The sequence below is a fragment of the Yoonia litorea genome, from assembly GCF_900114675.1.
Classification (GTDB): domain Bacteria; phylum Pseudomonadota; class Alphaproteobacteria; order Rhodobacterales; family Rhodobacteraceae; genus Yoonia; species Yoonia litorea.
The window spans coordinates 169,985-285,327 of sequence record NZ_FOZM01000002.1 but is presented as its reverse complement, the minus strand read 5'-3'; the positions used below and the strand labels follow the sequence as shown (position 1 = coordinate 285,327).

At 55.3% G+C, this 115,343-nt stretch carries 105 protein-coding genes, 1 tRNA gene and 1 pseudogene (2 of these 107 running past the window's edge); 67 read left to right on the top strand and 40 right to left on the bottom strand.

Annotated features, from left to right (window positions below; translation table 11 throughout):
* Both hrcA and BM316_RS11565 read left to right on the top strand, forming a co-directional pair.
* Positions 1-170: the final stretch of a heat-inducible transcriptional repressor HrcA gene (hrcA, locus tag BM316_RS11570; RefSeq protein WP_090208573.1), read on the top strand. Its footprint begins 895 nt before the window's first position; 170 of the gene's 1,065 nt are visible here — the last part of the coding sequence; its start codon lies off the left edge, out of view; its stop codon occupies positions 168-170.
* 13 nt (positions 171-183) lie between these two features.
* Positions 184-738 (top strand): nucleotide exchange factor GrpE, encoded by a 555-nt coding sequence (locus BM316_RS11565; RefSeq protein WP_090208570.1) that lies wholly within the window; start codon positions 184-186, stop codon positions 736-738.
* Between the two features lie 67 nt (positions 739-805).
* On the opposite strand, the gene mutS is transcribed toward BM316_RS11565, so the two are convergent.
* Positions 806-3,445, bottom strand: a complete 2,640-nt coding sequence (gene mutS / locus BM316_RS11560) for a DNA mismatch repair protein MutS (RefSeq protein WP_090208568.1) — start codon at positions 3,443-3,445, stop codon at positions 806-808.
* Between the two features lie 125 nt (positions 3,446-3,570).
* Here mutS and BM316_RS11555 point away from each other — a divergent pair, with 125 nt between their 5' ends.
* From BM316_RS11555 to BM316_RS11545, 3 genes are all read left to right on the top strand, one after another.
* Positions 3,571-5,826 carry an NADP-dependent malic enzyme gene (locus tag BM316_RS11555; RefSeq protein ID WP_090208565.1) on the top strand — a complete coding sequence of 752 codons (2,256 nt, stop codon included), beginning with the start codon at positions 3,571-3,573 and terminating at the stop codon, positions 5,824-5,826.
* Positions 5,826-6,692, top strand: a complete 867-nt coding sequence (locus tag BM316_RS11550; RefSeq protein WP_090208563.1) for a ribokinase — start codon at positions 5,826-5,828, stop codon at positions 6,690-6,692. The genes BM316_RS11555 and BM316_RS11550 overlap by 1 nt, the downstream gene beginning before the upstream one ends.
* 214 nt (positions 6,693-6,906) lie before the next feature.
* A complete protein-coding gene (locus BM316_RS11545) occupies positions 6,907-7,131 on the top strand; it encodes a DUF305 domain-containing protein (protein ID WP_242649886.1) in 225 nt (74 codons plus the stop codon).
* 2 nt (positions 7,132-7,133) lie between these two features.
* Here the strand turns inward: BM316_RS11545 and msrA are convergent, their stop codons facing one another.
* A complete protein-coding gene (gene msrA / locus BM316_RS11540; protein WP_090208560.1) occupies positions 7,134-7,754 on the bottom strand; it encodes a peptide-methionine (S)-S-oxide reductase MsrA in 621 nt (206 codons plus the stop codon).
* A 355-nt stretch (positions 7,755-8,109) separates the two neighbouring features.
* A complete protein-coding gene (locus BM316_RS11535; RefSeq protein ID WP_090208557.1) occupies positions 8,110-10,023 on the bottom strand; it encodes a hypothetical protein in 1,914 nt (637 codons plus the stop codon).
* A gap of 449 nt (positions 10,024-10,472) precedes the next feature.
* Here BM316_RS11535 and BM316_RS11530 point away from each other — a divergent pair, with 449 nt between their 5' ends.
* The 13 genes from BM316_RS11530 to BM316_RS11470 all read left to right on the top strand — a co-directional run bounded on the left by BM316_RS11530 (position 10,473) and on the right by BM316_RS11470 (position 25,966).
* Entirely contained in the window at positions 10,473-11,888 is a 1,416-nt protein-coding gene (locus BM316_RS11530) for a hypothetical protein (RefSeq protein ID WP_131802579.1), read from the top strand.
* Positions 11,885-12,970, top strand: a complete 1,086-nt coding sequence (locus BM316_RS11525) for an NAD-dependent epimerase/dehydratase family protein (protein WP_090208551.1) — start codon at positions 11,885-11,887, stop codon at positions 12,968-12,970. The genes BM316_RS11530 and BM316_RS11525 overlap by 4 nt, the downstream gene beginning before the upstream one ends.
* A complete protein-coding gene (locus tag BM316_RS11520) occupies positions 12,967-14,703 on the top strand; it encodes a thiamine pyrophosphate-binding protein (protein WP_090208549.1) in 1,737 nt (578 codons plus the stop codon). Before BM316_RS11525 ends, BM316_RS11520 begins: the two co-directional genes overlap by 4 nt.
* 249 nt (positions 14,704-14,952) lie before the next feature.
* Complete coding sequence (locus BM316_RS11515; RefSeq protein ID WP_090208547.1) at positions 14,953-16,137, top strand: hypothetical protein; 1,185 nt, start codon at positions 14,953-14,955, stop codon at positions 16,135-16,137.
* On the top strand, positions 16,134-17,282 hold the full coding sequence (locus tag BM316_RS11510) for a glycosyltransferase family 4 protein (protein ID WP_090208544.1): 1,149 nt from the start codon (positions 16,134-16,136) through the stop codon (positions 17,280-17,282). The genes BM316_RS11515 and BM316_RS11510 overlap by 4 nt, the downstream gene beginning before the upstream one ends.
* A 97-nt stretch (positions 17,283-17,379) precedes the next feature.
* Positions 17,380-18,513, top strand: a complete 1,134-nt coding sequence (locus BM316_RS11505) for a polysaccharide pyruvyl transferase family protein (protein ID WP_090208541.1) — start codon at positions 17,380-17,382, stop codon at positions 18,511-18,513.
* A gap of 19 nt (positions 18,514-18,532) precedes the next feature.
* Entirely contained in the window at positions 18,533-19,333 is an 801-nt protein-coding gene (locus tag BM316_RS11500) for a glycosyltransferase family 2 protein (protein WP_090208539.1), read from the top strand.
* Between the two features lie 79 nt (positions 19,334-19,412).
* Entirely contained in the window at positions 19,413-20,186 is a 774-nt protein-coding gene (locus tag BM316_RS11495) for a glycosyltransferase family 2 protein (protein ID WP_090208536.1), read from the top strand.
* Complete coding sequence (gene gmd / locus BM316_RS11490) at positions 20,183-21,307, top strand: GDP-mannose 4,6-dehydratase (protein WP_090208533.1); 1,125 nt, start codon at positions 20,183-20,185, stop codon at positions 21,305-21,307. The genes BM316_RS11495 and gmd overlap by 4 nt, the downstream gene beginning before the upstream one ends.
* A 5-nt stretch (positions 21,308-21,312) precedes the next feature.
* Complete coding sequence (gene fcl, locus BM316_RS11485; RefSeq protein ID WP_090208531.1) at positions 21,313-22,269, top strand: GDP-L-fucose synthase; 957 nt, start codon at positions 21,313-21,315, stop codon at positions 22,267-22,269.
* A 12-nt stretch (positions 22,270-22,281) separates the two neighbouring features.
* A complete protein-coding gene (locus BM316_RS11480; RefSeq protein WP_207493687.1) occupies positions 22,282-23,721 on the top strand; it encodes a mannose-1-phosphate guanylyltransferase/mannose-6-phosphate isomerase in 1,440 nt (479 codons plus the stop codon).
* Positions 23,722-24,294: 573 nt separating this feature from the next.
* The gene (locus tag BM316_RS11475) at positions 24,295-25,194 is read left to right on the top strand and encodes a D-amino acid aminotransferase (RefSeq protein ID WP_090208525.1); all 900 of its coding nucleotides are present in this window, start codon (positions 24,295-24,297) and stop codon (positions 25,192-25,194) included.
* A 73-nt stretch (positions 25,195-25,267) separates the two neighbouring features.
* Positions 25,268-25,966: a sulfotransferase-like domain-containing protein gene (locus BM316_RS11470; RefSeq protein WP_090208523.1), complete on the top strand. Its 699-nt coding sequence runs from the start codon at positions 25,268-25,270 to the stop codon at positions 25,964-25,966.
* Between the two features lie 66 nt (positions 25,967-26,032).
* Here BM316_RS11470 and BM316_RS11465 read toward each other — a convergent pair whose 3' ends face one another.
* Positions 26,033-27,247: an argininosuccinate synthase gene (locus tag BM316_RS11465; protein WP_090208519.1), complete on the bottom strand. Its 1,215-nt coding sequence runs from the start codon at positions 27,245-27,247 to the stop codon at positions 26,033-26,035.
* A 134-nt stretch (positions 27,248-27,381) separates the two neighbouring features.
* Between BM316_RS11465 and BM316_RS11460 the strand changes: the two genes are divergently transcribed.
* Positions 27,382-28,161: a hypothetical protein gene (locus BM316_RS11460; RefSeq protein ID WP_090208516.1), complete on the top strand. Its 780-nt coding sequence runs from the start codon at positions 27,382-27,384 to the stop codon at positions 28,159-28,161.
* 66 nt (positions 28,162-28,227) lie between these two features.
* Here the strand turns inward: BM316_RS11460 and BM316_RS11455 are convergent, their stop codons facing one another.
* Positions 28,228-28,668, bottom strand: coding sequence for an NUDIX hydrolase (locus BM316_RS11455; RefSeq protein WP_090208513.1), 441 nt, complete (start codon positions 28,666-28,668; stop codon positions 28,228-28,230).
* Positions 28,669-28,745: 77 nt separating this feature from the next.
* Between BM316_RS11455 and hslO the strand changes: the two genes are divergently transcribed.
* The 8 genes from hslO to BM316_RS11415 all read left to right on the top strand — a co-directional run bounded on the left by hslO (position 28,746) and on the right by BM316_RS11415 (position 37,520).
* The gene (hslO, locus tag BM316_RS11450; RefSeq protein ID WP_090208510.1) at positions 28,746-29,738 is read left to right on the top strand and encodes an Hsp33 family molecular chaperone HslO; all 993 of its coding nucleotides are present in this window, start codon (positions 28,746-28,748) and stop codon (positions 29,736-29,738) included.
* Positions 29,731-30,315: a CoA pyrophosphatase gene (locus BM316_RS11445; RefSeq protein WP_090209436.1), complete on the top strand. Its 585-nt coding sequence runs from the start codon at positions 29,731-29,733 to the stop codon at positions 30,313-30,315. The genes hslO and BM316_RS11445 overlap by 8 nt, the downstream gene beginning before the upstream one ends.
* Complete coding sequence (locus tag BM316_RS11440; protein WP_090208508.1) at positions 30,312-31,445, top strand: CCA tRNA nucleotidyltransferase; 1,134 nt, start codon at positions 30,312-30,314, stop codon at positions 31,443-31,445. The genes BM316_RS11445 and BM316_RS11440 overlap by 4 nt, the downstream gene beginning before the upstream one ends.
* Positions 31,438-32,019 (top strand): LysE family translocator, encoded by a 582-nt coding sequence (locus tag BM316_RS11435; protein ID WP_090208505.1) that lies wholly within the window; start codon positions 31,438-31,440, stop codon positions 32,017-32,019. The genes BM316_RS11440 and BM316_RS11435 overlap by 8 nt, the downstream gene beginning before the upstream one ends.
* Before the next feature lie 43 nt (positions 32,020-32,062).
* A complete protein-coding gene (locus tag BM316_RS11430) occupies positions 32,063-33,892 on the top strand; it encodes an ABC transporter ATP-binding protein (RefSeq protein WP_090208503.1) in 1,830 nt (609 codons plus the stop codon).
* 12 nt (positions 33,893-33,904) lie between these two features.
* Positions 33,905-35,737 carry an ABC transporter ATP-binding protein gene (locus tag BM316_RS11425; protein ID WP_090208501.1) on the top strand — a complete coding sequence of 611 codons (1,833 nt, stop codon included), beginning with the start codon at positions 33,905-33,907 and terminating at the stop codon, positions 35,735-35,737.
* Complete coding sequence (locus tag BM316_RS11420; RefSeq protein WP_090208498.1) at positions 35,738-36,937, top strand: class I SAM-dependent RNA methyltransferase; 1,200 nt, start codon at positions 35,738-35,740, stop codon at positions 36,935-36,937.
* Between the two features lie 112 nt (positions 36,938-37,049).
* A complete protein-coding gene (locus BM316_RS11415; protein WP_207493685.1) occupies positions 37,050-37,520 on the top strand; it encodes a L,D-transpeptidase family protein in 471 nt (156 codons plus the stop codon).
* Here the strand turns inward: BM316_RS11415 and dalA are convergent.
* On the bottom strand, positions 37,517-38,065 hold the full coding sequence (dalA, locus tag BM316_RS11410) for a divisome-associated lipoprotein DalA (protein ID WP_090209429.1): 549 nt from the start codon (positions 38,063-38,065) through the stop codon (positions 37,517-37,519). The two genes, BM316_RS11415 and dalA, sit on opposite strands and share 4 nt — an antisense overlap.
* Before the next feature lie 165 nt (positions 38,066-38,230).
* Between dalA and BM316_RS11405 the strand changes: the two genes are divergently transcribed.
* Positions 38,231-38,812, top strand: a complete 582-nt coding sequence (locus BM316_RS11405) for a L,D-transpeptidase (protein WP_090208492.1) — start codon at positions 38,231-38,233, stop codon at positions 38,810-38,812.
* A gap of 53 nt (positions 38,813-38,865) precedes the next feature.
* Here the strand turns inward: BM316_RS11405 and BM316_RS11400 are convergent, their stop codons facing one another.
* The 4 genes from BM316_RS11400 to BM316_RS16725 all read right to left on the bottom strand — a co-directional run bounded on the left by BM316_RS11400 (position 38,866) and on the right by BM316_RS16725 (position 42,596).
* Positions 38,866-40,116 (bottom strand): serine/threonine protein kinase, encoded by a 1,251-nt coding sequence (locus tag BM316_RS11400; protein WP_090208490.1) that lies wholly within the window; start codon positions 40,114-40,116, stop codon positions 38,866-38,868.
* 232 nt (positions 40,117-40,348) lie between these two features.
* Positions 40,349-40,603: a DUF6522 family protein gene (locus BM316_RS11395; protein WP_090208487.1), complete on the bottom strand. Its 255-nt coding sequence runs from the start codon at positions 40,601-40,603 to the stop codon at positions 40,349-40,351.
* 6 nt (positions 40,604-40,609) lie between these two features.
* Complete coding sequence (gene hemH, locus BM316_RS11390) at positions 40,610-41,695, bottom strand: ferrochelatase (RefSeq protein ID WP_090208484.1); 1,086 nt, start codon at positions 41,693-41,695, stop codon at positions 40,610-40,612.
* Between the two features lie 52 nt (positions 41,696-41,747).
* Positions 41,748-42,596, bottom strand: coding sequence for a methyltransferase domain-containing protein (locus BM316_RS16725; protein ID WP_242649885.1), 849 nt, complete (start codon positions 42,594-42,596; stop codon positions 41,748-41,750).
* Between BM316_RS16725 and BM316_RS16875 the strand changes: the two are divergent.
* The 5 genes and pseudogenes from BM316_RS16875 to BM316_RS11365 all read left to right on the top strand — a co-directional run.
* Positions 42,595-42,780: pseudogene (locus BM316_RS16875) on the top strand (double zinc ribbon domain-containing protein); the annotation flags it as partial. The gene BM316_RS16725 and the pseudogene BM316_RS16875 sit on opposite strands and share 2 nt — an antisense overlap.
* 210 nt (positions 42,781-42,990) lie before the next feature.
* A complete protein-coding gene (locus BM316_RS16870; RefSeq protein WP_311135668.1) occupies positions 42,991-43,317 on the top strand; it encodes a ComF family protein in 327 nt (108 codons plus the stop codon).
* Between the two features lie 32 nt (positions 43,318-43,349).
* Positions 43,350-43,607, top strand: coding sequence for a glutaredoxin 3 (gene grxC, locus BM316_RS11375; RefSeq protein ID WP_090208478.1), 258 nt, complete (start codon positions 43,350-43,352; stop codon positions 43,605-43,607).
* Positions 43,604-44,434 carry a carbon-nitrogen hydrolase family protein gene (locus tag BM316_RS11370; RefSeq protein ID WP_090208475.1) on the top strand — a complete coding sequence of 277 codons (831 nt, stop codon included), beginning with the start codon at positions 43,604-43,606 and terminating at the stop codon, positions 44,432-44,434. Before grxC ends, BM316_RS11370 begins: the two co-directional genes overlap by 4 nt.
* Positions 44,435-44,878 (top strand): MarR family winged helix-turn-helix transcriptional regulator, encoded by a 444-nt coding sequence (locus BM316_RS11365; RefSeq protein WP_090208473.1) that lies wholly within the window; start codon positions 44,435-44,437, stop codon positions 44,876-44,878. It abuts the gene before it with no gap.
* A 12-nt stretch (positions 44,879-44,890) separates the two neighbouring features.
* On the opposite strand, the gene ubiG is transcribed toward BM316_RS11365, so the two are convergent.
* On the bottom strand, positions 44,891-45,631 hold the full coding sequence (gene ubiG / locus BM316_RS11360; protein WP_090208470.1) for a bifunctional 2-polyprenyl-6-hydroxyphenol methylase/3-demethylubiquinol 3-O-methyltransferase UbiG: 741 nt from the start codon (positions 45,629-45,631) through the stop codon (positions 44,891-44,893).
* A gap of 50 nt (positions 45,632-45,681) precedes the next feature.
* Between ubiG and pip the strand changes: the two genes are divergently transcribed.
* The 11 genes from pip (at position 45,682) to BM316_RS11305 (ending at position 59,109) form a co-directional block, all read left to right on the top strand.
* Positions 45,682-46,677, top strand: coding sequence for a prolyl aminopeptidase (gene pip / locus BM316_RS11355; protein WP_090208468.1), 996 nt, complete (start codon positions 45,682-45,684; stop codon positions 46,675-46,677).
* Between the two features lie 60 nt (positions 46,678-46,737).
* Positions 46,738-47,730 carry an ABC transporter permease gene (locus tag BM316_RS11350; protein WP_090208465.1) on the top strand — a complete coding sequence of 331 codons (993 nt, stop codon included), beginning with the start codon at positions 46,738-46,740 and terminating at the stop codon, positions 47,728-47,730.
* Complete coding sequence (locus BM316_RS11345; protein WP_207493683.1) at positions 47,727-48,926, top strand: ABC transporter permease; 1,200 nt, start codon at positions 47,727-47,729, stop codon at positions 48,924-48,926. Before BM316_RS11350 ends, BM316_RS11345 begins: the two co-directional genes overlap by 4 nt.
* A 1-nt stretch (position 48,927) precedes the next feature.
* A complete protein-coding gene (locus BM316_RS11340) occupies positions 48,928-50,586 on the top strand; it encodes an ABC transporter ATP-binding protein (RefSeq protein WP_090208462.1) in 1,659 nt (552 codons plus the stop codon).
* A gap of 74 nt (positions 50,587-50,660) precedes the next feature.
* Positions 50,661-52,211: an ABC transporter substrate-binding protein gene (locus BM316_RS11335; RefSeq protein ID WP_090208460.1), complete on the top strand. Its 1,551-nt coding sequence runs from the start codon at positions 50,661-50,663 to the stop codon at positions 52,209-52,211.
* Between the two features lie 249 nt (positions 52,212-52,460).
* Entirely contained in the window at positions 52,461-53,114 is a 654-nt protein-coding gene (locus tag BM316_RS11330) for a hypothetical protein (protein ID WP_090208457.1), read from the top strand.
* A gap of 163 nt (positions 53,115-53,277) precedes the next feature.
* A complete protein-coding gene (gene rimP, locus BM316_RS11325; RefSeq protein WP_090208454.1) occupies positions 53,278-53,853 on the top strand; it encodes a ribosome maturation factor RimP in 576 nt (191 codons plus the stop codon).
* Positions 53,853-55,469, top strand: a complete 1,617-nt coding sequence (gene nusA / locus BM316_RS11320) for a transcription termination factor NusA (RefSeq protein WP_090208453.1) — start codon at positions 53,853-53,855, stop codon at positions 55,467-55,469. Before rimP ends, nusA begins: the two co-directional genes overlap by 1 nt.
* 26 nt (positions 55,470-55,495) lie before the next feature.
* Positions 55,496-56,128: an RNA-binding protein gene (locus BM316_RS11315; RefSeq protein ID WP_090208451.1), complete on the top strand. Its 633-nt coding sequence runs from the start codon at positions 55,496-55,498 to the stop codon at positions 56,126-56,128.
* Complete coding sequence (gene infB / locus BM316_RS11310) at positions 56,125-58,617, top strand: translation initiation factor IF-2 (RefSeq protein WP_090208448.1); 2,493 nt, start codon at positions 56,125-56,127, stop codon at positions 58,615-58,617. The genes BM316_RS11315 and infB overlap by 4 nt, the downstream gene beginning before the upstream one ends.
* A 126-nt stretch (positions 58,618-58,743) precedes the next feature.
* The gene (locus BM316_RS11305; RefSeq protein WP_090208445.1) at positions 58,744-59,109 is read left to right on the top strand and encodes a SpoIIAA family protein; all 366 of its coding nucleotides are present in this window, start codon (positions 58,744-58,746) and stop codon (positions 59,107-59,109) included.
* Between the two features lie 60 nt (positions 59,110-59,169).
* On the opposite strand, the gene BM316_RS11300 is transcribed toward BM316_RS11305, so the two are convergent.
* From BM316_RS11300 to BM316_RS11285, 4 genes are all read right to left on the bottom strand, one after another.
* Entirely contained in the window at positions 59,170-59,523 is a 354-nt protein-coding gene (locus BM316_RS11300; protein ID WP_090208444.1) for a DUF7282 domain-containing protein, read from the bottom strand.
* Positions 59,524-59,671: 148 nt separating this feature from the next.
* Positions 59,672-60,070, bottom strand: a complete 399-nt coding sequence (mutT, locus tag BM316_RS11295; RefSeq protein WP_090208441.1) for an 8-oxo-dGTP diphosphatase MutT — start codon at positions 60,068-60,070, stop codon at positions 59,672-59,674.
* Positions 60,067-61,281, bottom strand: a complete 1,215-nt coding sequence (gene argJ / locus BM316_RS11290; RefSeq protein ID WP_090208440.1) for a bifunctional glutamate N-acetyltransferase/amino-acid acetyltransferase ArgJ — start codon at positions 61,279-61,281, stop codon at positions 60,067-60,069. The genes mutT and argJ overlap by 4 nt, the downstream gene beginning before the upstream one ends.
* Position 61,282: 1 nt before the next feature.
* Positions 61,283-62,128, bottom strand: a complete 846-nt coding sequence (locus tag BM316_RS11285) for a peptidylprolyl isomerase (RefSeq protein ID WP_090208437.1) — start codon at positions 62,126-62,128, stop codon at positions 61,283-61,285.
* A 197-nt stretch (positions 62,129-62,325) separates the two neighbouring features.
* Here BM316_RS11285 and secA point away from each other — a divergent pair, with 197 nt between their 5' ends.
* Positions 62,326-65,031, top strand: coding sequence for a preprotein translocase subunit SecA (gene secA / locus BM316_RS11280; protein WP_090208435.1), 2,706 nt, complete (start codon positions 62,326-62,328; stop codon positions 65,029-65,031).
* Positions 65,032-65,113: 82 nt separating this feature from the next.
* Positions 65,114-66,109, top strand: a complete 996-nt coding sequence (locus BM316_RS11275) for a hypothetical protein (RefSeq protein ID WP_131802577.1) — start codon at positions 65,114-65,116, stop codon at positions 66,107-66,109.
* On the opposite strand, the gene radC is transcribed toward BM316_RS11275, so the two are convergent.
* From radC to BM316_RS11255, 4 genes are all read right to left on the bottom strand, one after another.
* Positions 66,106-66,861, bottom strand: a complete 756-nt coding sequence (gene radC / locus BM316_RS11270; protein WP_090208431.1) for a RadC family protein — start codon at positions 66,859-66,861, stop codon at positions 66,106-66,108. The genes BM316_RS11275 and radC overlap by 4 nt on opposite strands.
* Positions 66,862-66,902: 41 nt before the next feature.
* Positions 66,903-68,045 carry a molecular chaperone DnaJ gene (dnaJ, locus tag BM316_RS11265; protein ID WP_090209421.1) on the bottom strand — a complete coding sequence of 381 codons (1,143 nt, stop codon included), beginning with the start codon at positions 68,043-68,045 and terminating at the stop codon, positions 66,903-66,905.
* 71 nt (positions 68,046-68,116) lie between these two features.
* On the bottom strand, positions 68,117-70,021 hold the full coding sequence (gene dnaK / locus BM316_RS11260) for a molecular chaperone DnaK (RefSeq protein WP_090208428.1): 1,905 nt from the start codon (positions 70,019-70,021) through the stop codon (positions 68,117-68,119).
* Between the two features lie 234 nt (positions 70,022-70,255).
* Positions 70,256-71,080: an ABC transporter permease gene (locus BM316_RS11255; protein ID WP_090208426.1), complete on the bottom strand. Its 825-nt coding sequence runs from the start codon at positions 71,078-71,080 to the stop codon at positions 70,256-70,258.
* Positions 71,081-71,190: 110 nt separating this feature from the next.
* Between BM316_RS11255 and cysQ the strand changes: the two genes are divergently transcribed.
* From cysQ to BM316_RS11220, 7 genes are all read left to right on the top strand, one after another.
* Positions 71,191-71,988, top strand: a complete 798-nt coding sequence (gene cysQ, locus BM316_RS11250) for a 3'(2'),5'-bisphosphate nucleotidase CysQ (protein WP_207493681.1) — start codon at positions 71,191-71,193, stop codon at positions 71,986-71,988.
* Positions 71,988-72,788, top strand: a complete 801-nt coding sequence (kdsB, locus tag BM316_RS11245) for a 3-deoxy-manno-octulosonate cytidylyltransferase (protein ID WP_090208421.1) — start codon at positions 71,988-71,990, stop codon at positions 72,786-72,788. Before cysQ ends, kdsB begins: the two co-directional genes overlap by 1 nt.
* Positions 72,789-72,924: 136 nt before the next feature.
* Positions 72,925-73,818: a UTP--glucose-1-phosphate uridylyltransferase GalU gene (galU, locus tag BM316_RS11240; protein WP_090209418.1), complete on the top strand. Its 894-nt coding sequence runs from the start codon at positions 72,925-72,927 to the stop codon at positions 73,816-73,818.
* 128 nt (positions 73,819-73,946) lie between these two features.
* A complete protein-coding gene (locus BM316_RS11235) occupies positions 73,947-74,867 on the top strand; it encodes a glycosyltransferase family 2 protein (protein ID WP_311135666.1) in 921 nt (306 codons plus the stop codon).
* Between the two features lie 40 nt (positions 74,868-74,907).
* A complete protein-coding gene (locus BM316_RS11230; RefSeq protein WP_165606584.1) occupies positions 74,908-75,918 on the top strand; it encodes a glycosyltransferase family 2 protein in 1,011 nt (336 codons plus the stop codon).
* Positions 75,915-77,618 (top strand): DUF5927 domain-containing protein, encoded by a 1,704-nt coding sequence (locus BM316_RS11225; protein ID WP_090208415.1) that lies wholly within the window; start codon positions 75,915-75,917, stop codon positions 77,616-77,618. Before BM316_RS11230 ends, BM316_RS11225 begins: the two co-directional genes overlap by 4 nt.
* 482 nt (positions 77,619-78,100) lie before the next feature.
* On the top strand, positions 78,101-79,039 hold the full coding sequence (locus BM316_RS11220; RefSeq protein WP_375342241.1) for a sulfotransferase family 2 domain-containing protein: 939 nt from the start codon (positions 78,101-78,103) through the stop codon (positions 79,037-79,039).
* Here BM316_RS11220 and BM316_RS11215 read toward each other — a convergent pair.
* The 9 genes from BM316_RS11215 to BM316_RS11175 all read right to left on the bottom strand — a co-directional run bounded on the left by BM316_RS11215 (position 79,036) and on the right by BM316_RS11175 (position 86,524).
* Positions 79,036-79,500, bottom strand: a complete 465-nt coding sequence (locus BM316_RS11215; protein WP_090208409.1) for a PTS sugar transporter subunit IIA — start codon at positions 79,498-79,500, stop codon at positions 79,036-79,038. The genes BM316_RS11220 and BM316_RS11215 overlap by 4 nt on opposite strands.
* Before the next feature lie 26 nt (positions 79,501-79,526).
* Complete coding sequence (gene hpf, locus BM316_RS11210; protein WP_090209415.1) at positions 79,527-80,108, bottom strand: ribosome hibernation-promoting factor, HPF/YfiA family; 582 nt, start codon at positions 80,106-80,108, stop codon at positions 79,527-79,529.
* Between the two features lie 228 nt (positions 80,109-80,336).
* A complete protein-coding gene (gene lptB, locus BM316_RS11205; RefSeq protein WP_090208407.1) occupies positions 80,337-81,098 on the bottom strand; it encodes an LPS export ABC transporter ATP-binding protein in 762 nt (253 codons plus the stop codon).
* Positions 81,095-81,583 (bottom strand): LptA/OstA family protein, encoded by a 489-nt coding sequence (locus BM316_RS11200; protein ID WP_090208404.1) that lies wholly within the window; start codon positions 81,581-81,583, stop codon positions 81,095-81,097. The genes lptB and BM316_RS11200 overlap by 4 nt, the downstream gene beginning before the upstream one ends.
* Positions 81,584-81,599: 16 nt before the next feature.
* The gene (locus BM316_RS11195) at positions 81,600-82,202 is read right to left on the bottom strand and encodes a hypothetical protein (protein WP_090209410.1); all 603 of its coding nucleotides are present in this window, start codon (positions 82,200-82,202) and stop codon (positions 81,600-81,602) included.
* A gap of 2 nt (positions 82,203-82,204) precedes the next feature.
* Positions 82,205-83,173 (bottom strand): KpsF/GutQ family sugar-phosphate isomerase, encoded by a 969-nt coding sequence (locus BM316_RS11190; protein ID WP_090208401.1) that lies wholly within the window; start codon positions 83,171-83,173, stop codon positions 82,205-82,207.
* On the bottom strand, positions 83,173-83,784 hold the full coding sequence (locus BM316_RS11185) for a ribonuclease D (RefSeq protein ID WP_090208399.1): 612 nt from the start codon (positions 83,782-83,784) through the stop codon (positions 83,173-83,175). Before BM316_RS11185 ends, BM316_RS11190 begins: the two co-directional genes overlap by 1 nt.
* Before the next feature lie 56 nt (positions 83,785-83,840).
* On the bottom strand, positions 83,841-85,892 hold the full coding sequence (locus BM316_RS11180) for a putative bifunctional diguanylate cyclase/phosphodiesterase (protein ID WP_090208396.1): 2,052 nt from the start codon (positions 85,890-85,892) through the stop codon (positions 83,841-83,843).
* A gap of 68 nt (positions 85,893-85,960) precedes the next feature.
* On the bottom strand, positions 85,961-86,524 hold the full coding sequence (locus BM316_RS11175) for an HD domain-containing protein (protein WP_090208393.1): 564 nt from the start codon (positions 86,522-86,524) through the stop codon (positions 85,961-85,963).
* A 225-nt stretch (positions 86,525-86,749) separates the two neighbouring features.
* Between BM316_RS11175 and ahcY the strand changes: the two genes are divergently transcribed.
* From ahcY to BM316_RS11160, 3 genes are all read left to right on the top strand, one after another.
* On the top strand, positions 86,750-88,135 hold the full coding sequence (gene ahcY / locus BM316_RS11170) for an adenosylhomocysteinase (RefSeq protein ID WP_090208390.1): 1,386 nt from the start codon (positions 86,750-86,752) through the stop codon (positions 88,133-88,135).
* 6 nt (positions 88,136-88,141) lie between these two features.
* Positions 88,142-88,927, top strand: a complete 786-nt coding sequence (locus tag BM316_RS11165) for an extensin-like domain-containing protein (protein WP_090208387.1) — start codon at positions 88,142-88,144, stop codon at positions 88,925-88,927.
* Positions 88,928-89,050: 123 nt separating this feature from the next.
* Complete coding sequence (locus tag BM316_RS11160; RefSeq protein ID WP_090208384.1) at positions 89,051-89,392, top strand: DUF2853 family protein; 342 nt, start codon at positions 89,051-89,053, stop codon at positions 89,390-89,392.
* A gap of 105 nt (positions 89,393-89,497) precedes the next feature.
* Here the strand turns inward: BM316_RS11160 and BM316_RS11155 are convergent, their stop codons facing one another.
* From BM316_RS11155 to tsaD, 5 genes are read right to left on the bottom strand one after another with little or no spacing between them, the layout of a single operon-like run.
* Positions 89,498-89,893 carry a DUF1761 domain-containing protein gene (locus tag BM316_RS11155; RefSeq protein ID WP_090208381.1) on the bottom strand — a complete coding sequence of 132 codons (396 nt, stop codon included), beginning with the start codon at positions 89,891-89,893 and terminating at the stop codon, positions 89,498-89,500.
* A gap of 53 nt (positions 89,894-89,946) precedes the next feature.
* Complete coding sequence (locus BM316_RS11150; RefSeq protein ID WP_090208378.1) at positions 89,947-90,366, bottom strand: EVE domain-containing protein; 420 nt, start codon at positions 90,364-90,366, stop codon at positions 89,947-89,949.
* Positions 90,366-90,638: a YciI family protein gene (locus tag BM316_RS11145; RefSeq protein ID WP_090208377.1), complete on the bottom strand. Its 273-nt coding sequence runs from the start codon at positions 90,636-90,638 to the stop codon at positions 90,366-90,368. Before BM316_RS11145 ends, BM316_RS11150 begins: the two co-directional genes overlap by 1 nt.
* Positions 90,639-91,601: an NAD(P)H-dependent glycerol-3-phosphate dehydrogenase gene (locus BM316_RS11140; RefSeq protein WP_090208373.1), complete on the bottom strand. Its 963-nt coding sequence runs from the start codon at positions 91,599-91,601 to the stop codon at positions 90,639-90,641. It abuts the gene before it with no gap.
* Positions 91,598-92,680, bottom strand: a complete 1,083-nt coding sequence (tsaD, locus tag BM316_RS11135) for a tRNA (adenosine(37)-N6)-threonylcarbamoyltransferase complex transferase subunit TsaD (RefSeq protein ID WP_090208370.1) — start codon at positions 92,678-92,680, stop codon at positions 91,598-91,600. The genes BM316_RS11140 and tsaD overlap by 4 nt, the downstream gene beginning before the upstream one ends.
* A 68-nt stretch (positions 92,681-92,748) precedes the next feature.
* Between tsaD and BM316_RS11130 the strand changes: the two genes are divergently transcribed.
* The 9 genes from BM316_RS11130 to BM316_RS11085 all read left to right on the top strand — a co-directional run bounded on the left by BM316_RS11130 (position 92,749) and on the right by BM316_RS11085 (position 105,256).
* Positions 92,749-93,453, top strand: coding sequence for a uroporphyrinogen-III synthase (locus tag BM316_RS11130; protein ID WP_242649884.1), 705 nt, complete (start codon positions 92,749-92,751; stop codon positions 93,451-93,453).
* 188 nt (positions 93,454-93,641) lie between these two features.
* A complete protein-coding gene (locus BM316_RS11125; protein WP_131802576.1) occupies positions 93,642-94,751 on the top strand; it encodes a COG4223 family protein in 1,110 nt (369 codons plus the stop codon).
* Between the two features lie 11 nt (positions 94,752-94,762).
* Complete coding sequence (locus BM316_RS11120; protein WP_090208364.1) at positions 94,763-96,229, top strand: heme biosynthesis protein HemY; 1,467 nt, start codon at positions 94,763-94,765, stop codon at positions 96,227-96,229.
* Positions 96,230-96,272: 43 nt separating this feature from the next.
* Positions 96,273-96,348, top strand: a tRNA-Thr gene (locus BM316_RS11115).
* A 105-nt stretch (positions 96,349-96,453) separates the two neighbouring features.
* Positions 96,454-98,184 carry a sensor histidine kinase gene (locus tag BM316_RS11110; protein WP_090208362.1) on the top strand — a complete coding sequence of 577 codons (1,731 nt, stop codon included), beginning with the start codon at positions 96,454-96,456 and terminating at the stop codon, positions 98,182-98,184.
* 2 nt (positions 98,185-98,186) lie between these two features.
* Positions 98,187-99,524, top strand: a complete 1,338-nt coding sequence (locus BM316_RS11105) for a sigma-54-dependent transcriptional regulator (RefSeq protein ID WP_242649882.1) — start codon at positions 98,187-98,189, stop codon at positions 99,522-99,524.
* A 125-nt stretch (positions 99,525-99,649) separates the two neighbouring features.
* Complete coding sequence (locus tag BM316_RS11100) at positions 99,650-100,657, top strand: TAXI family TRAP transporter solute-binding subunit (RefSeq protein WP_090208359.1); 1,008 nt, start codon at positions 99,650-99,652, stop codon at positions 100,655-100,657.
* A 68-nt stretch (positions 100,658-100,725) separates the two neighbouring features.
* Positions 100,726-102,837 carry a TRAP transporter permease gene (locus BM316_RS11095; protein ID WP_090208357.1) on the top strand — a complete coding sequence of 704 codons (2,112 nt, stop codon included), beginning with the start codon at positions 100,726-100,728 and terminating at the stop codon, positions 102,835-102,837.
* Between the two features lie 193 nt (positions 102,838-103,030).
* Positions 103,031-105,256, top strand: coding sequence for an NADP-dependent isocitrate dehydrogenase (locus BM316_RS11085; RefSeq protein WP_090208352.1), 2,226 nt, complete (start codon positions 103,031-103,033; stop codon positions 105,254-105,256).
* Positions 105,257-105,319: 63 nt separating this feature from the next.
* On the opposite strand, the gene rfbA is transcribed toward BM316_RS11085, so the two are convergent.
* The 7 genes from rfbA to BM316_RS11050 are packed head-to-tail and all read right to left on the bottom strand — an operon-like array spanning position 105,320 to position 112,404.
* Entirely contained in the window at positions 105,320-106,222 is a 903-nt protein-coding gene (gene rfbA / locus BM316_RS11080; RefSeq protein ID WP_090208349.1) for a glucose-1-phosphate thymidylyltransferase RfbA, read from the bottom strand.
* A gap of 4 nt (positions 106,223-106,226) precedes the next feature.
* Complete coding sequence (gene rfbD / locus BM316_RS11075) at positions 106,227-107,072, bottom strand: dTDP-4-dehydrorhamnose reductase (protein WP_090208345.1); 846 nt, start codon at positions 107,070-107,072, stop codon at positions 106,227-106,229.
* Complete coding sequence (rfbB, locus tag BM316_RS11070; protein ID WP_090208341.1) at positions 107,069-108,109, bottom strand: dTDP-glucose 4,6-dehydratase; 1,041 nt, start codon at positions 108,107-108,109, stop codon at positions 107,069-107,071. The genes rfbD and rfbB overlap by 4 nt, the downstream gene beginning before the upstream one ends.
* Positions 108,106-108,678, bottom strand: a complete 573-nt coding sequence (gene rfbC / locus BM316_RS11065; protein WP_090208336.1) for a dTDP-4-dehydrorhamnose 3,5-epimerase — start codon at positions 108,676-108,678, stop codon at positions 108,106-108,108. Before rfbC ends, rfbB begins: the two co-directional genes overlap by 4 nt.
* A gap of 29 nt (positions 108,679-108,707) precedes the next feature.
* Complete coding sequence (locus tag BM316_RS11060; protein ID WP_090208333.1) at positions 108,708-109,568, bottom strand: glycosyltransferase family protein; 861 nt, start codon at positions 109,566-109,568, stop codon at positions 108,708-108,710.
* A gap of 53 nt (positions 109,569-109,621) precedes the next feature.
* The gene (locus BM316_RS11055) at positions 109,622-110,512 is read right to left on the bottom strand and encodes an alpha/beta hydrolase family protein (RefSeq protein ID WP_131802575.1); all 891 of its coding nucleotides are present in this window, start codon (positions 110,510-110,512) and stop codon (positions 109,622-109,624) included.
* A gap of 38 nt (positions 110,513-110,550) precedes the next feature.
* Positions 110,551-112,404 (bottom strand): glycosyltransferase family 61 protein, encoded by a 1,854-nt coding sequence (locus tag BM316_RS11050; RefSeq protein WP_090208326.1) that lies wholly within the window; start codon positions 112,402-112,404, stop codon positions 110,551-110,553.
* Positions 112,405-112,620: 216 nt separating this feature from the next.
* Here BM316_RS11050 and BM316_RS11045 point away from each other — a divergent pair, with 216 nt between their 5' ends.
* Positions 112,621-114,309 carry a GT-B fold glycosyltransferase domain-containing protein gene (locus BM316_RS11045; RefSeq protein ID WP_090208323.1) on the top strand — a complete coding sequence of 563 codons (1,689 nt, stop codon included), beginning with the start codon at positions 112,621-112,623 and terminating at the stop codon, positions 114,307-114,309.
* Positions 114,306-115,343, top strand: the 5' portion of a protein-coding gene (locus tag BM316_RS11040) for a glycosyltransferase family 32 protein (RefSeq protein ID WP_090208320.1). It continues 471 nt past the right edge of the window; the window shows 1,038 of its 1,509 coding nt (coding positions 1-1,038); the start codon lies at positions 114,306-114,308; its stop codon lies off the right edge, out of view. The genes BM316_RS11045 and BM316_RS11040 overlap by 4 nt, the downstream gene beginning before the upstream one ends.

The following is a 115,343-nucleotide window of genomic DNA, read 5'->3' as shown; positions in this document are numbered from 1 at the left end:
TCTCACTTTCGGGTTCATCTTTGGTCGTTTCCCCTTATATGAACGCCGACCGAAAGATTATTGGTGCTGTCGGTGTGATCGGGCCGACCCGCCTGAACTACGGTCGTATTGTTCCGATTGTGAATTATACCGCAAAGCTTGTCGGCAAGATGATCGCTGACCGCTCGTGAAGGGAAAGAATTGATGTCTGAGAAAGACGAAGAGCTGCAAACACTCGATGAACTCGCCGCTGAAGGCGATGAGCCCGACTTCGACGCGGCCGCCGACAGCCTTGATGAGATCGAAGCCTTGCGCACAGAGCGCGACGATTTTCGCGACAAATTCATGCGTGCCCTCGCAGATGCCGAGAATACGCGCAAACGTGCCGAGCGTGACCGTCGCGAGGCGGAAAACTACGGCGGGTCACGCCTCGCGCGGGATTTGCTACCGGTTTACGACAACCTCAACCGCGCATTGGCCGCGGCGAAGGAAAGCGACGAGAAAGCCCCTGAATCCCTCATGGAAGGGATCGAGCTGACGATGCGCGAGCTGATCAACGTCTTCAAAAAGCATGGCATCGAACCGATCCAGCCCGAGGTTGGTGACAAGTTCAATCCGCAGATGCACGAAGCAATGTTCGAAGCACCGCTGCCAGGCACCAAGGCCGGCGAGATTATTCAGGTTTCTGCAACGGGCTTCATGCTGCACGATCGCCTGCTGCGCCCCGCGCAGGTGGGCGTGTCGTCGATGCAAGGGTAATCGCGCCCCATCCCATCACCTTTGTCGGTGGCGCACCGAAACTTTTGAACACCAGAAAGGGCGCGGATTATTCCGCGCCTTTTGCCATTTCCGTCAGCTCATAAATCAGGTCGAGCGCTTCACGCGGGCTGAGCGTGTCGGGGTGGATGTTTTGGAGTTTTTCCTCAACCTGCGATGACTTGGGCTTGGCAGGCGCGGGCGCAGGTGTGGCAGAAAAAAGCGGCAGGTCGTCAATCACGGTCTTGCGCGTTGATCCGCCTTCGCGCTCGCCCTTTTCCAATGCCTCAAGCACCACTTTGGCCCGTTCCACCACGACGGGCGGCAGCCCTGCCAGCCTTGCTACCTGCACACCATAACTGCGGTCGGCGGTTCCGCGTTTGACCTCATGCAGGAAGATCACATCGCCGTCCCATTCCTTGACTGCGACCGTGGCGTTCTCCACCCCCTCCAGCTTGTTCGAAAGCGTGGCCATCTCGTGATAATGCGTGGCGAAAAGCGCGCGGCACCGGTTCACGTCGTGCAGGTGTTCAAGCGTCGCCCAGGCGATAGACAGGCCGTCATAGGTCGCAGTGCCGCGTCCGATTTCGTCAAGGATCACAAGGGCGCGGTCATCGGCCTGATTCAGGATCGCCGCGGTTTCAACCATTTCCACCATGAAGGTAGATCGCCCGCGGGCGAGGTCATCGCTCGCGCCCACGCGACTGAAGATCTGGCTGACCACGCCGATATGTGCCTCTGACGCGGGCACAAAGCTCCCCATTTGCGCAAGGATCGCGAGCAGGGCGTTCTGGCGCAGAAATGTTGATTTACCCGCCATATTGGGGCCGGTCAGCAGCCAGATATGGGCGTCCGTCAGGTCGCAGTCATTGGCAACAAAGGGTGTGCCGTCCTTTTGCAATGCGTTCTCGACCACCGGATGCCGCCCGTTGGTGATTTCAAAGGCGCGGCTGTCGTCCACTCTTGGCCGCACCCAGTTTTCTGTGGTTGCCAGATGGGCAAGCGCCGCTGCCTGATCAAACGTGGCAAGCGCGCGTGCCAATGCCCCCAGCGGCCCCGCCTGATCAATGATTGCGGCACGCAGATCTGCGTAAAGCCGCTTTTCGATCTCAAGCGCACGGCCGCCTGCATTCAGGATCTTCGTTTCGATTTCCGACAGATCGACGGTGGTAAACCGCACCTGATTGGCCGTCGTCTGGCGGTGGATAAAGGTCTCTGACAACGGCGGTGCCATCATCTTTTCGGCATGGGTCGCTGTCGTCTCGATGAAGTAGCCCAGCACATTGTTGTGCTTGATCTTGAGCGATTGCACGGCTGAGAGCGCAATATACTCTGCCTGCATCCCTGCAATGACGGATCGGCCTTCGTCACGCAGCTTGCGCACCTCATCCAGTTCTTCGTTGTAGTCGGGTGCAATAAATGCGCCATCGCGGGAAAGCAGTGGCGGTTCAGCAACCAGCGCCTGATCCAGCAGGTCAAGCAAAGCGTCATGGCCGGTCAGGTCGCGCGCGGCATCTGCCAACACAGATGGCAGGTTCTCCGGCAATCCTTGCGACAGGTCAGCAGCTTGGCCCAGCGTGTTGCGGATCGCCGCCATATCGCGTGGTCCACCTCGGTCGAGCGCAAGACGCGACAACGCGCGATCAATATCGTGAACACCTTTCAGCGCATCGCGGATATCCTCAGTTAGCCGCTGATTTTCACATAGAAATGAAACGGCGTCCTGACGCGCCGCAATCACCTCAATACTGCAAGAAGGGGACGACAGCCGCCGCTCCAACAAGCGCGCGCCGCCTGCGGTCACCGTCCGGTCGATACAGTGCAAAAGCGAACCTTGCCGCCCGCCATTCATCGCATGGGTCAACTCCAGCGAGCGCCGTGTCGCCGCGTCGATCTGCATCGCCGCCGATTGCCCCTCGCGCACCGGGGGGCGCAACAACGGCAGGTTTCCGCGCTGCGTGATATCAAGGTATTCAGCGACGGCTGACATGGCCCCGATCTCGGCGCGGGAAAACGTGCCAAAGGCGTCCAGCGACCCGACTTTGTAAAGCGCACACAGCCGCTTGTCGCCCGCGGAACTGTCAAAGGCCGCCGCCCCCAAGGTCGTCAGTGTGGCACCAGAGTCTGCGATGACCTCGGACCACTGGCCCTCTGATCCATCAATGACGATCACTTCTCGTGGGGTAATCCGTGCCAGTTCCGGCCCCAGCGCGGCACCGGCACAGGGCATGACGTGAAACCCCCCGGTTGAAATGTCGACCCAGGCCAGCGCACCCTCATCGCGCACGACATGGTAGGCGGCCAGAAAGTTGTGGCGGCGTGCATCCAAGAGGGAATCTTCGGTCAACGTGCCCGGTGTCACCAGACGCACGACCTCGCGCTTCACAACTGCCTTATAGCCACGCTTTTTCGCCTCTGCGGGGCTTTCCATCTGTTCGCAGACGGCAACACGGAAGCCCTTGCGGATCAGCGTCAGGAAATACCCCTCTGCTGCATGATGCGGCACACCACACATGGGGATGTCATCGCCGTCATGCTTGCCGCGTTTGGTCAGCGCGATGTCCAGCGCCTCGGCTGCCGCGACAGCGTCGTCAAAGAACATCTCGTAGAAATCGCCCATGCGATAGAACAACAGCGCGTCAGGGTGCTGGGCCTTGATCTCAAGGTATTGCGCCATCATGGGCGTGACGGTGTTCTTTGCGCTGCTCATGCATCCCCCCGGATCATGCGCCGCACATTATCAGCCCATGTTAGCGACGAAACCCCGAAATCACCCCGTTGCGACTGCCTGATGAAGCCCGCTATGTTTCGGGGACTGCCAAGGGGGGAACATCAATGGCCAAGAACAAACTGACCCGCGAGGATGCGCTGCAATTCCACATGCAGCCAAGCCCGGGCAAATGGGAAATCCAAGCCACAGTCCCCATGACGACCCAACGGGATCTGTCACTGGCCTACTCACCCGGTGTCGCGATCCCATGCGAGGAAATCGCCGAAGACCCCGCTACAGCCTATGACTATACCAACAAGGGGAACCTCGTCGCTGTCATCTCGAATGGCACGGCGGTGCTTGGTCTGGGCAATCTTGGCGCGCTGGGCTCAAAGCCGGTGATGGAGGGCAAGTCGGTTCTGTTCAAACGCTTTGCCGATGTGAACTCGATCGACCTTGAGCTTGATACCGAAGACCCCGATGAATTCATCAAAGCGGTGCGGCTGCTTGGCCCGACCTTTGGCGGCATCAATCTTGAGGATATCAAGGCACCTGAGTGTTTCATCATTGAACAAACACTCAAGGAGCAGATGGATATTCCGGTGTTCCACGATGATCAGCACGGCACGGCAGTGATCTGTGCGGCTGGCCTTCTGAACGCGCTGCATATCTCCGGCAAAAAGATCGAGGATGTGAAGATCGTTCTCAATGGTGCGGGTGCTGCTGGCATTGCCTGTCTGGAACTGCTCAAGGCAATGGGTGCCAAGCATGACAACTGCATCATGTGCGACACCAAAGGGGTCATCTACCAAGGCCGGACCGAGGGCATGAACCAGTGGAAGTCCGCCCATGCTGCCAATACCACGGCCCGCTCACTCGATGATGCGATGAAGGGATGCGATGTGTTCCTCGGTGTCAGCGCCAAGGGTGCTGTGACGCAAGAGATGGTCGCCAATATGGCCGACAATCTCGTCATCTTTGCCATGGCCAACCCCGATCCGGAAATCACACCGGAAGATGCGCATGCCGTGCGCGAAGATGCCATCGTCGCCACCGGCCGCAGTGACTACCCCAATCAGGTCAACAACGTGCTTGGGTTCCCGTATCTCTTCCGCGGGGCGCTCGATATCCACGCGCGCGCAATCAACGATGAGATGAAGATCGCTTGTGCTGAGGCTTTGGCCGCGCTCGCCCGCGAGGACGTGCCTGACGAAGTCGCAATGGCCTACGGCAAGAAGCTGACCTTCGGCCGTGACTATATCATCCCCACACCATTTGACCCGCGCCTGATCCATCGGATTCCGCCTGCTGTGGCCAAAGCCGGTATGGCGACCGGCGTCGCGCGTCGCCCGATTGTCGATATGGATGCCTATGAGCTTTCGTTGAAGACCCGCATGGACCCGACCCAGTCGATCCTGCGCAGCCTGAACGCCCGCGCCCGTGCCAACCAATCCACCGTGGTCTTTGCCGAAGGTGATGACCCACGTGTCTTGCGCGCTGCCGTGCAATACCAGCGCGCCGGTATGGGCAAGGCCCTCATTGTCGGGCGTGAAGATGACGTGCGTGATAAGCTGGCTGGCGAAGGAATGCCGGAAGCCTACGACGAACTGGAGATCGTCAACGCCGCCAACACCTCTCATCTGGAGACATACAAGGCGTTCCTTTACGAACGGCTTCAGCGCAAGGGCGTGGACATGCAAGATGTCCACCGGCTTGCCGCGCGTGACCGTCACGTTTTTGCAGCCCTCATGCTCGCCCACGGTCACGCCGACGGGATGGTGACGGGCGCAACCCGCAAGTCGGCCCACATCCTTGAGCTAATCAACCACGTCTTTGATGCCCAGCCTCACGATGGTGCCGTAGGTGTGACAGCCTTGTTGCACAAAGGCCGGATCGTGCTGATTACCGATACGCTGGTACATGAATGGCCAAACGAAGAAGACCTTGCCGATATCGCAGAACGCGGTGCCGCAGTGGCCCGCGAACTGGGTCTGGAACCCCGTGTCGCCTTCCTGTCGTTCTCGACCTTTGGTTATCCGGTCTCCGAACGGGCCGAGAAAATGCACAAGGCCCCCAAGGTGCTCGACGCCCGCAAGGCGGATTTTGAATATGAAGGCGAAATGACCGTTGACGTCGCTCTTAACGTCAAGGCGCAGGAAAGCTACCCGTTCCAGCGCCTTACCGGCCCTGCAAATGTTCTGGTCGTTCCGGCCAGACATTCCGCATCGATCTCCGTGAAACTGATGCAGGAAATGGCCGGCGCGACTGTGATCGGCCCGATCCTGTCAGGAATTGGCAAACCGATCCAGATCTGCTCAACCGGCTCGACCGTCAATGACATCGTCAATATGGCCGTGATCGCGGCCTGCCGGGTCGACTGATGGCAATCTGGAACCTCGGCTCCATCAACGCAGATTTCGTCTACAGCGTCCCGCATATTCCGACGCCCGGTGAAACGCTCGCCTCAACACGGCGGCAACGCTTCCTTGGTGGGAAGGGTGCCAATATGTCCGTCGCCGCAGCCCGCGCCGCCGCACGGGTCAACCATATCGGCGCACTCGGCTCTGACGGGCGCTGGGCGGCTGAGCGCTTGCTGGAATACGGCGTTGACACCCGCAACATCACCGAGATCGAGACCGAAACCGCACAGGCCATCATCATGGTTGACCCCGCAGGTGAAAACAGCATCATCCTGCACCCCGGTGCGAACGCCGAAATCCCACAAGCGACATTACAAGCCGCCTTGTCAGAGGCAGAGACGGGCGACTGGTTGGTCATCCAGAACGAAACCAACCTGCAACGCACCGCAGCCAGCCTTGGCAAGAAACTCGGCCTGCAGGTGGCCTATGCCGCAGCCCCCTTTGATGCAGAGCGGGTGCAGGCCGTTCTGCCCCATCTCGACTTTCTGATCCTGAACGCGGTCGAGGCGGAGCAACTCCAACAGGCCACCGGTCAGTCACCTGCCGATCTGCCGGTCAGGGACGTCATTGTGACACGTGGTGCCGAGGGCGCTGACTGGTACGGGCCGGATGGGCAGCAGCACTTCGACGCAATCAAGGTTGATCCCGTCGACACCACCGGCGCGGGTGACACCTTCACCGGCTACGTGCTTGCGGGTCTTGATCGCGGGATGCCGATGGCTCAGGCCATCAAGCAGGCCACCATCGCCGGTGCGCTGATGGTCACACGCCACGGCACGGCAGATGTGATCCCCGATTTGTCAGAGGTGCAGGACTTCCAGAGCTGACCGCCCCGACGGAACAGTCATGCCGCCACCGCGTTTCCCATCCTACGTCAGAAGGAAAGCGGGGGCATAAATGACAGACCACGGATCAGAACATCACGGCAGCTATTTGCGGTTTTTCACAATGATCATCACGTTGACCGTCGTCATGTACGGGTTGATGTACCTGAATACCTAAGCGCTGGATCATGTCTTTTTCTCGCAGACGCGTGTGTGGATGGCGCTCTATATGGGCGGTATGATGGCGATTATCATGCTGGCTTTCATGTTGGGCATGTACAGCAACAAACGCGCAAATCTCGAAGACCCGCGCGTTCAGGCGCTGGCACAAGCAATCATCGAGGCTCAGGTCTCGGAAATTGACGAGATGCAGTTCTACATCAACGACATTACCCAGAACGGCATCGCGCCCGAAGGTACACCGCGCGCCACAGGACAATAAGCCTATTTGGCAAAGGGCGCAGCATCACCCCAAAGCGCAAGCACACGGTCATCTCGGCCGCAGGCCTCGCGGTAGAACGCATAGGCCTCGGCCTGTGTCTTGATCCCACGGCGCGTCAGCACTCGGCTTTCGCCTTTGTAGTAGTCCTGATGATAGGCCTCGGCCTCGTAAAATGTTCCAGCATCGAGGACCGGCGTCACGATCTGTTGGCCAAGTGCCCGCCCGGCCGCGGCTTTTGCAGCTTCTGCCGCAGCGCGCTCTTCAGGTGAAGTGACAAAGATCGCCGTGCGGTAAACATCCCCGCGGTCACAAAACTGCCCCCCGGCATCTGTGGGATCGACTGACCGGAAGAACGCATAAAGCAACTGTTCGTAGCTCACCTCATCGGCATCATAGGTGATTTCCACCGCCTCATAATGGCCCGACCCCTTGAGGGTTTCATAGGTCGGATCAACCGTGGTCCCGCCTGTGTAGCCAGACACCACCTCAGCGACACCACGTACCTTCTCGAAGTCACTTTCAACACACCAGAAACAACCGCCGGCAAAATAGGCCGTCCTCGTTTCATCCGCCAAGACAGGCAGCGGCAATAACGACAGCAAAACGGCAAGCGGTTTGAACATCTACACTACCCTTCTGAAGGAAAGTTAGAAAGTTCTGTCGACTTACCAAGTCGCTGAGATCATTTTCACGAATTGTTGTTGTCGGACTGCGTGCAGAAATCACGGTCTTTCATATCCTGCTTCGCTCCAACAGATGTTTGACTGACCGCTTCATATCTGAAGGGATGTCAAACCACCATTAGATAGCAGAATCATCACTTAGTTTCTGGCAACCGTTATGCGAACGCTGGCGGAACAAAAGCATCTAAAAATTTTTGAAGTCTATAAAGTCTCTGAAAGCTGATAAATCACCCGCAAAAGGAAAGCGCCCGCAATGCGGGCGCTTTATAGATTTCATGAGGCTTTGGAGTACTTACTAGGCGATGACCCCGATAGTTCCGTCGCCGTTCAGATCAACATCAAACAAGCTCTCTGCATCGAGCTCACTGATTGCGGTAGCTGACAATTGATCAACTGCGCCTGAAAGCAAGTCGACCGAAACAGTCTCGTATCCAGCTTCAACTTCAAAGAGTAGTTGCAGTACCTGGAAATCATCTATTTCTGCTTCAATCGGGCCGCTTTCAGAGAAGATGAGTGCGTCTCCTGTATCCGTAAGGGCGATTTCGTTGCTCTCAGTTTCAACGACGTATTGATCAGTCTGAGTATCGATTTTCAAACCAACGGCGCCATTGTTTTCCAGGAACTGGAAGTTGTCGCTATCCACATCGCTGTCAAATAGCACCTCTGCATCGCGGATGGCAGCTGGATCATTGGTGATCTCTTGCTGAGATACATAGGCACCTGTTTCATCCACAGTCCAGACGATCATGCGACCGGTGAATGAGTCCTGGAAGAGAACCTTGTATCCGGTTGCGTCAGGCGTGTCGTCAGCCGCCACCTGTGTGGCCTGGAAGTTGTACGAGACATTGTCGGTATATGTGGTCTCTGTGATCGTGCCGACACCTTCCCGAGTGAGATCGAGGTCAATGGAGTTGGCAGCATCAACGATACCATATGCGCCATCTGTTGTGATCAGATCAACACCGGTGGCGTTGTCATCAACGACGACGACTGTTGGCCCAACTTCGGCACCGATGCCAGGTACATCGTCAAGTCCATCGACATTGAAGAGTACCTCTGCATCGCGGATGGCAGCTGGATCATTGGTGATCTCTTGCTGAGATACATAGGCCCCTGTGTCATCGACGGTCCAGACGATCATGCGACCGGTGAATGAGTCCTGGAAGAGAACCTTGTATCCGGTTGCGTCAGGCGTGTCGTCAGCCGCCACCTGTGTGGCCTGGAAGTTGTACGAGACATTGTCGGTATATGTGGCGTCTGTGATCGTGCCGACACCTTCCCGAGTGAGATCGAGGTCAATGGAGTTGGCAGCATCAACGATACCATATGCGCCATCTGTTGTGATCAGATCAACACCGGTGGCGTTGTCATCAACGACGACGACTGTTGGATCTGGCGGAGTTACTTCAGCACCGATGCCGGGTACATCGTCAAGGCCATCGACATTGAAGAGTACCTCTGCATCGCGGATGGCAGCTGGATCATTGGTGATCTCTTGCTGTGATACATAGGCCCCTGTGTCATCGACGGTCCAGACGATCATGCGACCGCTGAATGAGTCCTGGAAGAGAACCTTGTATCCGGTTGCGTCAGGCGTGTCATCAGCCGCCACCTGCGTGGCCTGGAAGTTGTACGAGACATTGTCGGTATATGTGGTCTCTGTGATCGTGCCGACACCTTCCCTCGTGAGATCGAGGTCAATGGAGTTGGCAGCATCAACGATACCATATGCGCCATCTGTTGTGATCAGATCAACACCGGTGGCGTTGTCATCAACGACGACGACTGTTGGCCCAACTTCAGCGCCAATTCCGTCGACATCGTCAAGGCCATCGACATCGAAGAGAACCTCTGCATCGCGGATGGCGGCCGGATCATTGGTGATCTCCTGCTGCGATACATAGGCACCTGTGTCATCCACGGTCCAGACGATCATGCGACCGCTGAATGAGTCTTGGAAGAGAACCTTGTATCCGGTTGCGTCAGGCGTGTCGTCAGCCGCCACCTGTGTGGCCTGGAAGTTGTACGAGACATTGTCTGTATATGTGGTCTCTGTGATCGCGCCGACACCGGCCCGAGTGATACTCAGATCGACCCCGTCTGTGACGAGTTCTCCTGACCCGTTGTATTCCACGATGGCGTATTCGCCCGTGGTAGTGTCAACCTGAAGCCCAAAAAGACCGATGCTTTCAATCGTGTCGCGTGCCATGTTCTCTCCTAAAATATTAAGAATCTTTCAACTAGTTTCCATAGAAAATTCTTGTTCTAACTATGTCATCACTAAGGTATGTCTCTGGCAAAGACGTTCGTTGCCCTTGTCATACTATGGAGACGCTCATTTGCTGCAATGCCAATCGTCGTGTCTTCAATTATTTATTTTCAGATACGAATAGCAACAAAAACAAGTCGGTCAACGCGACCCTTCTTGGTGCCGCCGGTCTGTCTAAAACAATCCAATAATATCCGAGACACAAGATTTGGGGATATCAATTAGGGTCCCACCACGTTAGAGGTGTAGTCAAAATCTCGGTTGATGGCTTGAATAGAGTAGCGAAGAACACGACCATCCTCTTCGTCCGACAAGTTGTTCTGGCAATCATCGGACTCTATACTATTCGCGTTCTTGTAAGAGAACTCGGCATTGTCGACTTCGGTTTGATGAATGTCGTACTCAGCGTCGCGCTTCTTTTGTCGTTTGTCACGAACTCCATCGGAATGCTGACGCAGCGCTATCTGGCATTTGCTATTGGCGAGAATTCCTTCGCAAATCTTCGTCGGTTCCATGATACGTGCTTTTTTCTGACACTGGCGAGCGCCGCGTTCATTTTTGTTATTTTGCAGACGGGCGGAAACTGGTTTGTTTCAGATGGTCTCGTTGTCGAGTTCAGTCGACAGGATGAGGTTGAAGCTCTATTCCAGTTCTTCGTTTTAAGCACTGTTTGTGGTGCGATCGCAATGTTTCACGCGTCAGTTATGCTAGCGCATGAGGACATGTTTGCATTTGCGTTTTTTGCATTTCTGACGACCCTTTTCCGACTTGGAGCAGCTTTGTCTATCTCAGCCTTCAACCAGGACGGGCTTGTGATTTACGGGTTCTTTTTTTTCCTGGCGACGCTTTCTGTCATGCTCGCGCAGTGGATATATTGCGTTTTCAAGTATGACGAATGCAAACTACGCGGGCTAAGCAGTGACACCCAAGCCATGCGGGAAATGCTCGGGTTCTTGACGTGGACGTTGTTTGGTCAATTCACAACCGTTTGTCGAACACAAGCTATTACGCTGCTTATCAACCAAGCTTTCAATCCGACGACTGTCGCTGCGCGTGCGCTAGCGTTTACGATACAGGCCCAAGTACAGACATTTTCCCAAAATTTTATCGCGGCACTCAATCCACCGATCACGAAGTCTTTCGCTTCAGGAGCCTATGAACAAACGCGTGCCCTTGTTTATATGGGCAGCAAAGCGGCGTTTTTCTTGGCGTGGATAGTCACATTGCCGTTGATTGCGCTTTTGCGCCCTGTGCTCTCGATTTGGATTGGCGACTATCCACCGGAAGCATTGCTCTTCACCAGGCTTGCACTTATCGAAAGCTTGATTGTTTCCGCGAGCTTTCCGCTGATGACGGCTGTAAGGGCAGCCGGTAAAGTTAGGACCTACGAATTGGTCCTGGGTAGCCTACAGGTCCTTATATTCTTGCTGTCATGGTTGCTTGTTAGCACAGGATTCCCTGCATACTCTGTCTATGTCGTCGCAATTTTGATGAACATCTTGATGCTTTTTGTAAGGCTCACTATCGCGTCACGCATGGTAGGACTAAGCGTTTGGGCCTTTTTCGACCGCGCGCTGATGCCTATTTTCAAGGTAGTTACTTCCTCAAGCATCATTGTCATATCGGCGTCTGCCCTCGTTTTCGAAGCGGGGTTCACGACGATATCGCTCGGATCAGTTGTAGGCCTCTTGGCGATCTTGGGCGCTGCGCCAACGCTCATCTATTGTTTTGGCCTTACGAGCGGGGAGAGGGCGCAGTTGAAGATTTTGCTTAGGTCAATCCTGGCCAAAAGAGCCGCCAAATGAAAGTGCTCGTCCTCGGCGGTACCGGTGTCATTGGCACGTCGCTGATCCTTTCGCTTGAGAGGGCCGGAAGCGAAATTTGGGTGACAAGCCGGAAAACGTTGAATGATCGCCAAAATGTAAAATTCTTGAAGGGAGACGCGCAGGACGACCAGTTCTTAAGCAGCCTCTTGTCCACACGCTGGGACGCAATCATTGATTTTATGGCGTACACGACACCAAAATTCCTGCAGAGATTTGAACAGCTCTACAGGGCGACAGATCAGTATGTATTTCTTAGCTCATGTCGGGTATTTGCCGCCAGCCAGACTGATCTAGATGAATGCTCTCCTCGATTACTCGACGTTTGTACAGATCCACACTATCTGACCACCGATGAGTACGGCTTGGCAAAGGCGCGACAGGAGGACTACATTCGCCAATCGTCGAGTACAAATTGGACGATCGTCAGGCCCTACATCACTTTTGGAAAGGGGCGATTTCAGTTGGGCCCGCTGGAAAAAGAAGACTGGCTATACCGCGCCGTCAGAGGGCGAAAAGTTGTATTTTGTAAAGATCTTATGAATCGGACGACGACTTTGACCAACAGCGATACCGTGGCAGGAATGATAGCGTCGTTGGTCGGACGAAGCGAAGCGATTTGCAATGATTTCAACCTGACAAGCGGCATCGGAATACAATGGGCGGACATACTTCAAACGTACTCAGCGGTTCTTCGCGAGACGCTGCGTTGGACAGGTGATGTTGTCTTACAAAACCTTGATGAGTTTTGCCTTCACACAAAGCCTGAACAGGTAAAGTTTGACCGCGCTTACGATAGGCGTTTCTCGACGAACAAGATCGCTCCATTCTTCGATCTGAACACAATTGCAGACCCGCTTGTTGACCTCAGAGCTTCCTTCGAAAAGCAACTGGCAGGCGAAACTAGATTTCGTAGAATAAACTGGAGAGCAGAAGCATTGAGGGATAAGGCAAGTGGAGAATACGTGGACCTAACCGATCTTGAGACGCTTTCATCACTATCTCGATATCTCTTTTTTCGCCACGTTCCTGTTCAAATTATGAGGCAAATGAAAATAGTATGAGCTCATATACGGCGGAAAAGCAGGCGCAGATTGTGATATCTCTGCTGAAGGCACACGGTGTTCGGTACGTGATCGCCTCCCCGGGCGCGACAAACCTGACTTTCGTTGGCAGCATACAGACCGATCCTTTCTTCAAGATCTTCTCAGCCGTTGATGAGCGCTCCGCAGCATACATGGCATGTGGAATGGCCGAACAGCTCGGAGAACCGGTCGCACTAAGCTGCACAGGAGCAACGGCGTCTCGTAACTATATGCCTGGCCTGACGGAGGCATTTTACCGGAAATTGCCAGTTCTCGCGATTACATCGACGCAAATCCATGCGCGAGTTGGCCAAAATGTGGCACAAGTAGTCGATAGATCTTCAATCCCGAATGACGTGGCGAAGGTCAGCGTGCATCTGCCTGTCGTTAAGGACTCTGATGATATTTGGGAATGTGAGATCAAAGTTAACAAAGCAATCCTTGAACTGCGCCGCCATGGCGGTGGTCCGGCACATATCAATTTGCCGACCGTTTATAGCCAAGACTATGAAACAAAAACGCTTCCCGTGTTCAGAAAAATGGATCGATGGACTCCTGGCGACACACTTCCAACGATTGCCGGACGCATTGCAATATTTGTTGGGTCGCACAAGAAATGGACAGCCGACGAAACAGCAGCAGTCGAAAGGTTCTGCGAAACAAACAATGCCGCAGTTTTTTGCGATCACACCAGCTCATACACCGGAAAGTATCGTTTGCCTATGGCCTTGGTCGGCGCTCAGGAAAGGCTGCGAAAAACGAGCATAAAACCTGACATTAGTATCCACATCGGTGAGGTCTCGGGCGATTATTATACCCCTGCCTTAACGGGCTCAGAGGTCTGGCGCGTCAGTCCTGATGGAGAGCTCCGAGATACCTATCGCAAGCTTCGGCATATTTTCGAGATGCCGGAGAAGGCTTTCTTTGAAGGTTACTCGCACAAGGAAAGCAGTCCGATGGAGTACTTTGCCAGCTGCGAAGAAGTGTTGAATAGAGTGCGCTCTAAAGTCCCAGATCTGCCTTTCTCCAATTTATGGCTCGCGTCGAAGTTTGCCTCACAAATCCCCCAGGGTTCTGTGGTTCACTTTAGCATCCTCAACAGTTTGCGGGCGTGGAATTTCTTCGATGTCCCGACCGGAGTATCAGCGGCTTCTAACGTCGGCGGCTTCGGGATTGACGGTTGTCTGTCGTCTCTCATTGGAGCATCAATGGCTGATCGCGAGAGGCTATTCTATCTTGTCACGGGGGACTTGGCCTTCTTCTATGACATGAATGCCTTGGGTAGCCGCCACATTGGACCCAACATCCGAATTCTTCTCGTAAACAATGGTCAGGGAACCGAGTTCACACAATATGGCCACGCAGGTTCAAAGTATAAGCACGATGCTGAAAAATATGTCGCCGCGAGTGGGCACTTCGGAAATCAATCACGAAACTTGGTAAGGGCGTATGCAGAAGCCCTCGGTTTCAGATACTCATCTGCGTCTTCAAAGGAAGAGGCAGCAGAAGCGCTCAAGGCTTTCTTTTCATCAAAGGCATCGGAAAGCCCGCAGATTGTAGAAGCTTTCGTTGATGCAGAAGACGAAAGCAAGGCGCTTCAGACGGTAAAGAATTTGGCAGTGGACGTTCATGGCCAATTCAAAACGGCCGCCAAAGCCGCCTTGGGTGCCAAGAGCATTAAACTTGCCCGAAAAATCATCAGGCACGAGTAACGGCGGTTGCTTTGATGCTGGCGGCTTTCTGCAAGTATTTCACCATTGACGCAGGAACATTCTTCGGAAGCTACAAATTGTGCTTCAGTTTGGTGTAATTGAATTGCAGAGAAATAGAACGAGGTCGGGAGGCCTAATGTCTTATATGGATGTCGACCTGCCAGACCTGGATCTTTGGCTACTGCAAGATTGTCCTGTCAAATGACGACAAGTCTATTTGTAGCAGTCTCCAGTTACCTTCTGCTTGGGATGTTTGCATTGCTTGCGTGGAGTGGTCGCCGTTTGCTGGAATTGGCAGTATTGTGCGTTCCACTTATTTACTGCGGCTACTTTGTGTTGAGTATTCTTGTCTTCTCTTTTGGGGAAGATATGCCATTCGACTATTTTTCGAGAAATATGCTCGATGTCTACGGCTTTGTCCTGACGATGATATGCTTTCACTTCTTTGCGGTTCTGGCGGCTATGCGTTTTGTCGATCTGCTTGATAATCGCAGCTATGTTGCGGTCGACGTCAATTATTTCCGGAAGCTCGATATCGGAATTACCGGATTCCTTTTTTGTATTTCTCCGGCGTTCTTTGTTTTTCTGGCGGTGCCGAATAGCGATCTTTGGGAGCGGCCAGCATTCATTTACATTAGTGCCTCGAACCACTGGATGCGGTTTGCGGATCTCTTGCTATTTCTATCTGCCGTTTTGACGCCTTTTATCAGGCGGAACGGATTTAAGTTTTTGTGCTTGTTCGTAGTTACAACATCATTTCTCGCGGTTGGCAGCCGGTCAGCAATTGTCATGCTTATTGTTTTTGCTGCGGTCGAGATGCTGGTCTTGCGTCGGCACCGCTCTTGGGTACCAATCGCAATAGGCTTGCTGGCATTTTGGCTGCTCGGAGCAATCCTCTATCTTCGTATCGTCAATAGCGGCGGCATTCTCCCGGTCTTCCAAGCCGCCTTTTTTTCAGACTTTTCCGCCGTTTCCCATATGGTGTTGTATGGGACTAACTATATCTTCAATCTCTCATTTGTCCTCAATGGCGAGCTCTTGGAAACGGTCGCAGCGGAAGCAAAATGGTTCTACTACTCGATCATTCCGGTACCATCTGTTTTGTATGATCTCACTGCTGAATTTAACTCCACTCACCGATTTCGGGCGAACATCCCTTACCCAGGTTTTGGATATGCGATCTCCTACATGGGTCCATTTCTTTACATCGGGGCAGTTTTTCTTTCGTCGTTCGGCTTTCTTCTTGCACGAAAATATTTATCGACGAGGCGCGATATATTTGAAGCTATTTTGTGTTTTTCATTCTTTGCATTCCCGTTTCTTATTCAATTGCAGTACAATTTGAGGACCGGAACGCGTCTCATTTACGTTTTCGCTGCAGTGTATTTCATCGTAGCTATCTTGAGACGTATCAGGTTGAGACAACTGGCATGAGAGTGCTGCTAGTTGCAAAGTCGTTGGAAAAAGGTGGCGCCGCCACAGGTGCTCGGAATCTAATGCGCGCACTTAGTTCAGCTGGCATAGAAGTAGTTGCCTTAGATGCGTACCGAACGCAGGCCTACCGCCCAATTAGATTGCTACGCCTCATAGAACGTATTTGTGAGCGATCTTTTTTTGGGACAGATGTTCATTGTCTCCGCATCGGCCCACCGGTCTTCAGTCTTCTTCAGCTTGAGAAGCAATACCAGCCAGACCTCATTCAGCTTTGCGATGTTTCTGGCAATACAATAGGCTTTGAAGATCTAAATGCTGTGAGCTGCCCAGTCGTCCATCGTATGAGTGATTTTTGGCCGTATCATGGAGCAAAGCACTATGGTCTCAACATGGAGGCCAGCAGCAATTTTGCGAACTATCTAATGCGCAAAACACTTTACGATGGCAAAGCAAAGCCTGACTTACTGGTAGCGCCATCGCAGTGGTTATGTGAACGAAGTCGTGTCGACCGCATAAAGGTAATTAGAAATGCTGTCGATATCGCAGCAGAAGAAGAAACCCGACGCTTTGAGAAAGACAAAGTCCGCTTCGGTTTCATCGCTAATCCTGTAAATGATCCACGAAAGAATCTTGCATCACTTCCTTCAGCCTTGGCAGCTATCGGAGCGCGCTTTTCCGAGGTTGAACTTCACATTTATGGTAAAGGAAGCAATGACATACCAAGGTTCCCGTCTGGGATCATCGTCCACACTCACCCACCCTTCGCTCAGAAAGATCTGCGTCAAGTCTATCGCTCCTTTGATATTCTGTTGTGCCCCTCCAAGCTGGACAATTCACCGAATACTCTGACCGAAGCATTGGCGAATGGGGTGCCGGTCATTGCACAGTCAGAGACGGGGATGGATAGCTACGTTGAAGATGAATTCGGAGCGCTCATTGATTTTGATGGTAAAGCAGAAACAGAAATTGCAGATGCGACTGTGCGCATCATGTCGAACTACTGCGAAGCTTCACGGGCGGCAGTTTCATTTTGTGTAAGGGAGCTTTCTCCGCAGGTGATCGGGATGAAGTACCTTGAGCTCTACAAGGAGATCGTTGGCGCTAGCAGGTCACATGAAGAAAACCTTGAGATGTTGCAGAGCTAAAGGGGAAAAGCACGAAGCATATAGTAGGCTTGTCGACTTTGAATTGACTCCAGCTGCTGACATAGGAAACCGGTGTTCTACAAAGTGACAGGGCAAGATGATGAAAATAGCAATACTCACTCAGCCGCTAGGCCATAACTACGGTGGAATAATGCAAGCTTGGGCATTGCAAACTGTGCTGAGAGAGAAGGGACACATCGTCGAAACAATAGACCGTCGCGCCGCGCGTCGCGGTGCTCTGATGTCACTATTGCGTCTTGGACTTCGCCTTGGGAGAAAATTCCTACGTGGGTCAAAGCAACCAGTTTTTCTGGAAAAGCATATCGAGATCGTCTCAACCAACACCCGAGAATTTATCGACACGAAGCTTAATATCTCTCCAGCCATTTATGACGACAAAAGCCTCATGAGCTATTTCTTTGCCGGTGGCTTTGAAGCAGTGGTTGTCGGAAGCGACCAGGTTTGGCGACCTGCTTATTCTCCGAACATATATAACTTCTTTCTAGACTTTTTGGAGAAGAGTGACGCGAAAACCACCAAAAGGATTGCATATGCTGCGTCCTTTGGAGTCGACAAATGGGAATTTACGCCTGAGCAAACAAAGCGATGCCAAGGTCTGGCAAAACGGATTGACGCAATTAGTGTGCGGGAAGCGTCAGGGATTGAATTATGCAGTGAACATCTTGATGTCGCGGCAAGCAAGGTCCTTGATCCGACACTGCTGCTTACCAGAGAATACTACGAGGATTTGTGCGCAAAGACAGAAAGTTTGCAATCTTCTGAATACATATACGCCTATTTACTCAACAAGAATTCTCACAAGTTGGGCATGGTGCAGCAGGTTGCAGATTATTTTCAATTGAAGGCCATTAACTTCAGGGGAAAGGCCGAAAGCACGGCTTCCCAAACTGGTGGCAGTGAAAGCGATCCCCTCCCTCCGGTCGAACAATGGCTCAATGGCTTTCGACAAGCACGCTTTGTTGTGACAGACTCATATCACGGCGCAATCTTTGCCACTATTTTTCAGAAACCATTTTTGGTTCTAGACAACCCTGGTCGCGGATCTTCGCGCTTTGAAAGCCTCCTTGCCGAACTCAATATGTCCGAGCGGTTTGTGAAAGTTTCAGATGCCAATTTTGACATCGAGGGTCTTGATCGACGACCGATCTCCGCTGCAGACCTAGAAGAATTGCGAAGCAAATCGCTAGCGTTTCTTAATGAAAACCTCTGAATCGTTTGGGATCTTCTGAATGACTGAACTTACCTCAGCCAAAAAATCGCCGGTTTCAGTCATCATTCCAACTTGCGATAGGCCTCACTCGATGCTTCTCGAAGCGGTTCACTCTGTGCTAGGTCAGTCTTGCCCACCGACTGAAGTGATTATTGTCGACAATGGAACGGTCGCTGCAGACGTCGAAGGTTTACCTAAAGAGGTTTTGTATTTCCGCATTGCTCCTCGTGTAGGTGCATCCATCGCCCGAAATTTTGGTGCCGCCTTTTCAAAAGGGCGGTTTATCGCCTTCTTGGACGATGACGACGTTTGGTCCAGTAATTTCATTTCGGATTGTCTGGAGCGACTTGCTCAAGAGAATGCCAAATGTGTCTATTCGAGTATCTTTCAGATGGGACCAGAAACACCGATATGTCTTGCCCAGCCATCATCAGAAAACTTTACGGTTAAGGGGCTGTTACGCAGGAATGTCGGTGCGAGCGGCCAAAACTTTGTCATTTGTAAAGATCTATTCTGGACTGTTGGGGGTTTTGACAAAGACCTAGTCGTCTCAGAAGACAGAGATTTGGGCATTAGGGTCATTCTTTCCGGTGCAAAGATTCGCTTTTCTACAAAAGCTAAGGTCTTCATGCGTCCATCTGACGGGCGCGAACGCTTGACCAGCCATCACCCCAGACGGTTTGCGCTACTTTGGAAATACAAATCGTATCTTGGTTTGAAGGACGTTCTTATTCTGTCTGTAGTTTTTTCGGCATCACAAATCAAAAGGCAGTTGGCGAAAGTGGTTCTCCGCTACCCCTTCGGAGCCACGAAGTTTTAAAGCTCGTGTCCATGGGCAAATGCGCTGCACTTCAATATGGAGTGTTCTACCAGAGCACCGCTGAAAGAAAAATTCTTCGATGAATAATCCACTCACAATCTCAGTTGTTACTGCGGTTTTCAATCGTGCCTTAACTATCGAAGACACACTGAATTCAGTCGGGTCGCAGGACTATAGTCACGTTGAACACCTGGTGCAGGATGGCGGATCTTCGGATGGTACGCTTGATATCATTTCAGAGGTATCTGGTTTACGGACCCACCTAGTGAGCGAGCCCGACAATGGAATTTACGATGCCATCAATAGAGGGCTGAAGCGCGCAACAGGTGATATCGTCGGGCTGTTACATTCGGATGATACTTTCGCTCGAAGGGATGTGCTTTCTCACGTTGCAGCAGCATTTTCTGACCCAATGGTTGATTGTGTGTATGGCGATCTCCAGTACGTTTCAGAGAATGATCCGACGCGCGTCGTTCGACACTGGAAGGCGGGCTTCTATGATCGAAACAACATCCGCTCTGGCTGGATGCCGCCTCACCCAACCTTCTATATTCGTCGATCTCTGCTGGAGAAATTTGGCAGCTATGACACATCGTTTCAGATCGCAGCAGATTATGATGCGATGCTGAGGTGGTTATGGATTCACAACCTGAAGCCAGCCTACATTCCGATTGTGATGGTTAGGATGCGGACTGGCGGTGAGAGCAATAGGTCTCTTGGTCGTATCATTAAAAAGAGCAGGGAAGATTACTTCGCCTTGAGGCGAAACGGTGTCGGGGGTATCCCCGCGTTGGCACTCAAGAACCTGAGAAAAATTGAACAGTTCAAATTGCGAAAGCCCCCAACCGAATGACAAAAACAGCTCTCATCACCGGCATCACTGGCCAGGACGGCTCTTACCTCGCCGAGTTTTTGTTGAACAAGGGATACGTGGTGCACGGTGTCAAACGCCGCGCATCATCTTTTAACACCCAACGGATTGATCATATTTATCAAGATCCACACGCCGCCAATCCGCAACTGCATCTCCATTACGGCGATCTGACCGACACCTCCAACCTCACCCGGATCATTCAAGAAACCCAGCCCGACGAAGTCTACAACCTCGGTGCGCAGAGCCATGTCGCGGTCAGCTTTGAGAGTCCCGAGTATACCGCCGACGTTGATGCCATGGGCACCCTGCGCCTGCTCGAGGCGATCCGCTTTCTGGGGCTGGAGAAGACAACCCGATTTTATCAGGCCTCGACCTCGGAACTTTACGGATTGGTGCAGGAGACCCCGCAGCGCGAGACCACGCCCTTCTATCCGCGCTCGCCCTATGCGGTGGCCAAGCTCTATTCCTACTGGATCACGGTCAACTATCGCGAGGCCTACGGGATGTATGCCTGCAACGGCATCCTCTTTAATCACGAGAGCCCGCGCCGTGGCGAGACCTTTGTGACCCGCAAGATCACCCGTGGTCTGGCCAATATCGCGCAAGGGCTCGAAGATTGCCTTTACATGGGCAACATCGATGCGCTGCGCGACTGGGGCCATGCCAAGGATTATGTACGCATGCAGTGGATGATGCTGCAACAGGATGCTGCTGAGGATTTCGTGATCGCCACGGGACAGCAGTTCTCGGTGCGAGATTTCATCACATGGTCTGCCGCTGAACTGGGGATCACACTGGAGTTCACGGGGAGCGGCGCGGACGAGATCGCCACCGTCGCTGCAATCACCGGCGACAAGGCGCCTGCGCTCAAGGTTGGCGACGTCATAGTCCGCATCGACCCCCGCTATTTTCGCCCTGCCGAGGTGGAGACCCTGCTGGGTGATCCGAGCAAGGCCAAGGAGCGTCTTGGATGGGAACCGGAGATTACTGCCCGCGAGATGTGCGCCGAGATGGTCGCCGAAGACCTGCGCGTGGCCGAACGCCATGCACTGCTGAAGGCACATGGGCACGATATTCCGGTCTCGGTCGAGAACGGGTGAGCGCGATGAAGGTCTATGTGGCAGGTCATCGGGGTATGGTCGGCGGCGCAATCCTGCGCCAGTTGCAGGCACGTGACGGCATCGAGATCATCGCGCGCAGCCATGCAGACCTGGACCTCACTGATCAGGCTGCCGTCCGCACCTTCATGCAAGCAGAACGCCCTGATGTGGTGATCCTCGCCGCGGCCCGCGTGGGCGGGATCCTTGCTAACAACAACTATCCGGCTGATTTCATCTACGACAACCTGATGATCGAGGCGAATGTCATCCATCAGGCCTTTGCAGCCGGCGTCACACGCCTCCTGCAACTTGGATCATCTTGCATCTATCCGCGAGCTGTCCCGCAGCCCATGCGCGAGGATGCGCTGTTGACCGGTGTGCTGGAACCCACCAACGAACCCTACGCCATCGCCAAAATCACTGGCATCAAGCTTTGCGAAAGCTACAACCGGCAGCACGGGGTCGACTATCGCAGCGTGATGCCGACGAACCTCTACGGACCCGGCGACAATTTCCACCCTGAAAACAGCCACGTCCTGCCTGCCCTGATCCGCCGCTTCCATGAAGCCGCACGAGACGAGCTTGGCGAAGTCGTGATCTGGGGCACCGGCACGCCACGCCGAGAGTTCCTGCATGTGGACGATATGGCCGCCGCCTCGCTCTTTGTGATGGACCTGCCCAAGGAAGTCTACGACGCCAACACCGACCCCATGCTAAGCCACATTAACGTGGGCACCGGCACGGATATCTCTATCCTTGAACTTGCTCAACAGGTTGCAGAAATCACGGGATTTGAAGGGCGCATCACGACTGACCCCGACAAACCCGACGGCACACCGCGCAAGCTGATGGATGTCTCACGCCTGAAGGCGATGGGATGGGAGGCAACGATCAGTCTCGATGAGGGCCTACGCTCCACCTATACGTGGTTTCTGGATAACCAAACTGACCTGCGCTGCTGAAGGATTGGACCTATGACGCAAGACATTCATCCGGTTCTTCTCTGTGGTGGCTCTGGAACCCGCCTCTGGCCACTCTCGCGCAAGTCCTACCCCAAGCAATTCGTCAAACTGACAGGCGACGAGAGCCTCTATCAGGCCTCTGCCCGCCGTTTGTCAGGGGCTGGTTTCGCGGCCCCCATGATAGTGACAGCCTCGGATTTCCGTTTCATCGTAATCGAGCAGCTTGCGGCACTCGACATGGCGCCCGCCGATATCCTGATTGAACCAGCGGCCAAGAACACTGCTGCAGCGATCTGTGCAGCTGCAATCGCACTTGAGGCGCGCGCGCCCGGTTCTCTCATGCTGGTCGCCCCATCTGATCATGTGATCCCTGACGGCGCTCGCTTCCGCGCGGCGGTGCACGCCGCAACCTCTGCTGCGCGAGATGGACAACTCGTGACCTTTGGCATTCGCCCTGACCGCGCCGAGACGGGCTATGGTTGGCTCGAGCTATCGCAGGCGACAGACGACTTCGCTTCAATTGCGCAGCCGCTCAAGAGCTTTGTCGAAAAACCGGACCCTGCCAAGGCCGAGGCTTTGCTTGCAGGAGGCATGCACCTGTGGAATGCAGGGATCTTCCTCTTCACCACAACCACCATTCTCGACGCATTCGCCCAACATGCGCCCGAGGTGCTTGAGGCCACGCAAGCCGCCTTCGCCGCTGCCGAGCGCGACCTCGCCTTTATACGGCTGGGGCCCGAGGCGTGGGAAACACTGCCCGATATCTCGATCGACTACGCGGTGATGGAACGGGCCAGCAACCTCAGCGTCGTCCCCTACGCTGGCGCATGGTCCGATCTTGGCGACTGGCAGGCCGTCTGGCGCGAGGCAGAAGCGGATCACAGCGGCACGGTCACGTCCGGCCCTTCGACCGCGCTCGACTGCGCCGGAACACTGTTGCAAGCAACAGACGATGCGCAAGAGCTTGTCGGGATAGGCCTGCAAGATATCATCGCGGTCGCAATGCCCGACGCAGTGCTGGTCGCCCGTAAAGACCGCGCGCAAGAGGTCAAAGAGGCTGTCGCCACCCTCAAACGCAAATCCGTGGCACAGGCCGAAACCCTTCCCCGTGATTACCGCCCTTGGGGTTGGTTCGAAAGTCTCGTTGTTGGCCCACGGTTTCAGGTAAAGCGCATCACAGTCAATCCCGGCGCAGCCCTGTCGCTACAAAGTCATCACCACCGCTCTGAGCACTGGATCGTCGTGGAAGGCACCGCCAAGGTTACCGTTGACGAAAACGTGCAGCTCATTGGTGAAAACGCATCCGTCTACATTCCCCTTGGAGCGATCCATCGCCTGGAGAACCCCGGCAAAGTACCACTGACTTTGATCGAAGTGCAGACCGGAACTTATCTCGGTGAAGACGACATTATTCGCTATGAGGACATTTATGCGCGCGGTCGTGACAGCTAGGTGAAGTCTACACAGACCAGCGAGTGCAGCGGACTTGGCAAACAAGGTGCGGCGAATAGTCTGTCAGGGTCTCCCCAGCCGGATTCTCGAATTCCGACCATTCATGGAACGCAATGTTCTTTTGTGTCCCTGTGGGCCATCCTACGAACACTGTTCTGCCCGGTGGTAGATAAACTCTCTGCGATACATCGACGGGCTCTGCAAAGAAGTGACACTGGGGCGTCGGACCTGCCGCAAGTTCACCAAATGATAAAGTCAGCAATCGAAATCTGTTGATCAGATCATTTAGGTAGCGAGGTTTCTAATCCACTTACAATGACCATGCTTCTCGTTTTCGTCCCGACACCACTGATAGTCGGACTTTGATGTGGAAAAAGAGCTCTGTAGAGCTTATCAGCGTGATTGCATTTTGCTTGCTGTTTGCGTCGTTATAAAAACTGGCAGGTTCTTATGGAAAAGTATCGGAGAAGAGCGAAGCCGACGGACGCACTATGGCTAGTGCCCTTTCAAGTCCTGATCTGACAGGTTGTAATCCGTTCTCCATCACTCGCGCGGCAAGCAAAGGACCAAGCCATGCCCGAAGTCACCACCCATCAGGCCGAAGAAGACGCCCGCAACGAAGAGATCCTGATCTACGTAGACGGCAGGATCGTGCCAAAGGCGGAGGCCACCGTCAGCGTTTATGACAGCGGCTTTATGCTGGGCGATGGCGTCTGGGAAGGTCTGCGGCTCTACGATGGCAAATGGGCCTTTGTGGATGAACATATCGACCGGCTCTTTGAAGCAGCCAAAGCAATTGATCTCGATATCGGCATGGACCGCGCCGGTGTCATGCAGGCGCTTGAGGACACACGCAGCGCCAACAACATGACCACAGACGCCCACGCACGGCTGATGGTGACGCGCGGGACCAAGGTGCGGCCCTTCCAGCACCCCGGCCTGTCGCAATCGGGCCCGACTTTCGTGATCATCATGGAGCATTCCAAACCCAAGATCCCGCGCCCGATCACTCTGGCCACTGTTCCGCATCAGCGCGGCCTGCCAATGACGCAAGACCCCAAACTGAACAGCCATTCGAAACTCAACTGCATTCTTGCCTGCATCGCCGCCGGGAAGGCGGGCGCGGACGAGGCGCTGATGCTTGATGTGCATGGCTTTGTGAACACAACGAACGCCTGCAACTTCTTCATTGTGAAAAAAGGTGCCGTCTGGACCAGCACTGGCGACTACTGCATGAACGGAATCACCCGCCAGAAGGTCATCGACCTTTGCCGCGCCAATGATATCCCCGTGCACGAGCGCAACTACTCACTGGTGGATACCTATGCGGCAGACGAGGCCTTCCTGACCGGCACGTTCGGTGCACAAACACCGGTCAGTCACATCGACGGCCGGCAGATCGGGACGGGCAAGCTGGGTCCTGTGACCGCACGACTGCGCGACCTTTACAAAGATCTGGTGGCAAATTCATGAGACGGGCCTGTCTGCACAGCTGGTGTACAGCCTGTGTACAGGCTGTGTACATGTGGTGCACAGGGTGTGCGACATGAAAATCGCCATGTGGTCAGGGCCGCGGAACCTTTCGACCGCGATGATGTATGCCTTTGGAAACCGCGCCGATTTTGCGGTTTGGGACGAACCCTTCTATGCGCCTTTTCTGGCTGCAACCGGCCTTCATCACCCGATGCGAGAGGCGATCCTCAGCGCACATGAAACCGACCCGCATGCTGTTGCGGCAAGATGCAGCGGACCTGTGCCTGATGGCAAAAAACACTTTTATATGAAGCACATGCCGCATCACATGATCGCGAGCTTCCCGCTCGATTGGGCAAAGGACTGCATCAATATTCACCTGATCCGTCACCCCGCACGGGTGATCGCCAGCTACGGGGCGAAACGCGAAGAGATGACGCTGGCGGATATCGGCTACCCCCAGCAAACCGCACTTTATGACAGGATCGGCGGCCTCGTGATCGACAGCGCAGATATCCGCGCCGATCCCGAAAAGATGCTCAAAAAGCTTTGCAAAAACATAGGCTTAGATTTTGATCCCGCCATGCTGCACTGGCCCGCAGGCCCGCGCAAAGACGACGGTATCTGGGCTGCGCATTGGTACGGCGCAGTGCATGAAAGCACCGGTTTCGCAGGGGCCGAAGGCCCTTTGCCTGAACTTGCCGAAACCCAGGAAAAAATGCTGCACCTCGCGATGCCGCACTATGAGAAACTTGCAGCCGAGAAACTCTAAGCCACTGTTATTATTGGCCTATAAATATCCCGGGGGATCGCCGCAGGCGATGGGGGCAGCGCCCCCTCACCCCTTGCGGTTACGTGCCGCCAGCAGTTTCAACCGCAGTGCATTCAACTGGATGAAACCTTGTGCATCCGACTGGTCGTAGGCACCCATATCTTCTTCAAAGGTCACATGGGCCTCGGAATAAAGCGAATGATCCGACCAACGGGCGACGGTATTTACTGAGCCTTTATAAAGCTTTACGCGGACCGTGCCCGAGACATGCTCCTGGGATTTATCAATCAGCGCCTGCAACATCTCGCGCTCAGGCGAGAACCAGAAGCCATTGTAGATCAGCTCGGCATAGCGCGGCATGATGCTGTCTTTCAGGTGACCCGCACCGGAATCCAGCGTGATCTGCTCGATCCCGCGATGGGCTTCCAGCAGGATCGTCCCGCCTGGCGTCTCGTAGATGCCGCGGGACTTCATGCCAACAAAACGGTTCTCGACCAAATCGAGACGGCCAACACCGTGTTTGCCGCCCAACTCGTTCAGTTTTGTCAGGATCGTCGCAGGGGACATCCGCTCACCGTTGATGGCAACGGCATCGCCACGCTCGAATTCAATTTCGACCATTTCGGCCTGATCGGGCGCATCCTCGGGTGCGACCGTGCGCTGATAGACATAGTCCGGTGCTTCCTGCGCGGGATCTTCCAGGACTTTGCCCTCAGAAGACGTGTGCAACAGGTTGGCATCGACACTGAACGGCGCTTCGCCACGCTTGTCCTTGGCAATGGGGATCTGATGTTTCTCAGCAAAATCAATGAGTTTGGTCCGGCTCGAAAGATCCCATTCGCGCCACGGGGCGACCACTTTGATCTCGGGGTTCAACGCATAGGCGGCCAGTTCGAACCTTACCTGATCGTTGCCCTTGCCAGTGGCGCCATGTGACACCGCATCCGCGCCTTCTGCGGCGGCGATCTCGACCAGACGCTTCGAGATCAGCGGACGGGCGATCGACGTGCCCAACAGATAGAGCCCTTCATAAAGCGCATTGGCGCGGAACATCGGGAAGACGAAATCACGCACGAATTCTTCGCGCAAATCCTCGATGTAGACTGCGCTGGCACCCATCATTTCGGCCTTTTTGCGGGCAGGCTCCAATTCCTCGCCCTGACCCAGATCGGCAGTAAAGGTGACAACCTCACAGCCGTATTCCGTTTGCAGCCACTTGAGAATGATCGAGGTATCAAGGCCACCTGAATAGGCCAGAACAACTTTCTTCGGAGCAGTCATGCGCGTTGTGCCTTTGCGTCAATAGGGTTGCGATGGCGCGATAGCGGGTTTTGGCAAAAGGGGCAAGGAGTGGCCTGTTGACCGGATCGCTGTGACATGCATCTTGATCACGAATTGCAAATCAGGGAACTGCCATGGCCTTTCAGATCATCCGCCACGCCTTCCGCATGGTCTTTGGCAACCTGCGCGAGGCCCTCAAGGTTTCGGTGGGCCCATATCTGATCCTGTCGGTCATCGTCGTGCTGGCTGTGGGCATGATCAGCGAAACCGGTGGCATGTTCGATAACGGAACGCCGATGGGTGGAGCAGAACCCATGCAGCCGACCGCGGCCCTGATCATTCTTGCGCTGATCCCGGTCGTGCTTTTCACCGTTGCCTGGGTTGCCGTCGCCTGGCATCGCTTCATTCTGCTTGAGGAATACCCCGGGCTTCTGCCGCAATTGGCTGGTCGTCCGATCTGGGCCTATGTGGGTCGTTCCATACTCTATGGTTTTATTATCGCGCTTGCCTCGCTGCCACTCATCTTCCTGACGATGGGTCTGGCAATGCCGCTCATGATGGCGGGGAGCGGGGTCGCCGCAGTCTTCGTCTCCGTTCTGATCACGGGGTTCATGACCTATGTCTGGTTGCGGATTGCGATTGCCTTGCCTTCCATTGCCATAGGACAACCGATTTCGATGGGCGATTCATGGCACGCGACCAAAGGGATGTCTGGCACCATTTTTGGCGTGGCCTTCCTCTTGATGGGCATCAACGGCGTTGCGACAGTGCTGATCGCAGAGATTTCGGCGGTCCTGCCACTGGTTGGCTTTGTTCTGGACATCGCTGTGCGATGGACGGTGCTGATGCTCGGCGTCAGCATCCTGACGACCTTGTATGGCCACCTGATTGAAGGCCGCGACCTGCCGATCTAGGCCCCCATCATTGTTGGCCAATAAATATCCCGAGGGAATCGCCGCAGGCGATGGGGGCAGAGCCCCCTATAGCCCCGCAACCCATGCTACAAAGTCTGCATCGCCGTCATTATAAAGTTCAGACACCGCAACCTCTGGCGCCATCCAGAGGGGGATATGCCCCGGTTCTGTCGCGGGGCCGTGCGGACGGACGGGACGTGCCAGGTAGATATGGCAAAGCTTCTCGGCCCACATGTCGTATTCGGGCATGTATGCAAAGCGGCGGAATGTGCCCAGTTTGCGCGGCGCCGCGATGCGCCAACCTGTTTCCTCAAAGACTTCGCGGTGCAGTGCATTCAGGGGGTGTTCACCCGGATCGATGCCGCCTCCTGGCAATTGTATTTCGTGGTGCGGGTCGCCTTGATAGGTCAGCAGCAGCTTTCCACCCAGCGGCAGGATCGCATAGACACCGGGACGTGCCTTGTATCGTTGCCCCGGTTTTGGCGTATCGCCATACCGTCTGATCATAGCTTGCCCCCTTGGACGCGCGGTTGCTCCGCCTATATAGGCGCGGTATGCCACCCCGAAACGTGTTAGGAAAGACTATGACCACAGGCAACCAAATCGCCTGGGACGATACCGTCCTGCCATTCCAGCTTGACGCCTCCGATATTCGCGGACGTGTGGCGCGTCTTGATGGCGTGCTGGAGCAGGTTCTCAAACAGCACGACTATCCGCCGCTGATAGAAGGACTGGTGGCAGAGATGGCATTGCTGACGGCCTTGATCGGACAATCCATCAAGCTGCGCTGGAAGCTGTCGTTGCAGGTGCGGGGGTCAGGCCCTGCCCGTCTGATCGCCACCGACTACTACGGCCCCACCGAAGATGGTGAGCCTGCGCGCATCCGTGCCTACGCGTCTTATGATGCAGAGCGTCTGGACGAGAACGCTGATCCATTCAGCCAGATCGGTCAGGGGTATTTCGCGATCCTAATCGACCAGGGTCAGGGCATGACGCCGTATCAGGGGATCACACCGATTGCTGGCGGATCGCTTTCGGCCTGTGCCCAGACCTATTTCGCTCAGTCAGAGCAGTTGCCGACGCGATTTGAGCTGACCTACGGGCTTTCGCAGCTTGCAGGAGAAGGGACGCATTGGCGCGCTGGCGGCATCATGCTCCAACATATGCCCAAAGCCTCACCTGAAATGAAAGGTGAAGGCGGATCCGGCGAGGATGGCCTGTTGGAGGCGACCGACATTCTTGATGAGGATGAGGGTGAAAACTGGAACCGTGCAAACGTCTTGCTCGATACCGTGGATGCGCTTGAACTGATCGGCCCGTCCGTTGCTCCGACTGAGTTGCTCGTGCGTCTGTTCCACGAAGAAAAGCCGCGCGTTTTTGATCCGCAACCGGTGAAGTTCGGGTGTAGCTGTTCGGCCGACAAGGTCCGCCAGTCTCTGTCGATCTATTCGGCCAAGGATATCAGCACGATGATCACCGATGCAGGCACCGTGACGGCAGACTGCCAGTTCTGCGGGGCTCATTATGTCTTCGACCCCGATACGCTGGGGTTTGAAGCGAATGATGAAAGTGCCTGATCTGCGTCAAAGGTTGGAGGATGCATTGTCCCTCAAGGGCGATGTGTCCTCTGACTTTGACCTCAATCCCGATGTGACTGCGCCCCAGCGGCGTCTGACGCCTGCGGGTGTTCTGATCGGGATTTCTGCCAAAACCGAGACGGTTTTGCTGACGAAACGCTCGGCGCGCCTCAAGCATCACCCCGGCCAGATCGCCTTTCCTGGTGGGCGTCAGGATCCGACGGATGCCACGCCTGTTGATGCAGCTTTGCGTGAAGCGCAGGAAGAAATCGGTCTTCCCCCAGCTATTGTCGATGTGCTTGGCACATTGCCTCACCATCAGACAGTGACCAACTATCACGTCACGCCTGTTGTGGGTCTGATCAATGCAGATTTCGATCATATTGCCGAAGCGGGCGAAGTGAGCGAAATTTTCGAGGTACCCCTGTCCCATCTCCTCGATCTGAACAACTACCGCGTCGAGGGTCGCCACTGGCAGGGACGCAAGCGCTATTACTACACGGTTCCCTTTGGCCCCTATTACATCTGGGGTGCGACAGGTCGGATGCTGCGCGGTCTGGCGGAGCGTGTGGCATGACACGGATCACAGGTGACTGGCTGACATCCGCCCCCGCCCAGCGCGTCTGTCAGCTGCTGACTGACGCAGGGCATCAGGCGTGGTTTGTCGGTGGTTGCGTCCGCAATGATCTGATCGGCGCGCCTGTAAGTGATCTGGACCTGACCACCGACGCCCACCCCGAGACCGTGATGTCACTGGCAGAGGCCGCAGGGATCAAAGCCGTCCCCACCGGTATTGATCACGGAACAGTAACGCTCGTCGCTGACGATGTGCCCTTCGAGGTCACGACCTTCCGCCGCGATGTAGCGACTGACGGTCGTCATGCAACGGTCGTCTTCGCGGACAACATGACGGACGACGCTCGCCGTCGTGATTTTACGATGAACGCTCTCTATGCGGCAGCTGATGGCACTGTGTCCGATCCGTTAGGCGGCTTGCCCGATCTTGCGGCCCGCCGCGTCCGCTTCATCGAAGACCCCGAGCGGCGCATTCAGGAAGACTATCTTCGGATACTACGTTTCTTCCGGTTTCATGCCTGGTACGGTGACGCTGATGCTGGGATTGATCAGGACGGTCTCGCGGCCTGTGCTGCAAATATTGAAGGTCTGTCCGCACTCTCGGCGGAACGGGTGACGGCGGAATTGCTGAAGTTATTGGCCGCACCAGAACCAGCCCCCGCGGTGGCCAGCATGGCCTCGACAGGGGCATTGGCGCAGATCTTGCCAGGTGCCGAGGCCGGAACCTTGGCCGTTTTAGCACACCTCGAAAAACTGGCAGAGGTTCCCCCCGCCCCGCTGCGCCGGCTTGCGGTGATTGGCGGTCAGCGTGATGGGTTGCGCCTGTCAAAATCAGACGAGCGACATCTGGCGCATGTCACCGATGACGCAGGGTTGGCCGAACTCGCCTATCGCCACGGGTTTGATGCGGCCCGCGATGCCGCGTTGATCCGGGCGGCTTCCCTTGGGCAGCCATTGCCGCCAGGACAACTTTCAGAGCTTGAAAGCGCAGCAAAACAGGTCTTCCCTCTGCGCGCTGCCGATCTGATGCCTGCCTTGGAGGGTGCTGCACTGGGTGCGGCACTGAAAGAGGCCGAGGCGCGCTGGATCGCATCGGGTTTCACACTGACAAAGGCAGAGCTTCTTGGCTGATTACCTTCCACTGATCGGTTTCGTCTTCTTCGGCCTTTTCTCGCCCGGGCCGAATGTCATTCTGATTACCGCATCGGGTGCGCGGTTCGGCTTCAAGCTCACGGTTCCTCATATTTTTGGTGTGGCGCTGGGTGTTGGCGTTATTGCTTTCGTCACAGGGATCGGCATCGGGGCGCTGCTGACGGCTCTGCCTGCCTTGACCCTCGTTCTCAAGATCATTGCGAGCCTCTGGATTCTCTGGATGGCGTATAACCTTTGGAATGCCGACCCCACAAAAAAGACAAGTCGTGACCGCCCGTTTACGTTTATCGAGGCGGTGCTTTTCCAGTGGGTCAACCCCAAGGTCTGGGCTGTGGCGCTCAGTGCGACAGCCTATGTCGCCATGCTCACACCACTTGATCAGGCCACGGCACTGGCGTTGACCTTTTCAGGGATCAACCTCGGCGTCTGCACGTTTTGGGCGACGGCCGGCAGCCTGCTTTCGTATCTGCTGACCAACCCGACCGCCTGGCGTGTGTTCATGCGCACAATGGCTGTGGCGCTGGCCGGATTCTCTTTGCTTCTTTTTCTGTAACCGGCTTGGTATAGCGGGTCTCTGATTATTTGAGACCTACCCCATGTTTGGCTATTTCGAACGCCTTGTAGACCCTTACGGCCCCTATGCCGAGAACGACACGCCGCCCAAGCGACTGTTTCCGTTCCTGCTGAATTATGCCCAGCCGTTCAAAAAGGTGTTCTGGGTCACCGGCACGTTGTCTGTGATCATTGCGATCGTAGAGATCTGGCTGCTCGCCTATCTGGGAAGGCTCGTCGATATTCTCGGGAGCGGCACCCCAGCGGAAGTCTGGGCGCGTAGCGGGGTCGAATTGATCCTTGTTGCCGTGCTGATCCTGACGATCCGGCCTTTGGTCCATGTTGTGCAGATCATGCTGCTCAACAACACGATCCTGCCGAACTTTGGCACATTGGTCCGCTGGCGGGCGCATCGGCATGTGTTGCGGCAGTCAGTCGGCTGGTTTGAGGATGATTTTGCAGGTCGGATTGCAAACCGGATCATGCAAACCCCGCCAGCGGCAGGTGCTGTGGTGTTCCAGCTTTTCGACGCGATCACTTTTGCCATCGCCTATGTCGTCGCCTCTATTTTTCTTCTGGCGCAGACCGATCCGGCCCTTGTGATCCCTTTGTTGTTCTGGCTGGTCCCGTATCTTTTTCTGGTGCGCTGGGTGCTTTACCGCGTGACGCCAGCCTCCGAGGCTGCGTCCAACGCCCGCAGCGCTGTGACCGGGCGCGTTGTGGACAGCTACACAAACATCCACGCCGTCAAGATGTTCGCCCATCACGACCGTGAAGTGGACTATGCCAAGGAAGCCATTGAAGAGGCACGCCGCACCTTCCAATACGAAATGCGCCTCTACACCACGATGGATGCGGGACTCATGATCCTCAATGGTGTGTTGGTCGTTGGTGTCGTTGGTTGGGCGATCTGGATCTGGATGCAAGGGGCTGCCTCAATCGGTATGGTTGCCGTTGCCACGTCTTTGGCGCTGCGCCTCAATGCCATGTCCGGCTGGATCATGTGGGCCTTGTCGGACTTCTTCCGCGAATTGGGTGTTGTCAAAGAAGGCATGTTGACCATCGCGCAACCGGTGGAGCTGGTGGACGCGCCTGATGCGACGCCGCTGCAAGTGACCGCAGGCGGGGTCGTGTTGCGGAATCTGTCGCACCACTATGGCAAGCAGACAGGTGGTCTTGATCAGATCGACCTGACGATTGCGCCCGGAGAAAAGGTAGGTCTGGTCGGGCAGTCCGGCGCTGGCAAATCCACTTTGGTCAAACTGCTCTTGCGGTTCTATGACGCTGAAAAGGGACAAATCCTGATTGATGGTCAGGATATCGCCAAGGCGACCCAAGACAGCTTGCGCAGTGCCATTGGGATGGTCCAGCAGGATAGCGCCCTTTTGCACCGCTCGGTCCGCGAAAACATTCTGTACGGCAATCCTGCGGCGACTGAAGCGGAAATGATCGAGGCCGCCCAGAAGGCCGAAGCGCATGATTTTATCTTGGGGCTTGAGGACAACGAAGGTCGGAAGGGGTATGACGCCAAGGTCGGCGAACGTGGGGTGAAGCTTTCAGGTGGCCAACGTCAGCGGATCAGTCTTGCGCGGGTGATCCTGAAAGATGCGCCCCTGCTCGTCTTGGACGAAGCCACAAGCGCCCTAGATAGTGAGGTCGAAGCCGCCATCCAGGAAACGCTCTACCGGATGATGGACGGTAAAACCGTCATCGCCATTGCGCACCGTCTGTCGACCATCGCGCGGATGGACCGGATCATCGTCATGGATCAGGGCCGCATCGTTGAGGACGGCACCCATGACGCGCTGCTCGCGGCAGACGGACAATACGCACGGTTCTGGGCGCGCCAATCCGGTGGGTTCCTTGGGCAGTAATGAAAGACGGATATGACACCTGAACGCTGGATTGATCCATTTCAGGCCGCTGATGGGCCACCACCGCAACGGCTTTTGCCGTTTCTGCGCTGGTGCCTGAAGGGCAGCACGAAGGTGACCGTCATAGCGGGGGTCATCTCGGCGCTGGGCGGCGTGCTTGAGGTTGCATCCGCGCTGATGCTGGGTTGGGTCATTGACGCTGCCCTTGCGTCTTCGGCTGACAGCTATTTCAGCGATAACGTGCTGCTGTTGATCGGGGTCCTTTGCTTCTTCATCCTGCTGCGCCCCGCTTTGATGGGCCTGTCAGGAATGATGCAATCCGTGGTGGTCGGGCCTGCACTCGGCAACCTCATTTTGTCACGCCTGCACCGTCACTCTCTAGGGCAGTCGGTCACGTTCTTTGACGACGATTTTGCCGGACGTATCGCACAAAAGCAGATGCAAGCCGCCAGAGCAGCGGGCGATCTGATCGTCGATATGATCCACACCGTGGCTTTTGCGCTTGCCTCACTCGTCGGGTCAGTCGTTGTTCTTTTTGCTGTCGATTGGCGGGCGGCAGTTTTGCTTGCGGGCTGGGCAGTCGCTTACGTCTATATGATCCGCTTTTTCATTCCGCGGGTGCGGGCACGGTCCAAGGCGCGGGCCGAGACGCGCGCGATGGTCAGCGGGCAGGTTGTGGACACGATCACCAACATCAAAACCGTGAAGTTGTTCGCCCATGACGACCATGAGGATCGCGCGGCAACGGATGCGATGGCGCGGTATTGGGACAAGGCTGTCCACTTCGGGTGGCTTTCGGCAGCGTTCCGTTTTTGGCTGATGGCGCTCGGTGGGCTCCTGCCAGTCATTCTGGTTGGAACGACACTTTATCTGTGGACGATCGGCGCGGCATCTGCTGGCGAAATCGCGGCCGCAGGTGCGATTTCCCTGCGACTGGCCCAGATGACAGGTTGGGTCAGTTTCACACTGATGGGCATGTATGCCAACGTGGGCGAGGTTGAGGATGCCATGCATACGCTAAGCCCGGCCCACACGCTGACTGACGCGCCCGATGCAAAGCCTTTGCAAGTCAATGATGGCGAAATTTCCTTGGAACGTGTCAGCTTTTCCTACGGTGGTGGGCCTCGCGGTTTGCATGACGTGAGCTTGACGATCAGCCCGGGTGAGAAGTTGGGCCTCGTCGGTGCATCAGGCGCGGGTAAATCCACATTGGTTGCCTTGCTTCTGCGTCTCTACGACACCGAGGAGGGTCGCATCACGCTGGATGGTCACGACGTGCGGGATGTGACCCAATCGAGCCTGCGCAGTCAGATCGCGATGGTCACGCAGGAAACAGCGATGTTCAATCGCTCTGCCTTTGACAATATCCGATACGGGAAACCCGACGCGACGGAGGTCGAAATTCATGCGGCCGCCAAGCAAGCTGAGGCGCATGATTTCATCCTTGATCTGCAAGACCACAAGGGTCGCAAAGGCTATGATGCCCATCTGGGTGAGCGTGGCGTCAAGCTATCAGGCGGGCAGCGACAGCGGATTGCCATCGCACGCGCCATTCTGAAGGATGCGCCCATTCTTGTGCTGGACGAGGCGACAAGCGCACTGGACTCTGAGGTGGAAGCCTCAATTCAACATGCCTTGGAAAGCATCATGGGCGATAAGACTGTCATCGCCATTGCTCATCGGCTCTCAACACTTTCGCGGATGGACCGGATCGTCGTTCTTGACGCAGGTCGCATTGTCGAAGAAGGAACGCACGAGGCGCTTCTGGCGCAAGGCGGGCTTTATGCGCGCTATTGGAACCGCCAGTCTGGCGGATTTATCAATGTGAAAGATGCGGCGGAATAAATGCTGACGATCGAAAGCCTGACACATCTGGGGTTGGGGCGTGCTTCTGACGGGCAATCTCTTTTGCCGCGCGTATTGCCCGGGGAGGAGGTGGACGTCGCGCAAGACGGGACTGTGCGGATTGTGACTCCATCGTCTGATCGAGTTGCACCACCTTGCCGCCATTTCAAGTCCTGCGGCGGCTGTGCAATGCAGCATGCCAGCGATGAATTCGTTGCCGGATGGAAACAGGAGATTGTCGAAAAGGCGCTCACCGCGCGTGGCCTGAGCACCGAATTTCGTCCTGTTGCGACCTCGCCTGCGCAATCGCGCCGCCGCGCCAAACTATCGGGTCGCCGCACCAAAAAGGGTGCGATGATCGGATTTCATGCGAAAGGGTCAGATACTTTGGTTGAGGTGCCGGGCTGCAAGTTGCTTTCTCCTGCACTGATGGCAAGCTTTCCAGCACTAGAGGCGCTGACCCTGCTGGCCTGTTCACGCAAGGGCGAGATTGACCTGACTGTCACAGAGACAGACCACGGACCTGATATACTTGTCGAAACCGACAAAGAGCTGACTGCGCAGCTGAGGATCGAGCTGCCTCAACTCGCAAACCAATACGGGTTGTCGCGTCTGGAATGGAACGATGAGCCAGTTGTGACGATCAATCCGCCTTCGCAGGACTTCGGTGGTACGACTGTGGTGCCGCCGCCGGGTGCCTTTTTGCAGGCGACCCGGCATGGCGAAGAAAGTCTGCTTGCGGCTGTTGAGGAAATCACCGCCAAGGCCACACGGATTATCGACCTTTTTGCAGGGTGCGGCACGTTTACGTTACCGCTGGCAAAGCGTTCAGAAGTTCATGCTGTTGAGGGTGAGGCAGCGATGCTGAAAGCACTTGATCGCGGGTGGCGTGAAGGCTTCCAGCTGCGTCGGGTCACGACCGAGACGCGGGATCTTTTTCGTCGCCCATTGGAGGCAGATGAGCTGCGCAAATTCGATGCTGCTGTGATTGACCCGCCACGTGCCGGCGCCGAGGCACAGATTGCGACTTTGGCAAAATCGGACATCAAGACGATTGCGATGGTGTCATGCAACCCTGTCACTTTTGCGCGGGACGCACAGGCCTTGGTGGCTGCGGGGTTTGCAATGCCGTGGGTGCAGGTGGTCGATCAGTTCCGCTGGTCACCTCACACCGAAGTTGTTGCACCATTCACGCGGTAGAAACCCATATTGTCGCATCCTATTGCCCGATGAAGCGAAGCTGCGCTATCTTTCTCGCATAAGCGGCAAAGACCGTGAAAATTGGGCAGTATTCATGATTACAAGACGATCCATGTTGGTTGGAACGGCGCTTGGCCTTGCAGGTTGCTCGGCCGGGGCGGCGCAATATCGCGGGCCAGAGGTTACGCGTATTCAGGTCTTCAAAGACCGGCGGTTAATGCAAATTCTGCATCACCGAACCCTGTTGAAGGAATATAACTTCGACCTGGGGTTTGAACCGCTTGGCCATAAGATGCAGGAAGGCGACGGGCGCACGCCTGAGGGTGCCTACCGGATTGACCGGAAGAACCCCAACAGCCGCTTTCACTTGTCCTTGGGTATTTCTTATCCCAGACCTTCCGACATTGCGCAGGCACGGGCACGTGGTGTTAGCCCTGGTGGGGATATCTTCATTCATGGCACGCCGAATGAATGGCTTGGGAAGCCTGACTGGACGTGGGGTTGCATCGCAGTGAAGAACGAAGAAGTCGAAGAGATCTTCGCAATGGTCGAAACCGGAACGAAAATCTACATCTACCCTTAAAGTATGCTGGCGATCGGGCGGCTTTCTGCGGGGTCGCTTCCCATGTTGAGCGTCCACCACAGCTTACCGCCTTGCTCTTGATACCAGGCGAAGCCCATGAAGCGGGCGCGTGGATCAAGGATCACGGCTCGCGTATCTTCCTGCGTCATCCACGCTGCAAGTGTTTGCAGCTCGCTTTCAAACGACTCCGAGATGTTTTCGCCCAAGAGCCTTCCTGGAAACCCGACGCGCCGCGCCCGCTCAAGCGGGCTGGAGCCGTCAGATCCAAAGAGCCAAGGACGGTTCTGCACGGCCATATCACGCGAATGGGTTGCTGCGGCGGCATTCAGCCGCGCATCCAACTGAACCATCGGCACACCGGCATTGCGACGCAGTGCGTTCACGCTGTCGAGCATCCGAAACTGGATCGCAGCAGTGTCCGAGGGATCAATGCGGTAAGCGACATCGAGCGGCAGCCCATCAGGGCCGATGGGACGCCGTGCCGAAGATGCGCAGGCTGCCAATGCCACGGCAGGAAGACTAAGAACAAACGAGCGTCGCAACATAGTTGTGTTTCCAAACAATTTCATATCGTGCTTAGCCCTATTGTCGCGGCACTTCAAACACACTTGGCATTGAACCGCTCGGGATGACGTTTCTTTGAATTGCAGTCGTCAAAGAGACACAATATCTGATGATTAATTACCGCCATCCTCTTCAGGGAGATCGCAATGACCAACAATTTTTCCCGCCGCGGGTTTATTGCCGCGACTGCTGCTGCAATTGGCACCTCGGCCACTGCACAGACCGAAAACAGCACAGAAATCGAAGCTGACATCATTGATGGCGTACAGCGGAATATTTCAAGCTTCCGGTCGCTTGACTGGCAGCCGTATTTTACAAGTTTGCGTAACGGGGCCGTGCTGGTCGACATCCAGTCGCGCGCTTTGCACTACTGGTCTGAAGACGAGAGCGTCTACAAACTGTTCCCGACAAGTGTGCCGCTGACACAGGATCTGACGCGGACCGGCCGCACCTCGATTACGCGCAAGGTCGAAGGGCCAAGCTGGGCACCGACACCGGCCATGAAGTTGCGCAACCCTGAATGGCCAGACTTCATCGGCCCGGGTCCTGATAACCCGCTGGGATCTCACGCGCTTCATTTGACGTGGCAGTATTACCGTATCCACGGCACCCACGACACGCGGAAGATCGGGCGGAGGTCTTCGAACGGATGTATCGGGCTGTATAACGAGCACATTGCCGAGCTTTACGATCTGACGAAAGTCGGCACGCAGGTTTTGATCCTGTAACAGACAGTTCACCTAACCGAAAAAGGGCGCCGTCAAAGGCGCCCTTTGTGGTTTTAGGTCCGTCCAAACAAGCTGAATTGCCACCAACGCCGTCTGGCTGGTACAGCGAGCCGCCCCGGTTTTGCGATGACCGGTTCTGACCATACGCGGTCAGGATCGCGTGCTGGCCACGCGTATTCTTCCGGCTCTTCTTGCGGTTCAGGATCGGAAAGCTCCAGTATCGGCGCTTCGGCATGGGTCGGCTTGCGCCGGGTGCGCGGATCAGCGCCACGCGGTTCGGAACTCAGGTATTCATTTGTCTCAGAGACAAGGCGCGACAAGACCTTGTTCAGATCATCAGTCGAAGTCTGCCGGATAGGCCGGACTTTGTCCTTGCGGCCGGTCACCGTATTCAGCCATTCTCGCGCTGTTTGAATGCGTTGTTTGGGCAGGATCGCCATCGCTTGATCAATGGCCTCTAGGAACTCCGGATCATATTCCGGGAACCTGCCTGCCAGCGGCTCACAGGGGTCGGGGTTCTTGCTGGCAAACTCGGCCATCCGTGTCTGGCTGTTGGGAGGCGCCTCGCCGCTGATCAGGTGGTAGAAGGTAGCCCCCAAAGCGTAGAGATCACTGCTTGGGCTTTGTTTGCCGCCTGCAAAGTAGAACTCCTGAGGGGAATACCCGTCTTTCACGACCAAAACGGTAGAGACGGCGCGAGTTTCGCGGCTTGCTTCCTCGCGGGCTGCGCCGAAATCGATGAGGATCGGGTTGCCCCATTTATCGAGAAGGATGTTGTCAGGCGAGATATCGCGGTGCAGCAGATCGTGCTGGTGAACCAGATCAATCGCATCAAGCACCTTGATCAGAAGATCCTTGATCTGATCGGGTGCAACTTCGTCGTAGGTATCTTTGATCACGCTCAGAAGGTCGCGACCTTCAATCAGGTCGAGAACCATGTAGGCGGTTTCGTTATCCTCGAAAATTCTGTGCACGCCGACGATGTTGGGATGCTTCAATTTCGCAATGGCGCGCGCTTCCCGCATGAACATCTGAACGATGGCGCGGTATTTTTCGTGGTGAACGCTTGAGCGGACCAGGACGTTGCGGCCCTCACGCCGGCAAAAGACTTCGGGATAGCATTCCTTGATAACAACCCGCCTGTTCAGGAAGTTGTCCTTGGCAAGATAGGTGATTCCGAACCCGCCATTGCTCAGCGGACGTTCGATTGTAAACTGATCCCCAAGCAGGTCCGTCCCGCTTGGAAGTGCTTCACTACCCTCAGGGGGGACGATATCCAGATCAGCATGTTTTGCTGCTGTCATAATATCACCTTTTATCGCGCCAAAACTCCGGCGCGCTCCTAACCAACACAAAAAATCATCATAATGAATGCCAGATAAATGAGGCTCTATTGAGGCATTTACATGAACAGCGGGCGTCGAAACCGCCCGTTTACCGGCATTTTCCGCAAGAATTACAAGGATTTTTGCAAAATTCGCGTCATGGTTTCACGCTGGCTGAATGAAACTACCCTTAGGTAAACCTGACCATCCGCTAGGATTTCGGGGGATTCGTTCGTGTTGTTTTTAGGACGTTTCCCTGTGCGTCGCAGATAATGCGGACACGGCGGCCTTTGTACCAGAACGTCAGGCGATGTTTGCCAGCGTCCTCGTCTATGCCTTCCTCGGAACGGCTCGTGATCTCACCCTGTCGCATCTTTGCTGGCACCGTTGCAGGATCAAGTCCTAGCAAACCGCCGAGATCGACGGCATCGATTTCAGCGCCTTGCGGTGTCCACCTGATTTTCATCTATGTTCAGGCAAGCCAGCCTTTGAGATTACGTTCAATTGTCCCGCAAAGTGCATCGATATGCGCAGGGTCATCGTTAAGACAAGGAATATAGGTGAAGTGTTCACCGCCCGCTTCTTCGAAGCTTTCTTTGATCTCTTCGTTAATCTCTTCAAGCGTTTCAATGCAGTCTGCCGAGAAGGCAGGTGCACAGACAGCAATGTTCTTGATCCCGTCTTCTTCGGCCAGGCGCGCGACTTCTTCGACTGTGTACGGCTTCAACCATTCTTCGGGCCCGAAGCGGGACTGGAAGGTCGTGACGATTTCAGTGTCGTCCCACCCCAGACGTTCCTTGAGCAGGCGCGTCGTCTTCTGGCACTGGCAGTGATAGGGGTCGCCTTCACGCAGATAGCGCTCCGGCACGCCATGATAGGAACACACCAGTTTTTGCGGACGCGTTTCTGCGTTTTCATATGCGCGCTCAATGGATTGTGCGAGCGCTTCGATATAGGCGGGATCATCAAAATAGGGTTCGACCACACGCGCGATCGGCTGCCATTTCTCTTCCATGAGCGCGCGGAAGAACTGATCGTTGGCGGTCGCTGATGTCGCTCCTGCATAGTGAGGGTAGAGCGGGAAAAACAGGATCTTCGTGCATCCGGCCTCAACCATTTCGCGGACTTTGGATTTGGTTGACGGATTGCCGTAGCGCATACAGAAATCGACGCGCACATCATCACCGTAACGCTCGACCATCTTTGCTTTGATCGCAGCTGTCTGCGCCTTCGTGATGGTCATCAAAGGGCTTTCGTTCTCTTCCTCGTTCCAGATCGACTTGTAGGCCGCTCCAGAAGAAAAGGGACGCTTTGACAGGATCACGAGTTGCAATAGCGGTTGCCATATCCATGCCGAGTAATCGATGACGCGCTTGTCAGAAAGAAATTCGTTCAGATAACGCCGCATCGACCAATAGTCGGTCGCGTCTGGTGTTCCCAGGTTCGCAACAAGAATACCCACCCGCGCTGGCTTGATTGGCGGATGATCAGGCTGTGCATGGACAGGGCAAACCGCTGGGCGCTCTTCCGTTTGGGTTTGTGCATCGAACATTTTCATCGCCCTCTAGGTAGCGTCATTCTGGTGGTAGTTAAATGGGATACGTCCCAAATCAGTCATTGGACCTATCAAGGGGCGTTTCTTGTGTTCCCAATGCGTCGGCGAGGCGGGCTGTCGCACTGCCCGGTCGCAGCGGTTGCGGTTGGCTTGCATCCGGCGACCACCCCGTGAGTGTGATAAATTCAAATGTCGCATCGACCCTGTTGTCGTCATTCCGGAAGTTGTCGGCATAGATACACGCAGCCTCTGTCAGAACATTGCGTCGGGTCATGTGCCTGATGCGGTCGGACAGCGCGTTATTTTCGCCCATCTTTCTCAGATCATGCATCAGATGAAAGGCATTCACGTAGCTGGCTGTCAGGTGGGTGCTGTCCGCAACTGGAAGTGCGAAACCCGCCCGCTGCAACAGGCCACCGAGGTCGCGGATTTCACCCATTGGCGCGATCCGCGGTGACAACCCGCCAGTAACATTCGCCTCAGCCTCAGCCAAGGATGCGCGCAGTTCGTGCAAAGTCTGCCCACCAAGAAAAATGCAAAGCAAAAGTCCATCCGGCGTCAGCGCGTGTCGGCACTGCACCAGTTGTCCGACAGGATCGTTGGCCCAGTGCAAACTCATCGCATGGATGACCAGATCATGTGCGCCTTGACTCAAATCCAGTGTTTCGGTGTCAGTGATGACTTTTGCATCCGGAAAGCGGTCCTGCCAGAAACGCGGGAATCCCGTAACAATCGCGACTGACTTAAAGGTTCTGTTAACCTCGTTCAGTCTCTCCTGAAGTTCGTCAGCGGCGTGTTCCTGCAAGAACAGCGCTTCGGGCTCTGCCCTCGCACGATTGCGGCTGAGGGCGGCTCTGTCAGTAATCTGGGGCATCTTCATGCCGCTCATGTAGGATGCATTCATGCAGTTGCAAAGCGTCATTCGTGCCATTTATCCGGCGGCTTGCCTCGCGTGCGATGCACCCGTTGAGCAGGAAAACGGCCTATGTGCGTCATGTTGGTCAGAAACTCATTTTTGTGCCGGTCCTGTTTGTGACGCCTGTGGTGCGCCACTGCCGGGTGAAGATGATGGAACCGTCGCCTTCTGTGATGATTGCTTGGCATCACCGCGACTATGGCGCCGTGGGCGCGCAGTCTTTGCGTATGAGAGTGTCGGCCGTCGCCTTGTCCTTTCGCTCAAGCATGGTGATCGAACCGATCTGGTGCCCACGTTGGCGCGATGGATGCATCAAAGGGTGAAAGATATTGCCCCCGATAGCTGTCTTGTCATGCCTGTTCCCTTGCATTGGTCGCGGCTGATGCGACGGCGCTACAATCAGGCGGCTCTATTGGCCCAAGCAATATCCCGGTTTCGTGAGGCAGAGGTTCTGGTGGATGGGTTGGTGCGTGCACAACGGACCGTGCCGCTTGATGGACATTCACGCGATGAGCGGTTTGCTGTCCTCGACGGCGCAATTTCGGCGCATCCCAAGCGCCAAGCCTCGATCAATGGCCGTTCTATTCTATTGGTTGATGATGTCATGACGTCTGGCGCCACGTTGACGGCTGCAACAGAGGCCGTCTGTGCAGCAGGTGCCACTGATGTGTTTGTTGTTACACTGGCAAGAGTGCTCAAAGGTCATTAAGTCAATAGCAACCTGTTCAAAGGAGCGCTGACATGGCTCAAGTCGAAATCTACACCAAACCAACCTGTGGTTTCTGCCATATGGCGAAGCGTTTGCTCTCATCGAAGGATGTCAGCTTCTCAGAAGTGAACATCTCTGCGCAACCGGAGCGGCGGCCGGAGATGATTCAACGCGCAGGTGGCAGATCAACCGTCCCACAGATTTTCATCGACGGAACCCACATCGGCGGTTGTGACGATCTGTTCGCGCTGGAGCGTGGCGGCAAGCTGGATGCGATGCTAGCTGCATGAGGGCAGCGCTTCTTCAGCTCAATGCAAGCGACGATCCCGCCGAGAACCTGGTTACGACCAGACGCATGGTCGCGGAAGCGGCTGACAACGGCGCCGCGTTTGTTCTGACGCCTGAAGTCACGAATTGTGTGTCTCAAGATCGGAGGCGCCAGCAGGATGTATTGTATCACGAGGAAGACGATCCGACCTTGGCTGCGCTCAGGGAGGCAGCCGCCGCACATGGCATCTGGCTTTCGATCGGATCTTTGGCACTCAAGACCGATGACGCTGATGGCCGGTTTGCCAACAGATCGTTTCTGATTGACCGCACCGGTGCGGTGGCAGCCCGCTATGACAAGATTCACATGTTCGATGTGACCGTTTCAGAAACGGAAACCTATCGTGAATCTGCAGGCTATCGTCCGGGGGAGGAAGCGGTGGTTGCTGCGACACCGTTTGCAAATATCGGGCTCAGTATCTGCTACGATCTCAGGTTCGCATATCTTTACCGTGCATTGGCGCAGGCAGGTGCAGAGATTCTTCTTGTGCCGTCAGCCTTTTCGCCAGTGACCGGCGCGGTACATTGGGAGCCATTATTGCGCGCACGCGCGATTGAAACCGGATGTTTCGTGCTCGCGGCGGCACAAACCGGGACCCATAACGCGAAAACGGGGAAGTCACGGCAAACATACGGACACAGCATCGCAATATCACCGTGGGGCGAGGTCTTGTGCGACATGGGGCAGCAACCCGGCGTCGCAGTGGTTGATCTCAACCTTGGCGAAGTGGCAAAAAGCAGAAAACGTATCGCGGCCCTCCAACACGACAGGGCCTTCAGAGGCCCATAGATGTCGAACCAGTCGGATAACCTTGCAGTTTCGCTTTTCAGCGAAATCCTGATGGTAGACCAACTTGCTCGCGCAAGCGTCGCAAAGGCGATGCCGAAGGGTATGGAGCTTTCTCATTTTTCGGTTCTGAATCACTTGGCGCGCGCGGGGTCGGAAAGATCACCTGCGCAATTGGCCAAAACGTTTCATCTGACACGCGGGGCTATGACGAACACACTGCACAAACTGGAATGGGCAGGCTGGGTCCATATCCGCCCCGACTGGGATGACGCGCGGCGCAAAATGGTTGCAATCAGCCCTGCTGGCCAAGCCGCCCGGGATGCGGCACTTGCAGCTATCGCGCCGATCATCGCTGAAGTCGTCAATAACGTCGGAGAAGAGCGAGCAAGAACGGTCCTTCCCATCTTGCGCGAAATGCGCGTGAAACTCAGCGAAACCGGCTAACGACCGTGGGTTTTACGGCTTTGTGGCGGCGGTGACGTAGTTCACAGACAAGTCTTTATCCGAAATCGACCATGTGAACTTGGCAAAGTTGAAAACGAAGCCTTTCCGGTCAACCGGCGTCATGCCAGCCTTTTCAATAAAGCCGAACAGCTCATCTGGTGTGATGAACTTGTTCCATTCGTGCGTTCCCTTCGGCAGCCAACGCATAATGTACTCAGCGCCGACGATAGCCATTGCAAAGCTTTTGGGGTTGCGGTTGATCGTCGAACAGATGTGGATGCCGCCGGGTTTCAGCAACTTCTGACAGGCATCAAGGTAGGCTTGCGGGTCGGCCACATGCTCGACCACTTCCATGTTGAGAACCGCATCGAACTGTTCCCCCGCCTCTGCAAGTGCTTCGGCCGTCGTGTGGCGGTAGTCGATATCAAGCCCTGACTGTTCCGCATGTATGCGCGCAACGGGGATATTACGCTCTGCAGCATCGGCGCCAACGACTCTTGCGCCAAGGCGTGCCATTGGTTCACAAAGCAGACCGCCGCCGCATCCGATATCGAGGATTCGAAGCCCCTTGAAAGGTTCTGGTTCAGACAGGTTGCGGCCATATTCAGCTGCGATCTGCCGGGTGATGTAGTCGAGGCGCACCGGATTCATCATGTGTAACGGTTTGAACTTGCCGTTGAGGTCCCACCATTCCGCAGCCATCGCTTCGAATTTGGCGATTTCAGATGGATCGACGGTATTGGTTGCCGACATTTTATGCCTCGTTCATGGTCACTTGCGTCGTTAGGGGATATAGTCTGCTTATGGACAAAGTCGTAGGTCAAAAGCGCCCAGGTGCACATCTTTACCCGCCCATTGATCCCTTTGATCAAAGGATGCTGGCGGTTGGGGACGGCCATACGCTTTATGTGGAGCAGTGTGGAAACCCGGACGGAATCCCGGTTGTCGTGCTGCACGGGGGTCCAGGTGGCGGGTGTAGCCCTGCGATGCGGCGTTACTTCGATCCTGATATCTTCAGGGTGGTGCTGTTCGATCAGCGTGGTTGTGGCAGGTCACGCCCTCACGCGAGCGTCGAAGCTAACACCACCTGGCATCTGGTCGCCGACATCGAATTGATCAGAGAAACGCTTGGGATTGACCGGTGGATTGTTTTTGGCGGCTCGTGGGGCGCGACCTTGGCCCTGATCTACGCACAGGCGCACCCTGAAAGCCTCGCTGCACTGGTTCTGCGAGGGGTCTTTTTGATGACCCAACGCGAACTCGATTGGTTTTACGGTGGTGGTGCGGCTCAATTCTGGCCTGATCTCTGGGCCCGTTTTTCGAAGATCATTCCCGAAGACGAACATGATGACCTGATCGCAGCTTATCATCGTCGGCTTTTCTGTGGTGATCGCGGTATCGAAATTCGCTATGCGCGGGCCTGGGCGTCTTGGGAAAATGCGCTCGCAGCGATGGACAGCGACGGGATCACTGGTGAGAGTCCCGCTGAATATGCCCGTGCTTTTGCGCGGATAGAAAACCACTATTTCCAAAACATGGGGTTCCTTGATGCGTCTCAGCAGATCTTGAACCCCGACCAGATGGAAAAAATTGCTCATATAGCGGGCGTGATCGTTCAGGGCCGCTATGACATGATTTGCCCGCCGCTCTCCGCCCACCTGCTATCGCAAGCCTGGCCCAAGTCGCGCCTGACATTTATTGGACGCGCTGGCCATGCGTTGTCAGAGCCGGGGATCTCCGCAGAACTTGTCCGCAGTATGGATATGATGGGTGCGCATCGAAATGCGCTTGGGCTTTAGGCTTTACAGTCAGGATTCTCTCGTTACTCTTTAAAAAGCGAACGGGGGAAGTGTTTCACATTGGGCAGTGTCCTAAGAATTATTCTTCAAAGACTGGCACTTGGTCTTCTGACGCTTCTGATCGTATCGATTGTGATCTTCGTCGCCGTCAACCTGTTGCCCGGTGATTTCGCAGAATCCATCCTTGGGCAAGGCGCAACGCCAGAGGCGGTTGCGTCCATCCGGCGCGATCTTGGTCTCGACCAGCCGTTGATCACACGATACTTCGACTGGCTTGGTGGTGTGCTGCAGGGCGATCTTGGGACAAGCTTTGCACAAGCCAACTTTGCAACATTTACCGGTACGGATTCTGGCGCGACCACAGTTGCGGCGCAGATTGCCCCGCGCTTTGCCAATACAATGTTTCTTGCGATGGTGACCGCTGCGATTGCCGTCCCATTTTCGATCATTCTCGGGGTGCTGGCTGCGCTTTATCGCAATACCGTCTTTGACCGCGCGACCAACATTTTCACCCTCTCGTCGATTTCGAGCCCTGAATTCTTCCTCGCCTACATCCTGATCCTGTTCTTGGCGGTTCTGAACCCGATCTTCCCGTCCCTTTCGAACATCTTCGAAGGTATGTCGTTCGGTGAACGGCTTGAGAAATCCATGTTGCCGGCGTTGACGCTGACGCTTGTGGTCACTGCGCACATGATGCGTATGACCCGCGCGGCGATCATCAACCTGCTGGCCAGCCCGTATATCGAGATGGCAAGGCTCAAGGGTCTTTCCCCGATGCGGGTGATCGTAAAGCATGCGCTGCCAAATGCGCTCGCCCCGATTATCAACGTGATTGCGTTGAACCTTGCATATCTGATCACTGGTGTGGTGGTCGTTGAGGTGGTTTTTGTTTATCCGGGTATTGGGCAGCTTTTCGTGGATAGTGTGAAAATCCGCGATATTCCAGTTGTGCAAGCATGCTGCCTGATCTTTGCGACCGCCTTTATCCTTTTGAATTTGACGGCTGACATCATGTCGATCCTGTCAAACCCACGGCTGAGGCATCCAAAATGATCGTGTGGACCGCCATAGCACTGGTCGTGATGCTGGGCATTGCATGGGCATTCAGATTTGCGGGACAAGCTGTGACCGGGAACGCGCCCAAGTTCCGCGACATGCCGTTTGGTGTCGCATACGGTTATGTCCTTGGGGTGTTCGTTCTGATCTGGCTTGTCTGGGCATATCTGCAAGGACGCAGCTCTGATCCGGCGGTTGCAAACAAGTTCTTTTTCCTACGCATCGCGATCGAAGGCTTAATCATCTTTTCAATCGCGGCATGGATTTTCCGGTTGTTCGGTCGGTCGGTTGGCACGGCCTGGAGTCGCAAGATGTTCCGGTCCATGCCGCTGACCGCGTCGTTCGGAATCCTGACCATCATCATCTACGCGATCTTTGCAATTTTTGCCGGTGTCATTGCGCCTTATGGACAAGAACAGATTATTCCGGGCGTCGCTGCAAATATCATTCCCGGTGGTGATCCTGCGATGGGCGGGAACCCCGAATTCCCACTCGGCACAGACCAGATCGGACGCGATATTCTTAGCCGTCTGATTTATGGCGCGCAGAATACGGTTGGGATCGCATTTGCAACCACGTGTCTTGCGTTTCTGCTAGGCGGCTCGCTTGGGTTTTTGGCAGCCACTTTGGGCGGATGGCTGGACCAGATTTTGTCGCGGGCCGTTGATGTGCTGATGGCGATCCCTTCGCTTATCTTTGCGTTGCTGTTGATGACGATTGCGAGTGTCTGGGCGCCTGAGCTGGGTATTCCGCTGACAGTGTTCATGGTCATCATCATTGCGGTGATCGACAGCACCCGTGTTTTCCGTCTGGCCCGTGCGGTGGGGCAGAACATTGTGGTGATGGACTACATTGAGGCAGCCAAGCTTCGCGGCGAGGGCCTTGGCTATCTTGTCTTCAAGGAAATTCTGCCGAATGCGACGGCGCCTCTGCTGGCGGAATTCGGTTTGCGTTTCTGCTTTGTCTTCCTGACGATTGCAGCGTTGTCATTCCTTGGTGTCGGTATTCAGCCGCCATTGGCAGACTGGGGCACAATGGTTCGCGATCTTGGTGGCTTTGTGAATTTTGCGGCTTTCGCACCGCTTGCAGCAACCGCGCCACTGCTGGCCGCCGGCGCGATCGCGCTACTGACCGTTGCCGTTAACTTCGTCGTTGACTGGATGCTGCACAAATCCTCGGGATTGAAAGAGTGATATGACTGACGAGACCAGCGATATCCTTGTCAAAATGCGCGGCGTCAAAATGGAAGGCCGCAGTGACGAAACGTGGTCGCCCATAATCAACGGTGTCGATTTAACACTCAAACGCGGCGAGGTGCTGGGACTGATCGGGGAATCCGGTGCGGGCAAATCAACACTCGGATTGGCGGCGATGGGCTACACCCGTGACGGTGTGCGCATCAGCGAGGGAACGGTCGAGTTTGACGGCATTGACCTTCTGAAGGCGTCGGCGGCGACCAAGCGTGACCTCTTGGGCAAGCGCATCGCCTATGTCGCGCAATCGGCGGCTGCCAGCTTTAATCCGGCGCACAAGCTGCTTGATCAGCATGTCGAGGGACCGGTGCAGCACGGCGTGATGGGGCGCAACGAAAGCGCACAGGACGGGATCGAGCTTTATGAAAAGCTGCGATTGCCGAACCCTGACCAGATTGGGTTCCGTTATCCGCATCAGGTGTCTGGTGGCCAGTTGCAGCGCTGCATGACAGCTATGGCGATGTCATGCCGCCCTGATCTCATCATTTTCGATGAACCCACCACAGCGCTTGATGTGACCACGCAGATCGAGGTCCTTGCCGCGATCCGAGACATCGTTGACCAATTCAACACCGCTGCAATCTACATCACGCACGATCTGGCGGTTGTGGCGCAAATGGCCGACCAGATCAAAGTGCTGTTGAAAGGTGACGAGGTCGAAACCGCCGATACGCGTACAATGCTTGCAGCACCGACGCAGGAATACACTAAGTCACTCTGGGCTGTCCGCAGTTTTGAACGTCCGACAAAACCGGTCGTGCAAAGCGATGCCGTCCCGGTCATCCGTGTCGAGAACGTCGATGCGGCCTACGGCACTGTGCCAGTGCTTCACGATGTGAGTTTTGATCTGCATCAGGGCCGCACAGTGGCGGTCGTCGGCGAAAGCGGATCGGGCAAGTCAACGACGGCCCGCTGCATAACGGGTCTGCTGCCGCCGAAATCCGGCCAGATCATGCTGGACGGACAGACCTTGCCTGCTGATTACAAGAAGCGGACGAAAGACCAGTTGCGTCAGGTCCAGATGATTTATCAGATGGCAGACACCGCACTCAATCCGCGCATGTCCATCGGTCAGATCATTGCCCGTCCCGTCGAGTTTTATCTGGGTCTCAAGGGTAAAGAGAAACGGCGCCGGGTTGATGCGCTGCTTGAACAGATCGAGCTTGAGCCTACACAATACTATCACCGTCTGCCATCTGAGCTCTCGGGGGGTCAGAAACAGCGCATCGGTATCGCGCGCGCATTGGCGGCCGAACCGAAGTTTATCATTTGCGATGAAGTGACATCTGCATTGGATCAGCTTGTCGCTGAGGGAATCCTGCGACTATTGGCCCGCCTTCAGGATGAACTTCAACTCACCTATATGTTCATCACGCATGATCTTGCGACTGTCAGAGCAATCGCCGACGAGGTGGTCGTGATGAAAGACGGGCGCGTTGTCGAACAAGGCCCGAAGAAGGAAATGTTCAAACCACCGCATCACCCCTACACCGACCTTTTGCTGTCCTCTGTCCCTGAAATGGATCCGGATTGGCTGACAAATCTGCTCAATGAACGCGGAGTTGATAACATCGGTGATGCAGCAGTTGATAAGATGTAAGCCGAATCATCCACGAAAGTGATGACACTATCGGGCGGAGAACGCCTGAATTAACAAACTAGGGAGAAAACAATATGCACGGAATTAGCAGACGCGGTCTTTTGAAGACAGGTGCTGCCGCTGGTGTACTTGGCCTGACAGGGATGCCCCTGCGTGCCCAGACCCGTGGTGGCAAACTGACGGCTGGTCTGTCAGGTGCGAACACATCTGATAGCTGGGACGGTCGGACGCACTCTGACCTGTTCATGATTGCTTCGGCACAAGGTGCAGTCTTTGACAGCCTTACAGAAGTTGCCGCCGACGGTTCACTTGTCGGCGAACTGGCCGAAAGCTGGGAAGCATCTGCAGACGCGAAAACCTGGACGTTCAATTTGCGTCAGGGCGTGACCTTCCACAACGGAAAGTCATTTGGCGCAGACGACGTGATCGAGTCGCTGCAGCTTCACGTGGCCGAAGGTGCGAAGTCTGCGGCACAGCCAATCGTTGCTGCAATCAGCGAAATGACAAAGTTGGGCGAACACCAGGTTCAGTTCGTTCTGGAAGCAGGAAACGCCGACTTCCCTTACCTGATGTCCGACTATCACTTGCTGATGTATCCGGCAGGCCAGATCGAAGAAGCGATCGCAAATGGTATCGGTACGGGTCTGTATCAGGTCCAGTCTTTTGATCCCGGTGTGCGGATGGTCGCGACACGCTATGCCGATCACTACAAGGGTGATGGTGCAGGCTTCTTTGACGAGATCGAATATATTGCGATCAACGACAATACTGCACGCATGAACGCGCTGATGACCGGTCAGGTCGATGCGATCAACCGGATCGACTTCAAAACCGAGGCATTGCTGCGGGCGAACCCTGCTCTTCGCATTCAGGAAGTCACCGGCAACCAACAGTACACATTCCCGATGCTGACAGATGTCGCACCGTTTAATGATGTGAATGTCCGCAAGGCGCTGAAGTACGGCATCAACCGTCAGGAAATGGTCGACAAGATCCTGCTGGGTCACGGTGCGGTCGGTAACGATACGCCAATCGGCCCTGCAAACCAGTACTATCACGCTGAAATGGAACAGCTTGAGTACGATCCTGATCAGGCAAAGTTCTACCTGCAGCAAGCTGGTCTCGACAGCATCGATATCGAGCTGTCAGCCTCGAATGCCGCTTTTGAAGGCGCGGTCGATGCCGCGCAGCTGTATCAGGCATCCGCTGCCGGCGCTGGCATCAACATCAACGTCATTCAGGAACCAGCCGACGGTTACTGGTCAAACGTCTGGCTGAAGAAGCCGTTCTGCGCTTGCTACTGGTCCGGTCGCGCGACCGAGGACTGGATGTTCTCCACCGCTTATGAGGCCGGCGTGCCTTGGAACGATAGCCAGTGGGACGAGAAAGACAGCGCCCGCTTCCAGGAGCTTCTGTTGATTGCGCGCGCTGAACTCGACAGCGACCGCCGCCGCGAGCAGTACTACGAGATGCAGCAGATCCTGCGTGACGAAGGCGGTGTGCTTGTGCCGATGTTTGCCAACTACGTACAGGCCGTGAACAACCGGATTTCGTCGCCAGACGTCGTCGGTAACCTGTGGCAGATGGATAACGCACGGATGGCTGAACGCTGGTCTGTCGCTTAATCTGCGATCCAATAAAGAAACGAACGCCCCGCCATTTGGTGGGGCGTTTGCCTTATTTAAGCCGAAAATTTCCGAAATTCTGGTGCCGTTCGGCGGAATCAAGCCGAAAAACGCAGAAAGATGAATAGTTTAAACGAAGTATGAACGTGATGTTTTGCAGAGGTTCACAGCACATCGCCATATTCAACCCAATCAATGGCGGCGAATCTCATCGCTCCATCCACTTGTTTTGTTAGGAGTAACCACTCAATGACCTTTACTCGCAAACTCCTGCATATCGGTGCGACAGCACTTATGCTCTCGACTGTCGCGAGCGTGACGACATTCGTCTCTGCGGATGCGGCTTATGCCGAGCGCGGCAACAACGGCAACGGAAACGGCCGTGCGAACCGTGATAATCGCGGTCGCGACCAAGCAACCAATCGCGGTCAGCAACGCCAGCAGGCGCGCCAGCAGATCATGGCCGACGCCGGTGTAAGCAACTGGGGTGCAATCGCCTCTGAATTGGGCGAACTGAACAAGGCGAATGCCAACGCAAACGCCCGTTCGAATTCATCTGATCCAATTCATCAGGCGTTGGGCGCGTATTTTGAGAGTGGTGGTGTAAGCTACGCAGGTGTCATGGCATACATCGAAGCCTACGACGATTATCAGGAATATCTTGGTACTCTGATCGAAACAGATATCGTCGATCCCGAAAGCGGTGAAACAATTGATATTACTGCAGAGAACGTCGGCGAATATGCGGAGTCCTTCACTTTAGTCACCGGCATCAGCGATGAATTTGTTGATGCTTATGCGGCGTTCGCAGTATTGAACGATACGCGTGACGAGCCTCTGACACGTGGTGCCATTGACGCACTCAACTACATGCTCGGTATCGCAGAGCCATTGGACGACTAAAACACAAATCCTCAGGTGGGGCGCTTGCCCCTTGCAGATCCCGCCGCTGTTGCGTATATGACTTGCAACAGCGGCGGTTTGGTCTCCACCCCCAAACTTCCACCGGAATGACACACGGGCCGCGCGCCCGTTTTTTTGTGCCCGCAGACAGGGCTAGGAACTGATGAACGACTTGATAGCAAAAGCGGCGATTGATCGCCGGATCGCAGAGATCGTTACACCCGTTGTCGAAGACATGGGCTTCGAAGTCGTGCGTATTCGCTTGATGTCCGGCAAGGACACGATCCTTCAAATCATGGTTCAGCGGCCAGATGGCCAGATTGAAGTTGACGAATGTGGGCAGATTTCGACGGCGCTCTCGGCCGTTCTGGACGTCGAAGACCCGATTCTTGACGAGTATAATCTTGAGGTATCCAGCCCCGGAATCGACCGCCCTTTGACCCGATTGAAAGACTTTGACCAATGGGAAGGTTTTGAAGCCAAGATCGAGACCGAAGAGCTGATCGACGGCCGCCGCCGCTTCAAGGGTCAGTTGGCAGGAACAGAGGGTGATGAGGTTCTCATCACCATACAGGAAGGCACGATTGGCCTGAAATTCGACTGGCTTTCAGATGCAAAGTTGGTCCTGACAGATGAGTTGATCCGTGATGTGCTACGCGGACGCAAAGATGCGGGTCAGATCGACGAGACCCAATTCGACCAGATTGAAACGATCATTGACGGTGAGGAGAACACCTGATGGCATATACTTCTGCCAACCAGCTTGAGCTTTTGCAGACAGCAGAAGCCGTGGCGCGCGAAAAGAACATTGAGCCCGGCCTTGTTGTCGAAGCGATGGAAGAATCGCTCGCACGCGCAGCCAAGTCGCGTTACGGCGCTGAAATGGACATCCGTGTGTCTATTGATCGCAAGACTGGCAAAGCCACGTTTACCCGTGTTCGCACCGTGGTTGAGGATGAAGAGCTTGAGAATTATCAGGCTGAATTCACCGTCGAGCAGGCAAAGCAATACATGGAGAACCCTGAAGTCGGACAGCAGTTCGTCGAAGAAGTTCCACCAGTTGAGCTTGGCCGGATTGCCGCACAGTCAGCCAAGCAGGTTATCCTGCAAAAGGTCCGTGAAGCAGAGCGCGACAAGCAGTACGAAGAATTCAAGGATCGTGCAGGCACCATCATCAACGCCCTCGTCAAGCGCGAGGAATACGGCAACGTGATCGTCGATGTCGGCGCTGGCGAGGCCGTCCTGCGGCGGAACGAAAAGATCGGTCGTGAGGCGTATCGCCCGAACGACCGAATTCGTTGCTACATCAAAGAAGTGCGCCGTGAGCAGCGTGGCCCTCAGATCTTCCTGAGCCGCACCGCCCCTGAGTTCATGGCCGAGCTTTTCAAGATGGAAGTGCCTGAAATCTACGAAGGCATCATCGAAATCAAAGCTGTTGCCCGTGATCCCGGCAGCCGTGCGAAGATTGCTGTCATTTCATATGACGGCTCAATCGACCCAGTCGGCGCCTGTGTCGGTATGCGCGGGTCGCGTGTCCAAGCTGTTGTGAACGAATTGCAGGGCGAAAAGATTGATATCATTCCTTGGAATGAAGATATGCCGACGTTCCTTGTGAACGCACTTCAGCCTGCCGAGGTCTCCAAGGTGGTTCTGGACGAGGAAGCCGGCAAGATCGAAGTTGTTGTTCCTGATGAGCAGCTTTCACTTGCGATTGGCCGCCGTGGACAGAACGTCCGTCTGGCGTCGCAACTGACCGGCCTCGACATCGATATCCTGACTGAAGAGGAAGAGAGCAAGCGCCGTCAGGCCGAGTTCGAGCAGCGTACGAAACTGTTCATGGATACGCTCGACCTCGACGAATTCTTTGCCCAGCTTCTGGTTTCTGAAGGCTTCACCAGCCTTGAAGAAGTCGCCTACGTTGAGCTGGACGAATTGCTGGTCATCGAAGGTGTGGACGAAGACACCGCAAACGAATTGCAGGCCCGTGCCCGCGACTACCTTGAGGCCGAAGCCGCCAAAGCGATGGAAGCTGCAAGAGCGCTGGGCGTTGAGGACAGCCTTGCTGACTTCGAAGGTCTGACGCCGCAGATGCTGGAGGCATTGGGCAAGGACGGTGTGAAGACACTTGAGGACTTCGCAACATGTGCTGACTGGGAACTTGCCGGTGGTTGGACCACCGTCGATGGGGAGCGTGTCAAAGACGAGGGTGTGTTGGAATCCTTCGACGTATCTCTGGAAGAAGCTCAGGATATGATCATGACTGCGCGTGTCATGCTTGGTTGGGTCGATCCTGCGGATCTTGAATCTGAGGCTGACGCTGACGAAGCAGAACTTGCCGAGGAGGACGAGGCCTGATTTCAGGCCTCGTGGTAGGCACAGACATGGCGCGTGGTGGCCATAACAAAGATCGGGGCGATGCAGAACGCAAATGCATCGTCACCGGCGACGTGCAGCCCAAGGCAGGGCTGATCCGGTTTGTTGTGGGTCCGGAAAATCAGGTCGTGCCCGATGTGCTTGGTAAGCTCCCGGCGCGCGGAATGTATGTCACAGCAGATCGCAAGACCTTGGAGGAAGCGCGTAAGGGTCAATTCTCGCGCTCTGCCAAACAGCAGGTCACGGTTCCTGACGATCTGGTTGACGAAGTTGAACGCCAGCTTGCTCGCCGCGTTGTGGATCTGATCGCGCTGACACGCAAATCAGGTCGCGCCGTGTGCGGCTTTGAAAAGGTAAAAGGATGGCTTGCCGGTGGCGAGCGTGTCCGCGTTCTGGTGCAGGCCTCAGATGGGTCTGAACGGGGCAAAACAAAATTATGGACGCCTGAAGGTGCCCGCTATTTCGGTTGTTTAACGGCAGCCGAATTGGGTTTGGCATTCGGACGGCAAAGTGTGATACATGGCGCGCTCGGCACTGGTGGACTCAGCGATCGTGTTGTAGAGGAAGCCACAAAGCTACGCGGATTGCGCGAAGGCAACGGAGGCAATGCGGCCTCCGGGAAGGAAAAGAAAGCTAGATGAGCGATAACGACGGTAAAAAGAAACTCGGCCTTGGTGGTTCACGCCCTTCAAATGTGAAGCAGAGCTTCAGCCATGGGCGGACCAAGAACGTCGTGGTGGAGACGAAGCGCAAGCGTGTCGTGGTGCCCAAGCCAGGTGCGGCAAAGCCCGCTGCTGGTGCGGCTGGGAAATCAGCACCGGCTGGTGGTGATCCCTCGAAACGTCCTGCTGGAATTTCGGATGCCGAACTCGAACGTCGGATGAAGGCTTTGGCCATGGCCAAGGCGCGTGAAGCTGAAGAAGCAGCCAAGCGCGAAGCCGAAGAAAAAGCCCGCGCCGAAGAGCGCGAGGCACGGCGTGCAGAACAAGAGGCAAAAGAAGCTGAGGACCGAGAGCGCGAAGAGCGCGCCAAAGCCAAGGCTGAGGAAGAAGAGCGCAAGCGCCTTGAAGAAGAGCGTGCCAAAGCTGCGGCTGCTGCGCCGCCTCCTGCCGCTGCTGCGCCCGGTGAAACGGCTGTTTCGCGTCCGACCGCTGCACCACGCAAGCAGGAACGTGACAATGATCGCGACCGTGGCGGCAAGTCCAAGCCCGGCCGAAGCGGAGACGACAACCGTCGTTCCGGCAAGCTCACGCTGAACGATGCGCTGACGGGTCGTGAAGGTGGACGTCAACGCTCTATGGCGGCCATGAAGCGCAAGCAGGATCGCGCCCGTGCAAAAGCAATGGGGCAATCGGCCGAACGCGAAAAGGTGTACCGCGAAGTGTCTGTTCCTGAAGCGATCACCGTTTCAGAACTGGCGAACCGGATGACAGAACGGGTTGCTGACGTCGTCAAGGCTTTGATGACAAACGGCATCATGGCGACGCAAAACCAGACGATCGATCAGGATACTGCCGAACTGATCGTCGAAGAATTCGGCCATACTGTTGTGCGTGTTTCTGACGCTGACGTTGAGGACGTGATCCAGCAGGTCGAGGACAAGCCTGAAGAACTGAAACCACGTCCACCGATCATTACGATCATGGGACACGTTGACCACGGTAAGACCTCGCTTCTGGATGCGATCCGGAATGCCAAGGTTGTCGCGAGCGAAGCTGGCGGGATTACACAGCATATCGGTGCCTATCAGGTAAAGACCGATAGCGGTGCGGTGCTGTCATTCCTCGACACGCCCGGTCACGCAGCCTTTACGTCTATGCGGTCTCGTGGTGCGCAGGTCACTGATATCGTCGTCTTGGTGGTCGCAGCGGACGACGCTGTGATGCCGCAGACGATTGAGGCGATCAATCACGCCAAAGCCGCGAAGGTGCCAATGATTGTCGCGATCAACAAGATCGACAAGCCAGATGCAAATCCGGACAAAGTGCGTACTGATCTGCTTCAGCACGAGGTGATCGTCGAAAAGATGTCCGGCGATGTGCAGGATGTCGAAGTTTCCGCAATCACTGGCCAAGGGCTTGATGAACTGCTTGAGGCGATTGCATTGCAGGCCGAGATTCTGGAACTCAAGTCGAACCCTGATCGCGCCGCAGAGGGTGCCGTGATTGAAGCACAGCTTGACGTGGGTCGTGGACCTGTCGCGACCGTTCTGGTCCAGCATGGTACATTGCGCCAAGGGGATATCTTCGTCGTTGGCGAACAGCACGGTAAAGTGCGTGCGTTGATCAACGACAAAGGTGAGCGCGTGAAAGAGGCAGGTCCGTCCGTACCTGTCGAGGTGCTGGGTCTGAATGGCACACCGGAAGCAGGCGACGTTCTCAACGTTGTTGAAACCGATGCGCAGGCGCGTGAAATCGCTGAATACCGCGAGAAAGCCGCAAAAGAGAAGCGTGCTGCTGCTGGTGCCGCAACGACGCTTGAACAGCTTATGGCCAACGCAAAAGCCAATGAAAATGTCAGCGAATTGCCGATTGTGGTGAAAGCTGACGTGCAAGGGTCTGCTGAAGCCATCGTTCAGGCGATGGAAAAGATCGGCAACGACGAGGTCCGCGTCCGCGTGCTGCACTCCGGTGTTGGTGCTATCACCGAAACAGACGTTGGTTTGGCAGAAGCATCAGGTGCACCTGTCTTCGGCTTCAATGTTCGTGCGAATGCATCAGCGCGGAACACGGCAAACCAGAAGGGTGTCGAAATCCGTTATTATTCCGTCATTTACGATCTTGTCGATGACGTGAAGAAGGCGGCATCAGGCCTCTTGTCGGCTGAAATCCGTGAGAACTTCATCGGCTATGCAACAATCAAAGAGGTCTTCAAAGTCTCTAACGTTGGTAAAGTCGCAGGTTGTATCGTCACCGAAGGTGTTGCGCGTCGTTCCGCAGGCGTCCGTTTGCTGCGTGACAACGTCGTGATCCACGAAGGGACATTGAAAACGCTCAAACGCTTCAAGGATGAAGTGGCCGAGGTTCAGTCCGGTCAGGAATGCGGTATGGCGTTTGAAAACTATGACGATATTCGTCCAGATGATGTCATCGAAATCTTCGAGCGTGAAGAAGTCGAGCGCGCACTCTAAAATAGGTTTGGCAGGTATAGAAAAGGGCGGCTTCCGGGCCGCCTTTTTTGTTGTCCGATTGACTGACATCAACGCCAAATTCCGCGCGGCATGTGAGAATTGGGCGTAGGTAAAGGAGGAAAATCAATGTTCAAGATCACGAAAAAATCTGACGACCGCGTTGATATCGATCTCAGCGGTCAGCTGGACTCTGACATGATGGCAAAGGGACTGGATGAATTGATCACCCAATCTGAGGGCGTCACAAACGGTAAGATGCTTTACAGGATTACCAGTTTCGCCATGCCAAGTTTTGGCGCGATTGGCGTCGAAATGGCCCGACTCCCGAAGCTCTTCGGGCTTTTGGGCAAGTACGACCGATGTGCCGTTTTGACGGATGCTGGCTGGATCAGAACTGCAGCTGAGGTTGAAGGAGCGCTTATTCCGGGACTTTCGATCAAAGCCTTTGGTCTGGACGATCTTGAGGAAGCCGAGGCGTGGTTGGACAGTTAGGAACCAGCGCAAAAAAAAGAGCGGCCTGAAAAGGCCGCCCTTTCGGTAAATCACAACGGATTAGCTGTCTTCGGATACGTCCAGCTCAATCCAATTAGTTGCAATTGCCGGGTCGCCGATTTCACCTTCAAAGATGACTGCGGCCAGAGTCTCAGCTGAGTTCAGCTCCAGATTCACTGGTACGTCAGCATTTGCGCCGGCGTTCAGTTCTGCCATACCCAGCATCTCGCCGAATTCACCGGTGGAATAGTCGTAGATTGCGACAAAGCCAGCGGCGTCAGTGCGGATCAGGTCCAGCGTGATGCTGCCGTTATCTTCGACAGTTTCCTGCAGACCAAACCAGCCATCAGCGGCTGCGGTTGTACCGGTGCCCAGTGCGGCGACGACGGCGGCTGTTTTCATGAAGTTAAACATTGTCTAGCTCCTGTGTTTGTTCATTGCAGCACAGGCGTATCTGCGCTGCTTCCGGGGACTCAACAAGCGCCACGGATGATCGTTCCATTGGCAAAATCGGAGTTCCAAAAAACAGAGTAAGTTATTGAAAAATAATAATACGTTTCTGTTATAACCAATCCCTGAGGATGGGGATCAAGGGAATATCTGCCGGTGGCATCGGATAGTCCTTCAGTTCATTAGCGCGTACCCACTTAAGCGCCTGTCCCTCGCGGGATTGGGGTGTGCCCTCCCAGCGACGACACGCAAAGACTGGCATAAGCAAATGGAACGTCTCATAGGTGTGGCTGGCGAAGGTCAAAGGCGCGAGACAAGACGCCCATGTGTTGATCCCTAATTCCTCTTCAAGTTCGCGGATTAGCGCAACTTCGGGGGTTTCGCCGTCTTCGACCTTTCCACCAGGAAACTCCCACAAACCAGCCATGGATTTTCCTTCGGGACGCTGTCCCAGCAGGACGCGGCCGTCTGCATCGATAAGCGCGACCGCTGAGACAAGAACTGTTTTCATGAGCGGTAGTCGGCGTTGATGCTGATGTACCCATGGGTCAGGTCGCAGGTCCAAACGGTGCTTGATCCCGCGCCGATCCCCAAGTCGACACCGATTTCGAGTTCCGCATTTTTCATATAAGCGCTTGTAGCCTCTTCGGAGTAGTCGGGCGCGCGCCACCCATTCTGAGCGACGGTGATGTCACCGAACCGGATCGAGATGCGGTCGCGGTCTGCCACGGCACCAGACTTTCCGATGGCCATGACGACTCTGCCCCAGTTCGCATCTTCTCCGGCGACGGCAGTTTTCACCAAGGGAGAATTCGCAATAGAAAGCGCGACCCTTCTTGCATCCGCATCTGTCTGCGCTCCCTCGACGGAGACAGTCACGAATTTCGTCGCCCCTTCGCCGTCGCGGACGACCTGATGGGCGAGGTCCAACATGACAGAATGCACCGCTTCGGCGAAATCGGCGTTGCCTGTCACGTCAACGCCAGACTTACCTGTAGCGGCAACAATCAAGCTGTCAGACGTCGATGTATCGCTATCGACCGTGATGCAGTTGAACGTCTGGTCGTTCCTTTCAGACACGATTGCTTGGAGCGCTGATTGATCGATCTTCGCATCCGTAAAGATATAGACGAGCATCGTCGCCATATCTGGTGCGATCATCCCCGATCCTTTTGCGATGCCTGCGATCCTGACCTTTTCGCCACCCACCTCTATTTCGGTTGCCGATCCTTTCGGGAAGGTATCGGTCGTCATAATTGCCTTGGCCGCGTCAGCTAGCCCATCTGCGGATTGTCCTGCCTTGAGCTCGGCGATCTTCGCAACAATCCTGTCGTGCGGCAGAGGTTCACCAATAACACCTGTCGATGCAGTAAAGACACGGGTTTCCGGGACACCTGTTTCACTACTGACCGCTGATGTGACAGCCGCGACCGATGCAACACCGGCCCCGCCTGTGAACGCATTGGAGTTCCCTGAATTGACAAGGATTGCTGCCGGACCGGTGGGGTCGCCCCCTAATTTCGTCTGACAATCCAGGACAGGGGCAGAGCGTGTTGCAGAGCGCGTAAAGACTCCAGCAATTGCTGTGCCTGCGTCCAGCAATGCCAACATCACGTCGGTCCGGTTTTTGTACTTCACGCCTGCCTGCGCCGCTGCGAACGTGACACCATCAATGACAGGCAGATCAGGGAACGAAGCGGGCGCAAGCGGTGAAATCGTCATCTTACTGGTCCAGAAGTTCGAGGTTGTTGATCAGGTTTGGATCAAAGTCGCCTTCGGCCGGTAGCACAACAGTTGTTTCTGCTGCGAGTTCTTCCAGCTTGGCGCTGATGGCCTCTTCCTGCAGCTGGCCAGTGATTTCACGACGAAGATCCTCTAGCGTTGGCTGTGGCTGGACACGTTCCTCGTTTAGCTTGGCAACATGCCAGCCGAATTGCGTCTCGAATGGTTCGCTGACCTCTCCGACCTCGAGGTTCATGATCTGCTCTTCAAATGCAGGCACCATCGCGCCCATTCCAAACCAACCTAGATTTCCCCCGTTTGGACCTGTGGGTCCTGTCGAGACTTCCTGCGCAACAGCGGAGAACTCTTCGCCGGCATCAATGCGTGCCTTGGCGGCTGCGGCGTCTTCTTGCGTCTCAAGCAAGATGTGCGACGCGTTGAACTCAGGGATTTCTTCAGCGTTGGCAAACCGAGCTTCGTAGGCAGCTACGATGTCTTCTTCTGTCACCGCGCTTTGGGCAATCTCGGTAATGACGTCAGCCGCCATCAAGGCTCGGCGCTCATTGCGCAGCGTCAATTCGATGCGGGGCGCGACGTTGGCAAGCTCGTCAGCAAGAAGCTGTTGCTGGACAAGCTGATCGACCAATCCGTCAAAGAGAACTTCGTTGGGAAATTGTGCATACTGCGCAGGCAGTGCGGTGCGCGCGATGATGACTTCGCCAAGTGTGATTTCTGTATCGCCGACGGTTGCGACGACGGTATCTGCAGTGACATCCTGTGCCGACACGCTTGTTGCAAAGCCAGCCAGAAGGGCTGCTACACCCAAATAAGTCACATGTTTCCGCATTATACGATCCCTTGATTGGCCGCACAGGCGCGCGGCGTTGACAGTCCATAGGTGGCCCCTTACATCCCTTGAATGCCCCGAGGGGGTGCACGTGCAAGCGTAGCCTTTGGCCCTTTCTATGTGGCCCGCGACTGGCCTACAAGCGACCTCCTCTCAAATAGACGTCAGACAGGCGCGAGCGCGCCGCCGGAGAAAATATGCTGGGTTTCGGAACGATTGCCAAAAAGGTGTTTGGCACCGCGAACGACCGCAAGGTGAAGGCCGTGGGTTCGGTTGTGGCCAAGATCAATGCGCTTGAATCCGAGTTCGAGAAGCTGTCTGACGATGGCCTGAAAGACAAAACCGCAGAGCTCGCCGAAAGAGCAAAGTCAGGTGAGAGCCTCGACGATCTGCTTCCTGAAGCGTTTGCGAACTGCCGTGAAGCGGCGAAGCGGGCTTTGGGTTTGCGCGCTTTTGATACGCAGCTGATAGGCGGGATTTTCCTGCATCAAGGAAACATCGCCGAGATGAAAACCGGTGAAGGTAAAACCCTTGTTGCGACCTTCCCGGCCTATCTGAATGCGCTGACTGGCAAGGGCGTCCATATTGTCACGGTGAACGACTATCTTGCGCGCCGTGACGCAGAGTGGATGGGAAAGGTCTATGCAGCGCTCGGCATGACAACAGGCGTTGTGTATCCTCAACAGCCTGAAAACGAAAAGCAGGCGGCCTATGCGTGCGACGTCACCTACGCCACCAACAATGAGTTGGGCTTTGACTACTTGCGCGACAACATGAAGTCCGAGCTGAGCCAGATGTTCCAGCGCGACCACCATTTTGCGATTGTCGATGAGGTCGATAGTATTCTCATTGACGAAGCGCGGACGCCGCTGATTATTTCCGGTCCAGCGCAAGATCGGAGCGAACTCTACGTCGCAATCGACAAGATCATCCCTGAGGTGGCTGATGAGCACTACACCTTGGATGAAAAAACCCGTCAGGCCACATTCACAGACGAGGGCAACGATTTCCTTGAAGAACGCCTTTCCGCTGCCGGACTTCTGGAAGAAGGCCAGACACTTTACGATCCCGAAAGCGCCACGCTTGTGCATCACGTCAGTCAGGGTCTGAGGGCGCACAAGCTCTTCACACGTGACAAGGACTATATCGTCCGTGATGATGAAGTCGTCCTGATTGACGAATTTACCGGCCGCATGATGGTTGGCCGTCGTTTGTCAGATGGTCTGCATCAGGCGATCGAAGCGAAAGAAGGGTGTTCGATCAAACCTGAAAACGTGACCCTCGCGTCGGTGACTTTCCAGAACTACTTCCGGCTTTATGACAAGCTTGGGGGCATGACAGGGACCGCCGCCACGGAAGCTGAAGAATTCCGCGAAATCTATGGCCTCGGGGTTGTCGAAATCCCAACAAACCGTCCGGTGGCGCGTATCGACGAGGACGATCAGGTTTACCGGACCGCGCGCGAAAAGTTTGATGGCATTGTCCAGGAAATCAAAGCTGCGCATGCCAAGGGTCAACCGATCCTGGTTGGGACAACATCAATCGAAAAATCAGAAGAGCTTGCTGATTTGTTGCGGGCCGAGGGAATCACTTTCAACGTTCTCAATGCACGTCAGCATGAACAGGAAGCCCAGATTGTCGCTGATGCGGGTAAATTGAACGCAGTAACGATTGCGACAAACATGGCCGGCCGCGGAACTGACATCCAGCTTGGTGGGAACGTCGAGATGCGCGTGTTGGAGGCAATGGCCGCCGATCCGGAAGCTGACCCAGAGGCATTGCGCGCGAAAATCGAGGCAGAAGTCGCCGATGAAAAAGAAAAGGTGAAAGCAGCCGGTGGTTTGTTTGTCCTTGCGACAGAGCGCCATGAAAGCCGCCGGATCGACAACCAGTTGCGTGGCCGTTCCGGTCGTCAGGGTGACCCGGGCCGGTCAGCATTCTTTTTGTCGCTCGAAGACGACCTGATGCGGATTTTCGGCTCGGAGCGGCTTGAGAAAGTGCTAGCAGGTCTTGGGATGAAAGAGGGCGAAGCGATTGTGCACCCTTGGGTCAACAAGTCGCTTGAGCGCGCGCAAGCCAAGGTAGAAGGCCGAAACTTCGATATCCGTAAACAGCTGCTCAAATTTGACGACGTGATGAACGAGCAGCGGAAAGTGATCTTCAGTCAGCGTCGCGACATCATGGAGGCAAAAGACCTCTCCGAAGTGACAAAGGACATGCGCGATCAGGTAATAGATGATCTTGTCTACGCTCATATGCCGCCGAAAAGCTATGCAGATCAGTGGGATACCGAAGGATTGCAGAGCGAGGTGAAGGAACAGCTTGGCTTGGATCTGCCGGTTGCCGAATGGGCATCCGAAGAAGGTGTTGATGACGACGACATCCGCGAGCGGCTCGAGCAGGAAGCCGATAAGTTCATGGCCGAGAAGACTGAAGCTTTCGGCGATGAAACGATGCGTGGGGTCGAGAAGCAAATTCTGTTGCAGACAATTGACGCCAAATGGCGTGAACATCTGCTGACCCTTGAGCACCTGCGGTCTGTGGTGGGCTTCCGCGGATATGCGCAGCGTGATCCTTTGAATGAATACAAAACCGAAGGGTTTCAGCTCTTCGAAAGTATGCTTGATGGCCTGCGCACGGACGTGACCAAGAAGCTGTCGCAGATCCGCCCCATGAGTAAAGAAGAACAAGAACAGATGATCGCCCAGATCAGGCAACAACAAGAGGCTGCAGCGCGCGCATCAGCCGCTGCTGCGGCTGCTGCAACACCAGCACCAACCGAAGATGCAATCGAAGGGTTTGATGAGAACGATCCAACCACATGGGGCAATCCAGGTCGCAATGACCCTTGTCCGTGCGGGTCAGGAAAGAAATTCAAACACTGTCACGGCCGTCTCGCCTAGATCTCAAAAGAGACTCAAACGACGCTGGTCTACTTGCTTGGGTGAAATTGCACTATATTCCTGCTGAGGGATTATGGGTGTGATGTTTCAGAGTCGGTTTTTGCTGCTGGGTGTTCTTTTCGCTCTCGCCATTTTGGCGGTGTCACTCTTTACGCGTCCAGAAACGCGCGTTGCTCTGACAACATCGGTTCCACAGACTGCATCCACCACTGTCGTGGACGACGGCGCCATTCTTGCAGTTGGTGAAAATCACAGCCCCGTCTTCGGTCTACCTGACGCCCTTTTTCGCCCGGTCGATCACCGGAAGGCCACGCAAGCAGTGCCCGATGTGGACCGCATCTATGCCGAGTTTGATGTTCCGGTGATTGGCCAGCTGCAGGCATCCCCCGCATCATCGGTTTGTACCACACGATTGACCGCGAGCAGAGCGCCCGTGGCGATGGTGGACCTTACGGTCAGGTCGCCTTGTTTTCCTGACACCACGTTTCTTATCCGTCATGGGCCGGCAAGCTTCACTGTGTGGACCGGAGCTCAGGGTTTGGCCACGGTGACAGTTCCGGCACTTGCACAAAGATCGAGGTTTTCCGTCTACCGCCAGAACATTCAATACGACGAAGTCGAAATCTATGTCCCAGCGGCGCGCAACTATGACCGGATCGCCCTGAACTGGAATACACCCGAGCGTCTTGACCTTCATGCTTTCGAGGGGGCCGCTTTTATCGGCGGACCAGGACACATCTGGGTCGGCAGCAGCAACAGAGCAAGTGACGCTGCCAGCGGGGAGTCTGGATATACAGTTGCGCTGGGTGGAGAAGCGACCGAACCGCCAGCACAAATGGAGGTTTACACCTTCCCGGCTGGGCACCGCGCCTACGACCAATCGGTTTCGATCCGGATCGGTATACTTCTCGATCATGAAAACTGCGGGCGCGAGATTGACTTTACCGTCATTGAGGCCTTTGGAGGGAACTTTCCGATCGCGACTGAAGCCTCCCCGAAGATGCCGGCCTGTGATCAAGTCGGTCTGGTTGTGCTTCTGGCGGATGATGTGCCAACCCTGATTGCCGGGGCTGGCTAGAGCAGTCCTTCAGCACGAAAACTGATTTCACGCGAGCGACCGATGATAAGGTGATCATGGATTGTGATCGACAGGGCCGATGCGGCGCTGGCTATCTGTTGTGTCATCGCAATATCCGCGGCAGACGGTGTCGGGTCACCCGAAGGGTGGTTATGCACGAGTATGATCGACGTCGCATTGAGCTCTAGCGCGCGCTTGACGACCTCGCGCGGATAGACAGGAACATGGTCAACGGTTCCTTTTGCCTGTTCTTCGTCTGCAATCAGTACATTCTTCGTGTCGAGAAACAGAATGCGAAATTGTTCGGTTTCGCGGTGCGCCATTGTTGCGTGGCAATAGTCGAGCAGTGCGTCCCAGCTAGAAACCACATGCCTTTGCATCACCTTTGCGCGGGACAGTCGATGAGCTGCTGCTTCGATGATTTTCAGCTCAAGGATGACAGCATCACCGACACCATTAATCTTGCGCAGGCTGTCTTGGCTGGCGGACAAGACGCCGTTGAAATCGCCGAAGTGATCGATCAGACGGCGAGCGAGTGGTTTGACATCCTGCCGCCGGATCGCACGGAACAGCACGAGCTCCAATAGCTCATATTCAGGAACAGCTTGCGACCCACCTTCAAGAAAGCGTGCGCGCAGGCGTTTCCGGTGGTCCCTAATGTAAGACGGCAACCGCCCCGTTCCGAGCGGGACGGGTTCCAGAACCTCGTCCAAATCATCGAAGAGTGTGGGTGCCTCGGCAAACTGTCGCATGGATACAGTTTGCCGAAGATTTGGTTACAATCGGGTTAAGACTAACCCTTCATCGAGTCCCAGAAATTCTTGACCGAGTTGAAGAAGTTGGACCCTTGCGGGTTATTTTCTTCGCTGAGTTGATCGAATTCCTTAAGGATTTCGCGCTGCCGTGCCGTCAGTTTGACGGGGGTTTCAACGGCCAATTCGATGAACATATCGCCGGTTCCGCCGCCTCTGAGGGCTGGCATCCCTTTACCGCGCAACCGCATCTGGCGGCCAGACTGCGATCCTTCAGGGACTTTCACGCGGCTGCGTCCACCGTCGATCGTTGGCACCTCGATTTCGCCGCCCAGCGCTGCTGTCGCGATTGAAACAGGCACACGGCAGTAAAGGTTCGTGTTCTCCCGCTCAAAAAGTGCGTGATCCATCACCTCGATAAAGATGTAGAGATCGCCGGTTGGTCCGCCGCGCATTCCCGCTTCGCCTTCACCAGCCAAGCGAATACGTGTGCCGGTTTCAACGCCTGCAGGGATGTTGACCGACAACGACTTTTCTTTTTCGACACGACCCTGTCCATGACATGTCTGGCAGGGGTTCTTGATTGTCTGGCCCATACCGGAACACGTCGGGCAGGTGCGTTCGACTGTAAAGAAACCCTGTTGCGCGCGAACCTTACCCATGCCTGAGCATGTCGGGCAGGTTTGCGGTTCTGATCCACCTTCAGCACCGGTTCCGTTGCAGGAATTACAGCTTACGGCGGTAGGGACGTTGATGGTCTTTTGCATCCCCGAGAAGGCATCTTCGAGGTTTATCCGCAGGTTGTAACGCAGATCATTGCCGCGCTGGGCCGAAGACCGGCGCGCACCGCCGCGGCCACCCATGAAGTCGCCGAACAAGTCGTCAAACACATCTGAAAATGCGCTTGCAAAGTCGCCCTGACCTCTCGGTCCGCCGCGTCCGGCACCGCCCATGCCATTCTCGAATGCGGCATGTCCGAACCGGTCATAGGCTGCCTTCTTTTCAGCGTCTTTCAGGACTTCGTAGGCTTCGTTTGCCTCTTTGAACTGTGCTTCAGCCTCGGGATTGTCCGCGTTGCGATCAGGATGCAACTCTTTCGCTTTTTGGCGATAGGCCTTCTTTATTGCGGCTGCATCAGCCCCGCGCTCGACGCCAAGCACTTCGTAATAGTCACGTTTCGCCATGTTCATTTCCCCTTGGGAATGACAATGACCGGCCCAGTTTCCTGACCGGTCATCTTCAAAGACACGCGGCCTTAGTTGTCACGCTTGTCGTCGCCAAGATCTTCGAAGTCAGCGTCAAGAATGTCATCGTCAGCGGCAGATGCCTCTGGCTCTGCGTTGCCGTCTTCCTCTTGCTGCGACTTGTAGATCGCTTCACCCAGTTTCATGGCCGCTTCGGTGACGTTCTGCACACCGGCTTTGATCTTGTCGGCGTTATCACCCTCGAGATCATCCTTCAGCGCCGCAATCGCAAGCTCGATGGCTTCGATTGTTGTCGGGTCGACCTTGTCGGCATGCTCTTCCATCGACTTTTCGGTCGAGTGGATCAGGCTCTCAGCCTGGTTCTTCGCATCAACCAACTCGCGGCGGGCCTTGTCAGCTTCAGCATTTGCTTCGGCGTCCTTGACCATCGCTTCGATATCCTCATCGGACAGACCACCAGAAGCCTGGATCGTGATCTTCTGCTCCTTGCCGGTGCCTTTGTCCTTGGCGCCGACTTCAACGATGCCGTTGGCGTCGATGTCGAAGGTCACTTCGATCTGTGGCATACCACGCGGTGCTGGCGGGATATCTTCGAGGTTGAACTGACCAAGCAGCTTGTTGTCGGCTGCCATCTCACGCTCACCCTGGAACACGCGCAGTGTCACAGCGTTCTGGTTATCTTCCGCGGTCGAGAAGACCTGAGACTTCTTCGTCGGGATCGTGGTGTTACGGTCGATCAGACGTGTGAACACACCGCCCAAAGTCTCGATACCGAGCGACAATGGCGTGACGTCGAGAAGAACAACGTCTTTGACGTCGCCTTGCAGAACACCAGCCTGAATAGCGGCACCCATGGCAACCACTTCGTCAGGGTTCACGCCTTGGTGGGCTTCTTTGCCAAAGAACTTGGCAACTTCTTCCTTCACCTTCGGCATGCGTGTCATACCGCCGACCAGAACAACCTCGTCAATGTCGTTGACCGACAGGCCTGCGTCTTTGATCGCGTCCTTACAAGGCTTGATCGATTGCTTGATCAGATCACCCACAAGGCTTTCCAGCTTCGCACGGGTCAGCTTCATCACCATGTGAAGCGGCTGGCCGTTGGCGCCCATCGAAATGAACGGCTGGTTGATTTCAGTGCTGGAGGAAGACGACAGCTCAATCTTGGCCTTCTCGGCAGCTTCTTTGAGACGCTGCAGGGCCATCTTGTCCTGAGTCAGATCGACAGAATGTTCCTTTTTGAACTCGTCAGCGAGGTAGTTGACGATGCGCATATCGAAGTCTTCACCGCCAAGGAATGTGTCACCGTTGGTGGACTTCACTTCGAACAGACCGTCGTCGATTTCGAGGATCGTGACGTCGAATGTACCGCCACCAAGGTCATAGACGGCGATTGTCTTGCTGTCTTTCTTGTCCAGGCCATAGGCCAGCGCGGCGGCTGTCGGCTCGTTGATGATCCGCAGCACTTCCAGACCGGCGATCTTGCCGGCGTCTTTGGTGGCCTGACGCTGGGCGTCGTTGAAATACGCAGGAACCGTGATGACGGCTTGCGTTACGTCTTCGCCAAGATAGGTTTCGGCGGTTTCTTTCATCTTGCCGAGAATGAAAGCAGAGATCTGGCTGGGCGAATATTTCTCACCCTTGGCTTCGACCCATGCATCGCCATTGCCACCGTTCACAACGGCAAACGGCATGTTCTTTTTGTCTTTTGCCAAATCAGCATCGTCGAACCGGCGACCGATGAGACGCTTGACGGCAAAGATTGTGTTTTCTGGGTTAGTGACGGCCTGGCGCTTGGCAGGCTGCCCGACGAGGCGCTCATCATCTGTGAACGCAACGATGGATGGTGTTGTCCGTGCACCTTCGGCATTTTCAATCACCCGCGGTTTGGAGCCATCCATGATGGCGACGCAGGAGTTGGTTGTCCCAAGGTCGATACCAATAACTTTGGCCATTTTTCAAATCCCTCTACTTTAGGCGGTTTGAGCGGCATGAACCCGTTTCGGCATCCACGCCAGTTTCATAGTGAGAAGACAGGCTGACCGCCTGAAAACTCGATCTTGGCGTATATAGGGTTGGGTTTTCGGTGCTGCAACCAGTCACACAGGCGTGAAAGAGGGAAAAACGCGGATTCTTTGCCCGTCACGCCGCGCAAGCCCTGAAGTAGCTAAATGAGCGCCAGATATTTACTATCTGGCAGCAAACCAGCTGACAGATGCATGCTGCCTGCTGAAAAATTCCGCCATAAAGCCGATCAACAAAAGCACCATTGTCAAAATCACTGGATAAGCGATTTGGGAGTTCATCGGCGTGTAGTGCAGGAAAGCGAAACCGCGCGCCTGATCAATCGCGTGAAACAGCGGATTCCAGTCAAACCAAGCCACCATCGTTGCGGGCAGAGAGTTGGCCAAGAACATTTTGCCAGAAGCGATCATGTTTGCACGGATGTAGAACTGCATCAGCAGGGGCATAGCGTTGGGGAACCACGGTGTCAGGACGCCAAAAATCAACCCCACCGCACAGCCGCTTCCCCAGGCAAGCAGAAGCATCCCGTAAGCGCCGATCGGCTTGTCGATGGTAATCGGGTTGATGAGAAGGTGATAGGCAAGGAGCATGATGCCGATCGCCAGTGTCTTCTGGTAAAGCATGCTGAACGTGGTCGCGATGAACGAAATGACCGTGTTCATGGGGCTATGCATCATCGAAGGCGATGTCGGGCTAACAGCTTGGGCCAATTGGCGGACGGTCATGACATGCGTGAGATAGAGGAAAATTCCTGTCATGATGTAGAGGATGAAGTCGCCGCGGATTGGTGACGTCCTGACGCCGATCAGCTGGAACATGACAAAAAAGACGCCAACCAGAATAACGCTGCGCATGATCACCACGAGAATTCCGACAATGGCATTGCGATGGCCACCGCGGATATTCTGCACAATCGTGTGGTAAATCACCGACACGATGCCAAAGAAGCTGCTGACCTTGTTGCGATGGATGCGATTGGTTTGAAACATTTTATCCGATGCCGTGGCTCCGCTGCCAACATAGCCCAGCAAACTTGCTGATTTGCTATCGAGAGACCATAAGCGACTGCAGAAAACGGATCAACTCAAGGTAAGACCTGATGGACTACGCTGCCCTGACCCGCGTCATGCGCAAACTCGCTCTCGATGCTGGCGACAAGATCATGGAAATCTATGCCGCTGACGACTTCGACGTTCGTGCAAAGGGTGATGACAGTCCGGTCACGGCTGCTGACGAAGCAGCGGATGCAATCATCAGTGCCGGCCTCAGAGACGCCTTTCCGACGGTCCCGCTGGTGGCCGAGGAGCAAGCGGCATCACATGAGCTGACCGCTAAAACCTTCCTGATTGTTGATCCGTTGGATGGCACCAAAGAATTTATCAAGAGGCGCGGCGATTTCACCGTCAACATCGCATATGTCGTCGAAGGCGAGGCGGTGCGCGGTGTGGTCTATGCGCCAGCAAAGGAAAGATTGTTCTACACCGACCAGAACGGCCAGTCGGTCGAAGAAGTAGGACCATTCGCGAAAGACGAAATCGGGCAAACACAGCCGATCTCGGTGTCGCATCCTGATAACGAAGCGTTGCTTGTTGTCGCATCCAAGTCGCACCGGGATGAGGCGACGGACGATTATATCTCGAAATACGCGGCTGCTAACATGAAGAGTGCGGGCTCATCCCTGAAATTTTGCCTTGTTGCGACAGGAGAGGCGGACATTTACCCTCGGCTTGGTCGCACCATGGAATGGGATACCGCGGCAGGACATGCCGTACTGCACGGTGCAGGCGGAAAAGTCGTCCGCTTTGATGACCATACTCCGCTGACGTACGGCAAGGCAGGATTTGAAAACCCGTTCTTTATCGCCTTTGCGCCCGGCGTAAATCTGGAGAAAGCGTGATGTCTGTTCTGATTGCGATACCGGCCCGCTATGCCTCCACGCGATATCCGGGAAAGCCGTTGGTCGGTTTGCGCGGGGCAGGCGGAAAGTCAAAAAGCCTGATCCAACGCTCGTGGGAAGCGGCGATATCGGTCAATGGTGTCGATCAGGTTGTCGTGGCAACCGACGACGAACGGATAGCCAATGCGGCGCGCGCATTCGGAGCTGAAGTTGCCATGACCTCGACTGACTGCGCAAACGGGACTGAGCGCTGCGCGGAAACCCTATCAAATCTGGGTAGAGACTTTGATGTTATCGTCAATCTACAGGGCGATGCCCCTCTTACGCCTGCGTGGTTCGTCGAGGATCTTATCGCGGGACTTCGAGAGAACCCTGACGCTGATGTCGCAACGCCGGTTTTGCGCACAGATGGACGTGCCCTCAACGGATTTCTGGCGGACCGCCGCGCAGGCCGGGTCGGTGGCACAACAGCAGTCTTTGGAACCGACAACAACGCGCTGTACTTTTCCAAAGAGGTCATTCCCTACACTGGGCAGACCTTTGCAGATACTGACGAAACCCCTGTTTTTCATCATGTGGGTGTCTACGCCTACCGGCCTGATGCCCTGCGTGCCTACGCCACTTGGCCGGCCGGACCTTTGGAAAATCTGGAGGGTCTTGAGCAACTGCGCTTCCTTGAGCGCGGGGTTCCAATGCTTTGCGTCGAGGTCGAGGCACGGGGGCGCCAGTTTTGGGAGCTCAATAACCCGGAAGATGTTCCGCGGATCGAAGCAATGATGCAGGACATGGGACTGGACTAGGGTTCGGAGCTGACATCATATGATCGCCTTTCGTGTGGCGGTTTAATCGGAATTATGTGTTCATGCCGTCTTAATGTCGTCGCACTAACCGGCTATGCAGGATGCTAAATCTGAATCGCAGCAAATGGGCAGAGAAATGCAGAGAAAAGTGACCAAAGCGATCTTTCCCGTCGCAGGGCTGGGGACACGTTTCTTGCCTGCGACAAAGTCGGTTCCTAAGGAAATCATGACTTTGGTTGATCGTCCGTTGATCCAATATGCAATCGATGAAGCGCGTGCCGCCGGGATCGAGGACTTCATATTCGTCACGGCACGCGGCAAGTCTGCGCTCGAAGACTATTTTGACGTATCTCCCGATCTTGAAGCAGAGCTTGAAAAAGCAGGAAAGACAGATCTGCTCGAGGTTTTGCAGGCAACCAACATGGAAAGTGGCACGATTGCCTATCTTCGCCAGCACAAGGCGCTTGGCCTTGGCCATGCTGTTGCCTGTGCGCGCAAGCTGATCGGTGACGAACCGTTTGCTGTCATGCTGCCGGACGACGTGATCTCCGGACCCAAACCCTGTTTGCAGCAGATGGTTGAGGCGTATGAGGAAACAGGTGGCGCGATGGTTGCAGCAATGGAAGTATCGCCTCAACAAGCTTCGCTTTACGGTGTGCTCGACGTCGCTGAACAGAATGGCCCGCTCGCGCGGGTGCAAGGCATGGTGGAAAAACCGCCACTTGGCGAAGCGCCATCAAACCTCGTGGTCATTGGCAGATACATCCTGACACCCCAAATCATGCGAAATCTTGAGGATATCGAACGCGGTGCGGGCGGTGAAATTCAACTGACCGATGCCATCGCAGCGGAAATCACTGCTGGACGCGATGTATATGGCTACCGATTTGACGGGCAACGATATGATTGCGGATCGAAGGCTGGCTTTTTGCAGGCGACAGTCGCCTTTGCATTGTCGCGTCCAGACCTGCGGGATGAATTCTCTGACTTTCTCTCGGAAATGCACGCGACAAGGCAGGCGGCGCAATAGGACTTCGCCGGATGGCGTTGAGCTCAGACAAGGGCTTGCCGGGACTGTCAGGTGCCTATCGGTTGCGTTGGAAAAGGCGGCGTTTCCTGTTCCGTATCTGGCGGAAACGGCACGAGATTACATCTATCGTGGATCGGACCAGCGACATCAGGCGCGATAGCATCTTACTGTTCTCTACCGTGCGTAATGAGGCGTTGCGGCTGCCGTTTTTCCTTGCCTACTATCGCAAGCTTGGGGTGACCCACTTTTTCTTCGTTGACAACGAAAGCTCTGACGGGACGGCCGAATTTTTGCGACAGCAACCCGATGTCTCTCTCTGGCACAGCGCGCATTCATACAGGCTCTCCCGTTTCGGTATGGACTGGTTGGGTTGGTTGCTTTGGCAATTTGGTCATGGGCATTGGTGTCTGACGGTCGATGCGGATGAACTTCTGGTTTATCCAGATTGCGAAGCGCGCGATTTACGCAATTTGACCTCTTGGCTGGACACCAAACAAAGATCATCATTCGGTGCAGTGATGGTGGACCTTTACCCGAAAGGCCCGTTGGGCGGCAGTTCCTATCGCGCTGGTGATGATCCTACAGAGACCCTTAGCTGGTTCGATCAAGGTAACTACCGAAGCAGCATTCACGCATACTACGGCAACACCTGGATTCAGGGCGGTGTCAGGGAACGCGTATTCTTTTCAGATCAACCAGAACGCTCACCGACTTTGAACAAGACCCCGCTGGTGCGCTGGAATCGCCGATACACCTACGTAAGTTCGACGCATCAGATGTTGCCCCGTCATCTTCACGATTCGTTCGACCTTGAGGGGAAAACGAAAGCGAGCGGCGCACTACTTCATACGAAGTTTCTGCCGATCATCGCTGAGAAGTCGGCCGAGGAACTGGAAAGAAAACAGCATTTTCAAAACACGACACTTTACCAAGACTACCACCGGCGTCTGGCGAGTGGCATTACCCTCTGGCACAAGGACGCCGCGTACTATGATGGACCGCAAAAACTTGTCGAATGCGGGTTGATGTCAAAAGGGGATTGGGTCTGATATGCAGGCTTTATTCTTAGACAGAGACTAGTTTCGTACCTTGGGAATTTTGACCTCATACCGGTTGCGTTGGCAAAGAAAGCGTTGGCGCCTACGCGCTTTGCAAAAGGGCCGCGACTTACGGGAGGTTGCGAACAGAACCAAGCGCATCGCCCCTGATGATATCCTCTTGTTTTGCGTGTTCCGTAATGAAGACGTGCGGCTCCCGTACTTCCTGTCCTACTACCGCCGCCTTGGCGTCAATCACTTTATCATGGTCGATAATGACAGCCAGGACGAAGGCGCAGCTTACGTTCTGAAACAACCTGATGTTTCGCTCTGGACGACAAAAGGCGCCTATGGCGACTCACGCTTTGGCATGGACTGGTTGACCTATCTGCAAGGAAAGTATGCGCCGGGGCATTGGGCGCTGACAGTCGATGTTGATGAATTCTTTGTCTACCCATTCTGTGACACGCGGCCAATCCGGGCGCTGGCTGATTGGTTAGACGCGTCGCAGGTGCGTTCATTCGGCGCGATGCTTTTGGACATGTATCCCAAAGGGCCGGTTGGAAGCACCAATTACAAGGCGGGTGAAGACCCATTTAAAACCGCGTGCTGGTTTGACCCAGGCAACTACGTCATTTCGCGAAATGCCTTGTTGCGCAATCTGTGGATCCAAGGCGGGCCACGTGCGCGAGCATTTTTCGCAGGCAAACCCAAGCAGGCGCCCGCGCTCAATAAAATCCCATTTGTAAAGTGGCGGAAGCCCTACACCTACGTGAGCTCAACACATATGATGCTGCCGCGTGGCCTGAACCTTGTCTATGACCAACAGGGTGGTGAAAAGACGTCCGGCATTCTGCTCCACGCCAAGTTCCTTAACACATTTGTGGAACGCGCCAGTGAGGAGGCGGAGCGCGGGGAACACTATAAGGGCGGAAAGGAATACAAGACTTATGCCGAACGCCACGGAGCTGACCCAGACCTTTGGTGTGAATGGAGCGAGCAATACATCAACTGGCGGCAGCTGGAGATCTTGGGGCTGATGTCGAAGGGAAATTGGGCATGACGCTTGGTGTCATCATGTTGGTCCATACGGCCTTTGATCGCGCTGAACAGATGGTGCGCCGCTGGGCCGAAGGCGGCTGTCCGGTTGTGATCCATGTTGATCGAAACGTTGAGCCCGCAACACACGACCATTTTGTGCATGCAATTTCCGATCTGCCGGATGTTCGTTTTGCCAGCCGGTCTCGGTGTGAGTGGGGGACCTGGGGTCTCGTTGAAGCAACGCAATCGGCCGCAACGCTGATGCTCGATGAGTTTCCTTCGGTCAGCCATGTATATCTCGCCTCTGGGGCCTGTATGCCTTTGCGGCCCGTCTCTGAACTTGAGGCCTATCTTGCCCGGCATCCGGATACAGACTTCATCGAAAGCGCGACCACTGCTGATGTCCCCTGGACTGTTGGAGGCCTTGACCGCGAACGATTCACGCTGCGTTTCCCTTTCGCCTGGAAAAAGAACCGCAAGCTGTTCGACCTCGCAGTTCGTTTGCAGCAACTCGTGGGCTACCGGCGCGCCCTTCCTGAAGGATTGGTTCCCCATATGGGGTCGCAGTGGTGGTGTCTGACGCGGCAAACGCTTGAGGCCATCCTACAAGACCCAAAACGCCCAGCGTATGACCGTTACTTCAAAAGCGTCTGGATCCCCGACGAAAGCTATTACCAAAGCCTCGTCCGCATGCATGCAAGGCGCGTCGAGAGTAAGTCACTTACGCTGGCAAAGTTTGATCACCAGGGAAAGCCGCACATCTTCTTTGATGACCATCTTGAGCTATTGCAGAGGTCAGGTTGCTTTGTCGCGCGTAAGATTTGGCGAGATGCCGAACTCCTTTTTCAAACTTTTCCTCAGCCGAGTGCGCCGGACCAAATTGATGCTGAACCCAATACCGGGGCGGTTGATCGGTTGTTCTCGCAAGCTGTTGAACGCCGCACCTATGGTCGGCCCGGTCTCTTCATGCAAAGCCGCTTTCCCAGCAGTGACCGGCAAGCGGTTCTGACCGCCTCGCCTTACGCGGTTCTACAGGGTTTTGATGATATTTTCCCTGATTTCCAACGGTGGCTTGCACGTAGAACCGGCGCAGAAGTACATGGCCATCTTTTTGCCCGTGATCGGGTACACTTCGCCGATGGCGTTGAATTGTACAGGGGCGGCTTGTCAGACCATCCGCGCCTGCGGGACTACAATCCCAAGATGTTTTTGACGAACCTGATTTGGAACGCCCGTGAAAAGCATCACTGTTTTCAGTTTGGCCCCGCCGACAGCCAAGGAATTTGCTGGACCCTGGCCAAGGATACAAATGCCAGTATCTGGGTTGTCACCGGCGCTTGGTCGGTTCCGTTATTCTTGTCTGGAAGGTCGGCCAGTGAGGTGCGCGCAGAGGCTGCTCGATTGCAGCGTATCGAGAACAAATTTCTGAAAGTCTTGCGGTCGCCACAGGTTCGCGCCCGCGTCAGGATCATGTCGCTCGCCGAATTTGTCGAGGCACCGATGGATGTTCTGCAGACGATCATTGATGAAATCGCAGGGCACAAGGGGCGGGCAATTTCCGAGGCACCTCGCATGGCCGATATCGAAGGCCTTGCGGCATTCTTGCAAGATCTCAAGAACCAAGGGATGCACCCTTTCCTCACCGGTGACATCACCGCGCTAACGGTGCAGACGCGACGTCGGCAATCACGCCGCAAACCTTACATCGTGGCCGGGAAATGAGCCGTTTCGATTACTTCGTTATTCTGGCCGAGATGCGCACGGGGTCAAACTTCCTTGAAGAAAACCTGAACCACGTTGAAGGCGTCACCAGCCATGGCGAGGCTTTCAATCCATCTTTCATTGGATCACCAAAGACGGAGGCGCTGTTGGGGGTCACGCTGGAGGAACGGGAAGCGAAACCTTTTGTGCTTCTCGAAAGGATCAAGGAAAGCGACGCGATGGCGGGCTTTCGCCTCTTTCACAATCATGATCCGCGTATCGTGCAAGCGTGCCTGGAAGACCCCCGTTGTGCCAAAGTCATCCTCAGACGCAATCCGCTGGACAGCTTTGTAAGTTGGAAGATCGCGCAAGCTACCGGACAATGGAAACTCACGAACGCGACACATTCAAAATCGCAACCGATCTCTTTCGATATTTCAGAGTTTCGGACCCATCTTGATGCAATCACTGGATTTCAGAAAGAACTCCTGCGCAAGTTGCAAGTGACCGGCCAGACGGCATTCCAGCTTGACTACGATGATCTTCAGGATGTTGAGGTTTTGAACGGTTTGCTGGGTTTTCTGCAGTCGCAAAATAAACTCGGTAGGATCAAGAAAAAAATTAAAAAGCAAAACCCTGAAAGTCAAAAAATCAAAATAAAAAACTTTGATGAAATGTCAGAGACCCTCAAGGAGGTTGATTGGTTTGGTCTTTGGGGTATGTCCAGCTTTGAGCCGCAACGCGGCCCATCTATTCCATCCTATATCGCGGCAGGGCGATCAGGTTTGTTATATGCCCCTCTGAAATCCGGCCCGGATGCTGCAGTAAAAGAATGGCTGGAACGGCTTGATGGTGTCCAGCCGCTGGCAAAATTTACACAGCGCAGCCTGAGAGAATGGTACGAACAGCACCTGCCGCACCGGAGTTTCACAGTGGTGCGCCACCCCGTCGCCAGAGCACACGCCGCTTTCTGCGACCGGATCCTGATCGACAAGAATGGGCGCTTCGCGGAAATTCGAGCAAACCTGCGTCGCGTCCACAAGCTACCGATCCCGCAAGAAGCGCCGTCAATGACACGCGAAGACGGCTATGACCTTGAAGCACACAAAACTGCGTTTGCCGCTTTTCTGAAATTCTTACGGTTGAATATTTCGGGGCAGACCAGCATCCGTGTCGATCCGACTTGGGCGAGCCAACATGCCCTACTGCATGGCGTCACGCAGTTTGCTTGCCCGGATGCCGTGTTGCGGGAAGAGGAGCTTCACACGGCTTTGCCCAGTCTTGCAGCGGCAATTGGCAAGTCCGGGGTGCCCGAATTCATCAACGCAAGGCATCCATATCAGGATTGGCTTGACGAGATCTACGATCTGGAAATCGAAAAAGCAGCTCGCGCCGCGTATGCACGAGACTATGAGATCTTCGGCTTTCGCGATTGGGCCTAGGCGGCTTGTGATGCCTGAACCTCGGTCAGAATTGTATGTAATGTCGCTGCCTCGCTATTGGCCCGCAGCTTTGCACAAATTGCCTGATCGCGGAGCGTCCGCGACACCAGTGCAAGTGCCTTGAGGTGGTCAACACCCGCATCCTCAGGTGCGATCAAAGCAAAGACGAGGTCGACTGGCTGACGGTCGACGGAGTCAAAGTTGATCGGCTTTTCCAAACGAAGAAACAGTCCACACACCTCTGACGCAGTTGTCAGGCGCGCGTGTGGCAGTGCAATGCCATGGCCAACGCCAGTCGGGCCAAGCCCTTCGCGTTCGATCAGAGCATCAATGACCTGGGTTGCTGACAAACCATAGCTGGCTTCTGCCAGTTCACCCAGATCATGGAAAAGACGCTTCTTGCTGGTGCAGGAAGAAATCGATTTGACCGCATCAGCCCTAAGTATCGTGCTCATTCGCATCGAACGCGTCTCTTGTTTTCAGGTGGCTATGCCGACCCATTTGTTCGCGGGTCAATCCAGCCAATGTTTCCATCATCACGCCGGTAAACGACGTTTATTCCGCTATGTTTTTCGTTCCGAAATACCAAAACAGGCGCACTCGAAAGCTCCATCTGCATCACCGCCTCACCGACCGACAAAGAAGGAATCTTTGCCTCCATCTCGGCGACGATCATGGGGTTTGATGCGTCCTGTTCGGAGTCCTCCGACTCGTCCCTTGATTCGAGGATATATGACCCCGCATCCGAAAGTTCAACTGGCTGTGATCGCTCGCGATGGTGGTCTTTTAAGCGGCGCTTATATCGACGAAGCTGCTTATCCATCTTTTCTGAGCTTGAGTCGAATGCGGCGTAAATTTCATGCGCCTTACCTGTCGCGGAAGCATTCAGACCCGTTGAAAGGTGGACAACGGTTTCGCAGACAAACTCATGCCCCGACTTTGAGAAAGTCACCATGGCCTCGGTCGGGCGACCGGCATATTTGCTCACAATATCGGTCAGTTCCGTCTTAACGTGGGTCTGGAGAGCCTCGCCTATGTCGATCTGTTTTCCGCTGATTTGGTAACGCATCATTCCTCCTTTGATCGTTCATTGACAGGAGTGCATGAACAGTTGCCCATGCACCAAATCCCGACACTACGTTATGAAGTATGAACGCGATTTCCTGAGTTTAAGCCGCTTTGTCCGGCAAGGTGCCGATGGTCGAGCGGAATGGAAACGTCGCGTCATCATCCCCTTCATTTGGCGATGAAATCGAGGGTGTTGTCAACGACACAGTCGTTAACGCGCTGAAAAGAATCAATTAACGCGGAAGTTATTGCCGAGATATACGCGCCGCACGTTTTCGTCCTGCACAACCTCTTGTGTCGTGCCGCTCATCAGGACCTTGCCGTCATGTAAGATGTAGGCGCGATCAACGATTTGAAGCGTTTCCTGGACATTATGATCAGTGATCAGAACACCGATTCCACGGTTCTTTAGATCGGCGACAAGATGTCTGATTTCGCCAACTGCAATCGGATCTACACCCGCGAAGGGTTCGTCGAACAATACGTATTTTGGTCCGGCTGCGAGGCATCGTGCAATCTCGACCCGCCGCCTTTCACCGCCTGACAAGGCCAAGGCCGATGCCCGCCGCAAATGCTCGATAGAAAATTCTGAAAGCAGCTCTTCAAGGCGTTCGCGTCGGCGATGGCGGTCCGGGACAGCTATTTCGAGAATGGCCAGGATATTGTCTTCAACAGTCAGCCCGCGAAAGATCGACATTTCTTGCGGCAGGTAACCGATACCCAGTTTTGCACGACGGTACATGGGCAAGGCGGTAACATCGCGCCCATCAATCGCAACACGGCCACCTTCGGGGGTGACAAGACCCGCGATGGAATAAAAGCAGGTCGTCTTGCCTGACCCATTCGGACCCAACAACGCAACAACCTCGCCGCGGCCAAGATGCATGCTCACATCCCGGATGACCGGGCGCTTGCGGTAGCTTTTGCGAAGGTTGGTGATTTCCAGACCTTGGGAACCATCAGTGACAGTGAATTGCGCAGTGTCGGTCATTCGCCGTCACCTTGTTGCAATACGGTTCTCACCCGGCCGTCCATCGTCGCGCTTCCTGTGGTGACATTGATCACCATGCGTCCTGCCGCAATGGCGCTGGGTCCTTGGGTTAATAAGACATCGCCAGTGAGTGTAAGAAGGCCCGTTTCAATATCATAGACCGCTTCTTGCGCTTCAGCGGCTTCGGTTGCCGTGACGAAAGTGACGCCATCGGCCGCAACAAGCTGAGCGATTTCTGATGTATCGGCGCCGTAGACGACTTCGACGCTACCGGCAGTAATGCGCAAATCACCTTGGCCGATAACTACGCTGCCCTCGAACCGCGCGATACCGGTATCTTGATCGATGGACAGCGTGTCTGCTGTCACTTCAATGGGGGCAGTATTGTCGACAGTCAGGCCCCCGAGATCGACATTTGTCTGCGCCTGCGCGAGAGAGGCGAAACCCATGACAAAAGTCACGCCCAAGGCGAAAATTCTTGTCATCTCTGCGCTTCCTTTGTCATGGCCTTTGGCCTGTATATAGCAGCCGCACGCCATTGGTGAACACCATCTGCTGGCCCACCTCTTCGGAGGTGACTTCGAACCGCACATTTCCGGCCGTGATTTCACCGAAAGGGGCGCGAACCTCCAAAAGGCCATCTGACGTCACGACGCCGGATCCAAGATCGGCGATCAACCCGTTTGTCTCAAGTTGATAGCCGTTCGAGGTCTCGATCCTTGCTAGGCCCAGAAATTGTGCGACGCGTGCGCGCCCATCGAGCTCTCCCGACACCGCGGTCACGTCAATCTGGATACCTTCGGTCGTGTTCAACCGCATCCCGATATCTGAAATCATAACTGTGTCAGGATTGTTCTGGTCGGGCTGTGCCGACTTTGCAGAAACCACCACCGTCGATCCGTCATCTGTCAATCCTGAAAACTCGGGTGCAGCCAGCCTTTGTTCCCGCGCGATCTGTTCAACCTCAGCCATTGCGACTTCATCTGTGTCGTTTGCGCTTCTTGCAAAAAGAAACAGTGTTGAAAGCAATGCAATTGCGCACAGTGGCAGGATGATCTTGGCCCATCCGACAAACTGCGAATAGAGGTTGTCGTTCGGTTCCACCGTCAAACAATCCCGGCGCGCAGGCAGTCATGAATATGCAAGAGCCCCGCAACTTTGCGGTCGGTTTGTGGGTCAACAGCAAACAGGCAGGTGATCTTACGATCATTCATCAGCGCGACTGCTTCCTCGGCGAGGGCCTCTGGTGACACGGTTTTGGGATTTGCCGTCATAACGTCACCCGCGGTGTGATCAAGCAGCCCGTCCAGGTGCCGCCGCAAATCCCCGTCTGTCACAATTCCGATCAGCCTTTCGTCGTCATCGACGACACCCACAACGCCGAAACCTTTTTGGCTGATTACCAACAAGGTTTCGCCCATCGAAGTGCTGGCATGGACCAGCGGAACAGACGCGTCAGTGTGCATTAGGTCGGAGACTTTCGACAATCGCGCACCGAGTTTGCCGCCGGGGTGAAATTCGCGGAAGTTTTCAGGCGTAAATTGTCGATGCTTCATCAGCGCCACGGCCAGTGCATCACCCAAAGCGAGCGTCATCGTCGTCGACGTTGTTGGAACAACGCCGGTGCCACAGGCCTCACCCAGTTGGGGCAGGACAAGCCGCACATCTGCCCTGGTAAGCAAGGTGCTCTCAAGTTTACTGGCAACCCCGATCATCGGGATGCCGAAACGCCGTGTGTAGGCGACGAGGTCCGCCAGTTCGGGTGTTTCGCCCGAGTTGGAAAGAACCAGCACGACATCGCCTTTGGTCATCATTCCTAAGTCGCCGTGACTGGCTTCAGCTGGATGAACAAAATGCGCCGGCGTGCCTGTGCTTGCGAATGTTGCTGCAATCTTGCGTGCGATGTGACCGGACTTTCCCATGCCTGAGACGATCACCCGCCCTGTCGCGCCCAAAAGTAGTGCCACCGCGTCGGCAAAATTCTGATCGAGGCTGTCGGCGAGTACCCGCAAGGCGTCCGCCTCTGTCTGGATGACCGCCTTGGCGGTCGCCAGAAATGTGTCGTTGTCAGCCATCAGTGCGCAAAAATGTCTGTATCTGGCCAGCCTGCCAGATCGAGCTTTGCCCGCGTCGGTAGGAAATCGAAACAAGACTGGGCAATTTCAGTCCGCCCCTCACGTTCGAGCAACCTGTCCAGCCTGTCACGCAACCGGTGCAGATAAAGGACGTCAGACGCGGCATAATCGAGTTGTGCCTCTGTGAGGTTCTGCGCGCCCCAATCGCTTTGTTGCTGATGTTTTGAGATGTCAATTTGCAGCAACTCCTGCAAAAGGTTCTTCAATCCGTGGCGATCAGTGAACGTTCGCACGAGTTTCGACGCAATTTTCGTGCAGTAGACAGGCGCGGCGGTTGCGCCAAAGGCGTTGTGCATTGCAGCAATGTCGAAACGTCCAAAGTGAAAAAGCTTCAGAACGTTTGGGTCCTCAAGCATCGCACAGAGATTGGGAGCCTCAGTTTGGCCCTTGTGGACTTGGACAAGATGGCAATCGCCGTCACCGGATGACATCTGGATCAGGCACAAACGATCTCGATGAGGATTTAGCCCCATCGTTTCACAGTCGATGGCAACGACTGGCCCAAGGTCGAGGTCCGCTGGCAAGTCTTTCTGATAGAGATAATTCGCCATGGTCGCCCCTTGTTCCGAAGTACTTGATGTTCAGATACGGGCTGCCAGCTGAATCCTCAAGCCCGTCGCGAAGTGGCGCTCTTTTGAAAGGCGAATTCTGATGGCCGGTTTGCGTGCTTTTCCAGCCATTTGCCAAAGGCATCAGGCGCCATTGGCTTTCCGAAACCAAAACCTTGTCCGATCTGGCAGCCCCTCGCGGCCAGATGGGTAGCTTGGGTGCTATGTTCGATACCTTCAGCAACGACGTGCAAGCCGAGTTCAGCAGCAAGTGCAAGAACGGCGCGGGCCACGGAATCAGCAGTCGGGTCGGGCAGTGGTGCCACAAGCGAACGATCAAGCTTGAGGCCGGTAATGGGAAGCTGCGCAACCTTTGAAAGTGCCGCGTAGCCAGTGCCAAAGTCATCCAGTTCAAGTCCGATCCCGCATTCCGCAAGCTGGTCGATATTGATGGCGGCCATGTCGCTAGAGCTTTTGATCAGTGTCGTCTCCAACACCTCAATGAGGACCTGATCCTCAGCGAGCCCCGATCGATTGAGTGAAAACAAGAACCTTTCAATAAAGTTTGGGTCGGCCAAGGTCTCAGGTGCAGCGTTGAGTGAAATACGCGGTGTCCAAAGATGCCGATCCTGCCACCGCTTTGCCTGTTGCAGCGCTGCGCGCCAGACAGCGTGGTCGAGCTCGACAATCAAGCCAGCATTTTCGGCAGCCTTGAACAACATGACCGGCATGATCAGTCCGCGCTCAGGATGGTTCCATCGTGCCAAAACCTCTGCACCGTGAAGAAGGCCATTCTGCAAAGAGAACTGAGGTTGAAACCAAGGTTCAATTTGCCCGGTCTGGATCGCATCCCGCAGTTCATACTGGAGTTTTTGAAAGTCGCTTCTGTCGTGGCGCATACTCTGCAGATGGAGCCGCGCGCAGTCTCCGCCTTCGGACTTTGCAAGTAACATTGCCACCTCTGCTTCTGCCAGGATATCCATTGGTTTTTGTGTCGATCCATCCACCGCGAGAAAGCCTATACTTGCCCTGACTTTCAGGCGGCGTCCGGATATCACAATCGGGCGTGACAGGACTGATTTGATCCGGTCGAGCACCGAATCCGGTGTTTCGTAGCAGACCAGTACGAATTCATCGCCGCCGACGCGCGCCACAAAATCCTCATCGTTGACGGATGTTTGCAAGATATGTGCCACTTTCACCAGAAGACGATCACCAATGTCATGACCGGCTGTGTCGTTGACGTCCTTGAAACCGTCGAGGCCTACAAGGAACATATGTAGTTCAGTCGTCGCGTCAGATTGGGTCGCCTTTTCAATAAACCTTGCCAAGGCGCTACGATTGGGCAGGCCGGTCAACTGGTCGTGCGTGAGCATATGTTCCAGTTGCTCATTCGCCAGTTTCAGTCGCCGCCGTGAGGCTTGCAGAACCTTTTTCTGCCTTTGAAGCCGTCTGATCGTATATTTCACCGTGTATTGCGCTGGCCAAAATACAAAAACCGCTTCCGCGAGAATAATCAGAGCTGACGCAATAAGGAGTGCGTCGCGCAGGCGCAAAAGATGGTTGGCCTCTTCCTCGACAATGCGTGCAAACGCTGCTGACGCAGCGATCATTTCAGTTCTTAAACCGCCGTTCCAGTAGATGTCTTGAATCCGTTCTTGCGTCTCCATTGCGTCGCCAACGCTTAAGCCAGGGACCGCCATTGCAAGTGCCGCAAATGCCTCAATGCGCTCGGATAGCTCATCGAACATTTCATGTGTGTCGCCGTCTTCGTGGCTCACCCGCGAAAGTTGGTTTCGGCTCTTCTCTGTGGCCGCAAGCAGTTTCTGGACAGCCTGTCTGAGTTCCCGCGCATCGGGGTCTGTTGGCGCTGGCCAATTCTCAACCAGTGCGATGGTTTCCTGCGCATGCAGCAACTGCGCGTTCGACGTATTCATCCCGTCAGATGCGAGTTTGGCGCGCTCAATGGCTAAACCGTTGAAGAAGTATGTGGCGACCGCCAAACCCAATACAGTCAGGATGGCGAGAGCATGCTGCAACCAGATACGTGAGGGGTTACCTAACGCCCCTCGCGCGATTTTCCGTTTCAGTTTCCTCAAGCGGCGCGACATACAAGAATCCCAACTTCTTAGGCTCCTTGTCGTCTGGATAACTTAATTATCGGTTGAGTGGTCTCAGTTCACAGGCGGCGCGCAAGTGTGAAGTATTGCTCGGTGAAGGCTTTGCGCACCTCTACTGGTGGTCTCAACTTGATTGCAAGGCGATCGGCCAATTCGGGATCCTGCTTGCCAAAGAATTTGTCGGCTTCGGTCCGTGAGAAGCCTGCAATCTGAACAGCCTCAAGCCAAGCAGACAGGCGGTCGGCCCGTTTGATCTGTCGCTTGATAGAGACGGGTATCTGTGCGGGCAGTCCGAACCGCAGATGGATCGCTGCAGTTAACCTTTCATCAAGCGCACCATAGCCTGGCCCGACCGCAGCTTTGACCGGGCTGATCATGTCTCCAATGACATACTCTGGCGCATCATGCAGAAGCGCGGCAAGCTGCCACTTCACAGGGGCATTCTTGTTCTGGCTGCTGAAGATTTCGGTCACAAGCAGAGAGTGTTCAGCAACCGAGTAAGCGTAGTCGCCGCTTGTCTGCCCATTCCAACGCGCCACAAATGCCAGTCCGTGGGCGATGTCTTCGATCTCGATATCGACCGGCGTGGGATCAAGCAGGTCGAGCCTGCGACCTGAAAGCATGCGCTGCCAAGCGCGGGGCTGAGCTTTGGGCATCGTGACCTCGGTTGTGGTGCGGAACTAGGGATAGTGCGAGGCGGTGGCGCGGTAAACCGCCTCAGAGACATGACTTCTTAATTTGGGTGCTATATCGCAATTGATCAGGGCAGGCGCCTTGCCATTGTCGGTCAAGAACCACCCTGCTATCAGCGCAATGAACTCAAATATCCGTGCCGCAGGAGGCAACCAATGAAAGACTACGTCGTCAAGGATATCAATCTCGCAGGGTTTGGCCGCAAAGAGCTTGATATTGCCGAAACAGAGATGCCGGGGCTGATGGCGCTCCGCGAAGAATACGGCGACGCCAAACCACTCAAGGGTGCGCGGATTGTCGGCTCTTTGCACATGACGATCCAGACTGCCGTCTTGATTGAGACTCTGGTCGCTTTGGGTGCCGACGTGCGCTGGGCATCCTGCAACATCTTTTCGACCCAGGATCACGCGGCCGCTGCAATTGCCGAGGCCGGCATCCCGGTCTTCGCCATCAAGGGACAGACCTTGGAAGAGCATTGGGACTATCTCGACAAGTCTTTCATGTTCTCTGAAGGCGCGAACATGATCCTTGATGATGGCGGGGATGCCACGCTCTATGTCTTGCTCGGTGCCCGTGCTGAAGCTGGCGAAGAAATCATCCCTGTTCCTCAATCTGAAGAAGAGGCCGTGATCAAGGCGCAAATCCTTAAACGCATGAAAGAAAGCCCCGGCTGGTTCACCAAAACCAAGGAAGCGATCAAAGGCGTGTCTGAGGAAACCACGACAGGCGTGCATCGTCTCTATGACCTGCATAAAAAGGGCCAACTGCCTTTCCCTGCAATCAACGTCAATGACTCGGTCACAAAGTCGAAGTTTGACAACAAATACGGCTGCAAGGAATCACTGGTGGACGGTATCCGTCGTGCGACTGACACCATGATGGCAGGCAAGGTAGCGGTCGTCTGTGGTTATGGCGATGTCGGTAAAGGTTCTGCCGCATCCTTGCGTGGCGCTGGCGCGCGCGTCAAGGTGACCGAGGTTGATCCGATTTGCGCGCTTCAGGCCGCAATGGACGGGTTCGAGGTTGTTCTTCTGGAAGATGAACTTGAATCCGCTGATATCTTCATCACGACGACCGGCAACAAGGATGTGATCCGGATCGAGCATATGCGCGAGATGAAGGACATGGCGATTGTTGGCAACATTGGCCACTTCGACAACGAGATTCAGGTTGCTGCGCTGAAAAACCACAAATGGACCAACATCAAGGAACAGGTGGACATGATCGAGATGCCGTCCGGCAACCGTCTGATCCTGCTGTCCGAAGGCCGTTTGCTGAACCTTGGCAATGCTACCGGTCACCCGTCTTTTGTGATGTCTGCATCGTTCACCAATCAGGTTCTGGCCCAGATGGAGCTTTGGAACAATGGCGACAACTACGAAATCGGCGTGCATATCCTGCCAAAGCACCTCGATGAAAAAGTCGCCCGTCTGCATCTCAAGCGTATCGGCGTAAAGCTGACCGAACTGAAAAAGGATCAGGCGGATTATATTGGCGTGACTGTCGAGGGTCCGTTCAAGCCTGAGCATTACCGGTACTAAACGCGCATGAGGCATGGTCGGCGGCAACAAATCGCAGAGCGTGCCAGCGAAGAACGACAGAAAAGAAAAGGACGCAGCCTCGCCATTCTCAGTGGTTTGGCGGCGTTTTCTTTTGCGGGTTTGCTCGCCTACGGTGTTTATCTGCTGCTTACGCACCCGCAAACGCCGCTGCCTTCGGCTTGGAACCCGACAACACCATTGCAGGTCAGTGATGCCGTAACGCCGCTGACCAGTTGGAAACTGGACAGGACAGCCAAGAACTATGCCGCCTGTCTTGCGACGATGGACGCGGCTGGACGCGTGGCGGCCATGTCGCCGTTGGAAGAGAGCGAGCAATGCTTCATCAGAGATCGCGTGAACGTGTCGGCAGTGGGCAGCGCCCGAGTTGATCCGTTGGAAACCCGCTGCGCAATCGCCCTTCGCCTCGCGATGTGGGAAGAGCATTCACTCCAGCCAGCAGCGTTAACGCACCTTGGTAGTCGGGTCAGTGCGATTCGCCACTTTGGCAGCTACAGTTGCAGGCAGATCCGTACACCGCGCGGTACCTCTTCGCGGATGAGCACGCATGCCACTGCAAACGCAATCGACATCAGCGGTTTTGACCTCGAAAACGGGCGTCGCATCAGGCTGGTGAAAGACTGGGATGGTGACTCAGCAGCAGCGGCGGATTTTCTCCGACAGGTTCGCGACGGCGCATGTGACTGGTTCGAACTGACCTTATCGCCTGATTACAACAGATTACACGCCGACCACTTTCATTTGCAGTCGCGCGGGTGGGGTGGATGCCGGTAGGACCGGCTTTCTTCTGTGTTTCTTTTTTCTTTGCCTCTCTGCAACAGGCATCTTACCTTCTCAGGAACGCCGCAAAGCGCGACGCGTTATAATGAACAACTTTAGCAATGGGGACACAGCTTAATGGGTAAAAGAGATGAACTGATTGAGAAGTATGCAGATGATCTGAAGAACAAGTGCGGGATGACGCCTGACATGGATCTTCTGACCAAGGTGACAATCGGGTGCGGCCCGTCGATTTATAATGCAGACTCTGCGACAGTTGCTGCCAGTCAGCCTGGCGAGCTTGAAACAGTAAAGAACAACTTTCTGATCAAGAAGCTCGGTCTCTCTGATAGTCCCAAGCTTGATGAAGCCATTCAGTCTGTCATTGAGACCTATGGCCAGTCAGAGCGGAACAAGTACCGCGCAGTGGTGTACTACATGCTCACAAAACACTTCGGCAAAGAGTCAGTTTATAACTGATCAGTTTTCTCGAACGACGGTTCCGACGCCCGCCCTCCGGCGGGCGTTTTGCTATGATAACCCACACACCGCAGACAACTTAACTGCGGCAGCGAGGATATCAGCTTACATCACTGTCAGAACAAATCCGATGATCGTTGCCGAGGCAGTTGCATAGCCTCCGTCGATGACCGCCAGTTTCCAAGGCCGGTTGGAATAGCCGACATTGATGAAAATCCACGGTGTGATCAGAAACAGTCCCACGCCCAGTCCGGACATGATGCCCTTGCCGACCGTATCAATCCCGGACAGGACAAAGCTGTGCCGCATCATTCCAGCGACAAGTAGAATACAGGCGAAAGACACCACATAGGGGATCGGATTTCCCGAATTGACGGGCTGTCCGTCAGGCCCGACTTCGACGCCGGCCGCTTCCATCCATGGTTTTGACAGAACCATGTAGTATGCTGCCCCAAAGGCAAACGCGGCGGCGGCCGCGACGATGACCGAAATAACACCCATAGTTCCCTCTCAAGCTGGCTTGGCACAACTATGACGGTGTTTTTTCAATGCGACTAGGGGTCCGTTTGGCCCATCTCGCAAATGATTTGCCATTCCTGTTCTGTCACCGGCTGGACCGAAAGGCGTGAATTTTTGACGAGCACCATGTCCGAGAGACGTTCATCGGCTTTGATGGCATCAAGGCTGACTGGCACGGTAAAGGGACGAAGTGCTTTGATATCGACGCATTCCCAACGGGGGTCATCAGTGGTGGTATCCGGATGTGCCTCTGCGCAGACCTCGACAATACCCACGATCTCAAGGCCGCTGCGTGAATGGTAGAAGAATCCCTTCTCGCCCAGTTTCATCTCCCGCATGTTATTGCGGGCCTGATAATTGCGCACGCCGTCCCATTGCTCGCCTTTGTCGCCCTTTGCAACTTGCGCATCCCAACCCCAGACGTCGGGTTCTGATTTAAACAGCCAGTAGGCCATCAGCCGATCACCTTCTTCCAGGCACGCAGTGTAACTTCACTGAAAAGGCCCGCTTTGGCATAGGGATCATTGTCAGCCCAGTTTTGCGCTGTCACCAGGTCGTCTACGTCAAGGATAATCAGCGAGCCGCACATCTGGCCTTCGTCATCCAGCACGGGGCCGGCTATTTCCACTACACCGGTCTCGGCTATGTAGGCGAGATGAGCCTCCCGATTGTCGAGCCGCGTCTGCAATGCCCCTGGCTTGTCTTTTGTCATCAGCGCAAATCGCATCTATTCCTCCTTCAGTGGACGTGAAAGCAATGTATCAAGTGCTGTGCGAATGTCTGTGTGGCCGTCAACGAGATCGGCAACAACCGTCGAGATTGGCATGTCGATCTTGCGAGTTTGTGCCAGTTGTTTGACGGCGCGGGCAGTGGCCGCACCTTCAACCGTGGTCGTTTTGTCAAAGCTTTCGTTCCGGCCCAATGACAGCCCAAAGCGGTAGTTGCGGGACTGATCTGACGTGCACGTCAGAACGAGGTCACCGAAACCAGACAATCCGGCCAGTGTGTCGGCCTCTCCACCGAGTTGGAGTGCGAGCCGCTGCATCTCTGGAAATCCGCGCGTAATCAACGCCGCGCGTGCGCTTTCGCCAAAACCCGCGCCAATCGCGATCCCTGACGCGATTGCCATGACGTTCTTCAACGCGCCACCCAATTCCGCGCCAACCGTATCGGTCGTTCGGTATAGGCGAAGGCTATTTGTCGAAAGTGCCTTTTGCAGAACCTGTCCCTGCGCATCATCACCGCAGGCGAGGGTCAAAGCTGTCGGCAATCCTTTTGCGATGTCGGCTGCAAAACTCGGTCCTGTGAGCATTGCAGCGGTCGCACCCGGAACAACGTCTTGGATCGTCGTCGCGGGCCCGGTCATCCGTGTCAGGTCGATGCCCTTACAACAGGCGACCAGCGCCTTCCCAGATAGACTGTCCCGGTGTTCAGCAAGAAAGCCCGGTAAAGTCTGAGCGGGTATCGCTATCAGGATCGTATCACAGGTCAGCAATGGTGCGATTTCGGTCGAAGCTTCGACACTCGGAGGTATCTCAATGTTGGGCAAACGCGAGTTGGTACGAAATCGAACTATTTGGTCAACTGTGTCACCACCCCGCGCCCAAAGCGTCACCTGCCTGCCGTTCAGGGCAAGCGCAACGGCCAGTGCAGTGCCGAATGCGCCTCCGCCCGCGATCCCGATCTTCATGCCTTCGCCCCTTTCTTGCCTGAGCCAAGCATGGGCGTTGCCCGCTGATCAAGCGGCCAGCGCGGCCGTGCGGAGAAAGACAGGTCGTCTTGTTCGCCAGCGGCCATCTTCTCGAGTCCAGCATAGGCAATCATTGCTGCGTTGTCCGTGCAAAGACGGAGTGGCGGCGCGATAAATGACACATTCGCTTTCTGACAAAGGTCCATAAGCCCCTGCCGGATCGCACCATTGGCCGCAACGCCGCCAGCAATGGCAAAGCTAGGCGCATCAGGTGACAGACGCAGATAGCTGTCGACCGCGCGACGGGTCTTCTCAATCAGGACATCCGCCACTGCCGCCTGAAAACTTGCCGCCAGATCAGATTGATCTTTGACGGTCAGGCCATTCTTTTCGGCAACAACGGCGTCACGTGCACGCAGGATCGCTGTTTTCAATCCAGAGAATGACATATCGCATCCTGCCTGATTAAAAAGCGGTCGGGGAAGAGGGAAACGTTTTGGGTCGCCGTCAGCCGCCGCCTTTTCAACTGAGGGGCCGCCTGGCTGGGGCAGGCCGAGAAGACGGGCGGTTTTATCGAAGGCCTCGCCAGGAGCATCGTCAATCGTGCCTCCGAGCCGCTCATACTCATCGTGGGATTTGACGATCAGAAACTGGCAGTGCCCGCCAGATACCAACAACATCAGATAAGGATAGGCAATCTGATCTGTCAGGCGCGGCGTCAAGGCGTGACCGGCCAGGTGATTGACACCAACAAGCGGAAGACCTGTCGCCGCAGCCAAACCCTTGGCGCACATCACGCCTGACAAGACGCCTCCGATCAGGCCCGGTCCGGCTGTCACGGCAATGCCATCAAGGTCCGCCAGCTTGAGTTGGGCGATGCTCAAGGCTTCCTCGACAGCATGGTCCAGTTTTTCGGCATGCGCGCGGGCAGCAATCTCGGGCACCACACCGCCAAAGTCTGCATGTAAAGATGTCTGGCCGTAAACGACATTCGAAAGGACCGAGTTACCGCGCACGACCGCTGCCGCGGTATCATCGCAGCTGCTTTCGATGCCCAAAATCGTCAGTGCGTCGGTCATTGCTTGTCCGGTTGCGTGTTGGTGCAACGCAGGTAACACTGTGGATACGCGCAAACAATGGTGCCTCGATGACCCCCACTCTCTTGCTGACACGACCGGAGGGTCAGAATGCGCCTTTTGCAAAGACCGTCGAAGCGCGCATTCAGGGGGCTCTAAAGGTCATCGGGTCGCCACTTTTGGAGATCTGTTTCTTCGAGGTAGCCAAGCCAAAGGCAGACGCGGTCATCTTGACGTCACTGCATGGCGTCAGAGCAGCCAAGCGACTTGGGCTCAATGATGGACGCACCGCATGGTGTGTCGGCCAAAAGACATCAGAAGCCGCAGGAGAATCGGGATTTGCGGCAATCACAGGTCCGGGCGACGCGCATGGTCTGGCCTCAAGTATCATTAGTGCACGTCCTGAAGGCACGCTTGCCCATATTCGCGGCACCTATACGCGGGGGCAGATTGCCGAAAAATTGAAAGACGCGGGCCTGAACTGCCATGATGTTGTTGCCTATGAGCAGAAAGCTCTCGCTCTCTCACCAGAGGCGCGCGAGTGCCTTGATCAAAGCGCACCCGTGGTCGTCCCCCTCTTTTCACCGCGCACAGCCGACATATTTATGAAACAAGGGCCGTTCAAAGCCCCTTTGTCTCTCGTTGCGATGAGCAAGGCAGTTCAGGACGCGACGGCGGAACGACCTGTCGCGGAGATGCGTTTGGCAAAGAAACCTGATGCCGCTTCCATGACAGACGCGGTTGTGCAGGCGCTGAAGGCGCTCGATCTTAGCTGACAGAATGTCGCAGCTTGCTTGAGGGTCGGAGGGAGGCGGGCTACTCTGTTGTATCACCTGCGCATTTTGGCGGGTGGGGGCGGTGAAAGGGTGAAAACGTGGCAAAACAGCCAACCAAGGACCAAAAGAGGTCCAAGAAGACGGACGAAACAACTGAAACGGCCCCAGACTCTACCGAATCGGTTGGTGTGTCTGATCCGCATGTTGATGCGATTCCACCCGAAGTGCATGCCTCAAACTCGGATCCTGCCCCTGATGAAGCCCCCGCCGTTGAGGAACCGACACTGGCTCCGTCCGTGCCACCGGTGCAGAACGAGAGACCTGTCGATGCGGCACCTAAAAGCACAACGCCGCCGCCCAAGACAGGTATGAGCAGTTTCCTTCCTTTGGCGCTGGGCGGATTATTTGCGGGCGCCATTGGCTATGCGGTCGCAACGCTGACAACGCCCACTTCTGATGATGGGGTTGCGGTTACGCTGTCGCAACAAGGGGCTGCAATTGAAGCCCTGGAGGCGCAGTTGGACACGCAGCCCAACTTCGATACGTCCGAGATCGAAGAAGCGATGAATGCGCGGCTTGACGATCTTTCGGCGTCGATCGCCGATATTGCTGCGCGTATAGAAGATCTTGAAAGTCGTCCTGCTGCTGTGCCGTCAGGTGACCCCGAAGCAAGCGCCGCGGTCACTGCCGAAATGGATGCGCTGCGTGCGCAGATCGCCGATATGACAAATGCAGCACAAGCGGAACTGGACGAGGCCCGTGCTGCAGCCGCTGCGATTGAGGAAAACGCTGCTGCCGCTGCCCGGAACGCTGCGGCCCGTGCGGCTTTGGCGCGGATCCAGACTGCAATGGAAAGCGGTGCACCAATCGGTGCAGCACTCGCAGACCTCGAAGAGGTGTTGGATGAGCCTGTCCCCGACGCTCTTCTGGCTGTCGAGGATGGTGTTGTCACATTGCCAGCATTGCAGGACTCCTTCTCTGAGGTTGCGCGCGAAGCGCTCGCAACCGCACGCTCAGAAGGCGTTGCAGGTGAAGCGACGACAGGCTTCGGCGCATTCCTGCGCAACCAGTTTGATGTCAGGTCAACCGCACCACGCGACGGCGATGATGCGGATGCCGTACTCTCTCGGGCTGAAGCCGCGTTGCGCAGTGGGCGTTTGTCTGATGCGCTTGCAGAACTCAGTGCCTTGCCAGAGGTCGCCCGCGCTGAAATGTCGGACTGGCTTGCACAGGCAGAAGCCCGCGCGAGTGCAGTGGCAGCCGTCGATGTCCTTTCTTCAAACCTTTCTGATAATTAAAGGCGCTGAATATGCTTTGGTCTCTCATTAAAATCCTTGCATTTGTCGCCGCTATCACTGCGCTGACCTATGGCGGCACGCAGCTTATGGAAGTTGACGGTGGCGCCACGATTGACGTCGCAGGACAGGAATTCACGTTGAGCCCGCTCGAGATGGTCTTCGCCTTTGTTGCGTTGATCGTAGCAGTCTGGGTCGGATTGAAGCTTCTGGCGCTGCTGGTCGCGACATTCAAATTCCTCAATGGCGATGAAACTGCGATTTCGCGCTATTTCGACCGCAATCGCGAGCGAAAGGGTTATGAGGCCCTGAGCGAGGGGATGATGGCGCTTGCCTCTGGCGAAGGTCATCTGGCCATGACAAAGGCCGCCCGCGCGGAAAAATACCTGCAGCAGCCGCAACTGACGAACCTGCTCACAGCGCAGGCGGCTGAGATGACAGGTGACCGACGCAAGGCAGAGGAGACCTACAAGAAGCTGCTTATCGACGACAAAACCCGTTTTGTCGGTGTGCGTGGCATCATGAAACAGAAGCTTTCGGAGGGTGATACGGACCTGGCGCTCGAACTTGCCAAGAAAGCGTTCGCGCTGAAGCCACGACACGAAGAAACGCAAGATGTTTTGTTGCGGCTGCAGGCGGAGAAATCCGACTGGAGCGGTGCGCGCGAAACACTTGCAGCAAAGCTGAAATCCGGCGGGTTGCCGCGGGACGTGCATAAACGTCGTGATGCTGTTCTGGCCCTGTCAGAAGCGCGCGATGTCCTTGATGAGGGCAAAACGATTGAGGCGCGCGAGGCTGCTATTCAGGCAAACCGTCTTTCCCCAGACCTGATCCCGGCAGCGATCATGGCTGCGCAAGGATATATCGGCGACGGAAACAGCCGCTACGCCGCTCGTGTGCTGACCAAAGCTTGGGGCGTGCAGCCACATCCCGACATTGCAGCCGCCTATGCTGAAATCGCACCGGACGAGAACGCGACCGAGCGGCTCAAGCGGTTCAAGGCGCTGACGAAAACAACGCCAAACCATCCTGAGACCAAAATGCTGATGGCAGAGCTGCATATTGCGGCAGAAGACTTCCCCGAGGCGCGCCGCGCAATTGCTGATTTGGTCGATCAAGACCCCTCCGCGCGCGTGCTGACGCTGATGGCGGCGATCGAGCGCGGTGAGGGTGCTGACGATTCAGTTGTGCGCGGATGGTTGACCCGCGCTTTGACAGCGCCAAGGGGGCCGCAATGGATCTGTGACAATTGCCAGAACATTCATGCGCAGTGGCGCGCGACCTGCGACAACTGCGGATCCTTCGATACCCTGTCGTGGAAGACACCTCCGACCAGTGAAGTTGCGATGCCGGTTGGCACCGAAATGCTGCCATTGATTGTTGGACAGTCGTCAACCCCTGAGGTCGTGCCAGCGGAAATCGTAGAAGCCGAAGACGTGACCGATCCGCCGCAAGCTGTCGACGAAGAAGAGAAGAAATAGGCCTTTTCGCACGTCCGGCGCAGTGCTAAGAGAGCGCCGGTTGGCCGCTGTAGCTCAGCTGGTAGAGCACGTCATTCGTAATGATGGGGTCGTAGGTTCGAGTCCTATCAGCGGCACCACCGCCCTCCATAAGATGGGGTCTTACAGGCCTGTGATTTTGCGTTATCGTCGCTCAAGCGCGGCATGGCTCGTGCGATGGCCTACGCAATCTGTCTCACGGACCTATGGATCAGACCCTTAGCCACACCCAGAACCCGCAGGCCACGCGACGGGCGATCCAACTCTTGGCGGCGGTTGCGGTTTTGATCGCATTGTCAGCCGCTGGTTTTGCCGGGCTTTCAAGCTTCTTTCAGGCCGAAAAACTGCGTGAAACTCCTGCGCGGGCGCAGTTCTTCGCAGGGGCGATTGATGATGCGCTCTCACGGCTCGCTCATTTGCCCTATGTGCTTTCGATCGATCCCGGAACACTTGCAGCCCTGCGCACCGGTGATGCAGACCGTCTAAACCCGACGCTGGCAGCGATTGCCGAGCGGTCGGGGGCTGAGTTCGTCTTTCTCATGGATACCAATGGCAAAACGCTTGCGTCGTCAAACTATGACGATGCTGATAGCCTCGTCGGCAGATACTATACCTTTCGTCCCTATTTCCGTGAAGCGATGGAAGGCCGCCAGGGGCGGTTCTACGCCGTTGGTGTCACAACCGGCAGGCCCGGTTACTTCATCGCCGAACCGGTGAAAGACGAAAGCGGCACGACGTTTGGCGTCGTCGTTGTCAAAGTGCCTGTGCGCGACCTCAGTCGGACGATTGTCGATAGTGGCGATCTGGTCCTGGTGACCAATCGGGAAGGTGTCGTGCTTGCGGCCTCGGAGCCGGATTTCGTCTATGGGTTGGTTGCTCCTCTCGATTCGAATGCGGCAAACCGGCTGGAGGAACAGCAGCAGTTCGGAAATAAACTTCTCCGGCCGCTTGATTGGCAAGTTCATGACGATGGGCGACTGACATTGGCTGGCGTGAGCTATCTCAGAACACCTGCCGCGCTCGCGCAAGAAGACTGGACGGTCCATCTGTTGTCGAATGTTGCTGACATTCGCCGTCAGGCCCTGCTTTTCGTGGCGATTGCGCTGACTGCCACTCTGTCACTGATTATTGCGGCAGCCCTCTGGCGGGCTTCGCAACTTCGCCGCGCACTTGCTATTTCTGACGCTGACCGCCTGCGGCTTGAGACGGAAATCAGTGATCGCAAAATCGCAGAAGCCAAACTGGAGAAAGCGCGAGCGGAACTCAGTCGCAAGAACCGGTTGGCGGCCTTGGGACAGCTATCCGCCTCCATTACGCATGAACTCGGTCAACCGATATCTGCGATGCGCAACTATCTCACGGCAGAGGAGATCGCCAGGGATGCTGTCCCCGGAAGCTTCGCGCCGCAACTGACAGGACTGGTTGAACGCATGCAACGGATTGTCGATCAACTCCGGCTTTTTGGGCGCAACGATCCGGCGCAGATGGGGTCGTTCGTGGTGCAGGATGCAGTCGAGAACGCTTTAACACTTGTCAAACATACCGCTGAGGCGGCGAATGTGAGTGTGGCAGTTGATCTGGCCTCTGACCCGCTCAAAACACGAGGTTTGTCCACGCGGTTCGAACAAGTGATCGTCAACCTCTTGCGTAACGCGATCGACGCTGTTGAGGGCGAGAGTGAAGGTAGAATTGAGCTGCGATTGATGGATGCCGACGAGATCATCCTCGAGGTCGCCGACAATGGCCGCGGCTTGGGTGATTTGCGCATGGAAGACCTGTCGGAACCTTTCTTCAGCACGAAACCTTCCGGCGAAGGAATGGGGCTTGGTCTTGCGATCTCGGCGCAAATCATCAATGAAATGGGCGGAACGCTTGACGCAAGAACAGGTGTCGGGGGTGGCGCGATCTTTAGCGTCAGACTGCCAAGGGTGGGTTGACTGTGCCAGATGCATTTACGGCTTTTGTCATCGATGATGACCGCGAGATGCGGGACTCGCTTGGTGTCTTGCTTGAACGTGCCGGGTGGCAAGTGACCAGATTTCAGGCCGCGTCCGCAGCTTTGGAACGTCTCGCAGCGCTCTCCCCGGATGTCATTCTTTCAGATGTGCGTATGCCAGCGATGTCAGGCATGGATCTTTTGGACCGGCTGCAAGGCAATGAGGATCCACCACTTGTTCTGATCTCGGCCCATGCGGATATTCCGATGGCTGTCGATGCGATCCAGAAGGGTGCGTATTCATTTCTTGAAAAACCTTTCGAACCGCGGCGGCTTTTGACGATCATCAGACATGCGGCCGAACAGCACCGCTTGCGCCGGTCCGCGCAGCAGATGCGGACGCAGCTTGTGGCGCTATCGGGTCTGGATAGGGTTTTGTTGGGCAACAGTCCTGCTGTGACCCAACTCAAGCAGGACGCAATTGATCTGGCCGTAGCGAAAGGGCCCGTTCTGATCACAGGTCAAACAGGAACGGGGAAAGAGGTTGTTGCGCGTGCGCTGCATCGGCTTGGGCCGCGAAGCGAGCGCCCGTTTGTTGCGCTGAACTGTGCCACCTTGAGCGCCGATCGCATGGAAGAACAAGTTTTCGGAGTGGTAGACGGCCAGCAGGGTGTGTTTCGTAAATCGGACGGTGGGACACTTTTTCTGGATGAAGTGGGTACGATATCAATTGAAGTGCAGGCCAAACTACTACGTGTGCTTGAGACGAGCGAGTTTCAGCCTGTCGGCAGCGACCGGGACGTAAGGGTCGATGTGCGCGTCATTGCGGCATCGAACGAGGACCTTGAATGCCGGGTTGCGGAGGGCAGGTTCAGGTCTGATTTTCTATACCGTCTGAACACGTTTCATCTGCATCTTCCGCCGCTGACCGAACGCGGAGACGATATCGTTTTCCTGTTCCAGCATTTTGTGGCGCAACTGTCTGAAACTTACGAGATTGCACCGCCTGAACTGAGTGCAGACGATGCGGCAGCATTGCTGGCCCATGATTGGCCGGGCAATGTCCGCGAATTACGGCATGTTGCGGAACGACGCGTTCTGGCAGCACGCCGCGGGGGCGGCTCAGTTGCGGCGGCATTGCAAAATGATAGCTCACACGACGATGTCCCGGCGACTTTGCGTGACGCTGTTGCGCGCTTCGAGCGTACGCTGATCGGGCAGGCGATCCGGTCTCATGAGGGACGTATGGACGCTGTGGCTGAAGCGCTTGGCATCGGGCGTCGCACGCTGAACGAAAAGATCGTCAAGCTCGGTCTGGAAAAGTCAGATTTCCTGAATTGAGCCTCTGCGGATATCCGCAGAGATGTTAGCGCAGACACTGCGGATTGCTTCATATCGGGACAAAACGCCTATGCGTACTATAGTTTTCATATTCCCCACCGGTGGGGAGATTCTGGGAGGAAACCATGAAAACATTGAAGACAGCCCTTGTCGCTGCGACGCTTTCGGTGACAGGCGTAGGTGCTTATGCACAGGACGACGCAAACTACATCCTCGCGACCGCATCAACTGGCGGAACCTATTATCCAGTTGGCGTGGCGCTCGCGACGCTGGCAAAGGTCAAGCTGGAGCCGCGGGATGGTATCGGCATGTCGGCGATCAGCTCCGCAGGTTCGGGTGAAAACGTCCGTTTGATCCGCGAAGGCGAAGCACAGTTCGGTATCATGCAGGGCCTGTTCGGCTACTACGCTGCGACAGGCACCGGCCCGCTCGAAGAGTCTGGCCCGCAGGAGAACCTCCGTTCTGTGACGATGCTGTGGCAGAACGTTGAGCACTTCCTTGTCTCTTCCGACGTAGCAGGCGACGGAACCGTCGGCGTGCTGGCCGACCTCAAGGGTGAGGCGATGGCGATGGGCCGCCAGAACTCTGGCACGATCGGGTCAAACCGCACGATCCTCAGCGGATTTGGTATTGATCTCGATGCCGACTATGAACTGGTGTTCGGTGGTTATGGTCCGTCGGCCGAGGCATTGCAAAACGGTCAGGTCAAAGGGATCGGGACACCGGCCGGTGTGCCAGTGGGCGCAGTCAGCCAGCTGATGGCCTCTGCCGGTGACAGCGTGACCTTGCTCAGCTTCACAGAAGAGCAAATGGAAATCGCTGACGGTGGCCGCGGTCTTTGGACACCTTACACCATTCCGGCTGGCACATACCCCGGACAGGATGCGGACGTGCAGACAATCGCACAGCCGAACTTTCTTGCCACAAGCGCTGACCTGCCGGAAGAGCATGTCTACCTGCTGACCAAGACCATCTACGAGAACCTACCGTTCCTGCAGGCAATCCATCCGGCAACCAAGGCGATGGCGATCGAGAGCGCGATTGCAGGTTTGCCTCTGCCACTGCACCCTGGTGCGGCACGCTACTATCAGGAAGTCGGTCTCGACATTCCTGAGCGTCTGATCGCGCAGTAAGGCGACAGAATACTGTCCGGCCCGCACCTAGGTGCGGGCCGGTTTGGTTTCAGGGGAGGGAACCTTAAATGGCAGAGCAAGAAGAACAGCAATCTGCAGCACTGCGCAGTTTCGATGGGATCGGTAACATCGCGCTTTCGATAGCGTGTTTTCTGATCGCGGTTGGGCATCTGTACGTTGCTTTTGATCCCGGCCTCTTGTCCGAGCTTCAGCGCAATGCGTTCCACTTTGCCGGTTTCGCCGCTCTTGCGGCACTTCTCTACCCGATGTGGCGGACAGCCAGTGGGGGAAAAGCTCCGGTTGGCCTTGATGCTGTCCTTGGCGTCCTTGTCGCCGCATCAGCGATCTGGCTCGCCTTCGCGGAGAACGCGATTTACGATCGGGGCGTGAAGTTTTCGACAGCGGACTGGGTCGCTGCGGTCATCTGTATTCTGGGTGCAATTGAACTCACCCGTCGCGTCGCCGGATTGATCATCCCCATCCTTATCATTCTAGCGCTTAGCTACGTGGCTTTCTGGGGGCAGTTCATCGGCGGTGTTTTCGCCTTCCCCGGTCTCAGCCTTGAGACAGTGGCGTTCCGCTCGATCTATGGCGACGATGCGATGTTTGGCACAATCGCGCGGATCTCATCGACCTACGTCTTTCTTTTCATTATCTTCGGCGCCTTCCTGCTGCGCTCAGGCGCGGGTGAGTTTGTTATCAACCTAGCACGTGCTGTCGCAGGTAAACTTGTCGGCGGTCCGGGCATTGTGGCGGTGATTGCCTCCGGTCTGACCGGGACGATCTCTGGTTCGGCAGTTGCAAACACAGCATCGACTGGCGTGATCACGATCCCTTTGATGAAACGTGCCGGGTTTCAGCCCAAGTTCGCAGGTGGTGTTGAGGCGGCTGCTTCAACTGGCGGTCAGCTGATGCCGCCGATCATGGGCGCTGGTGCCTTCGTCATGGCCAGCTTCACGCAGATTCCCTACGAACATATTGTGGCTGTGGCTGCCCTGCCTGCCCTGCTCTATTTCCTGTCCGTCGCCTTCTTTGTCCGCATCGAAGCAAAGCGGAACAATCTGCCGCCGCTGCCTGATGAAGGTCAGACACTTGGATCTGCTTTTCGCGAAGGTGGTGCGAGTTTCGTGATCCCAATCGGGTTGCTGATCGGCTTGCTGGTGTCCGGCTACACCCCGACCTACGCCGCCATCTTTGGTATTGGTGCGGTGATCGTTTCCAGTTGGCTGACCAAGAACCCCATGGGGCCGCGCGCAGTTTTTGAGGCCTTTGTGATGGGCACCAAAGGGATGGTGTTGACGGCCGTCTTGCTGTGTTCTGTCGGCCTTGTGGTCAATGTGATCGCCACCGCTGGTGTGGGTAACACATTCAGCCTGATGATCGCAGATTGGGCAGGTGGGAACATCCTGATTGCCGTGATCCTGATTGCGCTGGCCAGCCTCGTTCTTGGTATGGGTTTGCCTGTGACCGCAGCCTACATCGTGCTTGCAACACTCTCTGCTCCCGCGCTGGCCGGAATGATCTCGGACCAGTTCGTGATCTCACAGCTTGCTGCTGGTGCTTTGTCTGAACCTGCCAAGGCGGTGCTGCTGTTTGGTGTTCCTGAACAGGCGGCGTTGCTTGCAGGCGAAGTCACCCGCCCAGAGGCCGCGGCACTCATCCAGTCTTTGCCGCTGGAGATTGCGGCACCCTTGCGTGATTTGACAGTCCCGCCAGAGGTCGCCATGTCGGCGCTGTTATCGGCGCACATGATCATCTTCTGGTTGTCGCAAGACAGTAATGTGACACCACCCGTCGCGTTGGCAGCATTCACTGCCGCAGCAATTGCAAAAGCGCCTGCAATGGCGACCGGTGTCGCAAGCTGGAAGCTGGCAAAGGGTCTCTACATTGTGCCGGTGCTTTTTGCCTACACTCCGTTCCTGTCAGGCAACTGGTCAGAGATGATCACGATCTTCGCTTTCGGTGTTGTTGGTGTCTACGGTCTGTCCGCCGCGTTGCAGGGCTGCATGGAAAAACCGTTCGGGGTTGTCATGCGGATTATCGTGGGCGTCGCCGGGGCTGCGGCCCTTTGGCCGGGATTGATGCTGGTCAACATCATTGGTGCTCTTGCTGTCATCGGTTTGCTGATCTTCAACATCAAATTCATGGGTCAGCAGACGGCGGCACCATCGGCGGCCTGACGCGAGGACAGCAAGTGCCGCATCTTGAGCGCGACAGGGCACGCCTGTGGCGAATTGCGCAGCCACTCAGGCTTGCTTTTGATTGTATGCCATTGTATGCGGAGCGGGAAATCAGATGTGCGATTCCTGTGCTTCACCCGCAGGTGTCTTTCGTTCATCTGAACAATGACGCCCGCAGAACGAGGACATTCCAATGTCGGACAAGACACTTCCAGATATCATTTACACAAAAACAGATGAAGCGCCGCAGCTTGCGTCAGCTTCTCTCTTGCCGATCCTTCAAAAGTTTCTTGGCGAAGCTGATATCACGATCGGAACGAAAGATATCTCGCTGGCTGGCCGAATCCTGTCCCAGTTTCCTGAAAACCTGACAGAAGAGCAGCGCGTAAACGATGATTTGGCGCTCTTGGGTGATGTGGTCAAAACCCCGGATGCAAACGTCATCAAGTTGCCGAACGTTTCTGCGTCTGTGCCTCAGTTGGTTGCTGCGGTGAAAGAACTTCAGGCACAGGGTTTTGACATTCCTGACTATCCTGAAGCGCCGCAAACAGACGCCGAAAAGGAAGCACGCAAGCGGTATGATGCGATCAAGGGGTCGGCTGTGAACCCTGTGTTGCGTGAAGGCAATTCAGACCGCCGCGCACCATCCTCGGTCAAGGCCTATGCAAAGGCGAACCCACACCGCATGGGGGAATGGAAGTCCGACAGCAAAACCAAGGTTTCAACCATGGGTGCGAACGACTTCTTTTCGAACGAGACATCGACAACTCTGACTGCAGAACAGGCATCTGGCAGCCTCAAGATCGAGCACACCGCCGAAGATGGCAGCGTGACTGTTCTGAAAGACGGCATTTCGATGCCGGAAGGCACCATCGTTGACGCGACTTTCATGTCGGCCAAGGCCCTCAAGGATTTCTTCCACGCGCAAATTGCCGACACACAGGCTGATGGCACGCTGTTCTCGCTGCACATGAAGGCCACGATGATGAAGGTCTCTGACCCGATCATCTTTGGTCATGCTGTTGTTGCCTATCTGCAGCCCGTGTTTGACAAATACGCCGACGACTTTGCGGCGGCTGGCATCAACCCGAACGGCGGTTTCGGCACGCTCTTTGCTGCCATCGCTGAAATGGAAAATGGTGCCGAGATTCAGGCTGAGATTGATGCCGTTCTGGCTGAGCGCCCGCCACTTTACATGGTGAATTCCGATCGTGGCATCACAAACCTCCATGTGCCGTCCGACGTCATCATCGATGCCTCTATGCCCGCCGTGATCCGCGCTGGCGGTAAGGGTTGGGGTCCGGACGGACAGGAAGACGATACGAACTGTGTCATCCCTGATAGCTCCTATGCGCCAGTCTATGCGGCATCGGTCGATTTCTGCAAAGCCAATGGCGCGCTGGACCCGACAACTGCAGGTACCGTGCAGAACGTCGGGTTGATGGCGCAAAAGGCCGAAGAATACGGCTCGCACCCGACAACCTTCGAAATACCTGCTAACGGTACGGTGCGCGTGATTGCTGGCAATGGTGATGTGCTGCACGAGCATAGCGTCGAAGCAGGCGACATCTGGCGCATGGCGTCATCCAGAAAAGCACCGATTGAGAACTGGATCCAATTGGCGCTCGATCGCATGGCCACGACCGGGTATGAGACCATCTTCTGGCTCGACCGCAACCGTGCACATGATGCGGAGTTGCTCAAGTATGTTGAACCTGCGCTCGAAGCCGCTGGCGTCGCCGACAAAGTGAAGATCATGGCGCCAAAAGAAGCGACAACACGTTCGTTCGAAGTGATTTACGCAGGCGACAATACAATTGCTGTCACTGGCAACGTCTTGCGCGATTACCTGACGGACCTCTTCCCGATCCTTGAGGTCGGCACTTCTGCCAAGATGCTGTCAGTCGTCGGTCTTATGAATGGTGGCGGCCTGTTTGAAACTGGTGCTGGTGGCTCGGCTCCGAAGCATGTTGAGCAGCTTGTCGGCGAAAACCACCTGCGTTGGGATAGCCTCGGTGAATTCTGTGCTTTGGGTGAAAGTCTGCGCGCACTCGCTTCGGCGAAAGCGAACCCCTCGGCAAAGGTTTTGGGCGATGCAGTTGATGCGGCCACTGAAAAGGTGCTTGCCGAAGGCCGTTCCCCGCAGCGCAAAGTGGGACAGCCTGACAATCGGCACAGCCACTACTGGTTTGCGCGCTATTGGGCTGAGGCTTTGGCAGCTCAAGACGAAGATGCGACCCTGGCAGAGAAGTTTGCTCCGCTGGCGCAAGCTTTGGCGGACAACGAGGCGGCAATTCTGGCTGAGCTTTCAGCAGGCAACGGTCAGACAGTCGATCTTGGCGGCTATTACAACCCGTCAGAAGAAAAGGCTGCTGCAGCCATGCGTCCATCGGCAACACTGAACGGACTGATCGGTTAAGGATCACGGAACGAGAAAGGGCGTGCTTTGGCACGCCCTTTTTGTCTGTATTGTAGCGGCGGATCAGGATGTGCGGGCTGTATCGCCGCCTGCACCGTCATCAGCCAGCTTTTCGAGATATGCGCCATAAGCACTTTTTGCGAAAAGTGCAGCCCGTTGGTGTAGGTCCGCCTGACTGATCCAGCCTTTCGCAAATGCAATCTCATCGGGACTGCCAACCTGCTGGCCTTGCCTTTCCGTGAGTGTTCGGACGAAATTCGACGCATCGAGCAAGCTGGCATGTGTGCCGGTATCAAGCCAAGCAAAGCCACGGCCCATGGTTTGCACACCAAGAGCGCCTTCCTTCAGATAACTTTCCAGCAGATTGGTGATCTCCAATTCGCCGCGTTCTGAGGGTTCGATCTGCTTGGCGCGCTCTGACGCTGTTCCATCAAGAAAATAGAGACCGGTCACGGCGTAATTTGACGCGGGCTGGGCTGGCTTTTCCTTAATCGAGCGGACGCGCCCGTTTTCGTCAAAACCGAGGATGCCATATCGATGGGGGTCGCTCACACGGTATCCAAAGACAGTCGCTGCTGTTTTCGCCGTATCCGCAGCTATTAGCTCTTCCGGCAAGCCATGGCCAAAGAAGATATTGTCACCGAGAACCATTGCACTCGGTGCGCCACTCAGGAATTGCTCCGCTAAAATATAAGCCTGTGCCAACCCGTCAGGGCTAGGCTGTGTGATATACGAAAGTGAAAGCCCCCATTGCGACCCGTCACCCAAAAGATTTTGGAATTGTGCCTGATCTTGTGGTGTCGTGATGATCGCAATGTCCTGGACCCCCGACAACATGAGCACGGAAAGCGGGTAATAGATCATGGGCTTGTCATAGACGGGCAAGAGCTGTTTTGAGATGCCCATCGTGATCGGGTAAAGGCGCGTGCCTGATCCGCCGGCAAGAATGATTCCTTTGCGTTTCATTGTGCTACCTTTCGCCCAAATCTGTCAGAACGTGACTGAGCGATTTACGCCAGTCTGGTCGAGAAATCCCGAAGTCGGCATACAAAGACCCGCAGTCCAGTCGTGAATTTCGCGGTCTTGCTGCTGGTGTCGGATAGTCCGATGTCGGAATAGGTGTCACTTGTATCTCACGCCCGGTTTGTCTGAAAACTTCATTAGCAAAGTCGGCCCAACTGACATCAGGCTTGCCGCTGAAGTGATAAGTGCCGCCGGTAGCCCCCTCAGTCATCTGTGCAGCCATCGACAGAAGGCAGTCGGCGATGTCATGGGCGGCAGTTGGACCGCCTATCTGATCCCCTACGATTGAGAGAGTGTCTCGCGTCTCGCTCAATTGCAGCATTGTCTTGACGAAGTTATTTCCGTGCGAAGAAAAAACCCACGAGGTGCGCAAAATCACATGGCGCCCCCCCATTGCTCGGACGGCCTTCTCACCTGCGGCCTTTGAGGCGCCGTAGATGTTGATAGGCGCAGTTGGAGCATCGGGTTTCCATGGCGTATCTCCATCTCCACAGAAGACGTAGTCAGTGGAGACTGTCAGAAATGGAATATCACGCGCTGCCGCAGCGGTTGCTATGGCGGCGGGGGCGATGGCGTTAATCGCGTACGCGGTGTCACGATCTGTCTCGGCGGCGTCAACGCCCGTATAGGCGGCGGCGTTGATAATCGCATCAGCGGTCGTCTTTTCGATAATCCGTTTGCATAGCTCAGGATTCAAAAGATCGGCCTGCTGTCGGTTCAGAGCTGTGACGCCATCTTTTGACTGTAGGGCCCTTCCTAACTGGCCATTTGCACCAAAGACGAGGACGTTCATTCAGCGGCCCCAAGACGTGTTCCAACACCATCCCGTTTCTGTAGTGCCTGCCACCAATCGGGATTATCGAGATACCATTGGACAGTCTTTTCCAACCCTTCTTCCAGCGTCACGGACGGCCGCCATCCGAGCTCTGTCCTGATCCGCGTCGGATCGATGGCATAGCGAAGATCGTGTCCGGGGCGGTCTTTGACAAATGTGATCTGCTCGGCGTATGGCGTCTTGTTCGGGCGCAAGCGATCAAGAATGGTGCAGATCATGCGAACCAGGTCGATGTTCCGCGCCTCGTTTTCACCACCGATATTATACGTCCGCCCAATCCGCCCATGCGCAAGCACTGTCAGAAGTGCATCTGCATGATCTTCAACGTAGAGCCAGTCGCGCACGTTTTCTCCCGCTCCGTAGATCGGGATATCTTTGCCGGACAATGCATTGAGGATCACGACCGGAATCAGCTTCTCGGGAAAATGGAAGGGTCCATAGTTGTTCGAGCAGTTGGTGATGAGCGTTGGCAGACCATAGGTCTCGGCCCACGCGCGAACCAAATGGTCTGAAGCCGCCTTGGAAGCGGAATAGGGGCTGTTTGGTGCGTAGGGTGTATTTTCTGTGAAAGCACCATCGGCGCCCAGCGAACCATAAACTTCATCAGTGGAAATATGGTGGAAGCGAAAGCCGTCAGGCTTTCCCTGTTTTGTCCAATAGCTGCGCGCGGCCTCAAGAAGTGTGTAAGTGCCGGTGACATTGGTCCTGATGAATGCGCCTGGACCGTCGATTGAACGGTCAACATGGCTTTCTGCAGCAAGATGCATGACCGCATTTGGTTTGTGCTCGGAAAACGTGGATTCCAGAGCGTCCCGATCACAAATGTCCGCATGGACGAATGTGTAATTCGGGTTGTCAGCGACAGTTGCGACGTTCTCAAGGCAGGCTGCATATGTCAGCGCATCAAGGTTTACGACCTGATGGCCCTGCGAAATTGCTAGCCTGACGACGGCTGAGCCGATAAACCCCGCGCCGCCTGTAATGAGGATCTTCATGCCTCTCTCATTTCATAAACAAAGGGGTTATCCAAATCCGCCAGCCGAACCGCCTGCGCGTCTTTCTCTGACAGGATCGCGTCTTCCCGCGATATACCCCAATCAATCCCGATGTCTGGATCGTCGAACTGCAGGCTACGATCGCACGCGGGTGCGTAGTAATCGCTGCATTTATAGATGATTTCGGTATCCGCCTCCAAGGTGACAAACCCATGCGCAAAGCCTGCAGGGATAAGCAATTGCCGGCCATTCTCGAACGATAGTTCTACCGAGACCCAACTTCCATAGAACGGGGACCCTTTGCGGATGTCGACTGCAATATCCAGCAAGCGCCCGCGGCCACAACGGACAAGCTTGGCTTGCGCATGCGGGGGCGTCTGGAAGTGTAATCCGCGAACCGTGCCGGCTTCGCGAGAAAGCGAGTGATTGTCTTGTACGAAGTCGAATTCAATGCCCTCTGAGGCCAAAGCGGCCCTGTTCCAGCTTTCACTAAAGAACCCGCGCTCATCACCGTGCCGTTTGGGTATGATCACCTTCACATCCGGGATGGAGGTCTTTTGAATTTCCACGAAGTGCGCTCCGCTCTCTGTACTCTCACTTACAAAACGCCATTGAATCGTTCTGGCAGCCGATAATTATCTGGAGGCCGTCCGCCGCCCATAAGTGTAAATGGCGGACGCAGGATACGATTGTCCAGCATCTTCCGTCGAAAATCAGGGTGATCAATGGTTTCTGACACAGGATGCTTTTTTGACAACGCCTCGAACGTCTGATCGACGCTCGCCCAGCCCCATTGCCCTTTTCGCATCTCCGCCTGTTCCTCGGCGGTCTTTCCGGCAAGGCGCCGCTCAAGGCTCTTTTTGAAGCGTCCCATGCAATAGTCGTAGTCCACAAATCGCAGATGAAAATTGTAAAGGTGCGGATCAAGATAGATGTCACTGTGATTGCCGCCGTGGCCCCCTGCTTTGAATTCAATGGGTCGGTGGACGATGCAGGGCTTGGCGTAGTTTGAGTTAAGACGATAAATCCGGCGTGGGCCAATGATGGGTTCGCCGGAAACGATGGGTGCCGGTTCGAGTTCGGGTACATGTACCATCTCGATCGCGAAAGCCGTGATCGCGCTCGGAACCTCGTCACGCGCGGCAACCTCAGCCAGGTATGCTGGCAAGTCGTCCGAGATTTGGGGATCGAGAACGATAAATTCGTCGACATCGTTGCAGATGACCCAATCGTACCCGTAGGTCAGGCCTGACGTGAATAGCGAGAGAATTTGCCAGCGCCGCTGATTGACGCTTTTCTTCAGCGCGTCGTAAGGCAGCGTGATTTCGTTGCATCCGTGAACGAGTGCGGAAACCTGCGGGTCCGCGCCATGGTTGATGACGTAGATATGTTCGTCGGGCAGAAATCTACGCCAGTGCGCGAGCCAGCGTTCGAGGAAAAAATCCTCGGTATGGACCATCGTCAGGGCGGCTATGGGGGCTTTGGTTTTTGGCAAATCAAACTCCGGAACCGCTATAGATTGCGCAATTCCGGATGAGCCTCAAGAAGCTCCCGCCGTGCCTGCATTGCGAAATGATACCGGTCTCTTTCTATGAGATGATCGTAGACCCGCAGCGCCATCGTCGGGTGATGTGATTGCGAGAGATTTGAAACAAAAGCGCGCGCCCACTTTCGAACGGTTTTGCGTTGCCTCATTGCATTCCAGAAATCCGAGCCGAGCTTGCCCTTTTCGATGAACTCCAAGAGCATTGCATCAAACGCTCCCGCCTTCATAACGGTCCGTACGGCCTCATGCGTGCTATTTGGGACTGGAGCCAACTGCACGTGCGGGCCGCGCATCCTCATCGCATGTTGTTTGTCAGTGGCGTCGAACGGGTCAAAAACGATAGTCACTGATGGAATGTCGGGAATTGCGTCGGCCGCGTCGATAAAGGCGGGTTCGGTCCAATCGCTGTTTTTGACGGCCCAAGGAAATCTTGTCTCAAACGGGGCGATCCTTTTATTCATTGTTGACTGAGGCGAGAGCGCCAAGACGCGTGCACCCGAAACAAGAGGTGCATAATTCAAAGCTGCAAATGCTCCCATTGAAGCACCGATAAAGACGACTGTTTCGAAAGTTTGAAAGAAGCCCTGATCAGAGAGGGTTTGAATCAGATGATCAGCGTCCGTGCCCCGAAACCAGTCCTTGCGCCTGCTCTGAACACCGAGGATGGAAAACCCCAAATCTGCAACCTGTCGGGCGATCCAGGGCATCCGAGGATAAGGATCATCAAGCGTCGCCAAATTGTCGAAAGACACAACCAGAACCGGCGACCGCGGTTCGAACCACAGGTAAGACGATTTTCCAATGACCCGGAATGCATTGTCTGGCTTTGCGTCCCGCATGGAGATTTCGTCAGGCATGCTCGTATCCTGGGGCGGTTCTGCGGGGATTTGCGACATTACGGACCCTCAAGCGGCACAAGTGGACCAAGCTCGGCAGGACGGTTTTCCAGTTCTTGCGCAATCTGATCGACCCCGAACGAAGGCGCAGGAGCGCCGCTTTTCAAAAAGCCGCATTCACGCAAGGAGTCTCCCAACCCAACGAAATCCAGTTCACCGTAGGAACTGTAGTCGATCCGCTGAAAATGCTCGCGGACCCACATTTTCTCAATGTGATCCATCACGTGAACTTCTGCCCCGCTAAATCTGCGGACCTGCTCAGCCATGCGTTCCTGAATTGTTGAGGTTCTGCGTTTCACAATAGCGACTTTCGCATCTGGACGCAGCGCAAAAGAGGCAAAATGGAGCGGCGATCCATCAAGCGAAATGATGTAGCGCGCCGCTGCGTAGCGGCTGAGTTGTTCTTCGGCGCTGTGCTGTTGAGGATGGAAGATCTCGTAGCCATTTTCAGCAAGAAACGCCTCTAGTGATGTTTCGCCGAATATGCCGCCACGTTTGGCGTTTAACTTTGACCGCGAAATGTAAATGCGATCGCCACCTTCAGGCGTGATCTGAGATGACACGCGATTGCGCACGAAATCGATGTATTCACGGCTGCCGAGCATACGTGATTGGTGCCCAAAGCCGGGCTCAGGGACGATAAGCTTGTCAACAATTGCCGGACCCGTCAGGGGTGTGATGGGCGTTTCTCCAGCGAAAAGATTCAGAATCGGCCCGTACTTCCTGCGCGTGCGCCAGATGGTTCTCGGGCCGTAGGGGATGAACAGGACGCCATCAATTTTTCCAAAGTTCTTTGCCAAAGCCCACAGCCTCGCAGTCGACTCTGCCAAGAAATGCCCGAAGTGTGGGTGTAGCCAGCCACCGTATATGTATGTCCCTTTGAGTTGTTTGAGCGGACCCGCCATCCGCTCAGTTTCGGGGGCGAGCATCGGGCGCCTGATCCATTTGAATTCCGCCGAAAGGATGCTGAACTGACCGATCTCATCAGTCACACCACACGATTGTGCCTCTGGGTCTGGGGGGAAGACGCGCGCGTTCGGAATGACGTCGAACCGGTCCTTGAGAACATCCTGATGATATAGCGGCAAGCGCACGTTGTGTGTCTTGATTGGTTTCAAGGTCTCGTCTTGTCTTACATCAGCGATAACGTCCCAGCCAAGCAAAGCGGTGCTTGTATTTCTGACAGCTTGAACAGCAATCTTGCGTCGCCCCTTTCGCGCGATCCGGACCTCCCCTACCTTCGCATGCCGCAAAGACGAACTGGTGATCACCGGTGAAACTTGTGGCGGCTCCGTCTTTTTCATTCCGCCAACCGCGTCAAAGAGGGGTGCACGCAGCGCATAGGCGTTCAGGTCAGCAATCGCGACAGAAAGGCGAGCCGCAGTTGAATTTGACCTGTTGGACGCCTTCTGGATTTCCTCTCTAAAGCGCGCGCGACCACGCGAAGAACAGATCAGAATGGCCTTTGCATGCGCCATCGATGAAACACGATAATAGTCGGTGTCGTGAACTTCGACTAAAGCGAGGCCGTCATAAGCATTTGTGCCGTAGGCCTCCCGGTTCTCTGATGTGTTCGGAAGCGTCCCAGCGTTAGCAGTTGCAAGCAAAATGACGTCGGCCCCTTCAGGGATTGATGGCAAAACCGTTTCATCACGCACCAGGCGTTGATCGTCCTGAACGATCAGAAAGATCTGCCCTTCGGTTTGGTCAAAGCCACGCGCGAAAGCACTTGCTTCACGCTTGTTGGCGCTGCGCTTTTCAGCGCCCTTCACGAACTCAGGTGTTATCCCGACTTGTTTGAGGTCGTCTCCGATGGCCTTGCTTCGATCATCAGCAGGCGAAACCGTAACCACTACAGTTGCTATTTCCCGAAGATCTAGGCCCAAAGCACCATCCGTTTCTCAATCACCTCGGCAGGGCGAACAAGCGTCGCATCGAGATACCGGATACTCTTTATTTTGGCTGCCGAGTGCAATCAATCCGATCGGCCGCGTCCCGGGTTTCCGCGCAGACTTCCAAACACAGTGTGCTTTGGGCTACACGTGACTGAATTGGGATGAACGGAACATATGCCAAGCTTTACTGTATTTTTCACGTTCGACTCAGCAGAGCGGCTTTACACAGCCTGTCATCTGGCCGCATCCGTCAGAACGCATCTGCCGCCGGATGTAACACTCATAGGCTATTGTCCGGCCGGTGCACTCAATCAAATGGGGAAAGATCTGCGCGAAGTTATGCGAAGGCTCGGGTGCAAACTTCAAGAACTGCCAGAGGCGGTAAATTTCGTCCCAAACTACCCCGACGGGCTGAAGATCACTGCTTCAGTGGCGCCAAAAGAAACCGATTTTTCGATGTATCTCGACACCAACACGGTGTTTCTGCGTCAGCGTGCGATTGAAGAACTTGTGAGCGAGGCTCAAATCGGCGTGGTGCCAGCGGAAGATCAAGGATGGACCGACCAGACCATCTGGACCGACATCTATGGCGTCTTCGATTTGGCCGTTCCCGATGAAGATCTGGCGGCTACAAAAACCGCTGCCAGCAATGCTGGGCCATTTCTTGATACAGGCGTGATTGTCATCGACGAGACCTACCGAACAGCGGACGGCAAACGATTTGCAGATGTTTGGATGGAAACCGCGCAGACTATAGATCGACATAGTTTCATCCCGCACAAACGCCCTCATCTTGATCAGATGTCACTGCCTGTCGCCATCGCCCGCGCTGGGATGACTTGGAAACATTTTAACGACCGCTTCAGGCTGACCATTGATGGGAAGACGAAGCACCGCAATTTGCCCAAGCCGGTCCTTCTACACTATCAAAACCGTGAAGTTCTCGGCGCAGATGGTCGCAAGAAAGATCTGGACGAGATGCTGAAGAAACAGATCGGCACGCACCTTGTCAGGCGTGTTTTTGACGTACCCGAGCATCGCAGCTTACCGCTACGAATCAATCCCAAAGGTGAAGTCCAGCCAAAAACAGCAGCCGGCATTCAGGTGCCTGATCCGTCGAAAGCGCAAATTGCGCTTGTCACAGTAGCGCGCGAAGCTGATGAGGCGCTCGGACGATGGTACAGATATTATGTGCGCCTCTTTGGCGACCGAAGTCTTTATATTTTGTGTCCCGACAACGCAAAAGACATCGCTGTGCGGTGTGGTGATGCGAACATCATACCATTGCCTCAACAGATCGATGAACAGGCTGTCTTAAGTGCGGCTGGGAGTTTTGCATCGGGTCTGACCCTATACTTCAATTGGGTCGCGTTCATTGGCATAGATGAGTTTCTGATCGTCGATCCGCTCACGGCGAGCGACTTGTCACATTACCTGTCAGACCTTGCAGCAAGCGGTCGCGTCCCGAAGATTTCAGCGCCGCTGGGCTTCGAGCTTGTGAATAGTCCAACCGAAAGACCTGTCTTTGCGCGTGTTTCGTCGAATGTGCAGAAGCCTTGCATGACGCGGGGACGCATTGATTTCGACGAGGACGGTAAAGCCTGCAGCAATCGGAGTTTCGCGGTTGACCCGCAGATTTGCCTTGTAAAGATGACGGACAACGCAGAGGCGGAAGGTGTGGATGCGAGTCCCCTCATCGACATGGAACTCAAGGAAGTAAGACGCGCATTAATCGAGTCCAAGTCGCCCGCCGGATCGGGGTTCTGGCGGATTGCACCGATCAATGACCCGAAGGTCTATCGACTGCCCGCGCGGATCAGCGATATGCTTGCCGCCATCGCATCACCTGAAGGCACCCCATGACTGCAATTCCAAAGCGATTGGGCCACATCTGGATTGGTCCCAAACCCGCGCCAGTCAACTGGATGAACACGTGGCCCGAAAAACACCCTGACTGGGAATACACGGTCTACGACAATGATTTCCTGACCGGGTTTCCCTTTCGCTTGAGAAAGCAGATCAACGAATATTTCTGGCGCGGCCTCTATGCCGGAGTGCAAGATATGATGCGCTACGAAATTCTCTATCGGTTTGGCGGCTTTATGGCGGACGCGGATGCAATCTGTTTGCACCCAGTCGATGAACTGCTTGATCAAAAGCGCGCCTACACGGTCTATGATCGTCCTGAGACTGATAAATTTCGCGGGGTCTGCCCAATCCTTGCGTGCGAACCTGGCAACCCGTTTGTCGGGAAGATCATTGAGACACTGGCATCTGTCCCTCCAGAAGCCCTGCGGAAAGCGGAGGTGTCGACCGGCAACCGCTTTCTGATGAGCAAGATCAGGGAATGGCAGCCGAACGAAGACGATCTGAAAATCTGGCCTACACACTACTTCGTGCCATGGCAAAAAAGCGACCCTGACGCCTACTATGACGGCCCGGACAAGGTCTATGCCGAGCAGAAGTGGGCGACGTCCATGTATTCCTACAACCGCGAGGATGGGCCTAGCGACGTGACATTCTCGGCCGCGGAAGTCGAGAGCAATCGCAATAGAGTTCTGGAACAACTTGCTGGCGGATCCCGACGGCCGCTGTCGCCGCTGCGTGATCTGGACGAGCCGAAATTGGACGACGTTGGACGCTACGCTGATCGTGTCAAAGCAGTGCTCGCCTCTGATGATGGCAAAGCCGATTTGGCACGCCTGAACACCGCTGTGGTGGCAAGCCTGAAAGCCTCAGGCTTCAAAAACCAACCCGTGCATGGGTTGCATTTCTACCGCCATATGCAGAACACGTCTTTGATTGGTAGCAAGCTCAGAACACGATCTGACGCGATCCGAGCACGGTTGCTTGGGTGGCTGGCGCAGGCAAAGGATGCTTTGGTGATCGGTTATGAT

What these genes read in the sequence shown, in the direction of transcription:
- BM316_RS11155 (WP_090208381.1), bottom strand. Translation starts at nt 89,893, where the DNA reads ATGGGTGTTATTTCGGTCATCGTCGCGGCCGCCGCCGCGTTTGCCTTT.
- BM316_RS11345 (WP_207493683.1), top strand. Translation starts at nt 47,727, where the DNA reads ATGATCGTGTGGACCGCCATAGCACTGGTCGTGATGCTGGGCATTGCA.
- BM316_RS11225 (WP_090208415.1), top strand. Translation starts at nt 75,915, where the DNA reads ATGACGCTTGGTGTCATCATGTTGGTCCATACGGCCTTTGATCGCGCT.
- hemH (WP_090208484.1), bottom strand. Translation starts at nt 41,695, where the DNA reads ATGAAAATGTTCGATGCACAAACCCAAACGGAAGAGCGCCCAGCGGTT.
- mutT (WP_090208441.1), bottom strand. Translation starts at nt 60,070, where the DNA reads ATGAAAACAGTTCTTGTCTCAGCGGTCGCGCTTATCGATGCAGACGGC.
- BM316_RS11275 (WP_131802577.1), top strand. Translation starts at nt 65,114, where the DNA reads ATGTTTCAGAGTCGGTTTTTGCTGCTGGGTGTTCTTTTCGCTCTCGCC.
- BM316_RS11285 (WP_090208437.1), bottom strand. Translation starts at nt 62,128, where the DNA reads ATGCGGAAACATGTGACTTATTTGGGTGTAGCAGCCCTTCTGGCTGGC.
- BM316_RS11045 (WP_090208323.1), top strand. Translation starts at nt 112,621, where the DNA reads ATGCCAAGCTTTACTGTATTTTTCACGTTCGACTCAGCAGAGCGGCTT.
- BM316_RS16725 (WP_242649885.1), bottom strand. Translation starts at nt 42,596, where the DNA reads ATGAATGCATCCTACATGAGCGGCATGAAGATGCCCCAGATTACTGAC.
- BM316_RS11440 (WP_090208508.1), top strand. Translation starts at nt 30,312, where the DNA reads ATGACACGGATCACAGGTGACTGGCTGACATCCGCCCCCGCCCAGCGC.
- BM316_RS11495 (WP_090208536.1), top strand. Translation starts at nt 19,413, where the DNA reads ATGAATAATCCACTCACAATCTCAGTTGTTACTGCGGTTTTCAATCGT.
- BM316_RS11405 (WP_090208492.1), top strand. Translation starts at nt 38,231, where the DNA reads ATGACCAACAATTTTTCCCGCCGCGGGTTTATTGCCGCGACTGCTGCT.
- BM316_RS11150 (WP_090208378.1), bottom strand. Translation starts at nt 90,366, where the DNA reads ATGGCCTACTGGCTGTTTAAATCAGAACCCGACGTCTGGGGTTGGGAT.
- radC (WP_090208431.1), bottom strand. Translation starts at nt 66,861, where the DNA reads ATGCGACAGTTTGCCGAGGCACCCACACTCTTCGATGATTTGGACGAG.
- cysQ (WP_207493681.1), top strand. Translation starts at nt 71,191, where the DNA reads ATGGACTACGCTGCCCTGACCCGCGTCATGCGCAAACTCGCTCTCGAT.
- hslO (WP_090208510.1), top strand. Translation starts at nt 28,746, where the DNA reads ATGACCACAGGCAACCAAATCGCCTGGGACGATACCGTCCTGCCATTC.
- lptB (WP_090208407.1), bottom strand. Translation starts at nt 81,098, where the DNA reads ATGACCGACACTGCGCAATTCACTGTCACTGATGGTTCCCAAGGTCTG.
- ubiG (WP_090208470.1), bottom strand. Translation starts at nt 45,631, where the DNA reads ATGTCGGCAACCAATACCGTCGATCCATCTGAAATCGCCAAATTCGAA.
- BM316_RS11215 (WP_090208409.1), bottom strand. Translation starts at nt 79,500, where the DNA reads ATGCGAATGAGCACGATACTTAGGGCTGATGCGGTCAAATCGATTTCT.
- BM316_RS11190 (WP_090208401.1), bottom strand. Translation starts at nt 83,173, where the DNA reads ATGGCTGACAACGACACATTTCTGGCGACCGCCAAGGCGGTCATCCAG.
- BM316_RS11370 (WP_090208475.1), top strand. Translation starts at nt 43,604, where the DNA reads ATGAGGGCAGCGCTTCTTCAGCTCAATGCAAGCGACGATCCCGCCGAG.
- BM316_RS11300 (WP_090208444.1), bottom strand. Translation starts at nt 59,523, where the DNA reads ATGTTTAACTTCATGAAAACAGCCGCCGTCGTCGCCGCACTGGGCACC.
- BM316_RS11175 (WP_090208393.1), bottom strand. Translation starts at nt 86,524, where the DNA reads ATGCTTTCAGGTCGCAGGCTCGACCTGCTTGATCCCACGCCGGTCGAT.
- BM316_RS11165 (WP_090208387.1), top strand. Translation starts at nt 88,142, where the DNA reads ATGAGGCATGGTCGGCGGCAACAAATCGCAGAGCGTGCCAGCGAAGAA.
- grxC (WP_090208478.1), top strand. Translation starts at nt 43,350, where the DNA reads ATGGCTCAAGTCGAAATCTACACCAAACCAACCTGTGGTTTCTGCCAT.
- BM316_RS11255 (WP_090208426.1), bottom strand. Translation starts at nt 71,080, where the DNA reads ATGTTTCAAACCAATCGCATCCATCGCAACAAGGTCAGCAGCTTCTTT.
- BM316_RS11565 (WP_090208570.1), top strand. Translation starts at nt 184, where the DNA reads ATGTCTGAGAAAGACGAAGAGCTGCAAACACTCGATGAACTCGCCGCT.
- msrA (WP_090208560.1), bottom strand. Translation starts at nt 7,754, where the DNA reads ATGTTCAAACCGCTTGCCGTTTTGCTGTCGTTATTGCCGCTGCCTGTC.
- BM316_RS11460 (WP_090208516.1), top strand. Translation starts at nt 27,382, where the DNA reads ATGGCCTTTCAGATCATCCGCCACGCCTTCCGCATGGTCTTTGGCAAC.
- BM316_RS11305 (WP_090208445.1), top strand. Translation starts at nt 58,744, where the DNA reads ATGTTCAAGATCACGAAAAAATCTGACGACCGCGTTGATATCGATCTC.
- BM316_RS11145 (WP_090208377.1), bottom strand. Translation starts at nt 90,638, where the DNA reads ATGCGATTTGCGCTGATGACAAAAGACAAGCCAGGGGCATTGCAGACG.
- BM316_RS11520 (WP_090208549.1), top strand. Translation starts at nt 12,967, where the DNA reads ATGAGCTCATATACGGCGGAAAAGCAGGCGCAGATTGTGATATCTCTG.
- BM316_RS11535 (WP_090208557.1), bottom strand. Translation starts at nt 10,023, where the DNA reads ATGGCACGCGACACGATTGAAAGCATCGGTCTTTTTGGGCTTCAGGTT.
- BM316_RS11455 (WP_090208513.1), bottom strand. Translation starts at nt 28,668, where the DNA reads ATGATCAGACGGTATGGCGATACGCCAAAACCGGGGCAACGATACAAG.
- BM316_RS11505 (WP_090208541.1), top strand. Translation starts at nt 17,380, where the DNA reads ATGATGAAAATAGCAATACTCACTCAGCCGCTAGGCCATAACTACGGT.
- tsaD (WP_090208370.1), bottom strand. Translation starts at nt 92,680, where the DNA reads ATGACCGACGCACTGACGATTTTGGGCATCGAAAGCAGCTGCGATGAT.
- BM316_RS11200 (WP_090208404.1), bottom strand. Translation starts at nt 81,583, where the DNA reads ATGACAAGAATTTTCGCCTTGGGCGTGACTTTTGTCATGGGTTTCGCC.
- BM316_RS11475 (WP_090208525.1), top strand. Translation starts at nt 24,295, where the DNA reads ATGCCCGAAGTCACCACCCATCAGGCCGAAGAAGACGCCCGCAACGAA.
- dnaK (WP_090208428.1), bottom strand. Translation starts at nt 70,021, where the DNA reads ATGGCCAAAGTTATTGGTATCGACCTTGGGACAACCAACTCCTGCGTC.
- BM316_RS11315 (WP_090208451.1), top strand. Translation starts at nt 55,496, where the DNA reads ATGGCGCGTGGTGGCCATAACAAAGATCGGGGCGATGCAGAACGCAAA.
- BM316_RS11415 (WP_207493685.1), top strand. Translation starts at nt 37,050, where the DNA reads ATGTTGGTTGGAACGGCGCTTGGCCTTGCAGGTTGCTCGGCCGGGGCG.
- BM316_RS16870 (WP_311135668.1), top strand. Translation starts at nt 42,991, where the DNA reads ATGCGACGGCGCTACAATCAGGCGGCTCTATTGGCCCAAGCAATATCC.
- BM316_RS11185 (WP_090208399.1), bottom strand. Translation starts at nt 83,784, where the DNA reads ATGGCGAATTATCTCTATCAGAAAGACTTGCCAGCGGACCTCGACCTT.
- BM316_RS11180 (WP_090208396.1), bottom strand. Translation starts at nt 85,892, where the DNA reads ATGTCGCGCCGCTTGAGGAAACTGAAACGGAAAATCGCGCGAGGGGCG.
- BM316_RS11085 (WP_090208352.1), top strand. Translation starts at nt 103,031, where the DNA reads ATGTCGGACAAGACACTTCCAGATATCATTTACACAAAAACAGATGAA.
- BM316_RS11120 (WP_090208364.1), top strand. Translation starts at nt 94,763, where the DNA reads ATGCTTTGGTCTCTCATTAAAATCCTTGCATTTGTCGCCGCTATCACT.
- nusA (WP_090208453.1), top strand. Translation starts at nt 53,853, where the DNA reads ATGGCATATACTTCTGCCAACCAGCTTGAGCTTTTGCAGACAGCAGAA.
- BM316_RS11500 (WP_090208539.1), top strand. Translation starts at nt 18,533, where the DNA reads ATGACTGAACTTACCTCAGCCAAAAAATCGCCGGTTTCAGTCATCATT.
- BM316_RS11055 (WP_131802575.1), bottom strand. Translation starts at nt 110,512, where the DNA reads ATGCCTGACGAAATCTCCATGCGGGACGCAAAGCCAGACAATGCATTC.
- rfbB (WP_090208341.1), bottom strand. Translation starts at nt 108,109, where the DNA reads ATGAAGATCCTCATTACAGGCGGCGCGGGGTTTATCGGCTCAGCCGTC.
- BM316_RS11525 (WP_090208551.1), top strand. Translation starts at nt 11,885, where the DNA reads ATGAAAGTGCTCGTCCTCGGCGGTACCGGTGTCATTGGCACGTCGCTG.
- BM316_RS11140 (WP_090208373.1), bottom strand. Translation starts at nt 91,601, where the DNA reads ATGAAGATCGGGATCGCGGGCGGAGGCGCATTCGGCACTGCACTGGCC.
- BM316_RS11470 (WP_090208523.1), top strand. Translation starts at nt 25,268, where the DNA reads ATGAAAATCGCCATGTGGTCAGGGCCGCGGAACCTTTCGACCGCGATG.
- BM316_RS11110 (WP_090208362.1), top strand. Translation starts at nt 96,454, where the DNA reads ATGGATCAGACCCTTAGCCACACCCAGAACCCGCAGGCCACGCGACGG.
- hpf (WP_090209415.1), bottom strand. Translation starts at nt 80,108, where the DNA reads ATGCGTTACCAAATCAGCGGAAAACAGATCGACATAGGCGAGGCTCTC.
- BM316_RS11550 (WP_090208563.1), top strand. Translation starts at nt 5,826, where the DNA reads ATGGCAATCTGGAACCTCGGCTCCATCAACGCAGATTTCGTCTACAGC.
- BM316_RS11480 (WP_207493687.1), top strand. Translation starts at nt 22,282, where the DNA reads ATGACGCAAGACATTCATCCGGTTCTTCTCTGTGGTGGCTCTGGAACC.
- BM316_RS11330 (WP_090208457.1), top strand. Translation starts at nt 52,461, where the DNA reads ATGACCTTTACTCGCAAACTCCTGCATATCGGTGCGACAGCACTTATG.
- BM316_RS11430 (WP_090208503.1), top strand. Translation starts at nt 32,063, where the DNA reads ATGTTTGGCTATTTCGAACGCCTTGTAGACCCTTACGGCCCCTATGCC.
- BM316_RS11095 (WP_090208357.1), top strand. Translation starts at nt 100,726, where the DNA reads ATGGCAGAGCAAGAAGAACAGCAATCTGCAGCACTGCGCAGTTTCGAT.
- BM316_RS11100 (WP_090208359.1), top strand. Translation starts at nt 99,650, where the DNA reads ATGAAAACATTGAAGACAGCCCTTGTCGCTGCGACGCTTTCGGTGACA.
- BM316_RS11160 (WP_090208384.1), top strand. Translation starts at nt 89,051, where the DNA reads ATGGGTAAAAGAGATGAACTGATTGAGAAGTATGCAGATGATCTGAAG.
- gmd (WP_090208533.1), top strand. Translation starts at nt 20,183, where the DNA reads ATGACAAAAACAGCTCTCATCACCGGCATCACTGGCCAGGACGGCTCT.
- BM316_RS11400 (WP_090208490.1), bottom strand. Translation starts at nt 40,116, where the DNA reads ATGACAGCAGCAAAACATGCTGATCTGGATATCGTCCCCCCTGAGGGT.
- BM316_RS11060 (WP_090208333.1), bottom strand. Translation starts at nt 109,568, where the DNA reads ATGGTCCATACCGAGGATTTTTTCCTCGAACGCTGGCTCGCGCACTGG.
- BM316_RS11545 (WP_242649886.1), top strand. Translation starts at nt 6,907, where the DNA reads ATGGCGCTCTATATGGGCGGTATGATGGCGATTATCATGCTGGCTTTC.
- dnaJ (WP_090209421.1), bottom strand. Translation starts at nt 68,045, where the DNA reads ATGGCGAAACGTGACTATTACGAAGTGCTTGGCGTCGAGCGCGGGGCT.
- mutS (WP_090208568.1), bottom strand. Translation starts at nt 3,445, where the DNA reads ATGAGCAGCGCAAAGAACACCGTCACGCCCATGATGGCGCAATACCTT.
- rfbA (WP_090208349.1), bottom strand. Translation starts at nt 106,222, where the DNA reads ATGAAACGCAAAGGAATCATTCTTGCCGGCGGATCAGGCACGCGCCTT.
- BM316_RS11555 (WP_090208565.1), top strand. Translation starts at nt 3,571, where the DNA reads ATGGCCAAGAACAAACTGACCCGCGAGGATGCGCTGCAATTCCACATG.
- BM316_RS11395 (WP_090208487.1), bottom strand. Translation starts at nt 40,603, where the DNA reads ATGAAAATCAGGTGGACACCGCAAGGCGCTGAAATCGATGCCGTCGAT.
- BM316_RS11510 (WP_090208544.1), top strand. Translation starts at nt 16,134, where the DNA reads ATGAGAGTGCTGCTAGTTGCAAAGTCGTTGGAAAAAGGTGGCGCCGCC.
- BM316_RS11130 (WP_242649884.1), top strand. Translation starts at nt 92,749, where the DNA reads ATGACCCCCACTCTCTTGCTGACACGACCGGAGGGTCAGAATGCGCCT.
- rimP (WP_090208454.1), top strand. Translation starts at nt 53,278, where the DNA reads ATGAACGACTTGATAGCAAAAGCGGCGATTGATCGCCGGATCGCAGAG.
- kdsB (WP_090208421.1), top strand. Translation starts at nt 71,988, where the DNA reads ATGTCTGTTCTGATTGCGATACCGGCCCGCTATGCCTCCACGCGATAT.
- pip (WP_090208468.1), top strand. Translation starts at nt 45,682, where the DNA reads ATGGACAAAGTCGTAGGTCAAAAGCGCCCAGGTGCACATCTTTACCCG.
- BM316_RS11340 (WP_090208462.1), top strand. Translation starts at nt 48,928, where the DNA reads ATGACTGACGAGACCAGCGATATCCTTGTCAAAATGCGCGGCGTCAAA.
- ahcY (WP_090208390.1), top strand. Translation starts at nt 86,750, where the DNA reads ATGAAAGACTACGTCGTCAAGGATATCAATCTCGCAGGGTTTGGCCGC.
- BM316_RS11515 (WP_090208547.1), top strand. Translation starts at nt 14,953, where the DNA reads ATGTTTGCATTGCTTGCGTGGAGTGGTCGCCGTTTGCTGGAATTGGCA.
- BM316_RS11465 (WP_090208519.1), bottom strand. Translation starts at nt 27,247, where the DNA reads ATGACTGCTCCGAAGAAAGTTGTTCTGGCCTATTCAGGTGGCCTTGAT.
- rfbD (WP_090208345.1), bottom strand. Translation starts at nt 107,072, where the DNA reads ATGAACGTCCTCGTCTTTGGTGCAAATGGCCAGTTAGGAAGGGCCCTA.
- BM316_RS11425 (WP_090208501.1), top strand. Translation starts at nt 33,905, where the DNA reads ATGACACCTGAACGCTGGATTGATCCATTTCAGGCCGCTGATGGGCCA.
- BM316_RS11335 (WP_090208460.1), top strand. Translation starts at nt 50,661, where the DNA reads ATGCACGGAATTAGCAGACGCGGTCTTTTGAAGACAGGTGCTGCCGCT.
- infB (WP_090208448.1), top strand. Translation starts at nt 56,125, where the DNA reads ATGAGCGATAACGACGGTAAAAAGAAACTCGGCCTTGGTGGTTCACGC.
- BM316_RS11420 (WP_090208498.1), top strand. Translation starts at nt 35,738, where the DNA reads ATGCTGACGATCGAAAGCCTGACACATCTGGGGTTGGGGCGTGCTTCT.
- BM316_RS11530 (WP_131802579.1), top strand. Translation starts at nt 10,473, where the DNA reads ATGAATGTCGTACTCAGCGTCGCGCTTCTTTTGTCGTTTGTCACGAAC.
- fcl (WP_090208531.1), top strand. Translation starts at nt 21,313, where the DNA reads ATGAAGGTCTATGTGGCAGGTCATCGGGGTATGGTCGGCGGCGCAATC.
- galU (WP_090209418.1), top strand. Translation starts at nt 72,925, where the DNA reads ATGCAGAGAAAAGTGACCAAAGCGATCTTTCCCGTCGCAGGGCTGGGG.
- argJ (WP_090208440.1), bottom strand. Translation starts at nt 61,281, where the DNA reads ATGACGATTTCACCGCTTGCGCCCGCTTCGTTCCCTGATCTGCCTGTC.
- dalA (WP_090209429.1), bottom strand. Translation starts at nt 38,065, where the DNA reads ATGTTGCGACGCTCGTTTGTTCTTAGTCTTCCTGCCGTGGCATTGGCA.
- BM316_RS11365 (WP_090208473.1), top strand. Translation starts at nt 44,435, where the DNA reads ATGTCGAACCAGTCGGATAACCTTGCAGTTTCGCTTTTCAGCGAAATC.
- secA (WP_090208435.1), top strand. Translation starts at nt 62,326, where the DNA reads ATGCTGGGTTTCGGAACGATTGCCAAAAAGGTGTTTGGCACCGCGAAC.